This window comes from Pseudomonas sp. EU05-FHT14B02, assembly GCF_058791055.1.
Genome location: NZ_JBYTDD010000028.1, coordinates 1 through 81,149 on the forward strand (window position 1 = coordinate 1; position 81,149 = coordinate 81,149).

The window sequence follows — 81,149 nt, forward strand, 5'->3', positions numbered from 1 at the left end:
CAGTCAGAATCGAGCCTTGTCCCTCCTCCTCCCTTCAAGTCCTACCATACAAGCGAGCTTGCTCGCGATGGCGTCAGCCCTGTCAACACAAGCCTGGAGTCCAACCCCATAAACAAAAACCCGCACAAGGCGGGTTTTGTTTTCAAGCACTACAGCAATCAGTCAGCCAGACGCCAGGTCGTGCCGCCCTTGCCGTCTTCCAGCACAACGCCCATGGCGGTGAGTTGGTCGCGGATGCGGTCGGATTCGGCCCAGTCCTTGCCGGCACGTGCCGCCAGACGCGCCGCAATCAGCGCCTCGACTTCGGCTGCATCCACGCGCCCTTCGGCACCAGCTTGCAGGAAGTCGTCGGCTTCGAGCTGCAACACACCCAGCACGCTGGCCAATTCTTTCAGACGCGCCGCCAAACCGGCCGCTGCATTGAGATCACTCTCGCGCAGACGGTTGATCTCGCGAACCATCTCGAACAGCACTGCGCAGGCTTCCGGCGTGCCGAAGTCGTCGTTCATCACCTGGGTGAAGCGCTCGACGAAGGCTTCGCCGCCCGCTGGCGCCACGTTCGGCAGGCCTTTCAACGCGTGGTAGAAACGCTCCAGGGCGCCTTTGGCGTCCTTGAGGTTATCTTCCGAGTAGTTGATGGCGCTGCGGTAGTGGCTCGACACCAGCAGGTAACGCACGACTTCCGGGTGGTACTTGTCGAGCACGTCGCGAATGGTGAAGAAGTTGTTCAAGGACTTGGACATCTTCTCGCCATTGATACGGATCATGCCGCAATGCATCCAGGCGTTGGCGTAGGTTTTGCCGGTGGCCGCTTCGCTCTGGGCAATTTCGTTTTCGTGGTGCGGGAACTCAAGGTCGCTGCCGCCGCCATGAATGTCGAAAGTCTCGCCCAGGCAGCAAGTGGACATCACCGAGCACTCGATGTGCCAGCCCGGACGCCCGGCGCCCCACGGCGATTCCCAGCTCGGCTCGCCCGGTTTGGCGGCTTTCCACAATACGAAGTCCAGCGGGTCCTGCTTGGACTCGTCGACTTCGATGCGCGCGCCGATGCGCAGGTCTTCGATCTTCTTGCGCGACAGCTTGCCGTAACCCATGAACTTGCCGACGCGGTAGTACACGTCGCCATTGCCCGGGGCGTAGGCGTAGCCTTTGTCGATCAGGGTCTGGATCATCGCGTGCATGCCCGGGATGTGGTCCGTGGCACGAGGCTCCATGTCCGGCTTCTTGATGTTCAGGCGCGCTTCATCTTCGTGCATCGCCGCGATCATGCGCTCGGTCAAGGCTTCGAACGACTCGCCGTTCTCGTTGGCCCGGTTGATGATCTTGTCGTCGATGTCGGTGATGTTGCGCACGTAGGTCAGGTCGTAGCCGCTGAAGCGCAACCAGCGCGTCACCAGGTCGAACGCGACCATGCTGCGACCGTGGCCCAGGTGGCAATAGTCGTACACGGTCATGCCGCACACGTACATGCGCACCTTGTTGCCATCGAGCGGCTTGAAGACTTCTTTGCTCTTGGTGAGCGTGTTGTAGATCGTTAGCACGTTAAATCCTTTGAATCACTGGCCCCACGAATCACGCAGGGTCACGGTACGGTTGAATACCGGCTGACCGGGTTTCGAGTCCTTGATATCCGCGACGAAGTAGCCTTCGCGCTCGAACTGGAAACGGTCTTCCGGCTGTGCGTTGCCCAGCGAGGGTTCGGCACGACAACCGGTGAGTACCTGCAGTGAATCAGGGTTGATGTTGTCCAGGAAACTGGCGCTGTCTTCGGCCTTCTCCGGGTTGGGAGAACGGAACAGACGGTCATACAGACGCACTTCGCACTCGACGCTGGCCGCGGCCGGCACCCAGTGGATCACGCCCTTGACCTTGCGGCCTTCAGGGTTCTTGCCCAGGGTGTCCGGGTCGTAGGAGCAACGCAGCTCGACGATGTTGCCGTCGGCGTCCTTGATCGCTTCGTCGGCACGGATCACGTAGCTGCCACGCAGACGCACTTCACCGGCCGGCTCCAGGCGCTTGTAGCCCTTTGGCGGCTCTTCCATGAAGTCTTCACGGTCGATGTAGATCTCACGGGCGAATGGCAGCGCACGCACGCCCATGTCTTCTTTCGGGTGGCATGGCAGTTCGAGGTTCTCGACCTGGCCTTCCGGGTAGTTGGTGATCACGACTTTCAGCGGACGCAACACGCACATGGCGCGCGGGGCGCTGTGGTCGAGGTCGTCGCGGATGCTGAATTCGAGCATGCCGAAGTCGACTACGCCGTCGGAACGATTGGTACCGATCATTTCGCAGAAGTTGCGAATCGATTTCGGCGTGTAGCCACGGCGGCGGAAGCCCGACAGCGTGGACATGCGCGGATCGTCCCAACCGTTGACGTGGCCCTCGTCCACCAGCTGCTTGAGCTTGCGCTTGCTGGTGATGGTGTAGTTCAGGTTCAGGCGGCTGAACTCGTACTGGCGCGGATGCGCCGGCACTGGCAGGCTGTCGAGGAACCAGTCGTACAGCGGACGGTGGCTTTCGAACTCCAGGGTGCAGATCGAGTGGGTGATGCCTTCGATGGCGTCCGACTGACCGTGGGTGAAGTCGTAGTTGGGGTAGATGCACCACTTGTCACCGGTCTGGTGATGGTGTGCGTGGCGAATGCGATACATGATCGGATCGCGCAGGTTCATGTTCGGCGACGCCATGTCGATCTTGGCCCGCAGCACACGTGCGCCATCCGGGAATTCACCGGCGCGCATGCGGGCGAACCAGTCGAGGTTTTCTTCCACGGAGCGATCACGGAATGGGCTGTTCTTGCCCGGTTCGGTCAGGCTGCCACGGTATTCCTTGGCTTGCTCAGGGGTCAGGTCGTCGACATAGGCCTTGCCGGCCTTGATCAGCTCGACGGCCCAGTCGTGCAGCTGATCGAAGTACTGCGAGGCATAGCGCACTTCGCCGGCCCACTCGAAGCCCAGCCATTTGACATCACTTTCGATCGCGTCGATGTATTCCTGGTCTTCCTTGGCCGGGTTGGTGTCGTCGAAACGCAAGTGCGTGACGCCGCCGAATTCCTGGGCCAGGCCGAAGTTCACGCAGATCGACTTGGCGTGACCGATGTGCAGGTAGCCGTTGGGCTCCGGCGGGAAACGGGTGACGATCTGCGTGTGCTTGCCCGAGTCCAGGTCTGCCTGGATGATCGGCCGCAGGAAGTTGACCGGCACGGCAGGGCCGGTCTTGGAGTTCGAGGTAGGGTCGACAGTGGGCTTGCTCATAGGATCCTTGGACGTACAAGTGCGTGGCCGGGAGTAAGGGCCTGACAAAACAAAGCCGCTATCATAGCCGATGCCGTCAAGCAGCTGACAGAGCAGGCCGGAAAACCGCTGCATTTAATCGGATGTAAACGAAAAACAGCCTCGAAATTCGCGTGCGTCGCGCTAAACTGCGCTCCTTGGTCGAAGCCGGCCAACACGGTTGAGGGCCTTGCTGCCCCGAAACCCACGAATTCCTTAAAGAGTAGCCAACATGACCCAAGTCAAATTGACCACCAACTTCGGCGACATCGTCCTCGAACTGAACGCCGAAAAAGCCCCGCTCACCGTGGCCAACTTCGTCGAGTACGTTAAAGCCGGTCACTACGAAAACACCGTTTTCCACCGTGTCATCGGTAACTTCATGATCCAGGGCGGCGGTTTCGAGCCAGGCATGAAAGAAAAGAAAGACAAGCGCCCAAGCATCCAGAACGAAGCCGACAACGGTCTTTCCAACGACAAATACACCGTCGCCATGGCCCGCACCATGGAGCCGCATTCGGCTTCCGCACAGTTCTTCATCAACGTGGCGGACAACAGCTTCCTGAACCACAGCGGCAAGAACGTTCAGGGCTGGGGCTACGCAGTATTCGGTAAAGTGACCGCCGGCACCGACGTGGTCGACAAGATCAAAGGCGTGGCCACCACTTCCAAGTCCGGCCACCAGGACGTACCAGCAGACGACGTGATCATCGAGAAAGCCGAGATCATTGAGTGATATTGCTGATTTCAGATTTACATCTGGAAGAGGAGCGCCCGGACATTACCCGGGCGTTTCTGGATTTGCTCGCCGGACGCGCCCGCTCGGCGAGTGCGTTGTACATTCTGGGCGACTTCTTCGAGGTGTGGATTGGTGACGACGCCATGACACCCTTCCAGCGTTCCATCTGCCAGGCCCTGCGCGAATTGAGCGACAGCGGCACGGCCATTTTCCTGATGCACGGCAATCGCGACTTCATGTTGGGCAAGGCCTTCTGCAAAGCAGCCGGCTGCACCTTGTTGAAGGATCCGAGTGTCGTGCAGTTCAACGGCGAGCCGGTGCTGCTGATGCACGGCGACAGCCTCTGTACCCGCGACGAAGCCTATATGAAGCTGCGTCGCTACCTGCGCAACCCGATCACCCTGTTCATCCTGCGGAATCTGCCGCTGCGCACCCGGCACAAGCTGGCGCGCAAGCTGCGCAGTGAAAGCCGCGCGCAGACACGGATGAAGGCCAATGACATCGTCGATGTCACGCCCGAAGAGATTCCGCGGATCATGCAGGAATTCGGCGTGAAGACCTTGATCCACGGGCACACCCACCGTCCCGCGATTCACAAGTTGCAGCTTGGCGAGCAAGCGGCCCGGCGCATTGTGCTGGGGGACTGGGATCGTCAAGGGTGGGCATTGCAGGTGGATGAGCAAGGGTTTGCGCTGGCGCCGTTTGATTTCACTCCGCCACCTCAACTGGCAGCACCCGCGAACTGAAACCAAACGCATAACCCTGTGGGAGCGAGCCTGCTCGCGATGGGGGCGACTCGGTTTTAACGAAAACGCAGGCCTAGAAATCCCGCTTGTAGAAGATGTCCAGCGAACTGGCCACGCCGCCGGCGGCTTCGAGGTAGACCCTCTTGCTCAGTTTGTAGCGCAGGGCAATGGTGTTGGCCGGTTCGAACACGCCGACGCCATAGCGCAGGCTGAGCTTCTCGGAGATATTGCCGCTGGCCACCACACTGGTGGCGTCACCACTGCCCTGGGTGTCCAGCTGGAAGTCCTGGATGCCCAGGTTCTTGGCGATGCCGCTGGTCACCCCGGAGCTACCCATCAAGCCCAACCCGAGGGCCGCCTGGGCGAGCATGTTGTTGTCTTCGCCATTACTGCTCAGCGGACGCCCGAGCACCAGATAGGACAGGGCCTGTTCCTGGCTCATCGCCGGTTCGGAGAAGATCTGCGTGGTCGGCTGCTCGGCGCTGCCACTCAAACGAATGCCGGCAATGATGTCGTCGGTCTTGCGAATGGCCTCGATGTCCAGGTACGGCTGATCGATGGGACCTGCAAACAGCAAGCGTGCCCGGCGCACCGATAGCCGCTGGCCGTAGGCGCGATATCGCCCATCGTTGAGCCACAACTCGCCACGGGTGTCCATGTTGTCGCCGATGTGCACATGCCCCTGCACATTCGCAGTCAGGCCAAATCCTGCAAAGCTCAGCTTGTCCTCACCTACCAGTACTTCGATGTCCATTTTCATTGCCAGCGGCGGCTTGCCCTCCTCGGTCTGCTGACCGACGATCACCGTGTCATCGGAGACTTTGACCGTCGATGGCGGCAACTCGCGAATGGTGATGTCGCCCCTGGGCACCAGCACTTTGCCGGCGATGGCCAGCTCATCGCCCTTCATCGAGATTTTCAGGTCAGGTGCGACTTCCAGCTTTGCGTAAGGCTCGATGGTGACTGGCAACTGCGCCCCCTTGAGCGCCAGATCCACCACCAGCGCCTGGCCCCACGCGACGTTGCCGTTCAGGCTGCCATGCCCGGCCTTGCCGCTGTCCCAGCCACCGTTCAGTTGCACGCTTTCACCGACAATGAGCGCCTGGAGGTGCAGATTTTTCAGCTCCGTTGGCAATTCAGGACCGGAGATCTGACCGTCGCTGAGTTGCAGACTGCCATTGACCTGCGGTGCCAGCAGCCCACCGGAAATCGTGCCGCTGCCATTCAAGCGCCCGGTCAGTTTCTCGACCATCGGCACGAACGGTCGCGCCACCGACAGGTCCAGCCCGCTCAAGCGGAACGAGCCGCTCAACGGTTTGTTCTTCGGCAACGGATTAAGCTGCGCCTGCACCATCAGTTCGCCGAGTTTGCCACCGACGAAGTTGAGCTCGGTGTCGATGCGCTTGGGCGTGAGCTTGCTGGTGAGTTTCAGGGTCTGGTAAGGGAAGTCCAGCCACTGGTCCTTGTCCTTGATGCGCAACGTGCCGCCGCCGGCATCGACGCTGACCTGGCCGTTCGGGCCACTGGCCGGCAGGTCCAGTTGCAGGTCGGCGTTGAGCCGGCCCTGCCAGGCGAAATCCTTCGGCAACCACTGCGCGAGGCTGTCGATCGGGAATTGCTTGAGGTGATAACGCAGCTTCGGCTCGGGCATCAGGCGCGAGTCTTCACCGCAGAGGCTAGCCTGGCCGGAGGCCCAGCAATGGGCGCCAAAGTTGATTTTGCCGTCCGCCAGGCGTTCGAGTTTCGCCGGCCCTTGAAGCTTCCAGTCCTGGCCACCGGCCTGGATATCACCACTGGCCAGGCGTCCGCGCCAATTGCCTTTGTCCAGCGCACCGTCCAGACCCAGCGCCAGTTTCAGCTTCGGCCCTTGCAGATCGAGGTTCAGCTTCTGGTTCTTGATGTCGCCCTGGCCGCTGGCGGTCAGGGTTCCCAGTGAAGTGTCGCCCGCCCGGATGCCGCTGCCCTTGAGGTCGACTTTCGCCCGTTGCGCACTGTCCAGTGTGACGTCGAGGTTCAGGCTTTGCAGGCGATTGTCCTGGAAGGCCAGTTGTGAGCCTTGCAGGTCAAGTTTGCCTTGAGGTGCCTTGAGTGTGCCGGCGACATCCACACGGCCATTGAGTTGGCCGCGCAGTTGCGGCCAGAGCTGGGCCAGGCGCGGCAACTTGAGATCGATCTGGCCGGCGAGTTTCTGTTGCAGGCTGCCTTTGCCGCTGATGCTGTTGTCGCCGAGGCGAACTTGCAGGGTATTGAGGTTCCATTGCTCGCCCCGGCCATCGGCCTTGGCCTGGATCACCGCAGGCTGACCACGCAGTTTGCCCTTGAGGTCCAGGTCGGCAATGAGGCTGAGCACCTCGTTCTTCAGCTCACCCGTGCTGCGCAACGGCCCGGCCAGTGTACCCGGCAGCTCCGCGACCCAGTACGCCGGGTTGATCGCCGACAGGTCCAGCGCGGTGTCCCAGGCAATGCCGTCGGCAAACTGCAGGTTCAGGTGCCCTTCAGCCTTGCCCTGACCGGCCTGGAGTTGAATCTGTTGCAGGTAGATTTTCGTCAAGTCTCCCGCGAAAGGGCTGGCCAGAGTGAAGGCGCCGGCCGGACCATCCGCCGCCGCGGCGAAATGCCCGAGGTACTTGCCGTCGGTGTAAGAAACTTCGCCGGTGAACGTGCGAAGCGCAACCTGCGGTTCGTCGATGAGCGGATAGAGCCTGTGCCACGGGAAATCCAGCCAGTCGATTTTCGCCTCGGCGCTCAAGCCCTTGCTCCAATCCAGCTGTCCGGTGAGCTTGAGGCTTTGCTTGTCGTTAGCGGTCAGGTCCAGCGCAGCGATCTGCGCGCCCTTGGCGTCGACCTTGCCTTGCAGCGCCAGGGTGACGGGCCCTTGCTCGGCGGGCAGCGTGGCTTTTCCGAGCAGCGCGTAGCCGCTCTTCAAGTCGCCTGCCCCCGTGAGTTCAAGCTGATTGAGTTGCAGGGTGTCCGGCAGATCGGCACTGGGCTTGAAGCCATCGGCGGTGATCCGCACCTTGGCCGGCAGGTTTTCCACCAGAGGTTGCAGTTCGCCGGTCAGTTGCCCGTTGAGGTAACCGCTACTGTCGGCTTTCAGGTTCAGGGTTTTCAGCAGGTCGCCGTCGATCTTCAACGCCAGTGCCAGGGGCTCAGGGGTCGACAACAGGGTCAGCTTGCCTTCGGCGCTGAGCGGCCAGTTACCGCTCGGTAGCAGCAGGCCGGACAGATTCAGGCTCAGATCATCGCGCTGTATCGATAGCGCGTCGATCTTCAAACCGGCCGTCGTCCAGTGCGCCGCCAGTTGCAAGCCCTTGAGCTCTTCACTGCCGTTGAACAACAGGCTGCCGACCTTGATCTCTCCCAGTTCGAGGGCCAACGGTAACTTCAGCTCCGGGAGCGTGATCGGGCCGCTGTCTGGCTCTTCGGCACCCGGCGGGAACGTCAGGCTGACCTGATCGGCCTGCAATTGCTCGATGCACAGGGTCATGCGGGTCAGGCACAACGGCGACCAGGCGAAAATCACCTTGCTCAGTTCAACCCGGTTGCTGTCCTGCTGCCACAGCACCCGGTCGGCACTCCACTGCCCGCCCAACCGGCCCTGGAAGTTTTCCAGGGTCAAGCCCGGCACGAAACCCAATGCCCAGCGGCTGCCCGTCGCCGTGCCCAGCACCGTGGCCAGCGTCAGGACAACCACTGCCACCAGCGCCACCATCGTCAGCAGTGTTGCTTTCAAACCACGCTTCACAGCTCAGGCCCCATGGAAAAGTGCAGTCGAATACCGCCATCGTCGTCCAGCGCATGGGCCAGGTCGAGGCGGATCGGCCCCACCGGCGATACCCAGCGCACACCGATACCAACCCCGGTCTTGAGGTTCGGCAGTTCGAGCGTGTTGAAGGAGTTGCCCTGATCGACAAAGGTCGCGATCCGCCATTTTTCGGCAATGGAATACTGATACTCCGCGCTGGCGGCGACCATGTAGCGACCACCGATGCGGTCGCCGTCGGAGTTTTCCGGGGACAGGCTCTGATAGTCGTAGCCACGCACGCTCTGGTCGCCACCGGCGAAGAAGCGCAACGATGGCGGCACCGACTTGAAGCCATTGGTGGCACTGCCGCCGACCTGCACCCGCCCGAGGAGGCGGTGTTTATCGAACACCGTGGTCAGGCCTTTGACCAATGCCGTGCCGTAGAGCAGGTTGCTGTCGGAACCCAGACCTTCCTTGGCCACTTTGGATTCGAATTGCAGACGATAGCCGTTGTGGGGGTCGATGCGGTTATCGCTTTTGAGGTACGAATAGCTCACACCGGGCATCAGCAAGGTACTGAGTCCCGAGTCGTCGCCCAGTTGGTAATCCTCGCGCTGCCACTTCAGCGACACCACCCGTTGCCAGCCGCTGGGCAGTTTGCTGTGCCACTCGGGCCCGAGGGTCAGCAACTTGCTGTGGCTGTCCTTATCGGCGATTTCTTCATTCTGGTAGCCACCGGCAAAACGCAGTTTGTCGGTCAGTGGCGGGTCCAGCGGAATGTCGTAGAACAGCCCGACGTTTTGCCGAGGTGCCGAGACTTCGGTTTCCCAGCCATAACTGTGTCCTTGCGCGTTGACCCAGTGCCGGGTCCAGTTGGCCTTGGCCCGCGGGCCGACGTCGGTGGAGAAACCAAGGCCCAGGCCCATGGTTCGCGGCTTGCGGGTTTCGAGTTTGACGTCCACCGGGATCGCCTCGTCCCTGGACGCCGTAGGTGCCGCGTCCACACGCACGCCTTCGAAGTAGCCGCTCGATTGCAGGTTCTGGTTGAGTTCGGCGATCAGTTCCGAGTCATACGGCGTGCCGGTCTTGAACGGCACCATGCGTTGCAGCAACTCGTCATCGAACGGCGTATCGCCCTCGAAACTGACCTTGCCCAAGGTATAGCGCGGACCGCTTTCATAGATCAGTTCGATATCGGCGACGCCGGCACGGGGGTCGACCGACAGTTTTGAACGGGTGAAACGGCCGCTGAAAAAGCCATAACGCGAAGCCTGATTCTGGATCAGGCGCTTGGCGTCCTCGTAATGCCCATGGTTGAGCACGGCGCCGGGCTTGAGCGCGTCGCTTTTGGGAATTCGAAAGGCCTTGAGGGAGGCTGCCGGACCGTCGACACGTACCGTGACGTTGCGCAAGTGCACCGGCTCGCCGGGGTCGACCGTCAACACCAGGCGCGGCTTTTCGCCGCCCTTCACTTCACTGTCGATGTGCGGCTGATAATAGCCCAGGGCCTGGGCGGCCTTGCGCGCCTGTTCTTCGGCGCCGCGGCTGAAGCGCAGCAACGCTTCTTCATCGCGATCGCCGAGGCTGCCGATATAGCCTTCGATATTGGCTTTCAGCTCGTCATTGGACGGTTTGATCCGTACATCCAATTCGCTTTGTGCCAGCGCTGCGCAGCTGGTCATCAGCATCAGCACACCGCTGGTAATTCTTCCTGGAAACTTCATAGGCGCGGATGCTATCACGAGCATGGATCATGAACATGGAAGCGTGATAGAGCCTGACATGCAAAGAAAGTTCGCCGTTCAAGCGGTTGCAGTATGTAACACCTGGGGATTGGGGTGAAAAAACACGTGCTCGCGAATCGGTCCTACGGCAACTTCACCGATTTCCTGATAGCCCTGGCGCTTATAGAACTCCAGGTAGCGAGGGTTCCCGGTATCGAGGATCACGCCCTGTGAATTTTCATCCACGGCGCACCAGTTGTGCACGGCTTGCAACAGTTGTTCGCCGAAATGTTTGCCCTGGAACTGCGGATGAACCCCCAACAATGGCAAGACGTGCACCGATTCATTCGGCACACAGGCCTCAACGGCCGCGTGATATTCGAGGTAGCGACGGGTGCAGCGAAATCCCGTACTGAGCACCATGCGCAAGCGCCAGGCCCAACTTTCGGTGACGCCGAGGCGACGTTGTGGCGGTGCGATCAGGGCGATACCGATCAGGCGGTCATTGACCAGCAGGCCGATGGCCGGCAGGTCCTGAAAAAAGTGCTGGGTCACCAACTCGCGCACGGTGGCGCGAACCCGCTGTTCGTAACCGGGGCGCTCGGCTTCGAACAGATAGCCGAAGGTCGGCTCGTGTCGATAAGCCTGGTATAGCAACGAACGCGCTTCGCGAGCGTAGCCGCTGTCGAGCATGTGAATATCGGCGATGGCGGTCGAGGTTTCGGGCATGACGGTTAATCTCCCCGGCACAGCTCGGGTGGCTGCGCTCTTGTTGTTACGAGCCTGTTGGCGCTGACACAGTTCCGAAATGAGTGTAGGCAATGAAATCGCCTTCGTCGGAACGCCGCCCGGAGCAAGCCCGCTCCCACAGGTGATGCGCCAGCCTTGCTTTTGTGGGAGCGGGCTTGCTCGCGAAAGGGCCATCACTGCCCATACTCAACTGACAGGCACAGCCGAATCCCCTCACCCCGCACTGGCCCGATTCCCACATGTCAGCTAGCATCGCCCTTTTGCCAGGACTGCCGACCATGAAGATCGTCTCCTTCAACATCAACGGGCTGCGCGCCCGTCCCCATCAGCTGGCGGCGCTGATCGAAAAGCACCAGCCCGATGTGATCGGCTTGCAGGAAACCAAGGTCCACGACGAACAGTTCCCGCTGGCCGAGGTGCAGGCTCTGGGTTATCACGTGTACTTCCACGGGCAAAAAGGCCATTACGGCGTGGCCCTGCTCTCGCGCCAGGAGCCGCTGGCCCTGCATAAAGGTTTCGCCACCGACGAAGAGGACGCCCAGCGGCGCTTCATCTGGGGCACCTTCGCCGACGCCAATGGCGTACCGGTGACCATCATGAACGGTTATTTCCCACAGGGCGAAAGCCGTGATCATCCAACCAAATTCCCGGCCAAGCAGCGTTTCTACGGCGACTTGCAGCAATTGCTGGAAAGCCAGTTCAAGAACGACCAGCCGCTGGTGGTGATGGGCGATGTGAACATTTCCCCGGAAGACTGCGACATCGGCATCGGCCCGGACAACATGAAGCGCTGGCTGAAAACCGGCAAGTGCAGCTTCCTGCCGGAAGAGCGCGAGTGGATGGCCCGTCTGAAAAACTGGGGCCTGGTCGACAGTTTCCGTCACTTGAATCCGGACGTCACCGACACCTTCAGCTGGTTCGACTACCGCAGCCGTGGTTTCGAAGACGAGCCCAAGCGTGGCCTGCGCATCGACCTGATCCTCACCTCCCACGGCCTGTTGCCACGGGTGAAGGCCGCCGGCGTGGACTATGAACTGCGAGGCATGGAAAAACCTTCGGACCATGCGCCGATCTGGCTTGAGTTGAGCTGATTCAGGACCAACCACCGGGGATCACCACTGCAATTTGTCATTTTTCGGAAACCTTGCTGACTTAATCTCCCGACACCTCCTTTGGCTTTATAAGGTGCCGGCATGATGCTGCGCGTGTTGCTCCTGTTGATGCTGTGCACGGGCTTGCCGCAGGCGGTCTCGGCCGGCGACTTGCCGACTCCCGAACACGGCCCGGTGCTGCGGATTCAGGGTTCCAACACAATCGGTGCGGCATTGGGGCCGGCGCTGGTCGAGGGTCTGTTGAGTGAACAGGGCCTGCGCAAGATCCGCCGTGAAACCCCGGACACCGCCAACGAACTACGCATCGTCGGCGAAACCGTTCAGGGCCGTCGGGTCGTGGTGGAGGTAGCGGCCCATGGTTCCAGCACCGGTTTCACTGCACTCAAAGCAGCCAGCGCCGATCTGGCCGCCTCGTCGCGCCCGATCAAGGACAGCGAACTGGCCAGCCTGCAATCGCTCGGTGACCTGAAAAGCCCGAGCGCCGAGCAGGTCATTGCCATCGATGGCCTGGCAATCATCCTTCATCCGGACAATCCGCTGAACCAACTCGACACCGTGCAACTGGCGCGCATTTTCAGTGGCGAGGTGAAGAGCTGGGAAGACATTGGCGGTCGCGGCGGGCCGATTCATCTGTATGCACGGGATGATCAGTCCGGGACCTACGACACCTTCAAGGAACTGGTCCTCAGCGGCCACGGGAAAACCCTCGGTGGTGCGGCGAAGCGCTTCGAGTCCAGCGAACAACTGTCCGATGCGGTCAGCGCTGACCCGCAAGGCATCGGTTTCATCGGTTTGCCCTACGTGCGCCAGGCTAAAGCCGTGGCCATTGTCGACGGTCAATCGCAAGCCATGCCGCCGCTCAACAGCCTGATTGCCACGGAAGATTATCCGCTGTCCCGCCGGCTGTTCTTCTATCTGCCACCCAACGGGAAAAATCCCTGGGCCAATGCCCTGGTGGCGTTTGCCCAAAGCACTAAGGGTCAGGCCATTGTCGCCGCCAACGGTTTTATTGCCCAAACCGTCCAGGCCATGGCCGTTACCCCCAATGCGTTGATGCCAGAGGGTTATCAGACGCTAAGCAGACATGCTCAACGGTTGTCAGTGAACTTCCGTTTCGAGGAAGGCAGCGCCACCTTGGACAACAAGGCCCGACAAGACCTGTGGCGGGTGCTCGACTATATAAAGCAGCACGACAAAACGGCTGGGCAAGTGACGCTGGTGGGGTTTGGCGATGCCAAGAGCGACCCGGCGCGCGCCGATCTGTTGTCGAAGCTGCGGGCCATGGCGGTACGGCGGGAGTTGGTGAAGAGCGGCGTGGTGTTTCGTGAGATTCGCGGATTCGGTGCGGAAATGCCGGTGGCGGCCAATAGCGCCGATGAGGGAAGGATCAAGAATCGGCGGGTTGAGGTTTGGGTGTATTAGGCGTCACAACGTTGGATTGGCAAACAGACCAAGCAAAATGAACTAAAAAACTGTCAACATTGACAGGTGTTTGCTCGATTTCCCTGAAGTAAGCTCGCCACGAATGCTGTCCTGCACATTTGGCCCGAATGCAGGTGACGTCGGTACATCAAGGCGATTTTCGAGGAATACTCATGAGCGCTGAGCGAACATCCCCCAAAACACCCGGCGATCTGGACACCCGGTTCGGCACCAACGGCGCTGTAGACGGTCCCGTAGGCGGAACGACTCACTCGGTGGTCTCGCAACCCGACGGTAGATTGATTTATGCCGTACACAGCTCAAATCAATATCAAATTTACCGCATAAACGCCGATGGCCTGCCTGATCCATCGTTTGGCAATAATGGCAGCGTCACGGGGCAATTCCAGGCCGGTAACAACTCAAAACCGACCCGACTGGTTTCGCACGACAAGAAAATACTGATCGTCGGCGATGTGCTGGAGGATGCAGGCGGAAAACCGGCAGCCAAACGCCTGAATGAAAACGGTAGCCCTGACCTGGTTTTTCAATCCGTCGTTGTCCCCCTCCCGGCTTTCTCTTCAAATGCAGATCCTTGCGACGGGGGCGTACTCTCGGACGGGAGAGTTTTGATACTCAGCCAGCGACTTAATAAAGACTTTGCCGACAGGGGTTTACTGACTTGTTGGAACAACAATGGAGAGCTCGATAGGTCCTTTGGAGATCAAGGTCACATCGAGATTGATATGGGTAGCGAGTTCATTCGAATGATTAGCCTGGCGGTACAGGATGATGACAAATTTGTCATAGGCATGAACTACATAACGCAGCAGTTAACCGCTTCCAAAATAGTCCTTTGTCGCTACACGTCACGGGGGAAACTCGATACGAGTTTTGGCATTGACGGATATACCCACCTGAGTCACGAGGTAGACTCATACCATCTTGGAAAGATGATTACTCAGCCCGATGGCAAACTGATTTGTGTCGGGAACGCCAAGGGTACAGCCGCACTGATGATGAGATACAACGCAAACGGTACTCCTGATGTTCAGTTCAATCAGGGCAAGGAGGTCAAAGTTGAGTTGAATAGTGAAAGACGCCTTTTGACGGCAGTCGGCGTACAACCCGAGGATGACAAGATTGTGGTGGCCGGCTGGATGCCCGGCTCATCGAATCAAATGTTCTCGGGGCGTTTGAATAAGGACGGTTCGCTGGATCCCACGTTTGCCAACAACTTTTATGGGCGTACCTTAAGAGGTGTTCCCTATGACATCGTGATGCAAGGGGACCGATTCATTATTGCCGGTATAAGTTATCGCACCCCCAACGCAGCAGTCCTGTACGGCATCCAGCGCTGACGGCTCTGCTTTCTCGCCCGGCTGCTCACACAACCAGAACTGCGCCGATCCAGACCAAAGCTGGTTCGGCGCAGTGCTCGCTTCAATGCCCGCTACGCATCATTTCCTTCGGCACATATTTGCCGATTTCGAACTTGCCGATCGCCGCACGGTGCACTTCGTCCGGGCCGTCGGCCAGGCGCAGGGTGCGTTGCATTGCATACATGTAGGCCAGCGGGAAATCGTTGGACACCCCTGCCCCGCCATGGATCTGGATCGCCCGGTCGATCACCCGCAATGCCACGTTTGGCGCGACGACCTTGATCTGCGCGATCTCGCTTTTCGCCACTTTGTTGCCGACGGTGTCCATCATGTACGCCGCTTTCAACGTCAACAGGCGTGCCATGTCGATCTCCATCCGCGAGTCGGCGATCTTGTCGATGTTGCCGCCCAGGCGTGCCAGAGGCTTGCCGAACGCTGTGCGGTTCACCGAGCGCTTGCACATCAGTTCCAGGGCGCGCTCAGCCATACCAATTGAACGCATGCAATGGTGAATCCGGCCGGGGCCAAGGCGACCCTGAGCAATTTCGAAGCCGCGTCCTTCGCCCAACAGGACGTTTTCATATGGCACCCGCACGTTTTCGAAATGCACTTCGGCGTGCCCATGAGGTGCATCGTCGTAACCGAACACCGGCAGTGGACGCACGATCTTCACACCGGGCGCATCCACCGGGACCAGAATCATCGAGTGCTGGGCGTGACGTGGCGCGTCCGGATTGCTCAACCCCATGAAAATCAGGATTTTACAGCGCGGGTCGCAAGCACCCGAGGTCCACCATTTCTTGCCGTTGATCACCCACTCGTCGCCATCGCGCACAGCTCGGGCGGCCATGTTGGTGGCGTCGGAGGACGCGACATCCGGTTCGGTCATGGCAAACGCCGAGCGGATCTCGCCGCGCAGCAGCGGTTCGAGCCAGCGTTGTTTCTGCTCTTCGTTGGCGTAACGCACCAGCACTTCCATGTTGCCGGTGTCCGGTGCCGAGCAGTTGAACGGCTCTGGCCCCAGCAGCGAGCGGCCCATGATTTCCGCCAGTGGCGCGTATTCGAGGTTGGTCAGGCCGGCACCCAGTTCGGACTCAGGCAGAAACAAATTCCACAGGCCTTCGGCCTTGGCCTTGAGTTTGAGTTCTTCCATGATCGCCGTCGGCTGCCAGCGATCGCCCTCGGCGACCTGACGCTCGAACACGGCTTCGGCGGGATAGACGTAGGTGTCCATGAACGCTGTTACGCGCTCACGCAGTTCCTGAACCTTGGGCGAATAAGCGAAATCCATGAGCGAGATACCTTCTTGGGGGAGGTTGTTTTAGGTCATGTATCGATGCTAGAACAGCGTTGATAATTTACCTAGCCTATTCTCGGCGTGTATAAACATTCATCACCGATATATGATCGGCTGATCGTCACGGTCAGCCCGCCCACACAATAAGAGAGCCGCGTAATGAATCTGAGCAAGGTCGATCTCAACCTTTTCATCGTCTTCGACGCGATCTACACCGAAGCCAACCTGACCCGCGCCGGGCAGATTGTGGGCATTACCCAGCCAGCGGTGTCGAACGCTCTGGCCCGGTTGCGCGAGACCTTCAACGACCCATTGTTCGTGCGCACCGCCCAGGGCATGGTGCCCACGCCCATGGCACAGAACATCATCGGCCCGGTGCGCAACGCGCTCTCGCTGCTGCGCGTGTCGGTGCAGGAAAGCCGCATTTTCAACCCGCAGCAAGCGGTCAAGACCTATCGCATCAGCATGACCGACCTGACCGAAGCGGTGATCCTGCCGCCACTGTTCCAGCGCCTGCGCCGCCTGGCTCCGGCGGTGATCATCGAAAGCTTCCTGTCCAAACGTCGCGAAACCACCAAGGAACTGGCCGCCGGACGCCTCGACTTTGCGGTGGATGCGCCGCTCAACACCGACCCGCAGGTGCGTCACGTCAAGTTGATGGAGGACCGCTACGTGTGCGCCATGCGCAAGGGGCATCCGCTGGCGGGCAAGGAAAAACTCGCACTGGACGATTACCTGAGCCTGACCCACATCCATATTTCCAGTCGTCGCAGCGGCCTCGGCTATGTCGACCTGGCGCTGGGCAAGATGGGCATTCAGCGCAAGATCGCCCTGCGCTCCCAGCATTACTTGATGGCCTCACAAGTGTTGCAGCAGACCGACATGGTCATGACCGTACCGGAACGCTTCGCTCGTCGTAACGATTTGCACGCCTTTTATCTGCCGGTCAACGATGTACCGCCGGTGGAAACCCACCTCTACTGGCACGAAAGCACTGACCAGGACCCGGCGAACCGCTGGATGCGCGAACAGATGATCGAGTTGTGCCAGCAGGTGACGGCGCAGGAGAAAAAGCTCGAGAAGGTGTAGGGCTTGATACCGAGGTGTCCCCATCGCGAGCTTGCTCGCGATGAGGCCCTTCTCCACACCGGAAAGACCTGCCCCTTGACGTAAACGTCAACCTACCATTAGCTTAGCGCCATGACCTTTTGCGAGCGCGTCCATGAGCAGCCAGACCTACAGCATTTCCGATCTCGCCCGCGAGCTCGACATCACCACCCGTGCCATTCGCTTTTATGAAGAACAAGGCCTGCTCAGCCCCGAACGCCGGGGCCAGGAACGTATTTACTCGCCTCGCGACAAGGTCAGCCTGAAGCTGATCCTGCGGGGCAAGCGCATCGGTTTCTCTCTAGCTGAATGCCGCGAGCTGATCGAGCTCTACGATCCGTCCAGCGGTAACACCAAACAGTTGCACAGCATGCTGGCGAAAATCAGCGAGCGCCGGGAGCAGCTTGAACAGCAAATGCTGGACATCGAACAGATGAAACTGGAACTCGATACCGCCGAAGAACGCTGCGTGCAGGCGCTGGAGCAGACGCTCAAAAGCCAGGAGTCGATTCAGTAAATCCACACTGCCCCCTGTAGGAGCGAGCTTGCTCGCGATGGCCGTTAACGACAACGCGTGCCTGCTGGATAAACGCGGTGCCTGGGAGTCCATCGCGAGCAGGCTTGCTCCTACAGGGTTCTCTGAACAATCAGCACAGGTCGAACCCCATGCCCCTCCCCACCCACGTACGCATTGTCGAAGTCGGCCCACGCGACGGCCTGCAAAATGAAGCCCAACCCATCAGTGTTACCGATAAGGTGCAACTGGTTGACGCACTGACCGCAGCCGGGCTCGGCTATATCGAAGTCGGCAGTTTCGTTTCGCCCAAGTGGGTGCCGCAGATGGCCGGCTCCGCTGAGGTCTTCGCGCAGATCCAGCGCAAACCGGGCGTGGTCTACGGCGCGCTCGCCCCCAACCTGCGCGGTTTCGAAGATGCCCTCGCCGCCGGGGTCAAGGAAGTGGCCGTGTTCGCGGCGGCGTCCGAAGCGTTTTCCCGGCGTAACATCAATTGCTCGATCAGCGAAAGCCTGGAGCGTTTCGGGCCGATCATGGACGCCGCCAGACAACATGGGGTGACCGTGCGCGGGTACGTGTCCTGCGTGCTGGGCTGTCCCTATGAAGGTCATGTCACCCCGGAGCAGGTCGCCCTGGTCGCCCGCGAGCTGTATGCCATGGGCTGCTATGAGGTCTCGCTGGGGGACACCATCGGCACCGGCACCGCTGGCGCAACCCGCAAGATGTTTGAAGTGGTATCGAAGGAGGTGCCCCGGGAGAAACTCGCCGGGCACTTCCACGACACCTACGGTCAGGCTGTGGCCAACATCTACGCCAGCTTGCTGGAAGGCATCTCGGTGTTCGACAGCTCCATCGCAGGTCTCGGCGGCTGCCCCTACGCCAAGGGCGCCAGCGGTAACGTCGCCACCGAAGACGTGGTTTACCTGCTCAACGGCCTGGGCATCGACACCGGAATCGACCTCGACGCCCTGATGCTCGCCGGTCAGCAGATTTGCACGGTATTGGGCCGCCCTACCGGTTCCCGCGTGGCCAAGGCCCGCAGCGCACAGTGAGTGCGCTGAGTGTGTCCGGGTGTTACCGCTGTGTCTGAAACGTGGGCACAAGCGAGTAACACGGAAACAAATTGTAGGGTTTTGCCTGAGGCGCAAAACCCTACAAATTTTCAAACCATTGATTTTAAAGGTTTTTATAAAGTTGGCACGCCTCCTGCTATATCTATCGCATAACAAGAATAAAAAAATTGCGGCAAACCTAATAAAAACAAGACGTAACGACTCTGACATAACAAAAACAACACGGCAGAGACGCAGCTAACAGATTTTTTTGGAGAAGATGTGCTTTTCAGGGTGCTTTTCGGAGTTACCCGCAACCGGGCAGAGAATAATAAAACTACCTTCAGGTAGCTCCCGAACTGGTTGGATCGCTCAGCGAGAAAGTAGATCAGCGCTCAAAAAAATACGTTTGCTCTTGATCCCGAATGGGGATCGCCAAAAACAGCGGTAAAGGGCAACGGTTGCCAAAAACAAAAACAGACCGACCCTCAATAATAAAAAAAGAGCACGCGCAACGAAAATTAAAGGGGAGCTTCGGCTCCCCTTTGTGCTGTCTGCGATTCTGAAAACTCTTCAAGACACTGTGGGAGCGAGCTTGCTCGCGATGGCGGTGGATCAGTCAGCACAAACGTTGAATGTCACACCCTCATCGCGAGCAAGCTCGCTCCCACAGGTTTCCTCTTCATTCCTGCTTTTCGCGCAACTCCTCGATACTGATCTCGCGCATCCGGAATTTCTGGATCTTGCCAGTCACCGTCATCGGAAACTCCTCGACGAACTTGAAGTAGCGTGGCGTCTTGAAGTGCGCGATGCGTTCCTTGCACCAGGTTTGCAGCTCTTGCTCGGTGGCGCTGTGGCCGGGGTGGAACTTGATCCAGGCGACGATCTCTTCGCCGTAGCGTGAGCAGGGAATGCCGATCACCTGCACGTCCGCAACGGCCGGATGAGTGAAGAAAAATTCTTCCAGCTCCCGCGGGTAAATATTCTCACCACCACGGATGATCATGTCCTTGTTGCGCCCGGCAATGCACACGTAACCCTCATCGTTCATGCTCGCCAGGTCACCGGTGTGCATCCACCCAGCCTGATCGATGGCGTCCGCCGTGCCTTCAGGGTTGTTCCAATAACCGAGCATCACGCTGTAACCGCGGGTGCACAGCTCGCCAATGGTACCGCGTGGTACCAGGTTGCCCACTTCGTCGATGATCTTGCTTTCGAGCTGCGGCTGGGTGCGGCCGACGGTGGTCACGCGCAGTTCCAGGTCGTCTGAAGGACCGGTCTGCAACGACACCGGACTGGTTTCCGTCATACCGTAGGCAATCTGCACTTCGCTCATGTGCATTTCGCTGATGACCCGGCGCATCACCTCGATAGGACAAGTTGCGCCCGCCATGATCCCGGTACGCAGGCTCGACAGGTCGAAGCCGGCACGCTGAGGTTGATCGAGCATGGCGATGAACATGGTCGGTACGCCGTACAGCGCAGTGGCCTTTTCTTCAGCGACAGTGCCCAGGGTCAGCAACGGATCGAACGCGTCGTTCGGGTAAATCATCGTACTGCCATGGGTGATGCAGCCAAGATTGCCCATGACCATGCCGAAGCAGTGATACAGCGGCACCGGGATCACCAGGCGATCGGCCGCCGTCAAGCCCAGGCTTTCGCCAACCATGTAACCGTTGTTGAGAATGTTGTAGTGACTGAGGGTCGCGCCCTTGGGAAAACCGGTGGTGCCAGAGGTGTACTGGATATTCACCGCCTGGTCGAAATGCAGGCTTTCCTGACGCTCGCGCAATTGTTCAGGAGACACGCTGCCAGCCAGATCCGTCAGTTGCGACCATGGCAGGAAACCGCTGGGCGGCTGCACATCCAGGCTGATCACGCCGCGCAACTCCGGCAACCGCTCGCTGAGCAATTTGCCGATGGACTGCTCTGCCAGTTCCGGCACCAGGCCCTGCACCATGGCGTGATAGTTCGAGGTCTTGAAGGCCCCGGCACACACCAGCCATTGGCAGCCGGATTGCTTCAACACGTATTCGAGTTCGGAACTGCGATACGCCGGATTGATGTTGACCAGGATCACGCCGATTTTCGCGGTAGCAATTTGGCTGATGCACCACTGCGCACAGTTCGGCGCCCAGATACCGAGGCGGTCCCCGGCTTGCAGCCCCAGCGCCAGCAGTGCCCTGGCGTGCAGGTCCGCGGCCTCGGCCAATTGCTGCCAGGTGTAACGCAGCTGTTGATGGCGCACCACCAGCGCCTCCCCGTCCGGGTACTGCGCAACCGTGTTGTCGAACGCTTGGCCGATGGTCATCGCCAGCAAGGCTTTGTCCTGGGAACCACGGGTGTAACTGCGTTGCGGGCTTGCACTGGGTTGATCCATGACGACCCCTATTGTCTTTATTTTGTAGGAGCGAGCTCGCTCGCGAAGAACGTCAAGGCACCGCGTTTAGCCAGACAACACGGGTTATCGTTGACGTCCTTCGCGAGCAAGCTCGCTCCTACAGAATCACTCAAGTTGACGTTTACGTAAAGGGTGATTGACAGCCATTCGTCACAGGCTTACGTTAACGTAAAGGTGAGAACCCACTGACAGTCTCACCAACCGACAAAAAAGCCAAAAGGTGACCCATGAGCTATCCATCCCTGAACTTTGCCCTCGGTGAAACCATCGACATGCTGCGCGATCAGGTTCAGTCCTTCGTCGCCAAGGAGATCGCCCCGCGCGCCGCTCAGATCGACATCGACAACCTGTTCCCCGCCGACCTGTGGCGCAAATTCGGTGACATGGGCCTGCTGGGCATTACCGTGCCGGAAGAGTACGGCGGTGCCGGCCTGGGTTACCTGGCCCACGTGGTGGCCATGGAAGAAATCAGCCGTGGCTCGGCTTCGGTGGCGTTGTCCTACGGCGCGCACTCCAACCTGTGCGTCAACCAGATCAACCGTAACGGCAACCACGAGCAGAAATCCAAATACCTGCCGAAGCTGATCAGCGGCGAGCACATCGGCGCTTTGGCCATGAGCGAACCGAATGCCGGTTCCGACGTGGTGTCGATGAAACTGCGTGCCGATAAACGCGGCGACAAGTACGTGCTCAACGGCAGCAAGACCTGGATCACCAACGGTCCGGACGCCAACACCTACGTGATCTATGCCAAGACCGACCTGGAAAAAGGCCCTCACGGCATCACCGCCTTCATCGTCGAGCGCGACTGGAAAGGCTTCAGTCGCAGCAACAAGTTCGACAAGCTCGGCATGCGCGGTTCAAACACCTGCGAGCTGTTTTTCGATGACGTCGAGGTGCCGGAAGAAAATATCCTCGGCGTGCTCAATGGCGGCGTGAAAGTGCTGATGAGCGGCCTCGACTACGAGCGTGTTGTCCTTTCAGGTGGCCCGACCGGGATCATGCAGGCGTGCATGGACCTGATCGTGCCGTACATCCACGACCGCAAGCAGTTCGGCCAAAGCATCGGCGAATTCCAGCTGATCCAGGGCAAGGTCGCCGACATGTACACCCAACTCAACGCCAGCCGCGCCTACCTGTATGCCGTGGCCCAGGCTTGCGAGCGCGGCGAGACCACGCGCAAGGACGCCGCCGGCGTGATCCTCTACAGCGCCGAACGCGCTACGCAAATGGCCCTCGACGCGATCCAGATTCTCGGTGGCAACGGCTACATCAATGAATTCCCGGCCGGCCGTCTGTTGCGTGACGCCAAGCTGTACGAAATCGGCGCGGGCACCAGTGAGATCCGTCGCATGCTGATCGGTCGCGAACTGTTCAACGAAACCCGCTAAACGGAGCTGCACATGGCTACCCTGCATACCCAGCTCAACCCCCGTTCAGCGGAATTCGCCGCCAACAGCGCAGCGATGCTCAAGCAGGTCGACGCGTTGCACACCCTGCTCGCCCAAGTGGCGCAAGGTGGCGGCCCGAAGGCTCAGGAACGCCATACCTCGCGGGGCAAACTGCTGCCCCGCGAGCGCATCAACCGCTTGCTGGATCCAGGTTCGCCGTTTCTGGAAATCAACCAACTGGCGGCGTACGAGGTGTATGGCGAAGACGTACCCGCTGCTGGCGTAATTGCCGGGATCGGCCGTGTGGAAGGCGTCGAGTGCATGATCGTCGCCAACGACGCCACGGTCAAAGGTGGCTCGTATTACCCGCTGACGGTGAAAAAGCACCTGCGCGCCCAGACCATCGCCCAGCAGAACCGTCTGCCGTGCATCTATCTGGTGGATTCTGGCGGCGCCAACCTGCCGCGTCAGGATGAAGTGTTCCCGGACCGCGAGCACTTCGGACGAATCTTCTTCAATCAGGCCAACATGAGCGCCATGGGCATCCCGCAGATTGCCGTGGTCATGGGTTCCTGCACCGCTGGCGGCGCGTATGTGCCGGCCATGGCTGATGAAGCGATCATGGTCCGCGAACAAGCCACCATCTTCCTCGCCGGCCCGCCGCTGGTGAAAGCCGCGACGGGTGAAGTGGTCAGTGCCGAGGACCTCGGCGGGGCCGATGTGCACTGCAAGATTTCCGGTGTGGCCGACCATTATGCCGAGAGCGATGAACACGCCCTGGCACTGGCACGCCGCAGCATCGCCAACCTCAACTGGCGCAAGCAAGGTGAGGTTCAGCAACGCACGCCGATCGCCCCGCTCTACAGCAGTGACGAGTTGTACGGCGTGGTCCCGGCCGACGCCAAGCAGCCGTTTGACGTGCGCGAAGTGATTGCGCGGCTGGTGGACGGATCGGTGTTCGACGAGTTCAAGGCGCTGTTCGGAACGACGCTGGTCTGCGGTTTTGCTTACCTGCACGGTTACCCGATCGCGATCCTCGCCAACAACGGCATCCTCTTCGCTGAAGCGGCGCAGAAAGGCGCGCACTTCATCGAACTGGCGTGCCAGCGCGGCATCCCGTTGCTGTTCCTGCAGAACATCACCGGTTTCATGGTCGGGCAGAAGTACGAAGCTGGCGGTATCGCCAAGCACGGCGCGAAACTGGTGACCGCCGTGGCCTGCGCCAAGGTGCCGAAGTTCACCGTGATCATCGGCGGCAGTTTCGGTGCTGGTAACTACGGCATGTGCGGTCGCGCCTACGATCCGCGCTTCTTGTGGATGTGGCCGAATGCGCGCATAGGCGTGATGGGCGCCGAACAGGCGGCCGGCGTGCTGGTGCAGGTCAAGCGCGAACAGGCCGAGCGCAGTGGCCATGGTTTCAGCGCCGAACAGGAAGCCGAGATCAAGCAACCGATCCTCGACCAGTACGAAGAACAGGGGCACCCCTACTATTCCAGCGCGCGTCTGTGGGACGACGGTGTCATCGACCCGGCACAGACCCGCGACGTACTGGCCCTGGCCTTGTCCGCGTCGTTGAACGCGCCAATCGAACCGAGCCGCTTCGGCGTGTTCCGGATGTGATCCGACCTCTGTAGGAGCGAGCTTGCTCGCGATAGGCGTTAACGATAACGCGGGGCATCAGGTAGCCAGCGTCGGTTGAGCGTTCATCGCGAGCTTGCTCGCTCCTACAGAAGAACAGAGTTGTGGAGACGGACAATATGAGCGACTTCAACACCCTCGAACTGCTGACCGACCCCCGTGGATTTGCCACGCTGTGGCTCAGCCGTGAAGAAAAGAACAACGCCTTCAATGCCGAAATGATCCGCGAACTGATCCTCGCCCTCGACAAAGTCGCCAGCGATGCCAGCCTGCGGTTCCTGATTGTGCGCGGTCGCGGCAGGCATTTCAGCGCCGGCGCCGACCTGGCCTGGATGCAGCAATCGGCCGAGCTCGATTACGCCACCAACCTCGATGACGCCCGGGAACTGGCGGAATTGATGTACAACCTGGCCAAGCTGAAGATTCCGACCCTGGCCGTGGTGCAAGGCGCAGCCTTTGGCGGCGCGTTGGGCTTGATCAGTTGCTGCGACATGGCCATCGGTGCCGATGATGCACAATTCTGCCTGTCGGAAGTGCGCATCGGCCTGGCACCCGCGGTAATCAGCCCGTTCGTGGTGCAAGCCATTGGCGAGCGCGCTACACGTCGCTATGCCCTGACCGCTGAACGCTTCGGCGGGCAACGGGCACGGGAAATCGGATTGTTGTCGGAGAGCTATGCAGGTGCCGAACTGGAACAGAAAGTCGATCAATGGATCGACAACCTGCTGCTCAACAGCCCTGCCGCGATGCGCGCCAGCAAGGACCTGTTGCGCGAAGTCGGCGACGGCTCACTGACCCCGGCATTGCGCCGTTACACCGAAAACGCTATCGCCCGCATCCGCGTCAGCCCCGAAGGCCAGGAAGGCCTGCGCGCCTTCCTGCAAAAACGTCCGCCGAGCTGGCAAGCACAAACCACCAAGGAGCCCCGTTGATGAGCGCACCAGTCCTCACCACCCTGCTGGTGGCCAACCGTGGCGAAATCGCTTGCCGGGTAATGCGTACCGCCAAGGCCCTGGGCCTGACCACCGTGGCCGTGCACAGCGCCACCGACCGTGACGCCCGGCACAGCCGTGAAGCTGACATTCGAGTTGACCTCGGCGGTAGCAAGGCCGTCGACAGCTATTTGCAGATCGACAAACTGATCACCGCCGCCAAGGCCAGCGGCGCCCAGGCGATTCACCCCGGCTATGGTTTCCTGTCGGAGAACGCCGGGTTCGCCCGCGCCATCGAAGCGGCCGGCCTGATTTTCCTTGGCCCGCCCGCCTCGGCCATCGATGCCATGGGCAGCAAGTCCGCCGCCAAAGCCCTGATGGAAACCGCTGGTGTGCCACTGGTGCCCGGTTATCACGGCGACGCCCAGGACCTGGAAACCTTCCGCGCCGCCTGCGAACGCATCGGCTACCCGGTGCTGCTCAAGGCCACGGCCGGGGGCGGTGGCAAAGGCATGAAAGTGGTCGAGGACGTCAGCCAATTGGCCGAAGCCCTGGCCTCGGCCCAGCGTGAGGCGCAATCGTCGTTCGGCGACTCGCGGATGCTGGTTGAGAAATACCTGCTCAAGCCACGTCACGTGGAAATCCAGGTCTTCGCCGACCAGCACGGCAACTGCCTGTACCTCAACGAACGCGACTGCTCGATTCAACGTCGTCATCAGAAAGTCGTCGAAGAAGCACCGGCGCCGGGCCTGAGTCCGGAACTGCGGCGCGCCATGGGTGAAGCCGCCGTACGCTCGGCGCAGGCCATCGGTTACGTCGGTGCCGGCACCGTGGAGTTTTTGCTGGATGCGCGCGGCGAGTTCTTCTTCATGGAAATGAACACCCGCCTGCAGGTCGAACACCCGGTCACCGAAGCCATCACGGGCCTCGACCTGGTGGCTTGGCAGATTCGCGTGGCACGCGGCGAAGCGTTGCCGATGACTCAAGACCAGGTGCCGCTGGTGGGGCACGCGATCGAAGTGCGGCTGTATGCCGAAGACCCGGGCAATGATTTCCTGCCGGCGACCGGTCGCCTGGAGCTGTATCGCGAATCCGCCCAAGGGCTCGGCCGTCGAGTGGACAGCGGCGTTGAAGAAGGCGATGAAATTTCGCCATTCTACGACCCGATGCTCGGCAAGTTGATTGCCTGGGGTGAAGACCGTGAACAGGCGCGCTTGCGCCTGCTGAGCATGCTCGACGAATTCGCCATCGGCGGGCTGAAGACCAACATCAATTTCCTGCGGCGCATCATAGGCCACCCCGCATTTGCCACTGCCGAACTGGATACCGGCTTCATTCCGCGTTATCAGGAACAGTTGCTGCCGACCCCAGAGGAACTCAGCGAGGATTTCTGGCAAGCCGCCGCCCAGGCGTTCGCCCAGAGCCAGCCCCATGCAACCCGCGCCGATGACCGGAGTTCGCCGTGGGCTGCACCTAACGGGCTGCGTGCCGGCTTGCCGAGAGAAATCACTCTTCACCTGAGTTGTGAAGGTCAGGACCGTGCGCTGACGCTGGGCGACATCAATGCCCATAGCGCTCGGCTCAAGGGCGAGCAACTGCTGACCGAGCACGAAGGCGTGCGCCGTCAGCACCGCGCAATACGCCGTGGCGACTATGTGTATTTGCAGTGGGATGGCGAGTTGCGCCGCATCGAGTCTTACGACCCGATCAGCGCCGTCGAGGCCAGCCACAGCCATCAGGGCGGGCTGACCGCTCCCATGAACGGCAGCATCGTCCGGGTACTGGTAGAGGCCGGGCAATCGGTCGAGGCCGGGGCGCAATTGGTGGTACTGGAAGCGATGAAGATGGAGCACAGCATCCGCGCGCCCCATGCCGGGGTGATCAAGGCGCTGTATTGCCAGGAAGGCGAAATGGTCAGCGAAGGCAGTGCGCTGGTCGAACTGGAAGAAGCGTGAAATGAAGATCGGTCCTACGCATCGCGAGGACCGATCTGATCAGAACCTGGCTGTTGCCTGAACCACAACACCGATGATTCGACACTCTTCGGTGTACAAAGCTTTCGGATATGTCGGATTGAGCGGGACCAGATAACGCTGCCCGCCCTCTTCGATGAGTTTGCGGAACGTGGCTTCGGTGCTGCCCGGCCACTGGGCAATGACCAGTTTGCCAGGCGCGACGTCCACCGCGGGGTCCACCAGGATCAGCATGCCTTCCGGGATGCTGATGCCATTGGGTGCGGTCATCGCATCGCCTGTTACTCTCAACCAGAATGCCGGCCCCCGGGCGTGGTAATCGGACAGTTCAAATTGCCCTTTTCCGTACACCGGAACCTCGCCGTCACGCACTTCGGCAGGTTCGCGCCAGTCACTGACCGGGTAGCGAAAGTACGGATTGTACTTCTGTGTCAGGGTGATTTCGTCGTCCGTTGACGCCTGCGGCTCCCGGATCACCAGCGCTACTTCGAGAAACTCAAGGCCCAGCGCCCGCAGCACACGGTTCATGTCTTCGATGCCGGGTTCACGACGTTTGTTGAGCCAGTGGCCAATGCCGCCCTGGGACATCCCGAGGCGCTCGGCGAGTATCTCTTGAGTGATTTTGAGTTCACTCATCTTGGCCTTGACCAATTCAATCCATTTATCCATGTGCGGCACGATACGTGGGCGACTCCAGCCATCAAAACACAAAATGTAGTATTTAAATTGTCGTCACAAATACAGTTCGTATTAGGATCGGTTCACGGATCTGAATCTAACACGGAGCTTGCCATCGCCATGAACCAACCTACCAATGACCTGCCGGACATGCACATCGACACCACCTTTACCTCGCCCCTGGACTCAGCGGCGGCACAACGCGCGCTGGACTATTACTTGAAACCAGCTGTTTCGGAGGGAGTGGCCGAGCCGCGTTTTTTTGATGTAAACCGCAATATCAGCGGCGAAGAGGCGCTGGTCCATGCCCTGGGCCTGTTGCGCTGTGCTGCCGCCACCGCGTACGAGTCCGCCAATCACCTGCAAGGCGCAAGCCGCGACCTGGCATTTTCGACGGTGCACATGATCGACATGGCCAAGGCGATGGTCGATCGATCGCTGGAGAAGTATGAAAACGGTTGAGGTGAGAAGACAAATCGAGAGGGCAGGAAAGAATTTTCCTGTCGCGCAGGTAAAAACGTTTGACTTGCAAACGAGAATGATTATTATTGCATCAACTGGTCGAGAGATCAGTCGATGGACCAGGTGACCTTAGGTCGGTCTCCTGGACTATCTCCTCATCAGGCTAATCACGGTTTTTGACCCGGCTTTTTGCCGGGTTTTTTTTTGCCAGTTTTTCTGGCTTTGGCTTCAGGCTAATGAAGTTTTTGGGTGCCGCAAATTCGATGGCGCGGATGGCATCAAAAGAATTCCAGTTGGCAAGAGAAGCCCGGCATCATTGGTTCATACCAGCGACAGATAGCACTTGAGAATCAATCGCATAGCCTCTAAGCTGCGGCGGCGTCAAGGAGGACGCCCCCACCCTCGCACCCCGCAATTCCCCTCGGTTTCACCCCACTCTTGCGTGTAAAGTAGCCACCATAAAAATCATATTCAGGATCCGATTATGGCCGTGGCTAAATCTTCTTTCGACATCAGTGCCAACTTCGACAGCGGCAATATCCAGGTAATCGATGTCAGCGACCCGCTCAAGCCCCTGCTGGCGATCCGCCCCGATACCAAGAGCAACCATTTTCAATGGTTCCACTTCAAGGCCAGCGGCCTGCATGTCGGCCAGGAGCACTGGTTTCGCCTGAACAATGCCAGCCAATCCTCCTATAACAAGGCCTGGGCCGGCTATCAGGCGGTGGCGTCCTACGATCACGTCAACTGGTTCCGCGTACCGACCATTTTCGAAGGCGACTGCCTGCGCTTCAGCCTCGAAGCCGAGCAGACCCACGCCTGGTTCGCCTACTTCGAACCCTACAGCCGTGGTCGCCACGACTGGCTGATCGAGCAGGCGCTTACCAAGGCTGGCACCGAACTGCTGGCCACCGGCAAGAGTGTCGAAGGTCGCGACATCCAGCTATTGCGCAAAGGCACCGGGACTGAAGGCCAGCGCAAAGTGTGGATCATTGCCCAGCAACATCCGGGCGAGCACATGGCCGAGTGGTTCATGGAAGGCGTGATCGAACGCCTGGAAAGAAACGACGACCCAGTGCTGAACAAACTGCTGGCCAGCGCCGACCTGTACCTGGTACCGAACATGAACCCGGACGGCGCCTTCCACGGACACCTGCGCACCAACGCCATGGGCCAGGACCTGAACCGCGCCTGGCAGAACGCCAGCCAGGAAATCAGCCCGGAGGTCCTGTTCGTTCAGCAACAGATGGAAAAATATGGCGTCGATATGTTCCTCGACGTCCATGGTGACGAGGAAATCCCTCATGTGTTCACAGCTGCTTGCGAAGGCAATCCAGGTTACACACCGCGGATCGAAAAACTCGAAGAACACTTCCGCAACCACCTGAAACACACCACAAAGGATTTCCAGACCAAACACGGCTACACCCGCGACGAGCCGGGTCAAGCCAACATGACGCTGGCCTGCAACAGCGTGGGCCAGAAGTACGATTGCCTTTCGCTGACCCTGGAAATGCCGTTCAAGGATCACGATGATCATCCGAACCCGTTGACGGGCTGGTCAGGCAAGCGCTCGAAGCAGCTGGGGAAGGATGTGTTGACGACTATGGCGGATGTCGTCGATAGCTTGCGCTAGTTGGCTTAACGGTGACATGACCTGACAAGATCATGTCACTCTCCTGAGTTTTACGGCCTTGTAACGACTGAATTACTTGGCCGTGAAACCATTCCAATAAAGCTGACCGCCTTAACAAAGTACAGAGCCGACCCTGAGATATTAGCTGCGGCAAACGTTAACGTCGTACTGTCTCCAATTTTTTTGGGCACGGGGCTCCCGGTATCTTTCACGCTGTATATTTCATATCGAACTGCTTTAGGTGATGCGCTCCAGCTAAAAGTAATCGTGCTAGCGGTTGACCCGACTTTGGCAAAATTTGCTGGCGCTATTGGTGGGGATTGGGGTGGAGCGTAAGAGGATAGCCGCACAGCATTTTCGTGCCATACACGCGCTGTATCCGCAGTGATAGCATCCCCACGTGGCAAACCGAATTCATCGCTCAGAGCAGGTGTTGAATAGTACCCGGTTGACTGTCCACACAAAATCGTAGAAGTCTTCCCATTGTTATACCCAAACCGGTAATTGGCTGCGCCATCGGTGTTGCAATGAGAACTTCCAGCATTGTGACCAACCTCATGCCTATACGTGTTGATGCTATGCGCCCATCCAATACCCGCACGTCCTTTTATATACCCCCAACCTAGCGCCGTATCCTCCGGAGTTGAATTAAAAAAACCATAAATCATGTCAGGTACGAATTGGGCCATGCCTGCAGAAAAAATCGTTGTTAACTGCCCCAGGGTTCCTGTCGTTGTCGGGTAGTTCTGCTCCACTACCTGAACTCCAACCAATCTAAGTGAAACGTTGGAGACGAGGGAGATTCGCAAGGCTAAATTAACAGACTCTATTTGTGATAACGCATGGGCCATCACATCCCCGCCTACTCGTTCAACCGCCGCACGAGAATAACCCAACAAGACATCAACAATTTTTGGCTCTTCGCTGGCTGAGTTTACCGACTCTGTGGCAACTTTTTCATCGGGACTCGGAATGCCGTCTTCGACCGCTGGATCAAAATAAGGCTCAGGGCTAAACGTACTTGATCCTTGTTGGTTTACTAAAAACAGTCCGCTCTTACCTGGCCTATTAACTAACGCTACAAGACCTCCCTCTACCGAGCGAACCGTGACCAATGAACCCTCGGATTTGTCTGGCAACCGCAGCTTGCCGCTCTCCACGGTATAACCATCAATGACCTTTGAACTCGAACGTTCGAAAACCGCCGGAGCAATCAAATCCGCATACAACTCTGCTGTCGATTTACTCGCAACATTCTCGATAATCTGGCGTTTCGGTTCCACGGAATCAGTCGCCGGCGGATGCGCACAGGCACCGAGTATCACAGCCAAGCACACTAACGACAGCCCGGAAAAAGCGCGTCGTATGGAACGCACACCTGCAGTCTTGAACATGCTTCGTCTCCCTGAATAACACGATCAGTGCTGTTCGACTGACCTCGTCCGGGGCCACTGCAGTCTTTGAACATTGAACGTGCTTTTTCAGGGGAGCGAAACTGTCAAAGTTGACAGGTCAACGAGCCACCTTCAGCAAAAACCGGCTCGCAGTCTTTGAAATCACCCGCGATCCTTACCCCGCAACATGCTGTCCAGCACATCATCCCGCCGCACCCAGCCGTGAAACAACGCGGCCGCCAAATGCAGCAACACGGTCAGAAACAGCAGATACGCCAAATACCCATGAGCCTTGCGCAAAAACGCAAACAGCTGCGCGTCCGCCGGCACGATCGATGGTAACTGCAGCGAACTGCTGAGCATCACCGGTTCGCCCGACGCCGAAATCATCGTCCAGCCCAGCAGCGGCAAGACCAGCATCAAGGCATACAGCAATACATGCGAGGCCTTGGCCGCCATCGCTTGCCAACCCGGCAAATCCGCCGGCAGCGGTGGTTGCGTGGTGGAGAACCGCACCACCAGCCGCACGATCACCAGCAGCAAAATCGCGACACCCAAAGGTTTGTGCAGATTGATCAGCCATTCATGCCGTTCGGACACCGAGGCGACCATGCCGGCACCGATAAACAACATGGCGATGATCATCAGTGCCATCAGCCAGTGCAGCAGTCGCGCCAATGGAGCGAAGTGGTTGGGTTGAGTGCTCATTGCTGGGCCTCCTGTTTGGCGGCGGGCAACTGGCTGACTTCGCTGGTGCGACGCAGGTAGGAATTGGCGTAACCGGCTGAACGAGCGGCGAGCAACGGGTCGTCGGACCCTTCGATGCCGGCGGGTAAAACCAGCGGGTCGTAATTGATGTCACGGCATTCGCCATTGAGTTGCGGCTGGGTTTTTTCCAGCACCAGCGTGCCTGCGTTCAACACTTTGCGCCCTTCAGGCCAGGCTTTGCTGGCGTCGTTCACGGGATCGCCGGGATTGGCCAGGATGATATTCAACTGCCAACGCAACGGTCCTGCGGCTATACGCTGAACCAGGTCTTTCTCCAGAAAGTCGCTGCCCTCGGGCGCCATGGCACCCGACGCATCCTGCGCTACCGGCACCATGCTCCAGCGCACAGCCTGGCGTTGTCCGGCAGCGTTCACCAGATAAAACGCGTTGACGCTGTTATAGGTCTCGGTGACGTAACTGGCTGACGGTTTGGCGGTCTTGATCCAGGCCAGAAAGGGTGCAGCTTCCGGATGCGCACCGAAAAACGCCGGAACCGCGGTCGGGTTCGGCTTGCCCGTAGCCGGGTCCGGCGACTGCGCCTGCTGCAATTGATAGAACGCCTCGGGCGTGCCCACCGGGAACACCGGCATGCTGTTCATCCCCGTGCGCCACTGCTGGCCGTTGGCCTGGGTGAAGCGCAAGGCCATGCTGCGGATCGGCACGGCACTGTCCGGAGCATAAGGATTGCCGGCCGGCAAGGCGAAACGTCCGACCACCGGCGTCCGAGCTTCGTTGAACACCTGGGCGGTGGAATAGCTGCGCGCCTCACCGCTGCTCTCGAAATGCCCGATCACGCACACGCCTTTGGAATGGTTGCGACGGAAACCCGGATGCACGCCGTTGTTGGTTTCCAGCACGTTGATCAGTTTCTTCGGAGTCAGGCGCTGTGGGTCAAAGGTGCCGTTGACGTAGGCAAACGCCCCAGCCAAGGCGGCAACGACCACAGCAATGCCAGCCAGACGCAACGTCAGGCTTGCCGCACTCAAGGGTGGCCGGGTTGGCGGTGATGATCGATCTACCATGAAAGACTCCAGGGCCATCGGCCACAAGTGAGAAGAATCAAGCAGACGAACCGCATGCAGGTTTATTCCCACGCGCGATATTTATTTTTTCTGACGTGGAATAACCTCCGGTACCGGACGTCTTCCTAGTCCCAAGCGTAGTGACTAGTCAGAACTTCATGAACGATATCGACGAACAACTGAGGGAAATCATTCCAGGATTGCGACGGTTCGCCGTGTCGTTGACGCGCAACACCAGCAGCGCTGACGACCTGGTGCAGGCGAGCCTGGAGCGGGCACTCTCGAGTTGGGCTGGCAAACGCGCCGAGGGCGACTTGCGCGCCTGGCTGTTCTCGATTCTCTATCGGCAGTTTCTCGATGCCCACCGTCGCTCCCGGCGCTATGCGCGCATGCTCGAATTCTTCACCGGGCGTGACGATGCCCAGCCCTCGGTGGAGCGCACCGTGATTGCCCAATCGACCCTCAACGCCTTCGACCGGCTGCCCACCGAGCAGCGCGCGCTGCTGCTCTGGGTGTCGGTGGAAGGTTTGAGTTACAAAGAGGTCGCCGAGATTCTCGACGTACCCACCGGCACCGTGATGTCCCGCCTGTCCCGGGCTCGCCAGGCCCTGCGCCAACTCAGCGATGGCGAAATCAACCGCCCTTCCCTGCGGAGACTCAAATGATCAGCATGCCCCCCAGCGAGCGTGACCTGCACGCCTACGTCGACCACCAACTGAGCGACGCCGACCGACGCCAGGTGGAGACTTTTCTGGCCGGTAACCCGCAGATGGCCGCGCAAGTATGCGCCTGGCAGCAGGATGCCCAGACACTGCGCGCAGCGCTGAGTGGTGCCTTGCAACAACCCTCGAACCCGGACCTGGATCCGGCGGTTATACGCCAGCGCCTTAAACGCCAATCCCGTAGACACCTGGCCAGTGCCGCGGTGTTGTTCATCGCCGTCAGCGTCGGCGGTGTCAGCGGCTGGCAAGCGCGGGAGATGACACTGGCGAGTCCCCAGCTTCCAATGACCGATGCGCTGCAGGCTTATCGCCTGATTGCCCAGCAAGGCCTCCTGCCGGCGGATTTCAAAGTCGGCGACGACGGTGACATGCAAGGCTGGCTCGACCGCTACTTCACACAGGCCAACCGCCTGCCCGACCTTTCGGATGCCGGTTTCAAACCGGTCAGCGGGCGCCTGCTGAGCACCGAGCAAGGCCCGGCGGCGATGGTGGTCTACGAGAACCAGAGCGGGCAGAAAATCAGTTTCTACGTGCGCCCGCCAGGGCCGAAAAACTTCCTGCTGCCCAGGGGCAGTCGCAGTGATGGCGAGTTGCAGGCCGAGTACTGGTCGGGAAGTGGCTACAACTATGCGATGGTCAGCCCGGCGGATACACCGGCGGCGCGGATGCTCAAACAGACCACTCAATTCTGATCGCCATCCAGCTGCTTTTTTTTGTGGGAGTTTGCGGTGTTCCTTTAGAGCCCAGTGACGGTGGCCCGGAATATTCCGACACTGCTGGAAGCAGATTCCCTGCTCTGGTTACACTATGGCGCCGCAGCACAAAGAGCCTGCCCGTACACCAGAGGTGATATCCCAGTGGCCGTTCGACCGCCCAGCCGTTCGCGAATCAAATCGCGCTGGCAAACGTTGCATCGCCTTCTCGGCAAGGCACCGGCAGCCGGTAGCGCCGCGACAGGCCAAGTCATCCACGACTACTTTCGCCATCAGGCCCATGCACAGGGCTACACCCTCAGTCACAGCCAACAGCGGGTGATCGACTGCATGGCCCGGCATGCCTGCATGCTGATGGGCACTGCGGCGAAAACCCTTCCCGGTCTTTATCTGCATGGTGCCGTGGGGCGCGGCAAAAGCTGGCTGCTCGACGGGTTTTTCCGGGCCATTCCCCTCGCGCAAAAACAACGTCTGCATTTCCATCAGTTTTTCGCTCAGCTGCACCAGAGCATGTTCAAGCACCGCGATCAGGCCGACGCACTGGCGATCACCCTCGATGAACTGCTCAGCGATTGCCGGGTGCTGTGTTTCGATGAGTTCCATGTGCACGACATCGGCGATGCGATGCTTATCACCCGGTTGTTCAAGGCACTGTTCCAGCGCGGCATCCTGTTGCTGGTCACCTCCAATTATCCACCCGAAGGCCTGTTGCCCAATCCGCTGTACCACGCCCGCTTCAAACCGGCGATCGACTTGATCAATGCCCGCATGCAGGTGATGGAGGTCGGCGGGCCCCACGACTACCGCAGCCAGGCCCGAACCCATGCGCATCAGTTATTCACTCAAGGTCACTACGTCTGGCCCGCGAGCGTGGCGCAACGACAATCGCTGAACCTGCCCAGGCACAATGCCCCGCCTGTTTCGTTGTCGGTAGGTACCCGGCATTTGCGAGCACGTTTCTGCGAAGGGCGCGGCATCGGTTTTACCTTCACCGATTTGTGCGATCAGCCCACGGCGGTAATGGATTATCTGGAGCTGTGCCGCCAGTTCGACCGCTGGATCATCGATGAACTGCCACTGCTGGGCGATTGCACGATTGCCGCCCAGCAGCGTTTTATCAATCTCATCGACGTGCTGTACGACCAGGACAAGCACCTGACGTTGCTTGGGCAGCACTCATTGCGCGAAAGCCTGAGTGGCGATGCCATTGATCTGGCGCGCACGCGCAGCCGATTGGGACAACTGGTCGAGGTCAGCGAACCGGTCTGATCGATAGCTTTTTGTTGTATTGAGGGGCCTCTTCGCGAGCAAGCCCGGCCCCACATCTTTCCCGCTATCATGTCGCCCATTTCCAGGGCCCCCGCGCCCTCCTCTTGGTTAATGGCGAATCTGTTCATGCATACCCTTGCTCAATTGCGCGCCGGCGAGTTGTCGGGCATCACGCGGCTGGATCTGGCCGAAGACCTGACCGAGTTTCCCCGGGAGATCTTCGATCTGGCGGATTCGCTGGAAGTGCTCAACCTCAGCGGCAATGCTCTGAGCGCGCTGCCAGAGGATTTGCATCGCCTGACCCGTTTGCGCGTGCTGTTCTGCTCCGATAACCGTTTCACCGAGTTGCCGGCCTGTGTTGGCCAATGCGCTGCACTGACGATGATCGGCTTCAAGGCCAACCGTATCGCCCACGTGCCCGCAGCGGCACTGCCACCGCTGTTGCGCTGGCTGATCCTGACCGACAATTGCATCGAGACGCTGCCGAGCGCGTTGGGAGAGCGGCCATACCTTCAAAAGCTGATGCTTGCCGGTAACCGCCTGCAGGCATTGCCGGAGTCAATGCGCAATTGCCATCGGCTGGAGCTGATCCGCATCGCCGCCAACCAATTCACCGACTTGCCGCAATGGCTGCTGACGCTGCCGAGCCTGACCTGGCTGGCCTACGCCGGTAATCCGCTGGAAACCGAAGCCGATGCCGCCGCCCTCGATGCCACACCGCGCATTGACTGGTCGACATTGCACCTGGAGAAAAAACTCGGCGAAGGGGCGTCCGGAGTGATTCATCAAGCTGTCTGGCAACCGACCGACCAACCGGCCATGCCAGTTGCGGTGAAGCTCTACAAGGGCGAAATGACCAGCGATGGCTCGCCGCTGCACGAGATGAACGCCTGCATCACCGCGGGCCTGCACCCGAATCTGATTCGCGTCGAAGGGAGGATTGTCGATCACCCGCAACAAACCGCCGGGCTGGTCATGCAGTTGATCCCGCCGAGTTTTCGCAACCTCGCCAGCCTGCCGAGCCTTGCGTCGTGCAGCCGCGACATTTATGCCGAAGGCTTGCGTTTCAGTGCAGCGGTGGCGCTGCGCATTGCTTCGGGCATTGCCTCGGTGGCCGAACACCTGCACAACCACGGCATCACCCATGGCGATCTCTACGGGCACAATATTCTGTGGAATGAGCAGGGCGATTGCTTGCTGGGGGATTTTGGCGCGGCGTCGTTCCACGAGATTTCCGACAGCCTGGAAAGCCGCGCCTTGCAGCGGATCGAGGTGCGGGCGTTCGGGGTGTTGCTGGGCGAACTGCTGGAGCGGGTTAATTCGGGGTTGAGCGACGAACAGCGTGGGGTACTGGAAGATCTGGAACAGCGTTGCTGCCAGCCGCAAGTGCTGGTACGGCCGGGGTTCAGCGAAATCATGCGGCAATTGGAAAGTCTGTGACCGCTGCGCGGTCAATCGCGAGCAAGCTCGCTCCCACAGGGTAGCGCTAAACCTGTGGGAGATTGCTCCGGGCGGCGATCCGACGATGACGGCCTGCCAGACAACAGAGCCGTTATTGACACAAAGACTTAACCCGCCAACCCGACAAACATGTCCTGCACGTCGTCGTGGTTATCGAGGCCTTCGAGGAACGCTTCGACTTCCGCCATTTGCTCATCGCTCAGGCCGCTGACCGGGTTTTTCGGCTGGTAGCCCAGTTTGGCCGACAGGACGGTGAAGCCTTGTTCCGGCAGGGCTTTCTGTACCGCGTCGAGGTCGGTCGGCTCGGTCAGGAACAGTGTTGCACCGTCCTCACCCGGTTCGAAATCCTGCGCACCGGCTTCAATGGCGGCCATTTCCGGATCGGCGTCCGGGGTGTCCGGCGACGCTTCGATCATGCCGACGTGGTTGAAGTCCCAGGCCACCGAACCGGAAGCCCCCAGCTGACCCTTGCGGAACGCCACGCGGATTTCGGCGACGGTGCGATTGATGTTGTCGGTCACGCACTCAACGATCAACGGCACCTGATGCGGGGCGAACCCTTCATAGGTCACGCGATGGTATTGCACGGTTTCGCCCAGCAGGCCCGCGCCCTTCTTGATGGCACGATCCAGTGTTTCCTTGGGCATCGAAGCTTTCTTGGCCTGTTCAACCACCAGGCGCAAGTGCGCGTTGGTAGCTGTATCAGCGCCGTTGCGCGCAGCAATGGTGATTTCCTTCACCAGTTTGCCGAAGATCTTGCCCTTGGCATTGGCTGCCGCTTCTTTGTGTTTAACCTTCCACTGTGCGCCCATTTCTCACTCTCTTATCTGTGGCATCTGTGGCGCCGAGACATCTATTGGCCGACGCTTTGCACAAGTTTACCCGGCCTAAAGTTGGCAATCGACCAAAAAATCCCGACTTGCATCGACATCTTCACCAGCGGTTGTAGGGCAATTCGGAAATGTCGCTTTACCGTGCCCGCAATGCGCCGGGGTTTCGTACGCTTTGCACCCTACTCCACAGCGGTAGCGCGTTCGATGCACAACGACAAGGAAAGTCCCACCACTCTGACGCTTCTCGAAGACGACCTGAATTTCCAGGTGGTCCGGTTCAGTGGTCATGAAGCTCTCAACCAGCCCTATCGATTCGACATCGAGGTGATCGGGCTGGCACCAGCCCTGAACCTTGAGCGATTGCTGCACCAACCGGCGTTCCTCGAATTCGGCCACGATCAAGGCATTCATGGCGTGCTGGACAGCGCCAGTTGTGAACATCGAAGCGGGCACCGGGTCGCTTACAAGCTGCTGCTGGTGCCTCGTCTCCAGGTGCTGGAACAGCAACCATGCCGACGTATTTTCCAGCACGCCAGCGTGCCCATGATCCTGCGCCAATTGCTGGAGCAACATGGGTTGCCCGCCAGCAGTTATCGCTTTGAACTGGCAACCAGGCACTATCCCCTGCGACCTTTTTGCATTCAGTACGAAGAATCCGACCTGGCGTTGCTGCAACGGCTGTGCGAGGAAGAAGGCATTCACTATCACTTTGAGCATCAACGCGACGGCCATGTGCTGGTGCTGGCCGACGACAGCTTGAGCTTTCCCCAGGAGCCACTGCTCATGTCGATGAGCGGCGGCGCCCCCGGCGAACACCAGGAACCGGTGATCAGCGAACTGTTCCAGCGCCATGACGCCACACTCTCCCCTGTGCGTCCAGGCGCCAGGAATCCGGGTGCAGCGGACATCAGCGAAGGCGCAGCCAATCACTCGTTCGCCACGGCGAGGCACTGTCCCGCTGGCGAACAACAACATCGCGACCAGCTCAGCCGTCGACAACTGGAACGCCTGCGCTGCCGTCACCAGCAGATCCACGGTCAAAGTAGCCAGGGGGCATTACGCAGTGGCCGAATCCTGCAAGTGGCCGAGCACCCGCTGGCGAATTTCAATGATCAGTGGCTGGTTACCGAAATCCGCCATCAGGGGTGTCAGTCATCCATTCTGCTCGACGACACACCGGGCACGGCCTCGGGTTACCGCAATCAATTCAGCGCCATCCCCTGGTCGACGGTATTCAGGCCAGCGCTCAAACAACCCAGGCCGAATATCCCCGGGTATCAGCCCGGTCGCGTGTGCGGCCCGGTCGGGCAACCGGCGGCAGTGGACGAGGATGGCCGGGTTCAGGTGAACCTCTGGCCCGCCACGCAACCAGCCGCAGAAGAGTCCAACGGCCTGTGGCTACCGCTGGCACTGACCACCGCCGAGGACTGGATCGATCCGGCCCGCTTGCCCGTGGCTGGCAGCGAGGTACTGGTGATTTTCCTCGACAGTGACCCGGATCGCCCGGTGCTTTGTACGACCATGGGCCCTCGGCCACAACCTCACCGCCCTCGCCCGCATGAGCCCCGTGGCGATACCCGCCTGCTGTTCGACTGGCTGCTCACCCGCTCGGACCCTGCACCCTGACGCTCAACCCTTGTCAGCCTTGCCGGCTGCAGCAGCGAACTTCGCCAGACGCACGTCCAGATGCCGTGGCCGATGCCCGTGATCCTCCGCGCGCTCCTTGCGGCGGATGGCGTTGCGTACCATCAGCGAGCCGATATAGCGAATCGGCTCCGGCGGGAAAAAGCCCAGAGGGCCATTGACCAGCGGCGAACGGGTCCAGGGGTTGTCCAGGCCTTGAACCATCGACGCCAGAATCTGCCCGCCCATGTGGCAGGGGCCGACGCCGCTGCCGGAATAGCCGAAACCGTAAAACACATTGCCACTGGCGCTCATCTGCCCGAAAAACGGCAGCCCGGTCACCGATCGATCCGATGGACCGTTCCAGGTCGCCTCGACCTTGACGTCGGCAAACACCGGGAAAAAATCCGCGAGACTGCTCTGCAACAGGCCGGCATAAGGCGATGGCTGATCGAACACCGGTAGCATGCGCCCGCCATAGGCGAAGGTGTTGCCGCCCTTGCCGAGCATGATCCGGCCGTCCGGCGTGTTGTGGTAGTAGTGCACGAAAATCCGCGAATCGAGCACCGTGACGCCACTGGTCAGGCCGATTTCGTCGAGTAAATCCGGCCGAGGCTCGGTGATCAGCATGTCGCTGGAAACGATCGCCACGCTGCGTTCGAACTGAGGGAACGCCCGGGCCATCCAGGCGTTCATCGCCAGCACCACGCGGTCGGCGCGAATGGTGCCCTTGGGGGTTTGAATACCCGCCGGCCGGCCCTCCTCCAGCCCTGTCATCGCGGTATTTTCATGAATCCTCACCCCCAGTTGCAGGGCTACCCTGCGCAAGCCACGCACCAGTTTGCCAGGCTGGACACTGGCCGCGGACGGGGAAAACCAACCTTCCAGGTGTTTGCTGGAACCGGCCATGCGCTGCACATCGGCCACTGGCCGCTGGGTGAACGAGTTGATGCCGTTGCGCTCCAGCGCCGCGATCACAGCGTCGGTCGAGCCGACTTGAGCGCGATTGGTCGCGGTGTAGAGGGTGCCATCGAGGCGGTAATCGGCATCCACCCCATACTGTTCGCAGAAAGCGCCGATGGCATGGATGCTGCGCTCAGACTCCTTGACCAGACGCACGGCTTCTTCGACGCCGAACAAACGTTCGAGGGTGAAATACTTGGCCGACCACGACAACGCACAACCGCCATTGCGTCCACTCGCCCCGGCACCGCAGATGTCCGCTTCGATCAGCAGCACATCCAGTTCGGGGTTCTGCTCCTTGAGCATGATCGCGGTCCACAACCCGGTGTAACCACCGCCGACGATACAGACATCGGCGCGGGCGTCGCCTTCCAGTGGCGGACAGGTTTCGGATGCATCAGCCTTCAAGGCCTGGTCCAGCCAAAAGGGTCTCATGGGGTCAATCTCCGGTCAGTGGCCCACACGCCGGCCTGCCGCAGGTGCAGCAGGCGACGAGGGACAGGATTCAGGTACGCAGGGGTTTGATGGTCATCGCTTGATTGGGCACGTAGGCGAAGTGAGTGCCCAGGCCACCGGGGCGGCTGTTCCAGTGCGGAATCAATACCAGCGCCGAGAACATGGCGCAGCCGGCGAAGACGATGAACACGGTAACGGTGTCAAAGTAGCCAGGCAGCAGCCCGCCGAGAATCGCCCCGACCGAACCGCAGCCGTTGACGAAACCGGCTGCAGTGGCGCCGGCCTTGGCGGTGCCGAAGTCGATGGCGGCCGCGCCGCTGATCATCGAGTCCGGTCCGTAGAGGGTCAGGCCCATGACGAACAGCAGCGCCACCACCAGCAGCACACTGCCGGTTTGCAGGGCGCCCATGAAAAACGCCAGGGACACCGTCAGCGCCAACAGGCTGATCACGCAGGCCGGCATGCGCCGGGCGCCGAACAGTTTGTCCGAGGCCAGGCCAATCAGGATCGGCCCGAGCAACCCGGCCAGCTCGAACGCAGTCGGAATGATCGCCGCGCCGACCTTGCCTACCGAAGGCATCTGTTCGAAGACGATCACCGGTCCCCACAGCAGAATCGCGTAGCGGGCCGGCTTGAGCATGAAGTACGCCAATCCCAATACCAGCACCGTACGGTTGCGCAGGATTTCCTTCAAAGGCTCCCACATGCTGATTTTGCTTTGCGCCTCGGCTTGTTCGGCGGTCAGCTCAGGCTCCGGCTCCACCGCCGGCAAGCCGACGTCCTCCGGTTTGTTGCGTTGGAAAATAAAAAACAGCACGGCGACCAGCCCAACCACCGCCGCACTGGAAATGAACGCCGCATGCCAGCTGCCGATGAGCGTGTACGCCCACCAACCGGCAAACGGCGAGGCTACCAGACCGCCAAAGGCGTAGCAGGAACTCCACAGGCCCAATACCCGTCCGCGTTGCTCGGAGGGAAAGAAGCTGCCGAGGTTCTTGCACAGCCCCGACCAACCGGTGGACTGCGCCAGGCCTTGTATCAGCATGCAGGTAGCGAAAATCGGTAACGTTGCGAAGTTGCCCATCACCAGCGCCGCGGCGGCGGAAATCAGCAACCCGCCGAGCACCACAACTCGCGGGCCAAAACGGTCTGCGAGGATGCCCCAGGTGAACTGACCGACGGCGTAAGCCGTCAGGTAGATGGCGTCGAGGTTGGCCATGGCCATTTTGTCGAGCATGAAGGTCGGGTCTTCGCCAATACCGAGTTTGGCGACCGAGAATGCTTTGCGGGTGAAATAGAACGCGGCGTAGGCGAGCCAGGTGATCGCGAAGATCTGCACGCGCCAACGCTTGATGGTGCCGATGTGCTTGTTCATTGTGGTTCTGACCTCAGGGTGTGAGTGTGCCGGCAGAATTGGAAGAAAACGCCTGTGTTTTTATTGTTGAGCACTGCGATATCGCCCTGTCCCTACGGCGGATACCGGTCAGATGAGTCCTGTAGTTGCACGCACAGGCTCATGGCACCCGCTGCTGTTCGACTGACCAGTCAGCGGGGCTGAGGTGGATAAAAACAATTACTGATTAATAAGTGAAATCGATTTATCGTATTTCAAATATAAGTTCAGCTTGTTACTGGAGATTCCCATGTCGGTGTCCCACGCCCAGCTCAAAGCTTTCCACGCCGTGGCGGTCCATGGAAGCTTTACCAAGGCCGCCGAACGCCTGTTTCTGACGCAACCGGCGATTTCCGACCAGGTGCGCAAGCTCGAAGAGCGCTACGGTGTTTTGCTGTTTCACCGCAACAAACGCTCGGTGCGTCTGACCGATCTGGGCGAGCGCCTGTTGAGCGTTACCCAGCGGCTTTTTGTGATCGAGGCGGAAGCCCAGGAACTGCTTCAGGAATCCCAGGCCTTGCAGACCGGCAGCCTGATTCTGGCGGTGGATGCACCGGTGCACGTGCTGCCGCAGATTGCCCGGTTCTGCGAACGCTACCCCGGGATCAGCGTGAAGATCGAAACCGGCAACACCGATGAGTCGCTGTTTCGACTGTTCAACTATCAGGCCGACCTTGCATTGCTGGGCCGTGATGTCAGCGATGAACGCCTGATTTCACTGCCCCTGCGCAACGACCCGATGGTGGCGTTCGTGTCACGCAATCATCCGTGGGCCGACCGCGAATCCATCACCCTGGCGGACCTCGACGACACGCCACTGGTATTGCGGGAAATCGGTTCGGTGACCCGGCAGACGCTGGAGGAGGAAATGGCAGGTGCCGGATTTCGCATTCGGCCAGCGATTCAGGTTGAAGGTCGCGAGGCAGCTCGGGAGGCGGTGGTGGTGGGGATTGGCGTGGGCGTTGTATCGGCTGCCGAGTTTGGCGCGGATTCCCGTGTGTGTGCGCTGCCGATTGTCGATTGCAAGCGGCGGTTGACCGAGACGTTGGTGTGCTTGCGCGAGCAGAGTTCACGGCGGGTGGTGGCGACTTTTCTTGAGATGGTGCGCGAGAGTCTTGTGTAGGCAGGTCCGGCGCCATCGCGGGCAAGCCACGCTCCCACAGGTATTGGGTCGTACACAATATCGGCGAACGTGCATAAATCCCTGTGGGAGCGAGCTTGCTCGCGATGCAGGCAACTCGGTCTACCTGACGGGCGCCAACCCGAAAAACGCCTGAATCAAGCGCAAATCCCGCCGCCGCTCCATACAGCCAATCATGTGCCGGTTCACCAACCCCTCGCCAATGATCGGCACCGCCGCCACCCGTGGGTCGTGGCTGACCTCCACCGACGACACCACCCCCACCCCCAGTTCGGCGGCCACCGCCTCGGTCACCGCTTCGCGGCTGTCCAGTTCCAGCAACACCCGCGGACTGACCCTGGCCTGGGCGCAAGCCTCATCGAAGGTACGCCGGGTAATCGAACTCGGTTCGCGCAGCACCATGATCACCTGATCCAGTTCCTTGAGCTGCACACCTTTAGTCTTCTGCGCCCAAGGATGCCCGTCAGGCACCAGTGCGCAAATCCGCGATTCGTTCAGCGCCTGAAGATGCAGGCCCTTGCGCGGCTCGACCTCGGTCAGTACCGCCACGTCGGCATGCTCGGACAGCAGCGCCGCCAGGGTTTCCTGGGCGTTGCCCAGGCGCAGGTTCACCGTGATCCCCGGATAGTGTGCGCGCAGGCTGGCGAGCATTGGCATGACCATGTGCGGGCCGTCCGCCGCCACCTCCAGGCGCCCGGTCAGCAGTTGCCGGTTGGCTTCAAGCATCACCTGCGCCTCTTCGGCCAGGCCGAACATCGCCCGGGTGATGGCCGCCAGCTTGGTGCCCTCCTCCGTCAGCTCCACTCGGCGGGCGGTGCGGCGCAACAGGGTGATCTGGTAGTGCTCCTCCAGGGCCTTGATGTGCCCGGTAACCGCTGGCTGGCTGATAAACAACCGCGCCGCCGCCCGGGTAAAGCTGCCTTCGCGCGCCACGGCATCGAACGCGCGGAGCTGAAACAGGTTCATGAATAACCCTCACTGATGGCTGGCATAACAACAAACAATTTGATTGATATCACGGCAAATTGCAATTTAGGCCCCGTAGCTTCATCCCATCGATTGCGAGGACATGAGAATGAGTACTGCCGAACCCATCCTGCTCACCCCCGGCCCATTGACCACTTCGGCCCGCACCCGTCAGGCGATGATGATCGACTGGGGTTCATGGGATGACCGCTTCAATCAATTGACCGCCAGCCTCTGTGAGCAACTGCTGGCAATCGTCAACGGCGCCTCCACGCACCACTGCGTGCCCCTGCAAGGCAGTGGCACTTTCGCCGTCGAGGCAGCGATCGGCACGCTGGTGCCTCGGGACGGCAAGGTTCTGGTACTGATCAACGGTGCCTACGGCAAACGCCTGGCGAAGATCTGCGAAGTGCTGGGCCGCTCCTACAGCACCTTCGAAACCGCCGAAGACGAGCCGACCACCGCCGCCGACGTCGACCGCCTGCTGCGCGCCGACAACGGCATCACCCACGTCGCCCTGATTCACTGCGAAACCAGCACCGGTATCCTCAATCCGCTGCCGGAAATCGCCGACGTGATTGCCCGGCACGGAAAACGCCTGATCATCGACGCCATGAGTTCCTTCGGTGCACTACCGGTAGACGCGCAAGAGATTCCGTTCGACGCTCTGATCGCTGCCTCGGGTAAATGCCTGGAGGGCGTGCCGGGCATGGGTTTTGTCTTCGCTCGCAAAGAATCCCTGGCCAGCGCCGCCGGCAACTCGCATTCGCTGGCGATGGACTTGCAGGACCAGCACGCCTATATGGCCAAGACCGGCCAGTGGCGCTTCACCCCGCCGACCCATGTGGTCGCCGCGCTGCACGAAGCCCTGCTGCAATACAACGAAGAAGGTGGCTTGCCGGCGCGGCACGAACGCTACGCCGCCAACTGTCAGGCATTGATGGAGGAGATGGGCAAACTGGGGTTGCGCAGCTTCCTGCCGACGGCGATCCAGGCGCCGATCATCGCCACCTTCCATGCCCCGAAAGACCCGCGGTACCAGTTCAAGGAGTTCTACGAGCGGGTCAAGGCCAAGGGTTACATCCTCTACCCCGGCAAACTGACCCAGGTCGAAACCTTCCGCGTCGGCTGCATCGGCCATGTCAACCCGGCGCAAATGCGCAAAGCCGTGGCCGCGATTGGCGAGGTACTGCGCGAGATGGAAGTCCTCGACATCTAAACCACACCACATTCCCACAGAAAAGCTGAATTTCCGAATAGATCGATATCACAGGAATCCAAACGCCATGAACTACGCCAACCCAACCAAACTGCAAGCCGCCATCCTCGACTGGGCCGGCACCGTGGTCGACTTCGGCTCCTTCGCCCCGACGCAGATTTTCGTCGAGGCCTTCGCCGAGTTCGATGTCCAGGTGTCCATCGAAGAGGCCCGTGGCCCGATGGGCATGGGCAAGTGGGACCACATCCGCACCCTGTGCGATCTGCCGGAAGTTGCCGAGCGTTATCGCAAAGTGTTCGGCCGCACGCCGACCGACGATGACGTCACTGCCATCTACCAGCGTTTCATGCCGCTGCAGATCGAAAAAATCGCCGAGCACTCGGCGCTGATTCCCGGGGCACTGGAGACCATCGCCAACCTGCGCCAGCAAGGGATCAAGATCGGCTCCTGCTCCGGTTACCCGAAACAGGTCATGGACAAGGTGGTCGAACTGGCCGCCACCAACGGTTACGTGGCCGACCACGTGGTCGCTACCGACGAAGTCCCGAATGGTCGCCCATGGCCCGCCCAGGCGCTGGCCAACGTCATCGCCCTGGGCATCGACGATGTCGCCGCGTGCGTGAAGATCGATGACACGGTGCCGGGCATTCTCGAGGGTCGCCGCGCCGGCATGTGGACCGTTGCGCTGATCTGCTCGGGCAACGCCCTGGGCCTGGACTACGAAGGCTATCGCGCCTTGGGCTGCGACCAACTGGACAGCGAGCGTAAGCGCATCCACGGGATGTTCGAAGGTTCACGCCCGCATTACATGATCGACACCATCACCGATCTGCCGGAAGTGATCGCCGACATCAACAAGCGCCTGGCCAACGGCGAAATGCCACAGTCGAGCTAAAAAACGCAACGCCCCCCCTGTAGGAGCGAGCCTGCTCGCGATGGTGTGTCAGATACATTGATGTCGACTGACACACCATCGCTAGCAAGCTCGCTCCTACAGTTTTTTCCGTCTGTTACCCGACCCAGAGCACACAGCGACCAATCGCCTCAGGCAAATCCGGTGAAACAGGATTACAGTTAACGCACACCGTCGGACAAGAACGGTGGCTTTAAACCGGACCTCTGAGGAACACCCTATGCCGTGGAAAAACTCCGAATCGCGCTACAGCACCGTATCGATCGCGCTGCATTGGCTGATGCTGGTCCTGCTGGTGCTGGTTTATGCCTGTATCGAGTTTCGCGGGTTCTTTCCCAAGGGCAGTGGCGGGCGCACGCTGATCGTCGAATCACATTTCATGCTCGGCCTGACCGTATTCGTTCTGGTCTGGCTGCGATTGTTCGCACGCAGCCTCGGCCCGGCACCGCAGATCTTCCCGGCCTCGCCGCACTGGCAAACGACGCTGGCCAGGCTGATGCACTGGGCACTGTACATTTTCATGATCGTCACGCCGATTCTCGGGTGGCTGGTCACCAGCGCCAAAGGCAATCAGGTGATGTTCTACGGTGTCGACCTGCCAATGCTGATAGCGGAAAACAAGGACCTGGCCAAAGAGCTCCAGGGCTGGCACGAACTCGGCGGCACTATCGGCTACTGGCTGATCGGCCTGCATGCCGTGGCCGGGCTGTATCACCATTATGTGGTGGGCGATAACACCTTGCTGCGGATGATGCCCAAGCGCGTGAACCGCGATCTCTCAGACCAATGAACTCCAATGTGGGAGCGCAGTACCGCTCAGTTTTCTGAACTCAGTCCCCGCCACCCCTGCAAACCGCCGGTGTGGACAAAGATCAGCCGCGTACCACGGGCGAACTTGCCCGCCTCCACTTGTTGCTTGAGGACCATGAGTGCCTTACCGGTGTACAGCGGCTCCAGGGGAATGCCGCTGGCCTGCCCGGTCTTTTCGATGAAGTCGAGCAGCTGTGGATCAACCTTGGCAAACCCGCCGCGACTGGCCTCGAACAGTTCATACACCACATCGACCACACCCGCTTCCTGCACGATCCTCTCGACCTGCTGCGCCACCCCGTGGTCATCAGGCACCGCCAGGGCACCATATACCGGATGATCCCCCGCCTCGGCCAGTACCAGACCGGCCAGGGTCGTGCCGGTTCCGCAGGCCAGCCACCAGCCGTCATAGTCACTCCAGCCCAAGCCCGCCAATTGGGTACAAACTTTGGCCCGCAATTGCATGCAACCTTCAGCACCGGGTAATCCACCTCCCCCTTCAGGCACTGGATGCAATGTCGGATAGCGGGTTTGCCAAGGTTGCCAGAAACCCGCTTCATGCCTCGCTCGATAGCCAGCGTAGCCCAGCCAGTGCAACTGCATGCCGAACGCCTGCAAGTCCTTGACCGTCGGGGTTTGCTGAGGATGCCCGCGCAACAGACCGACGGTGGAAAAGCCCAATCGCTTGCCCGCCGCCGCCAACGCATGAAGATGATTGGAGTGCGCACCACCAAGACTGATGATGCCTTCGGCACCCAGACGGTCGGCGGTTTTCAGGTGTTCGATGAGCTTGAACCATTTGTTGCCGCTGATCAGCGGGTCGATCCGGTCCAGACGCAGGACCGCCACTTCGATGCCGGCTTGAGTAAGCCAGTCGAGATGAAGGGGGTCGAGGGGAGCCTGGGGTAACCAGGTAGAGGGCGGGAGAAGCATTGGCGCCTGATTGAGCTAAAAAAAGAAATTACATTCTAGTCGCTCAAAGGCAGCCATCGCGAGCAAGCTCGCTCCCACCTTCGATCTGCTGAACGACACAGATTCAGTGTGGGAGCGAGCTTGCTCGCGATGGCCATTGGCACGCTTGACCTGTCTGTTACAACTGCGCCGCCAACCGCGACCCCTGATTGATCGCCCGCTTGGCATCCAGCTCTGCCGCGACATCCGCACCGCCGATCAGGTGCACGCTCTGCCCCGCTGCCGCCAGGCCTTCATGCAACTCGCGCAGTGGATCCTGCCCGGCGCAAATCACGATGTTGTCCACTGGCAGCACCTGAGCTTCGCCGGTTTCGCCGATGCGGATGTGCAGACCTTCATCGTCGATCTTCAGGTATTCAACGCTGTTGAGCATCTGCACCTGTTTGTTCTTAAGGCCCGTGCGATGAATCCAGCCGGTGGTCTTGCCCAGGCCGTCGCCGACCTTGGACGTCTTGCGTTGCAGCAGGAACACCTCGCGGGCCGGCGCATGGGGCGCGGCCTTGATACCAGCGACACCGCCGCGCGCTTCAAGGTGTGTATCGATGCCCCATTCCTTCCAGAACGCGGCGCGATCCTGACTGGTGGCGACGCCTTCATGCACAAGGAACTCGGAAACGTCGAAACCGATACCACCTGCACCAATCACCGCGACGCGCTTGCCGACCGGTTTGCGCTCCAGGATCACGTCCAGGTAGCTCAGCACCTTGGCGTTTTCCACCCCAGGAATGGCCGGCACACGCGGCGCAATGCCGGTGGCCAAAATGATCTCGTCGTAGCCACCCTCGACCAGTCCGGCCACGTCGACGCGGGTGTTCAGGCACACCTCGACGTTGGTGGTCTGCAACTTGCGGTTGAAGTAGCGAATCGTTTCGTAGAACTCTTCCTTGCCCGGAACGCGCTTGGCAATGTTGAACTGACCGCCGATTTCGCTGGCCGAATCGAACAACGTCACCTGATGGCCACGCTCGGCGGCCACGGTTGCGGCGGACAGGCCGGCAGGGCCGGCACCGACCACGGCGATTTTCTTCAGTTGCTGCACGGGCAGATAGTTGAGCTCGGTTTCGTGGCAGGCACGCGGGTTCACCAGGCAACTGGTCAGCTTGCCGCCGAAAGTGTGGTCGAGGCAGGCCTGGTTGCAACCGATGCAGGTGTTGATTTCATCGGCACGACCTTCAGCGGCTTTGTTGACGAAATCCGGGTCGGCGAGGAACGGTCGTGCCATGGACACCATGTCGGCATCGCCCTCGGCCAGGATCTGCTCGGCGACTTCCGGGGTGTTGATACGGTTGGTGGTGATCAGTGGAATATTGACCGAACCCCGCAACTTGGCCGTGACCTTGCTGAAGGCCGCGCGCGGCACTTTGGTGGCAATGGTCGGAATCCGCGCTTCGTGCCAGCCGATACCGGTGTTGATGATGGTCGCGCCGGCCTGCTCGATGGCCTTGGCCAGTTGAACGATCTCTTCCCAGGTGCTGCCGCCTTCAACCAGGTCGAGCATCGACAGACGGAAAATGATGATGAAATTCGGGCCTACCGCTTCACGCACGCGACGAACGATCTCCACCGGCAGGCGCATGCGGTTTTCATAGCTGCCACCCCAGCGGTCGGTACGGTGGTTGGTGTGGGCGGCGAGGAACTGGTTAATGAAATAACCTTCGGAACCCATGATTTCCACACCGTCGTACTCGGCGGTTTGTGCCAGTACCGAGCAGGTGACGAAATCGCTGATCTGCTTCTCGATGCCTTCCTCGTCCAGTTCCCTGGGCTTGAACGGGTTGATCGGTGCCTGGATCGCACTTGGAGCAACCTGTTTCGGGCTGTAGGCATAACGACCGGCATGGAGGATCTGCATGCAGATCTTGCCGCCCGCGTCATGCACGGCACGGGTGACAATACGGTGCTTGAGCGCCTCTTCTTCGGTCGTCAGCTTGGCCGCGCCGGAATACACGCCACCCTCGTCATTCGGGCCGATACCGCCGGTGACCATCAGGCCGACACCGCCACGGGCACGCTCGGCAAAGTACGCCGCCATGCGCTCGAAGCCACCTGGTTTCTCTTCAAGACCAGTGTGCATCGACCCCATCAGGGTGCGATTGCGTAGCGTGGTGAACCCCAGGTCCAGCGGAGCCAACAGGTGCGGGTATTGAGCGGCGGTCATCGGTAACTCCACATCGAGCGATCACGGAAAGTGCGGGAGCTCTGCGGCCCCCATCAGTCATGTTCGACAGACTAAGAGTCGTTCCGTCATCCCTCAATGACCGTAAATGACAACTTATTGATCGAAATGAGCAGCAACATTGGGCTATCAGTGATCATGCCCAAAACCCGAAGTAAACAAATGCCATGGCCGCGGCTACACCCCACGCGGTCAACGCCATTACCGTTGAATGATGCGGTAACCGGGATTCGCTCAACCGCTGCAATCCGGATTTCGAAAACCCGGACTGGTCATAACGGCAATACTGGATTGCCCGGTAGGTGTGTCGGATGCCTAGTAAAAGAAACAGGGTGATCAGGCCAAGTACCAGTCCACGCGTAAAAGCCGGTTTGACCAGTAGCGCAAGGTGATCCTGCTCGCAGGCGGCGCTTTCGACTTCCTCAACGGTAATACGCTGATCATCTGTCGAAGTGCGCTTTTGGCCAGTCTGGTTCGCCGCCAGTTGCTCCAGATCCAACACCTGATACTTCCATAGCGTTGGCGATCCTTTTCGGCAGAAGGTAAACGCGGCAGGACTTGAGACGGCGATAATGCCAGCGTCGTCGATATTCAGTTTTTTCAGCGTTTCCGTGGCGGACCTGGTGAAGTCCAGGTCGAAGAGTGGAGTCATCCCAGTCGCAAAAGCTGCGATCGAAACCAATAGACTGCTCAAGACGCAGATGGCTGAAATGTTCAAGGCAGGGTTTCCTTTTTTCCATTGTTTTTTGATTTCGCCGCGCGGCTCCAACCAGTTTGATGAGTTCCAGTACGTTGCTGGCACCCCGATAACCTATGGTATTGCGGACAAAACCCCGGAGAGTGAAAAGAGAAAGGGAGGGCATCCGTTGCCCTCCCCTCCGTGGTTCACGCTCCCTGCGACAGTCCTTATCAGGACCTCAAGAGGCCAGAATGAAGTCTGTGGCCGAGACGGTGTTTGGATCTCCCACACCTACCAGGGTGATGGAGCCCGCACCGAAGTTGAGCAACGTATCCGCACCGAGATCGACGACGTTGACACTGCTGCCAAAGGTCGCTGCCGTGATGTTGAGCGCAACGAAATTGAGCAGATCCTGCCCTCCCGCAGCGTCGGTATCGAAGCCGATGATCCGATCGTTGCCGAAGCCCGCGCCGAACACGAAGATATCGTCGCCACTGGCGGCATTCATCGTGTCGTTGCCGGCACCGCCCGCAACACTATCGTTGCCGGCCCCCCCATCGAGGGTGTCGTTGCCCAGGCCGCCCAACAAGGTGTCGCTGCCACCGGCACCGTTGAGAGTGTCATTGCCCACCCCACCGGTCATGACGTTGTTCGACGCGTTGCCGGTGCCGACGAAGTTGCCGACTCCGGTGAAGAGCAGATGCTCGGCATCGGTGCCCAGTGTGTAACTGTTCAGCGACGTCTGTACGGAGTCCTCACCGCTACCCGCCACCTCGACAACCGCGTCCGCGGCTGAATCGACGCGGAAGGTATCGTTGCCGACTCCACCTTCCATCCGGTCAGCCCCTGCAGCGCCATCAATGACGTCGTTGCCGATGCCACCCAACAGCGTGTCGTTGCCAGCACCACCGTTGAGGCTGTCATTACCGGCCCCGGCGGTGATGATGTTGTTCAACGCGTTGCCGTTGCCGACGAAGTTGCCGGCTCCGGTGAAGAGCATATGCTCGACATTGGCACCCAGTGTGTAGCTGTTCAGCGTCGTTTGTACCGAATCGGCACCCTCACCCGTCACCTCGACCACCAGGTCCCCGGCGGAATCGACGCGGAAGGTATCGTTGCCGGCTGCACCGACCATCGCGTCATTACCCGCGCCGCCCGTGAGGACGTCGTTGCCGGCTCCACCCATCAATGTGTCGTTGCCGCCGGCGCCGTCGAGGCTGTCATTACCCGCCCCACCGGTCATGACGTTGTTCAACGCGTTGCCGTTACCGGTGAAGTTGCCGGTTCCGGTGAAGAGCAGATGCTCGACATTGGCACCCAGTGTGTAGCTGTTCAGCGTCGTTTGTACCGAATCGGCACCCTCACCCGCTGTCTCGACCACCAGGTCACCGACGGAATCGACGCGATAGGTATCATTGCCGGCTCCGCCGACCATTGCGTCATTACCCGCACCGCCAGTGAGGACGTCATTGCCCAGACCACCCATCAATGTGTCGTTGCCATCAGCGCCGTTGAGGGTGTCATTACCCGTCCCGCCGGTGATGACGTTATTCAGCGCGTTGCCGTTGCCGGTGAAGTTGGCGACGCCGAGGTAGAGCAGATGCTCGACATTGGCGCCCAGTGTGAAGCTGGCCAGCGAGGTCTGTACGGAATCCGCACCCTCACCCGTCAACTCGGTCAGCACGTCCCCGGCTGAGTCGACGCGGTAGGTGTCGTTGCCGACTCCGCCCAGCATCTGGTCATTACCCGCACCGCCATTGAGGAAGTCGTTACCGTCCTCGCCGTTGATGAAGTCGTTGCCGTCTCCGCCACTGAGATTGTCGTCGCCGATGCCACCAAACAACTGGTCGACACCACCCTGGCCAATGAGCGTATCGTTCCCGCCCAGGCCAAACAGCACATCGCTACCCGCGGTACCGACGAGGGTGTTCGCCAGGGCGTCGCCCGTTTGCACCGCCCCCAGCAGTACAACCAGCGCCGTCGCCGCAGAGGTCACCGACTCCAGTGTGCCGAAGCCATCGGTATAGCGCGCAATCACCCGGATTTGCTGGTTGACTTGCGCCGCACCTGGGGTGAAGGTCGCAGCGGTCGCGCCGGTGATATTGGTGAAGGTAGTCCCGACACCTTGCTGCCATTGGTAGCTGAATGTGCCCAACCCGTCCGGATCGGCAATCCCGGCCGTCAGCGCGGTCAGCACCTGACCTTGGGTCGGTGTCGTGTCACTGACCAGCAACGCGCCTGTCGGTGCATCGTTGACATTGATCACCGGAGCCGTGGCGTCGGACGCAACGCTTTCGGCGGTACCGAAGTCATCCACGTAACTGACCACCACGCGCACCTGATCGCCGACCTGAGCTTGCCCAAGTGTGAACGTACTGGCGGTGGCTCCGGCGATGTCGACGAAGGTAACCCCGTTGGTCTCCTGCCACTGGAAGGTGAACTGCGGATTGCTGAGGCCATCGACGTCGACAATGGTCGACAGGTCGGCGGTCAACACCTGGTTCTGCACCGCAAGCCCGAGGATGCCCGGCCCTGCAGTCGGTGCGGTGTTACCCGCCGAGTCGACGATCTCCAGCGTACTATTGCCATCCTGATACACCGCCCGAACGCGCAGGTTCAGACCGGCGACATCATCCGTCACCCGGTAGGTGAGGCCCGTCACCCGCGATACCTCACCGGCGGCGAGAATGGTGATGTCATCATAGATGCCCGAACCGGCAATGGTTTCGACCTGCCAGTAGTAAGACACTGGACCGGTAATCGCGCCGGTAGGATTGGCCGCACTGACACTGTCCGCGTCGCGTATCGACTGACTGCTGACGCGCAGCAGTTGGCCGGCGACAGGAGTATCTTCGCGCGCACCGGTGGTGGCATCGAGGATCGCCAGACGCCCCACAGGAGCACTGTTCAAGGCAGTGCCAACTCCGGAAGCCTGCGCCTGGTCAGCGAACTGCAGGCGCTCGATGCCGGTCAGGCGATCGACGCCATCACGCCCTGCAACCAGGTCGGTCACGATGACAGCGTTGCCATCGACAGCGACCGTGTACTCCGACGCATTGCCGGAGAACACTGCAGTGTCGAAATTGTCAGTGCCGGTCAGGATCTCCCGCACGATGACAAGCTGGCCCGGGTTGTAAGTACCGTTCAACATTGCCTGGACCATCGGCCCCATGCTGTCGAACGTGGCGATTTCCGCGCCAGTGCCATCAGCGTTTGCCCGTACGCTGATGCGTACGTTCAGCCACTTGTCACCGTCGATGATATCGTCGCCACCGCGACCTTCAATGAGATCGCTGCCGCTGCCACCGAGGATGATGTTACCGCCGTCGAAGAACGTCGCTCCGACTGGCAGCAGCCCCGCCAGACCGTTGATCAGGCTGATGTTGGTCAGCACACTGCCAGTTGCACCCGCGGTGGGTAGCGATGCCGCATCTTGGCTATCACCGCGCAGGAAGTCACCGTGGGACGAACCCGACAGGCCTTCCATGATGTCGAAGCGCACCAGCGCCGACGCTCCCGAACCCGGCTGCGGAGGCACATCGAAGAAGCGGTCGCTGAAATCGACACTCACACCTTGAGCCAGATCCTTGAAGGTCGCCCAGTCATAGCCCGAGCCGCCGATATAGCGGTCACCAAGGCCGAGACTGCCGACCATGATGTCGTCGCCGCCTTCGCCGTTGAACTTATCGTTCTCGTTACCACCGACGAATACATCGTGGCCAATGACCGGGTCGTTGCCCAGCGGATCGAAGTTGTCGCCAGGCGCACCGTCCGAGGTACCCTTCTCGATCCAGTCGTCGCCTTCGTTACCCATGTCCTGTTCGTTGGCTTTGCTGCCCAGGATGAAGTCATTGCCCTGGCCACCAATGGCCTCGGAGGCGTCCTCACCAGTAATGATGAAGTCGTTGCCGAATCCGCCAATGATCAGGTTGACGCCGTTGCCGCCGTGCAGTACGTCGTGGCCGTCGCCACCCTGGATGTTATCGTCGCCGCCAGTGTCGGTGATGATGTCGTCGCCGGCACCACCGCGCAGCTGGTCATTGCCGTCTCCGCCATCGATGCGGTCGTTGCCACCATCGCCCCAGACCGTGTCATCGCCTTCACTGGCAATGAGGATGTCTGCGTTGTCGGTGCCGCCCAGCACGATGTGCTGGTCACCTGTGTACTTGATGTAGTTGGTGTCCGCGCCCACTGTCAGCGGGTTGTCACGGAACACCACCTGCTCGCCATTCGGGCCGAGCGGATCGACGGCGAGCAGACCTTCGTTGAACTGCCTGCCCTGATCCACTTCCAGATAGAACCCCGGATCCGTGAACACCACACCCGGCAAGTGCGTGGCCGAGGTGTTGGCCATGATCAGCTTGGCGAACGAGTTGCTTTCAAGCTCCGCATTCATCGACAGGCCAGAGGTACGCTCCAGGTAATAGAAGCGGTCGCCGTCCTGCAGTTTTTCCAGCTGGTTCTCGAACACGAAGTTGAAGGTCGAGCCGAGCATGCCGCCGAACGGGGTTTTCGCTTCGGCCAGGCCGCCAATCCACATATCGATGGCATCGACGCCTGTGATCGTCACGTTCCTCAGGTCGTCGGCAGTATTCAGAACCCCATCGCTGCCGGCCAGCGTTACGTTGGCAAAGGCACCGGTGCTGTTGAGGAAGTCCAGGCGGTCAGCCGGCGCCCCCACTCCACCGAATACCAGCGCCAGAGCTGCAGCGCGTTTGCCTTCCAGCGTGGTCGCCGCCGTGATCGTGTCATGCGTGCCATAGGCCGCGATGAAGTTGATCAACGACTCCGGATGCTTGAGGTGCTGCACCAGGTCGACCCAGCTGTTGTAAGGCTTGAGTTGGGTGTCACCGGTTTGGCTGTAGATGTCGCGGCGGAACGCGTTGAGTGAAGGAATCCCCACGTCGCGGCCACGGGCGATGTTGATCGCCGGCAGGTCAAGTGGCAGGCCGAGCAGGTTATTGCGCAGCGCCTCGGTGACGAACTCGTCGATTTCGTTACCGGCTTGCCGGGTTACCCCACGGATGATCGCACTGGTCGCATCCTCTGGCGACACACCACTGGCGGCGTACGCCAACGGGTTGAGGAACGCCGCGATCAAGCCCAGTTGCTGATCGGGATTGGCGCTGCTCGGATCGCCTATCACGTTGAAGTCGATATCGTAGCGATCGACAGTCTCAGTCAGCATCGAGTGGCCAAACCGGTACACGGTGTGGGCGAACTCGGCGACGATCGAAGGATCGAGGTCGACGTCATAGACCTGGGTCGGTGCGAAGAACAGGTCGATGTTGGGCTGGATGGTCCGCGCAAACTCCTCGAACACCAGGTGCTGATACTGCATCTCGGTGCCGAACTTGGCAGCCTGGAACAAGCGCTCGCCATTCCACTGCAGCGCATCGAACTCAGCCTGGGTAGTTGGCAACGCGGCCACCGGAGTCAACAGCCACTCGTTGAGGAAGGCCACGTCACCCGAATCGAGCACGGTGTCCTTGGTCTGCGCAACCAGCCGGTTGTGCTCGGAGTGGAAGATCGCATGCACCGCGGTCAGGCCAATGTTTTCGTTGACCCGGCCGTCGCCGGCGATGTAGTGCGCGTCGAGCAGTTCGTTGTCATAGGTCAGGTTGTTGCCGCCCGGGCCAACGGGCTGCGCATTACCGACAAGGGTGTCAGCATCCGCCTGCAGAACCCCGCCGGTAACGACCGGCACGGCGTTGTGGGCGATGTCGTTGAGGAAGGCATGGCTGGTGCGCACCGCGTTCACGAGGCTTACCGGATTGGCCGGATCGCCTTCGACAAGCGTAGTGACATCATCGGCGGTGCCGGCAATGCCATCCGCCCCGTTGTTGACCCGAATGACAACCTGCGGGAAGCCGTTCGGCCCCTTGATGAAGTTGCCATAGGCGTCAGTCGCCAGCAGCGGGCCGCTGTCGATATCGGCGTCGGTCAGATTGATACCCAGCACGTCGCGTGCCTGAGCCTTAACCACCTTCCAGGTTGCCATACCACCGATTTCAACGTCGTCAGCGGTGCCAAACGTGCCATCCGCCCCCAGGTCACGATTAGTGATCAACCGGCCTGTCGCTACGGGGCCGCTGGCGGTAAGTTCATAACCGCGCAGGAACACCTGATGCGACGGGTGCGAGCTATAGGTCTGGTTCTGGTCCACGAACGGCGAGGTGGTGTTGGTGTGCTCATGGATATCGTCGGCCGTGCCGAGAACGCCATCCGCCCCCGGCTGGTTGGTCGCGCGAGTCAGGACCATGAAGTTCGTCAGGCTACCAGGCACAAACAGCGGATCATCCGGTTGCAGCGGAATGAACACGGTGCCTGAACCACCTTTGGTCACCAGGTCCAGACCATGATCGAAGAACTGCCCGAAGAAGGTCATCCAGGCGTTGAACGGCGCGGACAATCCCGCGTCTGCCGTGGTGTTCTCGAACAGGTACACATCGCGGTCGTCGGCAGTACCGAACTGTCCATCCAGCCCGGGGCTGGCAACAATCTGTACGCCATCCTTGAGCACGTCGTCGTTACCCACCGCGCCGAAATTGAGCACACCGTCCAAGCCCGGGTCGAAAGCCGTGGCATAGGCCGCCGGGTTGTTCGCTGTCTGATCGACGATCAGGTTACTGATGGTGCGCGGTTGCGAGTCAATCACCAGGCCGCCGTTCTGCGTATACGACGTTCCCTGTTCCGCCGGATTGAAGACCGGATCGCTTATGCGCGGAAAGAGGTTATCGGCGGCGCCAAACTCGGTGTTGTTGTTGCCGTTGAGGTTCAACAGGTTGTTGTTCGACCCGTCGACCGTACGCAGGCCCAGCGGCGCGCGGATGTTCGGGATCAGCGAGAGGATGTCCTGACCGGCCGCATCAGCCTCGGCAATCTTGATCTGGTCAAGAATGAAGTTGAGGTCGGAGCGGACCATGTGCAGGCCCGCGCCACCCGAGGTGGCATCGACTACAGGTACCAGCGGTGTTGGCGTGACCGGTGCACCAGCGACTACGGCAGCCGTCGGCGTGGAGAACAGAATCTCCGTGGTGCCGTGACCGTCCTGATAGATAGCCTTGACCCGCAACGACAACCCGGCGAGGTCAGGGGAGACCTTGAACGCCGTACCATCGGCGCTTTGGAACGCCAGGTCGCCGGCCGGCAACAGGATGATGTCCTCGAATACGCCGCTGCCTGGAGTGGCCTCGAACTGCCAGATGTAGGACACAGAGGAGTTGGTGATCAAGCCCAGCGGATTACCCGCCGCAACGTTGTCGGCATCGCGCACGCCGGCCACGCTGACCGTCAGCGTATCGCCCACGGTGATCGCGCCGCCGTTGCCATCAGCGACCGTCGGACTGCCAACCGGTTGTGCATTCAGACCCGGTATCAGCACTTGCTGGTTATCGGCGAACTGCAAGCGTTCGATATGCAGCAGGGTATCGGTACCGTCGCGACCTGCGACGGTATCGGCCACTGTCCAGACATCGTCCGTCACATCGGCGGTGCCACGGTCGTCGACAGTCACCGCATATTCGGCTTCGAGGCCGGAGTAAATGGCAGTATCGAAGGCCGCCCCGCCAGTCGAGGTGCCGGGCATGATTTCCCGCACGGCCTTGAGTTGACCAGGGTTGATGGTGCCATCCAGCATCAACGGGATCATATCGACCATGCTGTCAAAGCTGGCGATCTCAGGGCCGGTATGGTTGACGTCTGCCGGATCATAAACGGCAATCCTGACGTTGATCCATTTGTCGCCATCGATCAGGTCATCGCCACCGCGACCTTCGATCAGGTCACTGCCATCACCGCCGAGGATGATGTTGCCGGTGGCAAAACCGGTGACCGGCAAACCGGCATCTGCCAGGAACTGGTCCAGACCGCGGATCAACGCCACATTGGTCAGCGCACTGCCCGTGGTACCACCGTGGTTGGCGATAGTGACTGCATCAACATTATCGCCTTTGAGCACATCGCCGAAACTCGAACCGGACAAACCCTCGACCTCGGCAAAACGGTCGAGAATCGAGGCTGGTGAGGCACCGACCGGATTGAATATGCCGGCATTCTGGTTGGGTGTATTGCCGTGTGGCTGCGCCAGCGCGGCCATGGTCAGGTCAGCGGTGACGCCGACCCTGTCATTTTTGTAGGTCACCCAGTCGAAACCGGACATGCCTTCCATCTTGTCCTGGGCATCGCTGCCGGTAAAAATGTCATCGCCACCTTCGCCGATCATTTCGTCGAAACCGCCACCACCAATAAAGATGTCGTTACCAATCACATCGTCATTGAGCAGTGGTGAGAAGTTATCGCCAGGCGCACCGTCCTGGGTACCCTTCTCGATCCAGTCATCACCTTCGCCACCCATAGGTGGCAGGTTGGTCTTGGCACCGAGTATGAAGTCGTCACCCTGCCCGCCAAAGGTCAGGGAGATGTCTTCCGTGGTGATGATGAAGTCCTGGCCATCGCCACCCAGGATCAGGTTGCCTCCGACAAGCATGCTGCCAGCGATGATCACATCGTTACCGTCATTGCCTTCCAGTCGGTTGTCGCCGAACGAATCACTGATGATGTCATCACCCGCGCCGCCCAGTACCGCATCATTCCCGGCACCGCCTTCAAGGCGGTCGTTGCCTCCGTCGCCGTAAAGGGTGTCATCGCCCTCACCGGAAATGATGATGTCATTGCCGGCAGTGCCGCCCATGACGACATGGTCTTCACCGGTGTACTGCAGATAATTGGTGTCCGGACCCACGGTATCGGGGTTGTCGCGAATTACCAGCGACACGACTTCCACACCGTTGATCATGATACCGCCGGTCGGATCGGCGCGGCCATCCACGCCAAGGCCGGTGAACTGAGTGGTCTGATCCACCTCAAGGGTGAACGTCGGCGTCAGGAACACGGTGTTCGACAGGTGGGTGACATCGGTGTTGAGCATGATCAGCTTGGCAAAGGAGTTGTTTTCCAACTCGGCGCCGAAGTTCAGGCCCGCGGTACGAGCCAGGTAGTAGAAGCGGTCGCCGTTCTGCAACGCCTCCATCTGGGTTTCAAACACAAAGTTGAACGTCGAGCCGAGCATGCCGCCGAACGGCATCTTCTGTTCGGCGAGGCCACCGACCCAGAAGTCGATGTCGTCGACGCCCGTGACCGTCACACCGGTCACGTCATCGGCAGTACCCAGTACCCCATCAGCGCCGGCCTGGGTTACGTTGGCGTAGGCACCGGTGCTGTTGAGAAAGTCCAGGCGGTCAGCCGGCGAACCCGCACCGTTGAATACCAGCGCAAAGGCTGCAGCGCGTTTGTCTGCCAGCGTGGTCGCCGCCGTAATCGTGCTATGGGTGCCATAGGCCGCGATGAAGTTGACCAGCGACTCGGGGTGCTTGAGGCTGTCTGCCAGGTCAGCCCAACTGATGTAGGGCTTGAGTTGGCTGTCGCCGGTGGATGCGTAAAACTCGCGACGCGCCTCATTCAAGGTAGGGATACCCGTGTCGCGACCACGTGCCAGGTTCAGGGCCGGCAAATCGAGCGGCAGACCGAGCAGGTTGTTGCGCAACGCTTCGGTGACGAACTCATCGATTTCGTTGCCGACCTGGCGGGTAACACCGCGAATGATTGCCCCTGCCGCCTCGTCCGCAGTCACCCCGCTGCCAGCGAACGCCAGCGGGTTGAGGAAGGCCGCGATCAGACCCAGTTGCGAGTCCGGGTTGGTGGGGTCAGTGAGCAGCGGATTGAACGCGGGGTCGAAGCGATCGACGGTCTCGGTCAACATCGAGTGACCGAAGCGATACACCACGTGGGCGAACTCGGCGAGGATGGCCGGGTTAATCGAGGTGTCATAGCCGGAGGGCGCGAGGAACTCGTCGATCTGTGGCTGAACGGTCCGCGCGAACTCCTCAAACACCAGGTGCTGGTACTGCATCTCGGTACCGAACTTGGCGGCCTGGAACAGGCGTTCGCCGTCCCATACCAATGCCGCAATCTCGCCAGGTGTAGTCGGTATTGCAGCCACATCGTCCGCCAGCCACTCATTGAGGAAAGCCAGGTCGCCGGAGGCAAGGATGGTGTCCTTCGATTGCTGGACCAGGCGGTTGTGCTCGGAGTGGAACACATGGTGCACGGTGGTCAGGCCAATGTTTTCGTTCACCCGGCCGTCGCCGGCAATGTAGTGGGCGTCAAGCAACTCGTTGTCATAGGTCAGGTTGTTGCCGCCAGGGCCAACGGGCTGGGCATTGCCGACCGCGATGTCGGCATCCGCCTGCAGAACCCCGCCTACGACTACCGGCGCGGCGTTGTGGGCGATGTCGTCGAGGAAGGCATGCCCGGTACTCACGGCACTGGCCAGGCTGATAGGAGCTGCCCGGTTGCCTTCGACCAATTGAGTGACGTCGTCCGCTGTCCCGGCGATGCCATCAGCGCCGTTACTGATGCGAATCACCACCTGCGGCATGCCGTTAGGCCCGCGGATGAAGTTGCCGTATGCATCGGTTGCCAGCAATGGCACGTTGTGTACGTCAGCGTCAGTCAGGTCAATGCCGAGAATGTCTCGGGCCTGTGCCTTGACCACCTTCCAGGTCGCCATGCCGCCATTTTCGCTGGCGCCATCATCGGCGGTGCCGAACAGGCCATCGGCGCCGAGGTCGCGGTTGGTGATCAAGCGCCCCGTTGCAACAGGTTCGCCTGCCGCATTGAGGACATACTCGCGCAGAAACACTTGATGCGACGGGTGCGAGGCGTACGTCTGGCTCTGGTCGACAAACGGCGAGGTGGTATTGGTCTGACCATCATCGGCCGTGCCGACTACCCCGTCCGCACCGGCGGTATGCACTGCGCGTGACAGCACCATGAAGTTGGTCGAGCTGCCCGGGACGAACAACGGATCGTCCGCCTGCAGCGGAACAAACACGACGTCAGTCGCACTCTTGGTGACCAGGTCAAGACCGTGGTCGAAGAACTGACCGAAGAAGGTCATCCACGAGTTGAAGCTGGCGGTCAGGCCGACGTCCGGCGACACGTTGGGCATGAAGAACACGTCCTTGTCATCGGCCGTGCCGAACACGCCATCCAGTCCGGGGCTGGTGACTATCTGTACGCCATCCTTGAGTACGTCGTCATTACCCACCGTGCCGAAGTTGAGCACACCGTCCAGGCCCGGGTCGAACGCTGAGGCATAGGCCGCCGGGTTGTTGGCGGTCTGGTCGACGACCAGGTTACTGATAATCCGTGGTTGCGGGTCGATCACCGTCCCTGTTCCGGCGTACTGCGCCGATAGAAAGGAAGGATCGAGCAGGCGTGGGAAGTCAGCGTCCGCGGCGCCAAAATCACTCTGGCCGGTGACCAGGTTGTTGAAGCTGCCATCGACGGTACGCAGGCCGAACGGCACCTGGGTATTGGGAAGCAAATCAATGAGGCTGGTGCCGGCGGCATTCGCCTCGGCGATAAAGATTTGCTTGAGGATGAATTCCAGGTCCGACTTGTTGAAATTGGCCATTTTGGATTGCCCTCGATCTGTCTGGTTAAAGGCGCGGGACGAAAAAATCCTCCCGCGCCAAGTCAAGTGCTGGCTTGCGCAGTTAGTTGGTTATGTTTTTTTTGCGATAGCTGGCGTTACCCGGGACCCGGGATTCGCGCCTGGAATTCGCGATATGAATTGCTCGCCGGGCGATCAGGCAGAGCGGCATCGAACCCTGGGCGGGCCATGGAATCTGGAAGTGAAGGCGAACGTCCTGGACAGCCCCTTCCCTCTGCAAAACAACGAAATGATCGACATGGTCCTGCTCCTCCCGGGAAATCACTACGCCCTGCGTTGCCAAAACGATGACAGGCTTCAGGCGGGTGGCCCCCCCGATAACTAAGACTAAAGTTCCATAGCAAAACTTTGTCAATAATACGTCGCTAAAACAGACGACCGGCGTTAGGCAACACAACTATCTGTTTTTTAAGGACATATAGAAAGTTATGCGCTGGTATAGAGCGAAATGTTATTTCGGAGTGATTCAGCGCCACCTACGCTGCTGGATAAGGGAGCAACGCAGCGATTTCGGAAGACTCGCCATCCATAGAGCGACCAGCCTGCGTGTCCATAAGCTGTTTACGGGACTACATTTACTGTTGGCTGTTGCGCTCCAAGGGCAATCGGCTTTTCGCAGTGGGAGGATCAAAATGCCCAAGCAGTCGAGCATCCGTTCAGAACTGGCCGACACGCTCTTTCGTCTGCGCCGCAGCTTTTATTTGCTGGCAGGGTTCAGCGGCGTCATAAACGTCATGATGTTGACGCCAGCTATTTATATGCTGCAGGTTTACGATCGAGCCCTGGTCAGTCGCAACGTCACGACGCTGACGATGCTGACTGTCCTGGTAGTAGGCTTGTTCTTGCTGATGTCCACGCTGGAAATGGTCCGCACCCGTGTACTGATCCGGGTCGGAAACTGCCTCGACATGGACCTCAACCGACGAATTTTCACCGCTGCATTCGAGCGCAACCTGAACCGCGCCGGAGGTAACCCGGCCCAGGCCCTGCAAGATCTCTCCCAGGTTCGTCAGTTCGTCACCGGCAACTCCCTGTTCGCTTTCTTCGATGCGCCGTGGACGCCGATCTACCTGCTGGTCGCCTATTTGATTCACCCAATACTCGGACTGATCACGCTGATCGGCTCGCTGATTCTGGTGGCTCTGGCCTGGCTCACTGAAAAGGCGACGCAGAAGCCACTGGCCGAAGCCAATCAGGCCGCCCTCTCCTCCAGCCAGTACGCCAACAACAACCTGCGCAACGCCGAGGTCATCGAGGCCATGGGCATGCTGCCGTCGATCAGCAAGCGCTGGTTCCAAAGCCATTTGCGCATTCTGGAAATGCAGACTCTGGCCTCCGATCGTGCCGCCTTGATCAGCAGCACCGGGCGCTTTGTGCGGATCACCTTGCAGTCACTGATCCTCGGCGCCGGCGCGCTGCTGGCGATCGAAGGCAAGATCACCCCGGGGATGATGATTGCCTGCTCGATCCTCACCGGTCGCGCGCTGGGCCCGGTGGAACAGGTCATCGCGTCGTGGAAGCAACTGCTCGGCTGCCGTTCGGCCTGGGGCCGGCTCAACGAGATGCTGCAAGACTTTCCGCGCCGGCCACCGAGCATGTCGCTGCAACGACCAATGGGCATGCTGGCGGTGGAGAATGTGTATGCAGGCGCTCCGGGCACCCCCAACACGATTCTGCGCGGAGTGAGTTTCAGCCTTGTCCCCGGTGAAAGCCTCGGCATTATCGGCCCATCCGCCTCGGGCAAATCCACCCTCGCCCGCCTGCTGGTTGGCGTCTGGCCGACGCAGGCCGGCAAGGTGCGCCTGGACGGTGCGGACATATTCACCTGGAACAAGGGCGAGCTTGGCCCCTGGCTCGGCTACCTGCCACAGGACGTGGAGCTGTTCGAGGGCAATATCGCCGACAACATTGCGCGCTTTGGCGAAGTGGACAGCGAAGCGGTTATCCGCGCCGCCAAGATCACTGGCGTGCACGAGATGATCCTGCGTTTTCCGCAGGGCTATGACACCCGCCTTGGCACCGATGGCAGCCCGCTATCCGGTGGCCAGAAGCAGCGAATCGCCTTGGCGCGCGCGCTGTATGGCGAGCCCAATCTGATCGTGCTGGACGAGCCGAACGCCAACCTCGACGACGTCGGCGAAAAGGCCTTGGTCGATGCTCTGGCCGAACTCAAGGGCCGTGGCGCCACCGTCATTCTGATTTCTCACCGTCCCAACGTACTCTGTGCCGTCGATAAGGTACTGATGCTGCGCGACGGCGGTGTGCAGATGCTCGGCACGCGCGATGAAGTATTCGCAGCGCTGCGCAAGGCCAGTGTGATCCCTGCAGGCGCGTCGACCCCACTGGCCTCCGTCAAAGCACGGGAGTGACCGATCATGCAACTGAGCCAACACACCGAGATGATTCAAGCCGATCCCAGGAGCGTGGTGGATCTGGACGTCGGTAAGCCCGCGCGCTGGGGCGTGTGGCTGGTGCTCGCCGGTTTCGGCGGCTTCCTCCTGTGGTCCTGGCTGGCGCCGCTGGATGCCGGTGTGGTGGCGACAGGCACGGTCAAAGTCACCAGTAATCGCAAGGCCGTGCAGCATCTGAGCGGCGGTACCGTGGAGGCCATTCTCGTTCGCGAAGGCGATCTGGTCACAAAGGGTCAGGAGGTGGTTCGCCTCGACTCGTTGCGTGCCCTTGCCGAACAGGGGGCGGTCAGCGCCCAGTACATCGTCAGCAAGACGGTGGAAAACCGTCTGGAAGCGGAACGTGACAACCGCGACGTGGTGAACTTCGATCCCGAACTGCTCAAGCGCTTCAAGGGTGACCAACGCCTGGAAGCCGCCATGGATCTGCAACAGCGCCTGCTAGATACACGACGCGCCGGTCTCGCTGGCGAAATCAGCATCCTGCAGGAAAACCTGGCGGCGTCGGCAGTGCAGCTCAAGGGCCTGCAGCAGGTCTATAGCGCCCGTGCCTCGCAGATCAGCTTCCTCAACCAGGAACTACAAGGCACCCGAGTGCTGACGGCCGAAGGTTATGTGCCGCGCAACCGCCTGCTTGAGCTGGAACGCAACAATGCCGAGCTCTCCGCCGGTCAGGCCGAGAACCTCAACAACATCGCCCGGGTACGTAGCCAGACCACTGAAATCAAGCTGCGTATCCTGCAGCGTCAGCACGACTACCTGAAGGAAGTCGAATCGCAACTAACTGAAACCGCCAAGGAAAACACCACCCTGGCCGACCGCTTGCGCGCGCTCGACTATGAAGTGACCCACACGGTGATCCGCTCGCCGATCGACGGCATGGTCCAGGCCCTGAGCATTGCCACTGTCGGCGGGGTCATTCAGCCCGGCTTCAAGATCATGGAAATCGTTCCGCTCAACGAGCCGCTGCAAGTCGACGCGATGATTCCCGTGCAGGCCATCGACAAAATGGTCCCCGGCCTGCCCGTGGACATTTCCTTCCCGGCATTCAACCATGCCCAGACGCCAAATATCCCCGGACGCGTGATGACCATCTCCGCGGACCGCCTGATGGACGAGGAAAGCAAGCAGCCGTTCTATCTGGCCCAGGTGGAAGTCACCCCCGACGGCATGAACCTGCTTGGCACCAATCACATTCGCCCCGGCATGCCCGCCAGCGTCACCATCAAGACAGGCGAACGCAATATGTTGAGCTATCTTCTTAAACCAATGCTCGAACGTGTGGACAGCTCATTCAAGGAACAATGAAATGGATCGTCATTGCCTGCTCTTCTGCCTGATGGGGTTGGCCTTGCCGGCCAGCGCCATGGACCTCAAGCAAGCCTGGGACCTGTTGCAGTTCCAGGGCCCTATCTACCAGGCCGCCGTGAATGAAAAAAAGGCCGGTGGGGAAAACCGCGCCATCGGCAAGGCCGGCCTGCTACCACAGGTCAACGCCTCGGCCTACAACAACAAGGTCAATGGCACCCAAAGCCAGAACAACATCGACAGAGACCTCCATTACGACTCCAAGGGCGCCAACGTGCGCCTGCGCCAACCGCTGTTCAACAAACAGAAGATGGCCGAGTACCGCCAGGGTCAGCAGCGTGCCGACTACAGCAATGCGGTATTCGATGCCAAGAGCCAGGACGCCGCGGTGCGCTTGGCCGAAAGCTATTTCGATGTGCTCCTGGCCAGCGAAACCATCTCCCTGGCCAAGTCCAAACTAAACGCCTTCGACGAACAACTCGCCTCGGCGAAACGGCGCCTAGAACTTGGGGCCGGCACCGTCACCGACGTCGACGAGTCGACCGCCCGCCGTGACCTCGCCGAAGCCGAACTGATCGAAGCGCAGGACAACCTGGTCAACGCGCGCCGCAAGCTGGAGGAATACATCGGTGAAACCCCCGAATCGCTGACCACCTTGCGTCCGAGCTTCGATACACCACCACTGCTACCAAGCAACCTGCAGGACTGGTTGGTCAAAGCCCAGACCGATAGCCCGCTGATCCATGCACGTCGCTATAGCCGTGACCTCGCCGAAGAAGAAGTGAAACGCGCCAGGGCCGGCCACTGGCCGACACTGGATTTCATCGCTGGCTACACCGCGGGTGAGAGCCAATCACTCTCCGAGCTGAATCAACGCAACCGCTACGGTTCGATCGGACTGGAAGTCAATTTCCCGCTGTTCAGCGGTGGCGGCGTCAGTGCTCTGACACGCCAGGCCAGCGCCAACAGCGACAAGGCCCTGGATGAACTCGACGCCGCGCGACAGGAAGTCATCACCGGAACCACCCGTGAGTTTCAAGGCATTCTGAGCGGTGCCAAACGCATTCGCGCGCTGGAAAAGGCCGTAGCGTCCAACGAGCGCTCACTGGCATCGTCACGCAAGGGCTTCAAGGAAGGCGGCACCAGCACCAACTCGGACGTCCTCAATGCCGAAGAGCTGCTTTTTGTAGCGCGCCACGATCTGTTCGATGCCAAGTTACGCTATTTGATGTCGCGCCTGCGCCTGGCCTCCTCGGTGGGCAGCCTGGGCGACGACGATATCGACCAGATCAACAACTACCTCGGCCCGGAACTGCTGGTCACCAACTGACGCTCACCTGCCGGTCGGTCAAGTCGAATGACGACAGACCGGCGCCCCTCCTCCCATGATCCCCATCCAGCCATTCATGGCCGCATCGCGGCACAAAAAGGCAGCCGCCTGCGGAAAAAACAGCCAACGCTTGAAATTTGCCCACTAAGGCCTTGATTCCCTTTATGCTCGAACCAGTTCCAGGCTGTAAACTGTTTCCCCATGCGCAAACTTTTGTACCTGACATTCTCCATGGCGTTGCTCGCCGCCCTCACGACCTACGCGATGTGGGCCGCAGACCGGCCCGTAGGTCATTACCTTTCGGATCTGCGGATCAATCTGGCTGTCGACCAGGGCACGCCTGCGGACCGTGGCAATCTGTTGGGCATTCAGCCCGAACTGTTTCCCACCGATTATCAAAGCCCCCAGCGTTTGCACCGCAAGCTCGCGGCCTATCTGCAAGCAGCCCGGGACCAGGGTCTGTTGAACGGCAAGACTGTCGTCGTGTTACCGGAACACGTCGGTACCTGGCTAATGGTCAGCGGCGAGAAGGATGAGTTGTATCAGGCCAGCACCCTCAAGGAGGCCATGAACTGGCTGGCGGTGAGCAATCCCCTGAAGTTCGCCAAGGCGTTGATCAGCGCCGAGGGCGGCAACCGTCTGGACGATGCCCACCTGCGCATGAAAGCCAAGGCGATGGCCAGAGACTACCAGGCATTGTTCGGAGGGCTGGCCAAGGAATTCCACGTGACGCTGGTGGCGGGTTCCATCGTACTGCCCGAACCGAGCATCATCGACGGCACTTTGAGAATCGGCCGCGGCGCGCTGTACAACAGCAGCGTGGTGTTCAACAGCGAAGGCCTGCCGATCGGCCAGCCCCAGCGCCAGATACACCCGTTCTTCGCAGAACAGAACGGGATCAAGGCGAACGGCGAGCACTCGCTCAATGTCGTTGATACCCCCGCCGGAAGACTGGGCGTATTGATCGGTCACGACAGCTGGTACCCGGAAAACTACCTCAAGCTCAACGACCAAAGCGTACAACTGGTCGCGGTACCGGCCTTTGTTACCGGCCGTGGCACCTGGGATCAACCGTGGCGTGGCTACAGAGGCTCGTCAACGCCGACATCGGTCATCTTGAAGCCTGGAGAAGTCAGTGAAGGCCAGGCCTGGCAGCGCCTGAATCTCACGACCCGGACTCCCGCCAGTCACGCCGTCGCTGGCATGAGTGTGTTCCTGCGGGGTCAGTTCTGGGACCAGGGCAGCGCCGGATACAGTTTCCTCAGCAGCAACGGCCAGCATTTTGCCGACGGCAATGCCCATGGTGCGCGCTTGCTGAACCTCTGGTTGTAGCCATGAAGCCGCAGCCGATGCGCCTGGGCGATCTGTCGGTGGGCTTTGTTCATAGCCTGGCCGATGCCGTGCGCAGTCATGGTGTCGATCCACAGCCACTGCTCGATCAATACGGCCTCGATGCCGGACGCCTGAGTGAAGCCGGTGCCCGACTGTCGATACCGCGCTACATGCGCCTGGGCCACAGCGCCATTCAACTGACCGGCAACCCGGCCCTTGGCTTGCGCATGGGCCAGCTCAGTCGCCTGAGCCAGGCTGGCCTTGCTGGCGTCACTGCGGCCCAGGCGCCGACGGTACGAGAAGCCGCACGCTGCCTGATTCGATTCGAAGCCTTGTATGGCTCCAATTATCGGGGTCAATCAAGCTTTCACGAAGACGCCCAGGGCGCCTGGCTGCGCTTCTATTCGATCAGCCCCTATAACGCCTACAACCGCTTTGTGGTGGATTCGATCATCGCCGGTTGGTTGCAGCAATTGTCCAGTGTCAGCCCTGTCCCGCTGCGCGCCGAACGCATCGAGATCGAATTCGAGGAGCCCGGTTACCGCGCGGCCTATGACGTGTTGGGTGACTGTACGATTCAGTTTGGCAGCGAGCGCAATCAACTGCGCTTGAGCCTGGAAAGTCTCGCCCAGCGCAACCCCGAGCATTGCCCGAGTACCTGGCGGCATTTGCTGCAACTATGTGAGCGAGAACTGGAACAACTGACACGCACCCGCAGCCTGCGCGAGCGCATCATCGCGCTGCTGGGCCCATTGCTCAATGGTGGCCGGGAACCCGACCTGCAAGAGGTGGCGGCACGCCTGAAGCTGCCCACCTGGACCCTGCGCCGCAAGCTCGCCGAAGAAGGCACGCAGTTTCGTGCAATTCTCAACGACACCCGTCGCGACCTGGCCATGACCTACATACGCGACACCGAACTGGCGTTCGGAGAGATCGCCTACCTGCTGGGTTTTGCCTCAGCCGAAGCGTTTCAACGCGCATACAAACGCTGGAACGGACAGACCCCCGGCGAATTTCGCCGCAGTCATCGCCAATCCGCCTGATGCCTACAACTCGGTAGCGTCTTCCGCCGGCTCCAATGGGTCCAGTTCGAAAGCCTGGTACTCGAGCAGCTCTTCTTGATAATCGTCCATTTTTGAATCCCCCAACCCATGCTGAAAACGTCTAAATAAAATGACCAACTCTCTAAGCATAAAGTGCCCACGTGAAAGAAAAATGACGCGGACACGACACTCTGTCGCTACTGAATAAAACGTAGCAGCTGGTCAGGAATTTATCATCGGATTTTTTCGCGGGTGGCCACAGAACAGTGGCCTTGGTTGACGAGGGTCAATCTTTTGGCTGGCCACGGGATCGGGTCATCCGACCCGATCCCGTGATCGTCTCCATCACTGGCCGGAGGCAGGCATCGCCGGGATGGGTTCGCTCGGCGCAGGCAAGTCACTCGGGTTCGACGGTGGCGTGACGATTTCCTGGAACGATGCAGGCTCTACACGTTCGGTCGGCGTGATCGGCGCCGCTTCAGGAGGTGGAGCAACCGGCTCGGAGGCCGCTGGAGCCGCTTCAATGGATGCAGGTGCAGGCGCTGGTGCAGCAGGCTCTGCAGCGGGGGCCGCTGCCGGAGCAGGTGCCAGTGGTGCCGGCGCTGCCTGGGCTTCAGGCATGCCCAGGTCCGTTTTCGGCTTTTCGGGGATATGCGCAGCCTTTTTTGCCTCCGGCGGCAGGAACAGTTCGACCAGTGCGAAGAAACGCTCGTAGAACTTGGCAGACGATACGGTTTCGCTGGCGACCTTGACCATCGAGTCATCGGAGGAGCCGATCGGCATCGACACAGAGCCCAACACACCCACACCGAGACTGGCGGAGTTGTTGGTCTTCTTCAGCGCATAACGATCCTGCAGGGCGTTGGCGAATACGGTCGCATGGTGCCCTTCGCTGCCGTCATCGGTACAGACCACGCTGAAGCTGATCTCCATGTGGTTCTCGCCGGTTTGCTGGAAGCTCTTGTGACCGCTGACCAGCTTCGAATCGTTGCTGGTGATGATATAACCCTGGCTGAGCAAGGCACGACGCGCGGCTTCACAGCTCTGGGTATCGGTGACCGGATAGTTTCGGGAAAAGGTACCAGAGTCGTCGAAATTCTCATGCTCATAGATGGCGGTCTTGTTCGATGAACAACCGGCCGCAGCAGCAAGCACGGCTGCCAGTCCGACAACCCGCATGGGAAGTGATTTAAACATTGAACATCCTGAGGAAAACAGTTGGGGCATATTGTGCAACAGATCGATGCTTAGCGGAGCATCGATCGTGTCTTAAAACGGTTACAGGCTGATTGACCCCGGTTTTACGCAAAAGTCACCGCGGCAAGTGACGTACGGCCAAACAAAAAGACCCCGGCCTTCCGGCCGGGGTCTTTTGTGCAGCGCTAAACCTGATCAGGTATCAGTAACGCTTGATCTCTGCCTGGCTTTCCAGCTGCTTGCGGTAAGCCGCGAAGTCTTGCTGACCGATGCGGGAAGCGAGGTAGCGACGATACTGTGCTTTCTCTTCTTCGGTCGGCGCCGCTGCTTCGTTCACGCCATTGAGGCGCACGATCACCAGGCTACCATCAGCCAGTGTCACGCTGGTGAAGGTCGGCTTGTCCTTGGACGCAGGCTTCGCCATGCGGAACAGCGCTTGCAGCACCGCAGGGTCGACCCCTTCCTGAGCGCGAGTCGCCGCTTCCGTGACTTTCCAGGCCTGGCCATCGACCGCCTGATCCAGCGGGGTCTTGCCGTCGCGCAGGCTGGCAATCAGGGCGTCAGCCTTGGTCTTGGCATCGGCGCTGGCGTGTTCCTTGGCCAATTGCACACGGATCGCAGCAGAAACGCTTTCCAGCGGCAATTGCGAAGGTTTCAGGTGCTCCTTGGCACGCAACACGACCACTGTTTCCGGATCGAGCTCGATGGCGGTGCTGTTCGCACCCTCATCCAGGACCTCCGGGCTGAACGCCGCAGTGATCACGGCACGGTTGGCTGCAATACCCTCACCCCCTTCACGGCCGAACGGCTTGGATGTGTGGACGTTCAGTTTCAGGTCTTGTGCCGGTTGTGCCAGGTCCGACGCTTCGAATGAAGCGTCTTCCAGTTGCTTGGTCGCCTCGACAAAACGCTGTTCGACCTGCTGGGCCTTCAATTCGCGGGTCAGCTTGTCTTTCAGGCTGGCGAATGTCGGAACTTCAGGCGCTTCTACGCCCAACAGCTTGATCAGGTGGAACCCGAAATCGGTGCGAACCGGCGCAGAAACCTGGTCCTTGGCCAACGAATACAGAGCTTTCTCGAACGCCGGGTCGTAGACACCCGGACCGGCATAACCCAAGTCACCGCCGTTGTTCGCCGAACCCGGATCCTGAGAGAATTCCTTGGCCAGCGCCTCGAATTTCTCACCCTTGGCCAGACGAGCCTGGATCTCTTCGATCTTCGCCTTGGCTTGCGCCTCGGTGGTCTTGTCATTCACTTCAATCAGAATGTGCGCAGCCTGGCGTTGCTCGGACAGGTTCGCGATTTCTTTCTGATAGGCCGCCTGCAGGTCTTCGTCATTGACGCTGACCTGATCGAAGAAGGAAGCCTTCTTCAGCTCGAGGTAATCGATGACCACCTGATCCGGCGTCATGAATTCCTTGGCGTGCTCGTCGTAGTAGGCCTTGACCTCATCGTCGGTCAGCTTCACCGCTGCCGGGTCGGCCTTGATGTTAAGCGAGGCGAAATCGCGGGTCTGTTTTTCCAGACGGGCAAACGCCAGTACCTGTGCATCGGTCACGAAACCGCTACCGGCGAGACCGGCACGCAGCTGACCAATCAGCATTTCCTGAGCCAGCATCTGGCGGAATTGCATGCGGGTATAGCCGAGTTGGCGAATCACCTGGTCGAAACGCTCGGAGCTGAACTTGCCATCCACCTGAAACTCAGGCGTTTGCAGGATGACCTGATCCAGAGCTGCTTCGGAAAAGGCGAATTTCGAGTTTTCTGCGCCTTGCAGCAGCAGTTTGCGATCGATCAGGCCCTTGAGAGCCGATTCGCGCAGCATTTTTTCATCGAGCAAGGAAGCATCGAAATCCTTGCCCAGCTGTTGCATGAGCTGACGGCGTTGCATATCGACCGCCTGGCTCAGTTCGTTCTGGCTGATTTCTTCGCCATTGACCTTCGCCGCTTCATTCGAGTTCGTCGTGGCCTGAAAAATGGCGTCGAAACCGGTCAAAGCCATCAGTGCAACGATGACCCCGATAATAGTCTTGGCAATCCAGCCTTGTGAATTGTCCCTGATATTCTGCAGCATGCGTCCCCCAGAAACGGTTGAACTTCAAAATTAGGCAACCGTGGAGCGTGGGTAGAATCCGGATAGAAGAAAGGCGCATCCGAGGATGCGCCTTCTCGTAACTGGCGGAGCGGATCGAGGGGCTCGAACTGGCGACCCTCGGTGTCTTGAACCGGCGACCTGCAGTCAGGACTGCCGCTCCGCTGCCAAGTCAGGCATGACCCCGACCCGGATGGGTAAAAACCTGAATCGAACTTAGTTGACAGCTTCTTTCAGTGCTTTACCGGCTTTGAAACCTGGTTTTTTGGCTGCTGCGATTTCCAGCGTCTTACCGGTCTGTGGGTTACGACCAATGCGAGCCGGACGATCAGTTACGGAGAAGGTACCGAAACCAACCAGAACAACAGAGTCGCCAGCCTTGAGAGCGCCAGTGACGGATTCGATTACAGCGTCCAGCGCACGGCCAGCAGCAGCTTTCGGGATATCAGCGGATGCAGCGATAGCATCAATCAGTTCCGACTTGTTCACTCTAAGTCCCCTTATATCTATTTGAGTATGATTCTAAGTTTTTTGGTGAAAGCAAAAACGAGTGCTGAATGGCCTACAGACACTTAAGAGCCGCTTTATAACAAGGGCTCTAAAAAGCTGTCAAGAAAGCCCCCCAGGCAAATACGTACTAATGCGTGCTAATTCTTTCCTTAGAATCTGCGTCGCGTTTCTCATCCTTCGCGACTATCTCCGGAGCCACGTCCGGCAAGGGCTCCGGCGCGTATTGCAACGCAATTTGCAGGACCTCGTCAATCCATTTAACCGGTTTAATCTGTAGATCCTGCTTGATATTGTCCGGAATCTCTTTGAGATCGCGCACATTCTCTTCAGGAATGATCACAGTCTTGATTCCGCCACGGTGGGCAGCCAACAGTTTTTCTTTCAAGCCGCCAATGGCCAAGACCTGGCCTCGCAACGTGATCTCGCCGGTCATGGCGACATCCGCGCGGACCGGAATGCCGGTCAATGCCGATACCAAGGCCGTGCACATGCCTACACCGGCGCTAGGGCCATCCTTTGGCGTCGCCCCTTCCGGCATATGGATGTGTGTGTCGCGCTTCTCATGGAAGTCCAGAGGGATCCCCAGGCTCTTCGCCCTGCTGCGGACAACGGTCAAGGCTGCGGTGATCGATTCGACCATCACGTCCCCCAGGGAACCGGTCTTGATCAACTGGCCCTTGCCCGGTACGACGGCCGCTTCAATGGTCAGCAGTTCGCCGCCCACCTGAGTCCACGCCAACCCGGTCACCTGGCCAATCTGATCCTGCTGCTCGGCCAGGCCGTAGCGGAATTTACGCACGCCCAGGAAGTGCTCCAGCATGTCTGCGGTGACCTTCACCGAGAAACGTTTTTCCAGTGCATGTTCCTTGACGGCCTTGCGGCAAACCTTGGCAATCTGGCGTTCCAGCCCACGCACACCGGCTTCACGGGTGTAGTAGCGGATGATGTCGCGGATCGCTTCTGCGTCAAACTCCAGCTCGCCTTTCTTCAGGCCGTTGGCTGTAATCTGCTTAGGCGAAAGGTATTTGACGGCGATGTTGATCTTCTCGTCTTCGGTGTAGCCCGGCAGACGGATCACTTCCATCCGGTCCAGCAACGCCGGCGGGATGTTCATTGAGTTTGAAGTGCACAGGAACATCACATCGGACAGGTCGTAATCGACTTCCAGATAGTGATCGTTAAAGTTGTGGTTCTGCTCGGGATCAAGCACCTCCAGCAACGCCGATGCCGGATCGCCACGCATATCACTGCCCATCTTGTCGATTTCATCGAGCAGGAACAGCGGGTTGCGGACACCCACCTTTGTCATCTTTTGAATCAATCTTCCTGGCATCGAACCGATGTAAGTACGGCGATGGCCACGAATTTCCGCCTCGTCACGCACACCGCCGAGGGCCATGCGCACGAATTTACGGTTGGTGGCGTGAGCAATCGACTCCGCCAGGGACGTTTTACCCACCCCGGGAGGACCGACCAGGCACAGCACCGGACCACGAATTTTCTTCACGCGCTTTTGCACGGCGAGGTATTCGAGGATGCGCTCCTTGACCTCTTCGAGACCATAGTGGTCGGCATCCAGAATGTCTTCTGCGCGCGCCAGGTCCAGGCGCACCTTGCTCTGGGCCTTCCACGGCACTTGAACCAGCCAATCGATGTACGAACGCACCACGGTCGCTTCCGCGGACATCGGCGACATCTGCTTGAGCTTGTTCAGCTCGGCCGTCGCCTTGGCCAGCGCATCTTTCGGCAGACCGGCGGCATCGATACGCTTTTTCAGCTCTTCGACTTCGTTGTGGCCTTCGTCACTGTCGCCGAGCTCTTTCTGAATGGCCTTCATCTGCTCATTCAGGTAGTACTCGCGCTGACTGCGCTCCATTTGTTTCTTGACGCGGCCGCGAATGCGTTTTTCGACTTGCAGCAGATCGATCTCGGCATCCAGCAACGCCAGAACGTGCTCGACCCGGGCCGACAAATCAATGATTTCGAGGATTTCCTGCTTCTGCTCGATCTTCAGCGCCATGTGCGCGGCCATGGTGTCCACCAGGCGGCCTGGCTCATCGATGCTGTTGAGCGACGACAGGACTTCAGCCGGGACTTTCTTGCCCAACTGCACGTATTGCTCGAACTGGGACAGCAAGCTGCGAACGAATACTTCCGACTCGCGCTCTGGTGCTTCAACTTCGTCGATCAGGGAGACTTCGGCACGGCAGTGGCCGTCCACTTCGCTAAAGCGCTCGACAGCGCCCCGCTGCTCGCCCTCGACCAGAACCTTGACCGTTCCGTCAGGCAGCTTGAGCAGCTGCAGAACGGTGGCAATCGTACCAACGCGATACAGGGCATCTTCACCGGGATCGTCGTCAGCCGGGTTTCTCTGGGCCAGCAGAAGGATCTGCTTGTCACCCGTCATCGCAGCCTCGAGGGCTTCGATGGATTTCTCGCGCCCCACGAACAGCGGGATAACCATGTGCGGATAAACCACGACATCACGCAATGGCAGGAGAGGCAATTCGATGGTTGTCTTCATGATTTCGCCTCTACGGCGGCCATAAGGCCGTAAACAGATGGAAGTAAGCTTGAAACCAAGATGGGGGCTGCCCAGGAAAAAAACAAGCGGATAAAAGAACCACTTGAAAGATTGCAGCATACGGAAGCTACTGCGACAGGCCGGATAAGCCTTCAAAGACCGCCTTCGCTGGCAAGCCAGCTCCTGCAGGCCAGACCCCGAAATAGCAAAGGGGCCCGAAGGCCCCTTCTTTATTCAAGCTGCGTGACGCTTATGCGTCTGGCGCAGCCTTGGCGGTCGGCTCACTGTTTTCATAGATATACAGTGGCTTGGACTTGCCTTCTATCACGCTTTCATCGATCACTACTTTGCTCACCTCCGATTGCGAGGGGATTTCATACATAGTGTCGAGCAATACACCTTCGAGAATCGAACGCAGGCCACGGGCACCGGTTTTACGCTCCAGGGCACGCTTGGCGACCGATTTCAGAGCGTCGGTCCGGAATTCCAGATCCACGCCTTCCATCTCGAACAGCTTGGCATACTGCTTGGTCAGAGCATTTTTCGGCTCGGTGAGGATCTGCATCAATGCAGCCTCGTCGAGCTCGTCCAGCGTGGCAAGTACCGGCAGACGACCGACGAATTCCGGGATCAGACCGAACTTGACCAGATCGTCAGGCTCGACTTCACGCAGGGACTCACCGACTTTCTTGCCTTCTTCCTTGCTGCGCACTTCTGCGTTGAAACCGATGCCACCCTTGGTGGAACGGTTTTGAATGACCTTCTCAAGACCAGAGAACGCGCCACCGCAGATGAACAGGATGTTACGGGTATCGACCTGCAGGAATTCCTGCTGCGGATGCTTGCGACCACCTTGAGGCGGAACGGAAGCGACCGTGCCTTCGATCAACTTGAGCAGGGCCTGCTGCACGCCTTCACCGGAAACGTCCCGAGTGATCGACGGGTTGTCAGACTTGCGCGAAATCTTGTCGATTTCATCGATGTAGACAATGCCCATCTGGGCCTTTTCCACGTCGTAATCGCATTTCTGCAGCAGCTTCTGAATGATGTTCTCGACATCTTCACCCACGTAACCCGCCTCGGTGAGGGTGGTTGCGTCAGCGATGGTGAACGGAACGTTCAGCAAGCGGGCCAGTGTTTCGGCAAGCAGGGTCTTACCCGAGCCTGTCGGGCCGATCAGCAGGATGTTGCTCTTGCCGAGTTCGACGTCGTCATTCTTTTTGTCACGCTGATTCAGGCGCTTGTAGTGGTTGTACACCGCTACGGCCAGAACCTTTTTCGCACGCTCCTGACCAATCACATACTGATCAAGGATGCCGCTGATTTCTTTAGGCGAAGGCAATTTATGCGCGCTGCTTTCGGCCTGTGCTTCCTGCACCTCCTCGCGGATGATGTCGTTGCACAGGTCGACGCACTCGTCGCAGATAAAGACCGAGGGGCCGGCAATCAATTTGCGTACTTCATGCTGGCTTTTGCCACAGAAGGAGCAATAGAGCAGCTTGCCGTTGTCCTCGCCGTTGCGGGTGTCAGTCATTCGTTCGATCCAAATCCGATAGGCTTGCAACACAAGATGAAGGCTATTGCGGGCTTTTTCAAGCCCGCCGGTGATCGGACTCGCCGACCAACCTTATTTTGAGCTGCTTATTTTAAGCGGGGCGCTGGGTGATCACTTCATCGATCAAGCCGTACTCACGCGCGGCGTCTGCACTCATGAAGTTGTCGCGATTGGTATCGCGCTCGATTTCTTCGAGAGTGCGCCCGCTGTGCTTGGCCATCAGCGTGTTGAGACGCTCACGAATGAAGAGGATTTCCTTGGCATGGATTTCGATATCCGACGCCTGGCCCTGGAAACCACCCAGCGGCTGGTGAATCATCACACGCGAGTTCGGCAGGCAATAACGCTTGCCAGGTGCACCGGCCGTCAGCAGGAACGCGCCCATGCTGCACGCCTGACCGATACAAGTGGTCGACACATTGGGTTTGATGAACTGCATGGTGTCGTAGATCGACATGCCCGCCGTCACCGAACCGCCCGGGGAGTTGATATAGAGATGGATGTCCTTGTCCGGGTTTTCCGCTTCAAGGAACAGCAGTTGCGCACAGATCAGGTTGGCCATGTAGTCCTCTACGGGGCCCACCAGAAAGATCACCCGCTCCTTGAGGAGACGCGAGTAGATGTCGTAGGCGCGCTCGCCACGAGCGGACTGCTCGACAACCATCGGGACCAGGCCGCCGGCGGCCTGGATATCAGAGTTCTGCTGAATATACGAATTACGGAACATGCTCTGCAGTCACTCCCAAATAGTTATGTCTTGAATACGCATAAGCCAGCTCGAAGGCTGGCTTATGGTGTTTGCTTCTTACCGCAAAAGCGATCAGTCGGCTTGTGGTGCTTCTACCGGCTTGACTGCTTCTTCGTAAGAGACCGATTTGTCGGTCACGCTAGCTTTCTGCAGAACAGTATCCACAACTTGCTCTTCCAGCACAACCGAGCGAACTTCGTTCAGTTGCTGGTCGTTCTTGTAGTACCAGGACACAACTTGCTCAGGCTCCTGGTAGGCCGAAGCCATTTCCTGAATCATCTCGCGAACGCGGGTTTCGTCAGGCTTGAGGTCGAATTGCTTGACCACTTCAGCCACGATCAGACCCAGTACTACGCGGCGCTTGGCTTGCTCTTCGAACAGCTCGGCCGGCAGTTGGTCAGGCTTGATGTTGCCGCCGAACTGCTGAACAGCCTGCACGCGCAGACGGTCAACTTCGTTGGACAGCAGAGCCTTTGGCACTTCGATCGGGTTGGTGGCCAGCAGACCGTCCATTACCTGATTCTTGACCTTGGATTTGATCGCCTGACGCAGTTCACGCTCCATGTTCTTGCGAACTTCGGCGCGGAAGCCTTCCAGACCGGTTTCCTTGATGCCGAATTGAGCGAAGAATTCTTCGGTCAGTTCTGGCAGCTTTGGCTCGGAAACGGTGTTGACAGTCACGGTGAACTCGGCGGTTTTGCCAGCCAGGTCCAGGTTCTGATAGTCCTCTGGGAAAGTCAGGTTCAGAACGCGTTCTTCACCGGCTTTGGCGCCAACCAGGCCATCTTCGAAACCAGGGATCATGCGGCCGGAACCCAGAACCAGCTGGGTACCCTTGGCGGAACCGCCAGCGAACACTTCACCGTCGACCTTGCCGACGAAATCGATGTTCAGCTGGTCTTCGTTTTGAGCAGCGCGATCGGCCACTTCGAAACGGGTGTTCTGCTTGCGCAGGATGTCCAGCATCTTGTCCAGATCGGCATCAGTCACGTCAGCGCTCAGGCGCTCTACGGTGATACCTTCGAAACCGGCAACGGTGAACTCAGGGAACACTTCGAATACGGCTACGTATTCCAGGTCCTTGCCCGCTTCCAGGGATTTTGGCTCGATCGAAGGCTGACCAGCCGGGTTCAGCTTCTGCTCAACCACAGCTTCGTAGAAGGAAGACTGGATCACGTCGCCTACAGCTTCCTGGCGAGCGTCAGCACCGAAACGGCGCTTGATTTCGCTCATCGGCACTTTGCCTGGACGGAAGCCAGCAATCTTGGCCTTTTGGGCGGTCTGCTGCAGACGCTTGTTGACCTGGCTCTCGATGCGCTCAGCCGGCACGGTGACGCTCATGCGGCGCTCAAGAGCAGTAGTATTTTCAACAGAAACTTGCATGGATATTCCTCGTTGCACAGACGTTAGCCGGCCGTTTCCGACCCCAGAATCAAGGGCATGCATTCTAGTGGGTCAAACTCAAGAAGTCACCCTACTGAAAACGGGTAAAAACGCAGCAGGCAATTTATAGGTGCGAATGCACGAATGCACCTCGCCCCGATGGCAAATACAACCAATCACGCCAAGGCTCTGCGCCAACCTTTCCTTATATAGAGAAGGTCGCCAATCATCGCCCTGACAGCCGATCTCGCAAGCAAGGCCGGCGGGCAGGACAGCATCATCGAGAAACATAAATACGACGAAGCGCCCGCCCCTGCGACCCGTAACCTGAGGCCGCCGAAACAAAAAAGGCGCCAGACTTTTCAATCTGGCGCCTTTCGAAATATGGGGTGGACGATGGGGATCGAACCCACGACAACGGGAGTCACAATCCCGTGCTCTACCAACTGAGCTACGCCCACCATATTGCCTGTTAAAGAAGCCAAACAACTTCTTTATCAAGCTCCAGCCAGGCCAAGTGCCTGAATGAAGCTTTATTTGGTGCGGATGAAGAGACTCGAACTCTTACGCCTCGCGGCGCTGGAACCTAAATCCAGTGTGTCTACCAATTCCACCACATCCGCGGATGAAGCCTTTAAAGCAAAGGCGCCAGACTGTTAATCTGGCGCCTTTCGAAATATGGGGTGGACGATGGGGATCGAACCCACGACAACGGGAGTCACAATCCCGTGCTCT

General features: G+C 59.6%; 55 protein-coding genes and 3 tRNA genes (1 of these 58 running past the window's edge). 29 read left to right on the forward strand and 29 right to left on the reverse strand.

Going from position 1 to position 81,149, the window contains the following annotated elements; translation table 11 throughout:
* Nucleotides 1–158: 158 nt before the first annotated feature.
* Nucleotides 159–1,541, reverse strand: a complete 1,383-nt coding sequence (gene cysS, locus AC3WTM_RS22720; protein ID WP_007970481.1) for a cysteine--tRNA ligase — start codon at nucleotides 1,539–1,541, stop codon at nucleotides 159–161.
* 15 nt (nucleotides 1,542–1,556) lie between these two features.
* Nucleotides 1,557–3,254 (reverse strand): glutamine--tRNA ligase/YqeY domain fusion protein, encoded by a 1,698-nt coding sequence (locus tag AC3WTM_RS22725; RefSeq protein ID WP_095192733.1) that lies wholly within the window; start codon nucleotides 3,252–3,254, stop codon nucleotides 1,557–1,559.
* A gap of 250 nt (nucleotides 3,255–3,504) precedes the next feature.
* Between AC3WTM_RS22725 and AC3WTM_RS22730 the strand changes: the two genes are divergently transcribed.
* Together AC3WTM_RS22730 and lpxH are read left to right on the forward strand one after the other, a co-directional pair.
* Complete coding sequence (locus tag AC3WTM_RS22730) at nucleotides 3,505–4,008, forward strand: peptidylprolyl isomerase (RefSeq protein ID WP_102671585.1); 504 nt, start codon at nucleotides 3,505–3,507, stop codon at nucleotides 4,006–4,008.
* Nucleotides 4,005–4,757 (forward strand): UDP-2,3-diacylglucosamine diphosphatase, encoded by a 753-nt coding sequence (lpxH, locus tag AC3WTM_RS22735; RefSeq protein ID WP_102671586.1) that lies wholly within the window; start codon nucleotides 4,005–4,007, stop codon nucleotides 4,755–4,757. Before AC3WTM_RS22730 ends, lpxH begins: the two co-directional genes overlap by 4 nt.
* Nucleotides 4,758–4,830: 73 nt before the next feature.
* Here the strand turns inward: lpxH and AC3WTM_RS22740 are convergent, their stop codons facing one another.
* From AC3WTM_RS22740 to AC3WTM_RS22750, 3 genes are all read right to left on the reverse strand, one after another.
* A complete protein-coding gene (locus AC3WTM_RS22740) occupies nucleotides 4,831–8,502 on the reverse strand; it encodes a translocation/assembly module TamB domain-containing protein (RefSeq protein WP_102671587.1) in 3,672 nt (1,223 codons plus the stop codon).
* Nucleotides 8,499–10,226 (reverse strand): autotransporter assembly complex protein TamA, encoded by a 1,728-nt coding sequence (locus tag AC3WTM_RS22745; protein WP_102671588.1) that lies wholly within the window; start codon nucleotides 10,224–10,226, stop codon nucleotides 8,499–8,501. The genes AC3WTM_RS22740 and AC3WTM_RS22745 overlap by 4 nt, the downstream gene beginning before the upstream one ends.
* A gap of 78 nt (nucleotides 10,227–10,304) precedes the next feature.
* Nucleotides 10,305–10,955, reverse strand: a complete 651-nt coding sequence (locus tag AC3WTM_RS22750) for a GNAT family N-acetyltransferase (protein WP_102671589.1) — start codon at nucleotides 10,953–10,955, stop codon at nucleotides 10,305–10,307.
* A gap of 299 nt (nucleotides 10,956–11,254) precedes the next feature.
* Between AC3WTM_RS22750 and xthA the strand changes: the two genes are divergently transcribed.
* From xthA to AC3WTM_RS22765, 3 genes are all read left to right on the forward strand, one after another.
* On the forward strand, nucleotides 11,255–12,067 hold the full coding sequence (gene xthA / locus AC3WTM_RS22755) for an exodeoxyribonuclease III (RefSeq protein WP_102671591.1): 813 nt from the start codon (nucleotides 11,255–11,257) through the stop codon (nucleotides 12,065–12,067).
* Between the two features lie 102 nt (nucleotides 12,068–12,169).
* On the forward strand, nucleotides 12,170–13,510 hold the full coding sequence (locus AC3WTM_RS22760) for a phosphate ABC transporter substrate-binding/OmpA family protein (protein ID WP_102671592.1): 1,341 nt from the start codon (nucleotides 12,170–12,172) through the stop codon (nucleotides 13,508–13,510).
* Between the two features lie 173 nt (nucleotides 13,511–13,683).
* On the forward strand, nucleotides 13,684–14,871 hold the full coding sequence (locus AC3WTM_RS22765; RefSeq protein WP_158247457.1) for an NHL repeat-containing protein: 1,188 nt from the start codon (nucleotides 13,684–13,686) through the stop codon (nucleotides 14,869–14,871).
* A gap of 82 nt (nucleotides 14,872–14,953) precedes the next feature.
* On the opposite strand, the gene AC3WTM_RS22770 is transcribed toward AC3WTM_RS22765, so the two are convergent.
* A complete protein-coding gene (locus AC3WTM_RS22770) occupies nucleotides 14,954–16,183 on the reverse strand; it encodes an acyl-CoA dehydrogenase (RefSeq protein WP_095059574.1) in 1,230 nt (409 codons plus the stop codon).
* Nucleotides 16,184–16,348: 165 nt separating this feature from the next.
* Between AC3WTM_RS22770 and AC3WTM_RS22775 the strand changes: the two genes are divergently transcribed.
* From AC3WTM_RS22775 to AC3WTM_RS22785, 3 genes are all read left to right on the forward strand, one after another.
* On the forward strand, nucleotides 16,349–17,278 hold the full coding sequence (locus tag AC3WTM_RS22775) for a LysR family transcriptional regulator (protein ID WP_057714130.1): 930 nt from the start codon (nucleotides 16,349–16,351) through the stop codon (nucleotides 17,276–17,278).
* A 133-nt stretch (nucleotides 17,279–17,411) separates the two neighbouring features.
* The gene (locus AC3WTM_RS22780; RefSeq protein WP_085725920.1) at nucleotides 17,412–17,813 is read left to right on the forward strand and encodes a MerR family transcriptional regulator; all 402 of its coding nucleotides are present in this window, start codon (nucleotides 17,412–17,414) and stop codon (nucleotides 17,811–17,813) included.
* Between the two features lie 149 nt (nucleotides 17,814–17,962).
* Nucleotides 17,963–18,862, forward strand: a complete 900-nt coding sequence (locus AC3WTM_RS22785; protein ID WP_102671594.1) for a hydroxymethylglutaryl-CoA lyase — start codon at nucleotides 17,963–17,965, stop codon at nucleotides 18,860–18,862.
* Between the two features lie 682 nt (nucleotides 18,863–19,544).
* Here AC3WTM_RS22785 and AC3WTM_RS22790 read toward each other — a convergent pair.
* The gene (locus tag AC3WTM_RS22790) at nucleotides 19,545–21,242 is read right to left on the reverse strand and encodes an AMP-binding protein (protein WP_102671595.1); all 1,698 of its coding nucleotides are present in this window, start codon (nucleotides 21,240–21,242) and stop codon (nucleotides 19,545–19,547) included.
* A 248-nt stretch (nucleotides 21,243–21,490) separates the two neighbouring features.
* Here AC3WTM_RS22790 and AC3WTM_RS22795 point away from each other — a divergent pair, with 248 nt between their 5' ends.
* The 4 genes from AC3WTM_RS22795 to AC3WTM_RS22810 all read left to right on the forward strand — a co-directional run bounded on the left by AC3WTM_RS22795 (nucleotide 21,491) and on the right by AC3WTM_RS22810 (nucleotide 27,179).
* Complete coding sequence (locus AC3WTM_RS22795; RefSeq protein ID WP_007946948.1) at nucleotides 21,491–22,654, forward strand: isovaleryl-CoA dehydrogenase; 1,164 nt, start codon at nucleotides 21,491–21,493, stop codon at nucleotides 22,652–22,654.
* Nucleotides 22,655–22,666: 12 nt separating this feature from the next.
* Nucleotides 22,667–24,274 (forward strand): carboxyl transferase domain-containing protein, encoded by a 1,608-nt coding sequence (locus tag AC3WTM_RS22800; protein WP_102671596.1) that lies wholly within the window; start codon nucleotides 22,667–22,669, stop codon nucleotides 24,272–24,274.
* A 137-nt stretch (nucleotides 24,275–24,411) separates the two neighbouring features.
* Complete coding sequence (locus AC3WTM_RS22805) at nucleotides 24,412–25,224, forward strand: gamma-carboxygeranoyl-CoA hydratase (RefSeq protein WP_102671597.1); 813 nt, start codon at nucleotides 24,412–24,414, stop codon at nucleotides 25,222–25,224.
* Nucleotides 25,224–27,179 carry an acetyl/propionyl/methylcrotonyl-CoA carboxylase subunit alpha gene (locus AC3WTM_RS22810; RefSeq protein ID WP_102671598.1) on the forward strand — a complete coding sequence of 652 codons (1,956 nt, stop codon included), beginning with the start codon at nucleotides 25,224–25,226 and terminating at the stop codon, nucleotides 27,177–27,179. The genes AC3WTM_RS22805 and AC3WTM_RS22810 overlap by 1 nt, the downstream gene beginning before the upstream one ends.
* A 39-nt stretch (nucleotides 27,180–27,218) precedes the next feature.
* Here AC3WTM_RS22810 and AC3WTM_RS22815 read toward each other — a convergent pair whose 3' ends face one another.
* Nucleotides 27,219–27,866: a LexA family protein gene (locus AC3WTM_RS22815; protein WP_102671599.1), complete on the reverse strand. Its 648-nt coding sequence runs from the start codon at nucleotides 27,864–27,866 to the stop codon at nucleotides 27,219–27,221.
* Nucleotides 27,867–27,995: 129 nt separating this feature from the next.
* Here AC3WTM_RS22815 and AC3WTM_RS22820 point away from each other — a divergent pair, with 129 nt between their 5' ends.
* Together AC3WTM_RS22820 and AC3WTM_RS22825 are read left to right on the forward strand one after the other, a co-directional pair.
* Nucleotides 27,996–28,337: a DUF6124 family protein gene (locus tag AC3WTM_RS22820; RefSeq protein WP_102671600.1), complete on the forward strand. Its 342-nt coding sequence runs from the start codon at nucleotides 27,996–27,998 to the stop codon at nucleotides 28,335–28,337.
* A 484-nt stretch (nucleotides 28,338–28,821) separates the two neighbouring features.
* Complete coding sequence (locus tag AC3WTM_RS22825; protein ID WP_102671601.1) at nucleotides 28,822–29,973, forward strand: M14 family metallopeptidase; 1,152 nt, start codon at nucleotides 28,822–28,824, stop codon at nucleotides 29,971–29,973.
* A 50-nt stretch (nucleotides 29,974–30,023) separates the two neighbouring features.
* On the opposite strand, the gene AC3WTM_RS22830 is transcribed toward AC3WTM_RS22825, so the two are convergent.
* The 3 genes from AC3WTM_RS22830 to AC3WTM_RS22840 all read right to left on the reverse strand — a co-directional run bounded on the left by AC3WTM_RS22830 (nucleotide 30,024) and on the right by AC3WTM_RS22840 (nucleotide 33,157).
* The gene (locus AC3WTM_RS22830; RefSeq protein WP_102671602.1) at nucleotides 30,024–31,367 is read right to left on the reverse strand and encodes a zinc metalloprotease; all 1,344 of its coding nucleotides are present in this window, start codon (nucleotides 31,365–31,367) and stop codon (nucleotides 30,024–30,026) included.
* Nucleotides 31,368–31,529: 162 nt separating this feature from the next.
* Nucleotides 31,530–32,075 (reverse strand): cytochrome b, encoded by a 546-nt coding sequence (locus AC3WTM_RS22835; protein ID WP_102671603.1) that lies wholly within the window; start codon nucleotides 32,073–32,075, stop codon nucleotides 31,530–31,532.
* Nucleotides 32,072–33,157, reverse strand: coding sequence for a catalase family peroxidase (locus AC3WTM_RS22840; RefSeq protein WP_102671604.1), 1,086 nt, complete (start codon nucleotides 33,155–33,157; stop codon nucleotides 32,072–32,074). Before AC3WTM_RS22840 ends, AC3WTM_RS22835 begins: the two co-directional genes overlap by 4 nt.
* Nucleotides 33,158–33,315: 158 nt before the next feature.
* On the opposite strand from AC3WTM_RS22840, the gene AC3WTM_RS22845 reads away from it, so the two are divergent.
* From AC3WTM_RS22845 to AC3WTM_RS22860, 4 genes are all read left to right on the forward strand, one after another.
* Nucleotides 33,316–33,822 (forward strand): sigma-70 family RNA polymerase sigma factor, encoded by a 507-nt coding sequence (locus AC3WTM_RS22845; RefSeq protein WP_090456673.1) that lies wholly within the window; start codon nucleotides 33,316–33,318, stop codon nucleotides 33,820–33,822.
* Nucleotides 33,819–34,571 carry an anti-sigma factor family protein gene (locus AC3WTM_RS22850; protein WP_102671605.1) on the forward strand — a complete coding sequence of 251 codons (753 nt, stop codon included), beginning with the start codon at nucleotides 33,819–33,821 and terminating at the stop codon, nucleotides 34,569–34,571. The genes AC3WTM_RS22845 and AC3WTM_RS22850 overlap by 4 nt, the downstream gene beginning before the upstream one ends.
* A gap of 165 nt (nucleotides 34,572–34,736) precedes the next feature.
* On the forward strand, nucleotides 34,737–35,861 hold the full coding sequence (zapE, locus tag AC3WTM_RS22855; RefSeq protein WP_102671606.1) for a cell division protein ZapE: 1,125 nt from the start codon (nucleotides 34,737–34,739) through the stop codon (nucleotides 35,859–35,861).
* Between the two features lie 126 nt (nucleotides 35,862–35,987).
* Nucleotides 35,988–37,301, forward strand: a complete 1,314-nt coding sequence (locus AC3WTM_RS22860; protein ID WP_102671607.1) for a leucine-rich repeat-containing protein kinase family protein — start codon at nucleotides 35,988–35,990, stop codon at nucleotides 37,299–37,301.
* A gap of 128 nt (nucleotides 37,302–37,429) precedes the next feature.
* Here the strand turns inward: AC3WTM_RS22860 and AC3WTM_RS22865 are convergent, their stop codons facing one another.
* Nucleotides 37,430–38,134, reverse strand: coding sequence for a YebC/PmpR family DNA-binding transcriptional regulator (locus tag AC3WTM_RS22865; RefSeq protein ID WP_008063883.1), 705 nt, complete (start codon nucleotides 38,132–38,134; stop codon nucleotides 37,430–37,432).
* Between the two features lie 225 nt (nucleotides 38,135–38,359).
* On the opposite strand from AC3WTM_RS22865, the gene AC3WTM_RS22870 reads away from it, so the two are divergent.
* Nucleotides 38,360–39,781, forward strand: coding sequence for a type VI secretion system Vgr family protein (locus tag AC3WTM_RS22870; protein WP_102671608.1), 1,422 nt, complete (start codon nucleotides 38,360–38,362; stop codon nucleotides 39,779–39,781).
* 3 nt (nucleotides 39,782–39,784) lie between these two features.
* Here AC3WTM_RS22870 and AC3WTM_RS22875 read toward each other — a convergent pair whose 3' ends face one another.
* Complete coding sequence (locus tag AC3WTM_RS22875; RefSeq protein ID WP_102671609.1) at nucleotides 39,785–41,176, reverse strand: FAD-dependent oxidoreductase; 1,392 nt, start codon at nucleotides 41,174–41,176, stop codon at nucleotides 39,785–39,787.
* 70 nt (nucleotides 41,177–41,246) lie between these two features.
* Nucleotides 41,247–42,572, reverse strand: a complete 1,326-nt coding sequence (locus AC3WTM_RS22880) for an MFS transporter (RefSeq protein WP_102671610.1) — start codon at nucleotides 42,570–42,572, stop codon at nucleotides 41,247–41,249.
* A 268-nt stretch (nucleotides 42,573–42,840) separates the two neighbouring features.
* On the opposite strand from AC3WTM_RS22880, the gene AC3WTM_RS22885 reads away from it, so the two are divergent.
* Nucleotides 42,841–43,713 carry a LysR family transcriptional regulator gene (locus AC3WTM_RS22885; protein ID WP_102671611.1) on the forward strand — a complete coding sequence of 291 codons (873 nt, stop codon included), beginning with the start codon at nucleotides 42,841–42,843 and terminating at the stop codon, nucleotides 43,711–43,713.
* A gap of 120 nt (nucleotides 43,714–43,833) precedes the next feature.
* On the opposite strand, the gene AC3WTM_RS22890 is transcribed toward AC3WTM_RS22885, so the two are convergent.
* Nucleotides 43,834–44,697 (reverse strand): LysR substrate-binding domain-containing protein, encoded by an 864-nt coding sequence (locus tag AC3WTM_RS22890; RefSeq protein WP_102671612.1) that lies wholly within the window; start codon nucleotides 44,695–44,697, stop codon nucleotides 43,834–43,836.
* A gap of 109 nt (nucleotides 44,698–44,806) precedes the next feature.
* On the opposite strand from AC3WTM_RS22890, the gene AC3WTM_RS22895 reads away from it, so the two are divergent.
* From AC3WTM_RS22895 to AC3WTM_RS22905, 3 genes are all read left to right on the forward strand, one after another.
* The gene (locus AC3WTM_RS22895) at nucleotides 44,807–45,916 is read left to right on the forward strand and encodes a 2-aminoethylphosphonate--pyruvate transaminase (protein WP_102671613.1); all 1,110 of its coding nucleotides are present in this window, start codon (nucleotides 44,807–44,809) and stop codon (nucleotides 45,914–45,916) included.
* A 67-nt stretch (nucleotides 45,917–45,983) separates the two neighbouring features.
* Nucleotides 45,984–46,811: a phosphonoacetaldehyde hydrolase gene (gene phnX / locus AC3WTM_RS22900; protein ID WP_102671614.1), complete on the forward strand. Its 828-nt coding sequence runs from the start codon at nucleotides 45,984–45,986 to the stop codon at nucleotides 46,809–46,811.
* A gap of 238 nt (nucleotides 46,812–47,049) precedes the next feature.
* A complete protein-coding gene (locus tag AC3WTM_RS22905) occupies nucleotides 47,050–47,619 on the forward strand; it encodes a cytochrome b (protein WP_102671615.1) in 570 nt (189 codons plus the stop codon).
* Between the two features lie 26 nt (nucleotides 47,620–47,645).
* Here the strand turns inward: AC3WTM_RS22905 and AC3WTM_RS22910 are convergent, their stop codons facing one another.
* From AC3WTM_RS22910 to AC3WTM_RS22925, 4 genes are all read right to left on the reverse strand, one after another.
* The gene (locus tag AC3WTM_RS22910) at nucleotides 47,646–48,572 is read right to left on the reverse strand and encodes a 1-aminocyclopropane-1-carboxylate deaminase/D-cysteine desulfhydrase (protein WP_102671616.1); all 927 of its coding nucleotides are present in this window, start codon (nucleotides 48,570–48,572) and stop codon (nucleotides 47,646–47,648) included.
* A gap of 157 nt (nucleotides 48,573–48,729) precedes the next feature.
* On the reverse strand, nucleotides 48,730–50,769 hold the full coding sequence (locus AC3WTM_RS22915) for an oxidoreductase (RefSeq protein WP_090456692.1): 2,040 nt from the start codon (nucleotides 50,767–50,769) through the stop codon (nucleotides 48,730–48,732).
* A gap of 154 nt (nucleotides 50,770–50,923) precedes the next feature.
* Entirely contained in the window at nucleotides 50,924–51,589 is a 666-nt protein-coding gene (locus AC3WTM_RS22920) for a hypothetical protein (protein WP_306283498.1), read from the reverse strand.
* Between the two features lie 115 nt (nucleotides 51,590–51,704).
* A complete protein-coding gene (locus tag AC3WTM_RS22925) occupies nucleotides 51,705–62,945 on the reverse strand; it encodes a peroxidase family protein (protein ID WP_102671618.1) in 11,241 nt (3,746 codons plus the stop codon).
* Here AC3WTM_RS22925 and AC3WTM_RS22930 point away from each other — a divergent pair.
* The 6 genes from AC3WTM_RS22930 to AC3WTM_RS22955 all read left to right on the forward strand — a co-directional run bounded on the left by AC3WTM_RS22930 (nucleotide 62,932) and on the right by AC3WTM_RS22955 (nucleotide 70,405).
* On the forward strand, nucleotides 62,932–63,309 hold the full coding sequence (locus AC3WTM_RS22930) for a hypothetical protein (protein WP_146023719.1): 378 nt from the start codon (nucleotides 62,932–62,934) through the stop codon (nucleotides 63,307–63,309). The two genes, AC3WTM_RS22925 and AC3WTM_RS22930, sit on opposite strands and share 14 nt — an antisense overlap.
* Nucleotides 63,310–63,616: 307 nt before the next feature.
* Nucleotides 63,617–65,353 carry a type I secretion system permease/ATPase gene (locus AC3WTM_RS22935; RefSeq protein WP_102671620.1) on the forward strand — a complete coding sequence of 579 codons (1,737 nt, stop codon included), beginning with the start codon at nucleotides 63,617–63,619 and terminating at the stop codon, nucleotides 65,351–65,353.
* Nucleotides 65,354–65,359: 6 nt separating this feature from the next.
* Nucleotides 65,360–66,700 (forward strand): HlyD family type I secretion periplasmic adaptor subunit, encoded by a 1,341-nt coding sequence (locus tag AC3WTM_RS22940; RefSeq protein WP_102671621.1) that lies wholly within the window; start codon nucleotides 65,360–65,362, stop codon nucleotides 66,698–66,700.
* Nucleotide 66,701: 1 nt separating this feature from the next.
* Nucleotides 66,702–68,030 (forward strand): TolC family outer membrane protein, encoded by a 1,329-nt coding sequence (locus tag AC3WTM_RS22945; protein ID WP_102671622.1) that lies wholly within the window; start codon nucleotides 66,702–66,704, stop codon nucleotides 68,028–68,030.
* 201 nt (nucleotides 68,031–68,231) lie between these two features.
* Nucleotides 68,232–69,362, forward strand: a complete 1,131-nt coding sequence (locus AC3WTM_RS22950; RefSeq protein WP_102671623.1) for a carbon-nitrogen hydrolase family protein — start codon at nucleotides 68,232–68,234, stop codon at nucleotides 69,360–69,362.
* Nucleotides 69,363–69,364: 2 nt separating this feature from the next.
* Entirely contained in the window at nucleotides 69,365–70,405 is a 1,041-nt protein-coding gene (locus AC3WTM_RS22955; RefSeq protein WP_102671624.1) for an AraC family transcriptional regulator, read from the forward strand.
* 345 nt (nucleotides 70,406–70,750) lie between these two features.
* Here AC3WTM_RS22955 and AC3WTM_RS22960 read toward each other — a convergent pair whose 3' ends face one another.
* The 10 genes from AC3WTM_RS22960 to AC3WTM_RS23005 all read right to left on the reverse strand — a co-directional run.
* On the reverse strand, nucleotides 70,751–71,602 hold the full coding sequence (locus AC3WTM_RS22960) for a DUF2242 domain-containing protein (RefSeq protein ID WP_102671625.1): 852 nt from the start codon (nucleotides 71,600–71,602) through the stop codon (nucleotides 70,751–70,753).
* 202 nt (nucleotides 71,603–71,804) lie between these two features.
* Nucleotides 71,805–73,676 carry a SurA N-terminal domain-containing protein gene (locus AC3WTM_RS22965; protein WP_102671626.1) on the reverse strand — a complete coding sequence of 624 codons (1,872 nt, stop codon included), beginning with the start codon at nucleotides 73,674–73,676 and terminating at the stop codon, nucleotides 71,805–71,807.
* A 234-nt stretch (nucleotides 73,677–73,910) separates the two neighbouring features.
* Nucleotides 73,911–74,183: an HU family DNA-binding protein gene (locus tag AC3WTM_RS22970; RefSeq protein WP_002552737.1), complete on the reverse strand. Its 273-nt coding sequence runs from the start codon at nucleotides 74,181–74,183 to the stop codon at nucleotides 73,911–73,913.
* Nucleotides 74,184–74,331: 148 nt separating this feature from the next.
* Nucleotides 74,332–76,728: an endopeptidase La gene (gene lon / locus AC3WTM_RS22975; RefSeq protein ID WP_056722330.1), complete on the reverse strand. Its 2,397-nt coding sequence runs from the start codon at nucleotides 76,726–76,728 to the stop codon at nucleotides 74,332–74,334.
* Between the two features lie 250 nt (nucleotides 76,729–76,978).
* Complete coding sequence (gene clpX / locus AC3WTM_RS22980) at nucleotides 76,979–78,262, reverse strand: ATP-dependent Clp protease ATP-binding subunit ClpX (protein WP_008048848.1); 1,284 nt, start codon at nucleotides 78,260–78,262, stop codon at nucleotides 76,979–76,981.
* 112 nt (nucleotides 78,263–78,374) lie between these two features.
* Entirely contained in the window at nucleotides 78,375–79,010 is a 636-nt protein-coding gene (gene clpP / locus AC3WTM_RS22985) for an ATP-dependent Clp endopeptidase proteolytic subunit ClpP (protein ID WP_090456702.1), read from the reverse strand.
* 93 nt (nucleotides 79,011–79,103) lie between these two features.
* Nucleotides 79,104–80,414, reverse strand: coding sequence for a trigger factor (gene tig, locus AC3WTM_RS22990; protein WP_102671627.1), 1,311 nt, complete (start codon nucleotides 80,412–80,414; stop codon nucleotides 79,104–79,106).
* A 385-nt stretch (nucleotides 80,415–80,799) separates the two neighbouring features.
* A tRNA-His gene (locus AC3WTM_RS22995) sits at nucleotides 80,800–80,875 on the reverse strand.
* A gap of 77 nt (nucleotides 80,876–80,952) precedes the next feature.
* A tRNA-Leu gene (locus AC3WTM_RS23000) sits at nucleotides 80,953–81,037 on the reverse strand.
* 56 nt (nucleotides 81,038–81,093) lie between these two features.
* A tRNA-His gene (locus AC3WTM_RS23005) sits at nucleotides 81,094–81,149 on the reverse strand (it continues 120 nt past the right edge of the window).

Excerpts from the sequence above, each read along its gene's own strand:
- clpP (WP_090456702.1), bottom strand. The coding sequence starts at position 79,010 with ATGTTCCGTAATTCGTATATTCAGCAGAACTCTGATATCCAGGCCGCC.
- phnX (WP_102671614.1), top strand. The coding sequence starts at position 45,984 with ATGAACTACGCCAACCCAACCAAACTGCAAGCCGCCATCCTCGACTGG.
- AC3WTM_RS22785 (WP_102671594.1), top strand. The coding sequence starts at position 17,963 with ATGCCCCTCCCCACCCACGTACGCATTGTCGAAGTCGGCCCACGCGAC.
- AC3WTM_RS22795 (WP_007946948.1), top strand. The coding sequence starts at position 21,491 with ATGAGCTATCCATCCCTGAACTTTGCCCTCGGTGAAACCATCGACATG.
- AC3WTM_RS22750 (WP_102671589.1), bottom strand. The coding sequence starts at position 10,955 with ATGCCCGAAACCTCGACCGCCATCGCCGATATTCACATGCTCGACAGC.
- AC3WTM_RS22820 (WP_102671600.1), top strand. The coding sequence starts at position 27,996 with ATGAACCAACCTACCAATGACCTGCCGGACATGCACATCGACACCACC.
- AC3WTM_RS22760 (WP_102671592.1), top strand. The coding sequence starts at position 12,170 with ATGATGCTGCGCGTGTTGCTCCTGTTGATGCTGTGCACGGGCTTGCCG.
- AC3WTM_RS22955 (WP_102671624.1), top strand. The coding sequence starts at position 69,365 with ATGAAGCCGCAGCCGATGCGCCTGGGCGATCTGTCGGTGGGCTTTGTT.
- AC3WTM_RS22765 (WP_158247457.1), top strand. The coding sequence starts at position 13,684 with ATGAGCGCTGAGCGAACATCCCCCAAAACACCCGGCGATCTGGACACC.
- AC3WTM_RS22835 (WP_102671603.1), bottom strand. The coding sequence starts at position 32,075 with ATGAGCACTCAACCCAACCACTTCGCTCCATTGGCGCGACTGCTGCAC.
- AC3WTM_RS22935 (WP_102671620.1), top strand. The coding sequence starts at position 63,617 with ATGCCCAAGCAGTCGAGCATCCGTTCAGAACTGGCCGACACGCTCTTT.
- AC3WTM_RS22960 (WP_102671625.1), bottom strand. The coding sequence starts at position 71,602 with ATGTTTAAATCACTTCCCATGCGGGTTGTCGGACTGGCAGCCGTGCTT.
- AC3WTM_RS22950 (WP_102671623.1), top strand. The coding sequence starts at position 68,232 with ATGCGCAAACTTTTGTACCTGACATTCTCCATGGCGTTGCTCGCCGCC.
- AC3WTM_RS22915 (WP_090456692.1), bottom strand. The coding sequence starts at position 50,769 with ATGACCGCCGCTCAATACCCGCACCTGTTGGCTCCGCTGGACCTGGGG.
- AC3WTM_RS22810 (WP_102671598.1), top strand. The coding sequence starts at position 25,224 with ATGAGCGCACCAGTCCTCACCACCCTGCTGGTGGCCAACCGTGGCGAA.
- AC3WTM_RS22770 (WP_095059574.1), bottom strand. The coding sequence starts at position 16,183 with ATGGATTTCGCTTATTCGCCCAAGGTTCAGGAACTGCGTGAGCGCGTA.
- AC3WTM_RS22860 (WP_102671607.1), top strand. The coding sequence starts at position 35,988 with ATGCATACCCTTGCTCAATTGCGCGCCGGCGAGTTGTCGGGCATCACG.
- AC3WTM_RS22880 (WP_102671610.1), bottom strand. The coding sequence starts at position 42,572 with ATGAACAAGCACATCGGCACCATCAAGCGTTGGCGCGTGCAGATCTTC.
- AC3WTM_RS22790 (WP_102671595.1), bottom strand. The coding sequence starts at position 21,242 with ATGGATCAACCCAGTGCAAGCCCGCAACGCAGTTACACCCGTGGTTCC.
- lon (WP_056722330.1), bottom strand. The coding sequence starts at position 76,728 with ATGAAGACAACCATCGAATTGCCTCTCCTGCCATTGCGTGATGTCGTG.
- AC3WTM_RS22925 (WP_102671618.1), bottom strand. The coding sequence starts at position 62,945 with ATGGCCAATTTCAACAAGTCGGACCTGGAATTCATCCTCAAGCAAATC.
- AC3WTM_RS22940 (WP_102671621.1), top strand. The coding sequence starts at position 65,360 with ATGCAACTGAGCCAACACACCGAGATGATTCAAGCCGATCCCAGGAGC.
- AC3WTM_RS22805 (WP_102671597.1), top strand. The coding sequence starts at position 24,412 with ATGAGCGACTTCAACACCCTCGAACTGCTGACCGACCCCCGTGGATTT.
- AC3WTM_RS22945 (WP_102671622.1), top strand. The coding sequence starts at position 66,702 with ATGGATCGTCATTGCCTGCTCTTCTGCCTGATGGGGTTGGCCTTGCCG.
- AC3WTM_RS22825 (WP_102671601.1), top strand. The coding sequence starts at position 28,822 with ATGGCCGTGGCTAAATCTTCTTTCGACATCAGTGCCAACTTCGACAGC.
- tig (WP_102671627.1), bottom strand. The coding sequence starts at position 80,414 with ATGCAAGTTTCTGTTGAAAATACTACTGCTCTTGAGCGCCGCATGAGC.
- clpX (WP_008048848.1), bottom strand. The coding sequence starts at position 78,262 with ATGACTGACACCCGCAACGGCGAGGACAACGGCAAGCTGCTCTATTGC.
- AC3WTM_RS22830 (WP_102671602.1), bottom strand. The coding sequence starts at position 31,367 with ATGTTCAAGACTGCAGGTGTGCGTTCCATACGACGCGCTTTTTCCGGG.
- AC3WTM_RS22800 (WP_102671596.1), top strand. The coding sequence starts at position 22,667 with ATGGCTACCCTGCATACCCAGCTCAACCCCCGTTCAGCGGAATTCGCC.
- AC3WTM_RS22815 (WP_102671599.1), bottom strand. The coding sequence starts at position 27,866 with ATGGATAAATGGATTGAATTGGTCAAGGCCAAGATGAGTGAACTCAAA.
- xthA (WP_102671591.1), top strand. The coding sequence starts at position 11,255 with ATGAAGATCGTCTCCTTCAACATCAACGGGCTGCGCGCCCGTCCCCAT.
- AC3WTM_RS22845 (WP_090456673.1), top strand. The coding sequence starts at position 33,316 with ATGAACGATATCGACGAACAACTGAGGGAAATCATTCCAGGATTGCGA.
- AC3WTM_RS22865 (WP_008063883.1), bottom strand. The coding sequence starts at position 38,134 with ATGGGCGCACAGTGGAAGGTTAAACACAAAGAAGCGGCAGCCAATGCC.
- AC3WTM_RS22910 (WP_102671616.1), bottom strand. The coding sequence starts at position 48,572 with ATGCTTCTCCCGCCCTCTACCTGGTTACCCCAGGCTCCCCTCGACCCC.
- AC3WTM_RS22775 (WP_057714130.1), top strand. The coding sequence starts at position 16,349 with ATGAATCTGAGCAAGGTCGATCTCAACCTTTTCATCGTCTTCGACGCG.
- AC3WTM_RS22730 (WP_102671585.1), top strand. The coding sequence starts at position 3,505 with ATGACCCAAGTCAAATTGACCACCAACTTCGGCGACATCGTCCTCGAA.
- AC3WTM_RS22850 (WP_102671605.1), top strand. The coding sequence starts at position 33,819 with ATGATCAGCATGCCCCCCAGCGAGCGTGACCTGCACGCCTACGTCGAC.
- AC3WTM_RS22890 (WP_102671612.1), bottom strand. The coding sequence starts at position 44,697 with ATGAACCTGTTTCAGCTCCGCGCGTTCGATGCCGTGGCGCGCGAAGGC.
- AC3WTM_RS22840 (WP_102671604.1), bottom strand. The coding sequence starts at position 33,157 with ATGGTAGATCGATCATCACCGCCAACCCGGCCACCCTTGAGTGCGGCA.
- AC3WTM_RS22725 (WP_095192733.1), bottom strand. The coding sequence starts at position 3,254 with ATGAGCAAGCCCACTGTCGACCCTACCTCGAACTCCAAGACCGGCCCT.
- AC3WTM_RS22875 (WP_102671609.1), bottom strand. The coding sequence starts at position 41,176 with ATGAGACCCTTTTGGCTGGACCAGGCCTTGAAGGCTGATGCATCCGAA.
- AC3WTM_RS22870 (WP_102671608.1), top strand. The coding sequence starts at position 38,360 with ATGCACAACGACAAGGAAAGTCCCACCACTCTGACGCTTCTCGAAGAC.
- AC3WTM_RS22745 (WP_102671588.1), bottom strand. The coding sequence starts at position 10,226 with ATGAAGTTTCCAGGAAGAATTACCAGCGGTGTGCTGATGCTGATGACC.
- AC3WTM_RS22965 (WP_102671626.1), bottom strand. The coding sequence starts at position 73,676 with ATGCTGCAGAATATCAGGGACAATTCACAAGGCTGGATTGCCAAGACT.
- AC3WTM_RS22895 (WP_102671613.1), top strand. The coding sequence starts at position 44,807 with ATGAGTACTGCCGAACCCATCCTGCTCACCCCCGGCCCATTGACCACT.
- AC3WTM_RS22905 (WP_102671615.1), top strand. The coding sequence starts at position 47,050 with ATGCCGTGGAAAAACTCCGAATCGCGCTACAGCACCGTATCGATCGCG.
- AC3WTM_RS22885 (WP_102671611.1), top strand. The coding sequence starts at position 42,841 with ATGTCGGTGTCCCACGCCCAGCTCAAAGCTTTCCACGCCGTGGCGGTC.
- AC3WTM_RS22780 (WP_085725920.1), top strand. The coding sequence starts at position 17,412 with ATGAGCAGCCAGACCTACAGCATTTCCGATCTCGCCCGCGAGCTCGAC.